The following is a 114,356-nucleotide window of genomic DNA, read 5'->3' on the forward strand; positions in this document are numbered from 1 at the left end:
GTGCTGGATCGGCGCCGACCTGACGTTCCTCGCCGACCGCCGCAAAGTACTGGGAGCCGCCGAAGCCATCGGCGGCATCAACCTGCTGATCAACGCCGCCGGGGTCAATCACTTCGCCATGCTCGAGCAGCTCGATGACAGCGACATCAACGCCATGCTGGCAGTGAACATCAGCGCGCCGATCTGCCTGACCAAGTTATTACTGCCGCTGCTCAAGCAAGCTGAAAGCGCGATGGTGGTGAATGTCGGTTCGACCTACGGCTCCATCGGCTACCCCGGTTACGCCAGCTATTGCGCCACCAAGTTTGCCCTGCGGGGTTTTTCCGAAGCCCTGCGCCGGGAACTGGCCGACACCCGGGTCGGCGTTTTATACGTCGCGCCACGGGCCACCCGCACCAGCATGAACAGCCCGGCGGCACAGGCCTTGAATGACGCGCTCAAATCCAGTGTCGACGATCCTCAAAAAGTAGCCTCGGCGGTGATCCACGCGATTGCCGGAGACCACCGTGATTTGTACCTGGGCTGGCCGGAACGCTTTTTCGTGCGCCTGAACAGCCTGTTGCCAAACCTGGTGGATCGCGGCCTGCGCAAGCAGTTGCCACTGATCCGTCGCCTGAGTCAGAAGCCTGATAACGAGAATCTCAAGCCATGAAAAAACTCTTTGCTTGCTTGCTGTTGGGCGCCTTGAGCCACAGTGCCTGGGCGCTGGACGCCGCCGATCAACAACGTCTCAATGGCATCCAGCAAAGCTGGGCTCATATTCAATACGAACTGCCGGCCGAGCAGCGCACTGCCGCATTCGAAAAACTCGCCGGCCAAGCGTCGGCGTTCACTCACGAACGCCAATCGGTGGCCGAAGCCTGGATCTGGTCCGGAATCGTCACCAGCAGTTGGGCCGGTGCCCAGGGCGGGCTCGGTGCGCTGAGCAAGGTCAAGGATGCGAAAGTCGACCTGGAGAAAGCCCTGGCCCTGGACCCAAAAGCCCTGCAAGGCTCGGCCTACACCAGCCTCGGCGCACTGTACGACCGCGTACCGGGCTGGCCCATCGGTTTCGGCGACGCCGACAAGGCCGAACAATTGCTCAAGCAGGCCTTGCAACTGAACCCGAACGGCATCGATAGTCTGTACTTCTGGGGCGATCACCTCTACCGTCAAAAACGCTACAGCGAAGCCCGGGGCGCCCTGCAAAAAGCCCTGCAAGCGGAGCCAAGGCCAGGCCGGGAAACCGCCGACGCCGGGCGGCGCAAAGAGATCGAAGCGTTGCTGGCGGACGTGAACAAGAAACTCAACTGACAGGAGTCCGTGTGCGCTTATTACTGGTTGAAGATGACGTGGCCCTGGGCGAAGGCATCCATCAGGCCCTGGGCCGCGAAGGTTACACAGTCGACTGGTTGCAGGACGGCATCAGCGCCTTGCATTCGCTGCTCAGTGAATCCTTCGACCTGGCAGTGCTCGACCTCGGCCTGCCGCGCATGGACGGGCTGGAAGTGTTGCGCCGTCTGCGTGACAGCGGCTCCAACCTGCCCGTGCTGATCCTCACCGCGCGGGACGCCACCGAAGACCGTATCGAAGGGCTGGATGCCGGGGCCGACGATTATCTGATCAAACCCTTTGATCTGGCCGAACTCAAGGCGCGCCTGCGGGCCTTGCTGCGGCGCAGTGCCGGCCGCGCGCAGATGCTCATCGAACACGCCGGCATCAGCCTCAACCCGGGCACCCAGCAAGTCAGTTATTTGGGCGAACCGGTCGCGCTGACGCCCAAGGAATATCAACTGCTCCACGAATTACTCTCGCCGCCGGGCCGGGTGATGACCCGCGATCACTTGATGCAGTTGCTTTACGGCTGGAACGAAGAAGCCGAAAGCAACACCCTGGAAGTACACATTCATCATCTGCGCAAGAAATTTTCCACCGATCTGATCCGTACCATTCGCGGTGTCGGTTATCTGGTGGAGGAGCGTCGATGACGTCCATTCGGCACCGTACCCTGACGCTGATCATCGGCCTGATGCTCGCGGGTCTGGCGGTGATCAGCGTGTTCAACTGGCACGACAGCAACCACGAAATTGCCGAAGTCTATGACGCTCAACTGGCGCAGAACGCCCGGCTGCTGCAGGGGGTGATGCGCATGCCACTGGCCAGCAAGGAACACGCCGAGCTGTATCAGGCATTCAACAGGGCCTTGGGCGAAGCGGCGCCAGGAGGCGATGGCCATCCTTATGAAAGCAAGATTGCCTTTCAGGTCTGGAATCGTAAGGGCGAAGTGCTGGTGCACACCGCCAGCGCGCCCTCCTTCACCACGCCCCCGTCGACACCTGGCTTCAGCGATGTGGTCGATCTGAATAACCGCCACTGGCGCGCGTTCATGCTGGAAGACAAACCAACTGATGTGCGGATCTGGGTGGGCGAACTCGGCGATGTGCGGTCGGAGCTGGTGGACCGGATCCTGCGCCATACCCTGTGGCCCAACGTGCTGGGCAGCCTGATGCTGGTGGCGATGGTCTGGCTGGCCATTGGTTGGGGCCTCAAGCCCCTGGCCGATATGGCGGCGACGCTGCGGGCACGGCACAGCGGTTCTCTGGAACCGCTGCAACTGACCCCGCTGCCCAGCGAGCTCGAACCGATGCAAGCGGCACTCAATCGCATGCTCGCGCAGATTCAGGTAGTGCTCGGCCGCGAGCGGCGCTTTATCGCCGACGCCGCCCATGAAATGCGCACGCCCCTGGCGGTGCTACGGGTGCATGCGCAAAACCTGTTAGAGGCCGGCACCGAACAAGAGCGCAGGGAATCCTTGGCGTTTCTGATTTCGGGCGTGGACCGAACCAGCCGTTTGGTCAACCAATTGCTGACCATGGCTCGCCTTGAACCCACAGCCGTAACGCCGGTGCCGCACACCATCGACCTGACTCAAACGGTGCGCGACAGCTTGGTTCAGCTGACACCCTGGTTACTGAGCAAGAACCTTGAACTGGCCTTCGACGTCACCGACCGGCCCCTGAAAGTAATCGCTGACGCCGCCGCCATCGACATCGCCCTGAATAACCTGATCAGCAACGCGGCAAATTTTTCCCCCGCGCACGGCGTCATCACCGTGCAGCTGGATCAGGCTGACGGGTTTTATTTATTGAGTGTCGAAGATCAGGGGCCGGGCATCGACGAAGCGGAACGCGGCCGGTTATTCGAACGTTTTTACAGCCGAGGGAACGTCCAGGGGGCGGGATTGGGTCTGACAATCGTCAACACCATTGCGACTCGGCTGGGTGGACGAATTACCCTGGTCAACCGGCCGGAGGGCGGGTTGCGGGCAACGCTGTCGATTCCGGACGGCCAGTCCCGCACGCCTTTACAGCGCACCACGCGCGAATTGCCGCCGAATGCTTGAGTGATCACAAGCGGGGGCTCGCCAGATAATGCGCAACCAAAGCCCAGCGCAAACTCGCCGTTAATCAGCAACGATTGAAGCTATCGCGAAGCGCTCTAAAGAACTGTCATATCTAACAGGTCACATTCAGTTTGGCCGGGGCTAAGCTGCGCCCACCGGAATGAATTGAGGTGTTCATCATGTCTCGCAATCACTACCTATTGCCGCTGGGCGTTTGCTTGCTGGCAATGCTGCCCGTGTTCCGCGATGCCCTAGGTGTCACGTGGGAGCCCTTAAAAGACGAAGTGGAATTTCAATGCGATAACGGCAACACGGTGCCCGGCTACAGCGTCTATGTTGTCGGCAACCATCCGGAGTTAGGGAATTGGGATCCGGCCAAGGCCGTAAAGCTCGACCCTAAACCCGCCCCTAACAACGCTACATGGACCGGCAAGGTACTTTTCCCAGGCACGGACGACGGCAAAAATGAGGAATGGAAGTGTATCGTGCGCAAAGAGAACGACCCGACCGACGTGAAGTGGCAGCCCGGCCCCAACAACACGGTGAAGTTGGTTTTCCGCACAAAGAGTATCGGCACATTCTGAGGCGTGAGTGAACATTAGGGAAAATGTATTCTCCCAAGATCAAAAGATCGGGCCACGTCAGGACGATCTTTTGATGTGTGTGTGTGTTATCCCATCAACAACCCTTGCTCGGCCTCACACAACCCCACCACGTAATCCCACAACACCCGCAACCGCACCGACTTGTGCAGCTCACGCCGCGTGCTGATCCAGTAGCTGCGCTGAATACTCTCGTCCGGCAGCAACGGCACCAGACCAGGATCGGCGCTGGCCATGTAACACGGCAGCACGGCGATCCCCAACCCGGAACGCGCGGCCTGTTGTTGAGCGATGACGCTGGTGCTGTGAAACACAACCTGCGGGTTGCGGCAGAAGCTGTTGAGGAACATCAGTTCCTGACTGAACAGCAAGTCATCGACATAGCCGATCCAGGCGTGGCGAGCGAGGTCTTCGCGGCTGCGCAGCGGTGGCGAACGATCCAGATACGCCTGGCTGGCGTACAGCGCCAATCGATAGTCAGTCAGTTTTCGCGTGACCAGCATGTCGGCGGCCGGGCGCTCCAGGTGGATGCTGATCTCGGCTTCGCGGTTGAGGATGCTGACGAAACGCGGCACCGCCACCAGTTCCACTTCCAGCCCCGGATAACGTTCGAACAAGCCGTTCATGCGGCTGGCGAGGAACATGATGCCCAGCCCTTCGGTCACGCCGACGCGGATCTTGCCTAACGGTGCGCTCGACTGAGTGATTTCTTCCTGAGCCAGCAAGGCGACGTTCTCCATGGCTTCGGCGTGTTTGAGCAACGCTTCGCCCGCCGGGGTCAGCTCATAACCCTGGGCATGCTGGACAAACAACGCCGTGCCGAGGCTCTTTTCGATGGCCTCGATGTGCCGCGCCACGGTGGCGTGGGTGGTGTTCAAACGGCGGGCAGCGGTGAGCAGGCGCCCGCTGCGCTGCAACTCGAGAAAAAACCGCAGGTCATTCCAGTCGAACATGAACCGTCCTTGAGGTGAGGCTGTTTAAAAACGCACAGCGGCTGCGCAAAAACTAACATTCTTTTGACGAAAGCTAACAACTAGGATGACCGACAACAAGAACAACAACATGAGGTCACGGATGCAGACTTCCCTGGATGAATACGACTACATCGTGGTCGGGGCCGGCCCGGCCGGTTGTTTGCTGGCCAATCGATTGTCGGCCAACCCGCAACATCGCGTGCTGCTGCTCGAAGCCGGCGGACGCGACAACTATGCGTGGATTCACATCCCCGTGGGTTACCTGTTCTGCATCGGCAACCCGCGCACCGACTGGTGCTTCAAGACCGAAGCGCAACCTGGCCTGCAAGGTCGCGCCCTGAGTTACCCGCGTGGCAAGGTGCTCGGCGGCTGTTCCTCGATCAACGGCATGATCTACATGCGCGGCCAGGCCGGCGACTACGACGGCTGGGCGGCTCAGGGCAATCCCGGCTGGAGCTGGAACGACGTGCTGCCGTTGTTCAAAAAAAGCGAAAACCATTTTGCTGGCGACTCGGAGTTTCACGGCGCCGCCGGTGAATGGCGGATCGAACGTCAGCGACTGTCGTGGCCGATTCTCGATGCCTTCCAAAGCGCCGCCGAGCAAACCGGCATCGCCAGCATCGATGACTTCAACCAGGGCGACAACGAAGGCTGCGGCTATTTTCAGGTGAACCAGAGGGCCGGTATTCGCTGGAACGCGGCCAAGGCGTTTCTCAAACCGATCCGCAACCGCCCCAATCTCACCGTACTGACTGACGTCGAAGTCGACCGCGTGCTGCTGGATAACGGCCGTGCGTCAGCGGTCAGTGCGCGTTGGCAGGGTCAGCCGAAAACCTTCAAGGCGCGCAAGGAAATCGTGCTGTGCGCCGGTTCCGTCGGCTCACCGAGCATCCTGCAACGTTCCGGGATTGGCCCTCGCCCGCTGCTGCAACGATTGGGGATCGGCGTTGCCCATGAACTGCCCGGCGTGGGTGGCAATCTTCAGGATCACCTGCAACTGCGCCTGATCTACAAACTGGAAAACGCCCGCACCCTTAACCAGATCGCCGGCAGCCTGTGGGGCAAGATGGGCATGGGCCTGCGTTACCTGTATGACCGCAGCGGCCCGCTGTCCATGGCACCGAGTCAACTTGGGGCCTTCGCCCGTTCGGGACCGGAGCAGACGTCGGCGAATCTCGAATACCACGTTCAGCCACTGTCGCTGGAGCGTTTCGGTGAGCCGCTGCACGCCTTCCCCGCCTTCACGGCGTCGGTGTGCGATCTGCGGCCGCAAAGCCGAGGCCGCGTCGAGATTCGCTCCACCGATCCGCAGGAAGCACCGCTGATTCAGCCCAATTACTTGAGCCATCCGGAGGACTTGCGGGTGGCAGCAGACGCCATTCGCCTGACCCGCCGCATCGTCGCCGCACCGGCCCTGCAAGCGTTCAATCCGGTCGAGTACTTGCCCGGCGACAGCTTGCAGAGCGACGAACAATTGCATGAAGCCGCCGCCCGCATCGGCACCACGATTTTCCATCCGGTCGGCACCTGCCGCATGGGCAATGACGCGCACGCCGTGGTTGATGCGCAACTCAAAGTCCATGGCATCCCCGGCCTGCGCATCGCCGACGCCTCGATCATGCCGCGCATCACCTCGGGTAATACCTGTTCGCCTACGCTGATGATTGCCGAAAAGGCAGCACAACTGATCCTGGCCACTCCTGTAAACACTATCCCTGTGGGAGCGAGCCTGCTCGCGAAAGCGGTGGATCATTCAACATCGAGTTGACTGACACGACGCCATCGCGAGCAGGCTCACTCCCACAAGGATCGCACTAGATTCACGGACATTGAGCTTTAACCCTGCAAGGAAAACGCAACACCAGTGGAACAAAAAAAACAATCACTGTGAGGGATACCGATATGTCAGAACATGTTCAGCCGTTGGAAGCCGTGCGCAGCGCGGGCACCAGCAAGGAAACCCAGAAAGTCATCTTCGCCTCGTCGCTCGGGACGGTCTTCGAGTGGTACGACTTTTTCCTCTATGGCGCCCTCGCGGCGGTGATCAGCAAACAGTTTTTCGCCGGGGTCAACGACACCACGGCGTTCATCTTTGCGCTGATGGCCTTCGCTGCCGGCTTCATCGTGCGGCCGTTCGGCGCGCTGGTGTTCGGCCGGTTGGGGGACATGATCGGGCGTAAATACACCTTCCTTGCGACCATCATCCTCATGGGCCTGGCGACCTTCTGCGTCGGGCTGCTGCCGACCTACTCAAGTATCGGCATCGCCGCGCCGATCATTCTTGTGCTGCTGCGCATGCTTCAGGGCCTGGCCCTGGGCGGTGAATACGGCGGCGCTGCCACTTACGTGGCCGAACATGCGCCGCTGGGTAAACGCGGTTTCCACACCAGCTGGATACAGTCCACCGCAACCCTCGGCTTGCTGCTGTCGCTGTTGGTGGTGCTCGGTTGCCGCTACTTCACCGGTGACCAGTTCGAAGTCTGGGGCTGGCGGATTCCGTTCCTGTTTTCGATCATTCTGCTGGGCATCTCGACCTGGATTCGCATGAGCCTGCACGAGTCGCCGGCGTTCGTGAAAATGAAAGAGGAAGGCAAACTCTGCAAGTCGCCGCTGCGCGATTCCTTCGGCAAATGGGAAAACCTTAAAGTCGTACTGATCGCCCTGTTCAGCATCAACGCCGGACAAGCCGTGACCTTCTACGCGGCGCAGTTCTACGTGCTGTTCTTCCTCACCCAGTTCCTGAAAATGGACCCGGCGCTGGCCAACAGCCTGCTGATCGTCAGCGTGATCATCGGCGCACCGTTCTTCATTTTCTTCGGCTGGCTGTCGGATAAAGTCGGGCGCAAACCGGTGCTGATGATCGGCCTGCTGCTGGCGACTGCACTGTACTTCCCGATCTTCAAATCCATCGCCCACTACGCCAACCCGGCCATTGACCAGGCCAGCCGTCAGGCACCGATCACCGTGCTGGCGGACCCGGCCACCTGCACCTTCCAGTTCGACCCGGTGGGCAAGGCGAAATTTGATAGCCCTTGCGACAAGGTCAAAACCTTCCTGGTGAAACAAGGCCTTCCCTACAACAGTGAAGCTCTACCTGCCGGCAGCGCCATACAGGTGAGCGTCGGTGAAGTGAAACTTGAAGGCTACGATGAAGCGGCCCTGCGAGGCGCCGTGACCCTGGCGGGTTATCCGTCAAAAGCCGACATTCAACTGATCAACAAACCGATGATCGTGGCGCTGATCGTCGCGCTGATCATCATCTCCGCCATGTGCTACGGCCCGCTGGCGGCGCTGATGGTCGAACTGTTCCCGACCCGCATCCGCTACACCTCGATGTCCCTGCCGTACCACATCGGTAATGGCTGGTTCGGCGGTTTCCTGCCAACGGTGTCGTTTGCCTTGGTGGTGTACACCGGGGACATCTTCTACGGGCTGTGGTACCCGGTGGTGATAACCGGGGTGAGCCTGGTCGTCGGGATGATCTGTTTGCGTGAGACCAAGAACGTGGACCTCGATAAAAACTGAGCTCACCACAATCCTTGTGGTGAGGGGATTTATCCCCTCACCACAGGTAAGCTCGACGACATCGGCAGCCCCGCCATTCACAGACCGAGGCACCATGATCATTTCATCCGCATCTGACTATCGCGAGGCAGCACGTCGCAAACTCCCGCGTTTTTTGTTTGATTACATTGATGGCGGGGCTTATGCAGAGCATACGCTGAGGGCCAATAGCGCCGATCTGACGGGCATCAGCCTGCGTCAGCGCATTCTGAAAAACGTCGAGACCTTGAGTCTTGAAACCACCCTCTTCGACCAACCGCTTTCAATGCCGATCATATTGGCCCCGGTCGGCCTGACGGGCATGTTCGCCCGTCGTGGCGAGGTGCAGGCGGTTAAAGCCGCGGAGAACAAAGGCATTCCGCTTTGCCTGTCAACGGTGTCGGTGTGCTCGATCGAGGAAGTCTCGGCACAAAGCCAGCAGTCCATCTGGTTTCAGCTGTATGTGTTGAAGGACAGAGGCTTCATGAGAAATGCACTGGAGCGGGCGAAGGCCGCCGGTGTGAAAAACCTGGTGTTTACCGTGGACATGCCCACGCCCGGCGCCCGATACCGGGACGCACACTCGGGCATGTCAGGCCCTTTTGCATCATCGCGGCGAATGCTTCAGGCCATGACCAAACCCGACTGGGCATTCAACGTCGGCCTCATGGGGCGTCCACACGACCTGGGCAATATCTCGAAGTACCTTGGCAAAGCCGTAACCCTCGAAGACTACATGGGCTGGTTGGCCAACAACTTCGACCCTTCGATCAGCTGGAGCGATCTGGAGTGGATTCGTGAGTTCTGGAAAGGCCCGATGATCATCAAAGGCATTCTCGATCCTCAGGACGCCCGGGATGCGGTCAGCTTTGGCGCGGATGGCATTGTCGTGTCGAACCACGGCGGGCGACAGCTGGACGGCGTGCTTTCCACCACTCGGGCATTGCCGCCCATCATGCAAGCCATCAGTAATGATTTGACGGTGCTGGTCGATTCGGGAATCCGCTCGGGACTGGATGTCGTACGGATGTTGGCGCTGGGCGCAAAAGGCGTATTGCTGGGGCGTTCCATGGCCTATGCGCTGGCCGCCGATGGTCAACGCGGGGTGGAAAATATGCTGGATATCTTCGCCAAGGAAATGCGCGTCGCCATGACCTTGACCGGGGTGACCTCGATTAGTCAGATTGATGAATCTACGCTGGTGGATGCTGTTCGATGAGCTGAACACCTGACCTTAAAACGCCGCGCCCATGCGCGGCGTTTTCGTGGATGCCTGGAAAACGACCCTCACTCAACGTCTTTGAGAACTTCAAAGGTCACTTGATCGGGATAAAACGCCATGTAGCCGCGAATCTGCTCTACCGACACTTTAGGGTCTTCATAGCTCCACACCGCGTTAGCGCCTTCATGTCCCGGGACTTGCAGACTGAAATAGCTGGCATCGCCCTTGTAGGGGCAATAACTCGTGTGATCGGTGCGGGCAAAGTACTTTTCATCGATATCCTCCCGCGGGACGTAATACACCGGAGGATAGTTGGCCTCGAGCAACACCAGCGCCCGTGCGGAGGCGGCCACCTGGATACCGTGAAACTTCACAAGCAGGCAGCCCGGCTGCTCCGCAATGGTGATGACAGGACTAGGACCGGTGCTTTTCATGAAATACGTTCCTCATGACGGTGATGGACCTGCAGGTGTCCGCGATGGCGTCAAGCCAGACACATCGGGTTATCGTTCATCGCGAGCAAGCTTTGCTCCAACAGGGGCACGCCGCGACCGCGGTTCATTAGGTATACCTCATGTTTTGCATTCACGACGGCTTCGCAGCCGAACGGGAGAAAGCCCCCTCGCCGGCCGTTCGATTCTGAACCGGATCAAGCACCAGATACCGCATTAAGAGGGGCAAACACTCAAAGCCGGTAAAACATCGTCTACGATCAATAAGACCGTTGACCTCCCTGCTGCTCAGACAGGCAGTCGTGGCATGGCGTGGGGATTTGAGTCTCAGAAACTTGAGGGTCTCACCATGCCCGCCACACAGTTTTCCCTCGACCAGAAAATCATCACCCTCGACGCCCGTCCGGATCGCCTCGACTTGCGCGATCGTATTTTTACCCCACGGGTCCAGTCGCTGCCGCCCTCCTGGCCCGCCGACAAGGACATTGCTTCTGAACTCTCGGGCTACCTGGACAAAAACATGGTGCTCTACCAGGGCAGCGAAGGCGCATGCACCGGGTTCGGACTGGCGGCGGTGGTCAACTTTCTGTTGTGGCGGCGAGACCGGGCCTCCACCAAAACGAGTCCGCGCCAGCTCTATCATCTGGCCAAACTCTATGATGAATGGCCGGGCGAGGACTATGTGGGTTCCAGTTGTCGCGGCGCGTTGAAGGGTTGGCACAAACACGGCGTCTGCGCGCAGGAACTGTGGCCCTATACCGTCAAGCCGGACGGATCGGTTCCGGCCTTTGAAGCACCGGCGGAGAATTGGGCAACGGATGCCATGACGCGGCCGCTGGGGGTTTACTACCGCGTCGAGAAGGACGATGTCACCGCCATGATGGCGGCGCTGTATGAGGCCGGCGCGCTCTACGTCTGCGCCAATGTGCATCAGGGCTGGGCACTGATGCGGCCCAAAGGCAAAAAACAGCCGGCGGTGGAATTCCAGAGCATGTCTCAGCTGCCCGTCATCAAATGGCCGGCGGCCAGTGAGGGCGGTCACGCCTTTGCCTTGATCGGGTACACCCATCAGGGGTTCATCGTGCAGAACTCCTGGTCAACCGACTGGGGATTTTCCGGCTTCGCCATCCTGACGTTCGAAGACTGGCTGGCCAATGGCACCGACGCCTGGACCGTGGCCCTCGGGGTGCCGATCGAACGCGGCGCGTTATCGCAGAACGCACGCCCTTCAGGCTCCCACAACGGCGCTCAATCACCGTTTCGTAGCGCGCTGTCGAGCTCAAGCGCCAAGCGCGAAGGGTTTTCCCTGTTCACCGCCAGCGCCTGCGAGCCTGATCGCAAAGGGCCGCCGCTGTTGACCAAGGATCAGGCTTACGGCCTGACCATCGTGATGGAAAACAACGGCAGCATCGGTCCTCGTCTCACCGACGTGGAAAACGTCCGGGCGGGCGTCAAACGCATCGTCTACGAGGCGCCTCGCGCCTGGTACGACAAGCTGCCGGCCACAAACAAACCCCCTGTGCTGCGCATCGCCGTCATTGCCCACGGCGGGCTCAATTCCGAGCAGGATTCGATCAATCGAATCTGTGCGATGGCGCCCTACTTCCTTGAAAACGGCATCTATCCGCTGTTTGTCACCTGGCGCACCGGGGTCCTCGAGACGCTGGCGGATATCGTCCAGGACACTCTGCCCGGACTATTTCCCGAAGCCGGCAGCATCAGCGATGCATTGAAGGCGATCAAGGACAAAGCCGTGGAAGGCTTCGATCGCACGCTGGAACTGGCGACCAAAAAACCCGGCGGCGACCAGTGGAGTCAGATGAAACAGAACGCCGAAGCCGCCGCAGTCGCCGGCTTTACCCCGCGTGGGCTGGTGGAAATGGCGGAGAACCTGAAAAACCTGATTGCCGACATGGGCAAGAAAAACGTCGAGCTGCATTTGATCGGCCATTCCGCCGGCTCCCTGATCAATGGCCACTTGATTCAACTGCTGTGGGCCAGGGGTTTGCCCACCGAAACATCGACGCTGATGGCCCCGGCCTGCACCCTCGATTTCGCCAACCAGACCTACCGCAAAGTCATCGAAGGCGGAGGCCTCAAGCGCAAGGATTTCCACATCCACCTCATGTCCGACAGCCGCGAACAGGATGACAACGTCATCGGCGTGTACCACAAATCCCTGTTGTACCTCGTTTCCCGGGCCTATGAAGAACTGCAACGCATGCCGCTGCTGGGCATGGCCAAAAGTCTGGACAAGCAGTACCAGGACTTCAGCAATCCCGATCTGGCGGAGTGGAACATCGCCGCCAAAAACATGACCGAACAGTGGAACCAGTTTTACTTTGGGAAAACCATTCCGGCCGGGTTTGCCGCAACGGGTCGCGGGCTTCCCGAAGCGTTCGCGCAAACCCTGCATATCTTCAACGATCCGAAAATGAACTATGGCGCGGGCACCAAAAAAGACACCTCCCACGGCGGCTTCGATAATGATGTGAACGTAATTACCGCCGCGTTGCTGACCATTCTCAGGCGAGAGCCCGGCGCGAAGCTGGACCAATCGGTGGTTAACCTGAACTACTGAGGAGCCTGTGCAATGAATCGCAACGCACCGACTGTACATCCATACAGATAAAGATTGCCCCATCGCTCTTCAGCCGCCATTCTGTGCGCCTCTCGACAGTTGATGAGCGATGGTGGTTATGCGGCTGTACCTCTGTGAAAAACCTTCCCAGGCCAAAGACATTGCGGCCGTCCTCGGCGCCAGGCGTCGTGGCGACGGCTGCTGGCTGGGAACGGACGTCACGGTGACCTGGTGCATCGGCCATTTACTGGAAACCGCGCCGCCCGACGCCTATGACGCGCGTTACAAGCGCTGGGTGCTGGCGGATCTGCCGATCATTCCAGAGAAGTGGAAAATGACCGTCAAACCGCGCACGGCCAGCCAGTACAAAGCGGTCAAGCGCCTGCTCGGCGAGGCCAGCGAACTGGTGATCGCCACCGACGCCGACCGCGAAGGCGAGATGATCGCCCGGGAACTGGTGGAGCATTGCCGGTATCGCGGGCCGATCCAGCGGCTATGGCTGTCAGCGCTGGACGATGCGTCGATCCGCAAGGCGCTGGCAGCCCTGAAGCCGGGGGCCGAGACCTTCAGCCTTTACCATTCGGCACTCGGGCGCTCGCGGGCCGACTGGCTGATCGGGATGAACATGAGTCGGCTGTTCACGCTGTTGGGGCGTCAGTCGGGTTATCAGGGCGTATTGCCGGTCGGTCGGGTACAAACGCCGACCCTGCGTCTGGTGGTGGATCGCGACCGCAGCATCGCCGATTTCGTGCCGGTCGCCTATTGGGCCATCGACGTGCAACTGCTGCACGACGGCACCACGTTCACCGCCCAATGGCGTGCAGCCTCCGAGGTTTGCGACGATCAGGATCGCTGCCTGAATCAGGCGTTGGCGCAGCAAGCAGCGGCGGCAATTGGCAGTGCGGCGAGTGCCTGGGTGATCAAACTGCGTACCGAGCGGATGCGCGAAGTGGCCCCCCTGCCCTTCGATCTGGGCACCTTGCAGGAAGTCTGCTCGAAGAAGCTCGGGCTCGGCGCCCAGGAAACCCTCGACATCGCCCAGGCCCTGTACGAAACCCACAAGGTCATCACCTACCCACGCAGCGATTGCGGTTACCTGCCCGTAAGTCAGCACAGCGAAGCACCGGGCATACTTGCCGCGCTGAGACAGGCGGATCCGGCGCTGAACGCCTTGAACGATTTCCTCGAGCCTCAGCGCCGCTCACGGGCCTGGAACGACGCCAAGGTCAGCGCTCACCACGGCATCATCCCCACCGCTGCGGCGAAAAACCTCGAGCGGCTGGCGGGCAAGCAGCGGGCGGTCTACACCCTGATCCGCGCACGTTACCTGGCGCAGTTTCTGCCCAACCATGAATACGACCGGACCCAGGCCGACTTCAACTGCGCCGGTGAAGCCTTGCGTGCCGTCGGCAAGCAGATCGTCGAGCCCGGCTGGAAACGCGCCCTGCCCGAGGCCCTTGCCCCGGCCAAGGGCCGCGAAGCACCGGCGCCGCAAACGCTGCCGGCATTGGCCGAAGGACGTGACTGCGCGGTGGCCGACGTCAAGCTCAAGGACCTCTGGACGCAACCGCCCAAACCGTTCACCGAAGGCGATCTGATCAAGGCGATGAAGAACGTCGCCAAACTGGTGGAAGATCCCTTGCTCAAACAGAAACTCAAGGACACCACCGGCATCGGCACTGAAGCGACCCGCGCCTCGATCATCCAGGGCCTGCTCGACCGCGGTTATCTGATCAAGAACGGCAAGGCCCTGGCCGCCACCCCGGCCGCGTTCAGCCTGATCGATGCCGTGCCGCGTGCCATCGCCGACCCCGGGACCACAGCCATCTGGGAACAGGCGCTGGACATGGTGCAGAGCGGCGAGATGAGCCTGGAAGAATTCGTCACCAAGCAGGCCGCGTGGATGAGCAAACAGGTCGCCCGTTGCGCCGGCCTGAGCCTGACCATCAGCGGACCGGCAAGCCCCGCCGGGCGCGGTGCCACTCCGTGGAAAAACAAACGCAAGCCCGCCAAACGCAAGCCCTCGACGGGCGCCAAACGCGCGGCAAAACCGGCGAGCAAGGCTTGAGGGGATTTCGAGCGAGCCCGAATGGACTATGTTTTTTGTGGGAACGGGCTTGCTCGCGAAGAGGGAGTGTCAGTCAACATTCGTGTTGCTGGCACACCGCTTTCGTCGGAACGCCCGGAGCAAGATAATGCTGTTCACTTAAGAGAGTCTTGAATCAGAGAAACCTGTGGCGAGGGAGCTTGCTCCCGCTTGAGTGCGTAGCACTCACAAAAATCGGCAATGATTGTCAGATTTTTGGGGCTGCTACGCAGCCCAGCGCGAGCAAGCTCGCTCGCCGCAAAGGTACGCACGATCCCAGAGCGCACCTAAGTGAACAGCATTACCCGAAGCAAGACAGCTTCCACAGCTTACCCGCCAGGCAACAGCCCTGCTTTCTGAGAGGTACGATCATGGCGACAATCAGCAGCCAGCCCTTGATTGAACTGCACGCCGCCCAGCGCGACGAACTGGAAACGATTGAAAACCTGATGCAGTTCTACCTGTATGACTTCAGCGAGTGGCTGCCGCTGAAGCTCGGTGAGCATGGCTTCTTCAACGCTCAGCCCAAACCGGGTTACTGGCGCAACCCCGCCACCAGGCCGTTTTTGATCAAGGTCGACGGAGAATTGGCCGGTTTCGTGACGGTGGATGACGAAACCCATCTTCACGGCGCCGAGTACAACATCGGCTACTTCTTTGTCAGTCGACGCTTTCGTGGCCAAGGCGTCGCGAAGTTTGTCGTTTCCACCCTCTTGAGCCGGTTCCCCGGTCAATGGCAAATTTTCCACCTCGACGTTAATCAGCCTGCGCAGCGGTTCTGGGCCCGGGTCCTGGCTGATCTCACCCATGGCGAGTTCACCCTGCATCAGCTGTCGGTAGACGGTTATCCTTGCACCGTTTACCGATTCCAGGCATCGCTGCCAGCGTCCTGACCGCGCTTTCCCATTCGGCTTTTTAATTCCAAACGACTTTGTCCGACAATATGTAGTGAGCAAAAATAATCACTACAAAACCGTTGACGCCTCCGATTTGCCCTTGCATGATGCAGACGTCTCCCCGATCGGGAGTACAGGCAACACGTTTGAGCAAGCTCGTCTGACCGCCGAGCTGTTTTTCCCGGATACACGCTGCCCACAAGGCAGATTGAAGAAACTGACCTGGCCTGAACGTCCAGTACAAGGACGAGAAGCGCTGGCGATCAATCCTCATGAAGCTTGTGGCCGACCCTGAAAATGTCGGCAGTGGCCTGAAGGTTTTCGCTGCTTCTCCTCGTTGTGACGCTATTGCGTAGCAGTTATTCAACACGACTACATGCAACAGACGCGGGACCCCGTCAATTTGGCGGCTGACCGCTGACGTCCTGGTTTCGGTGCCAGGGATCAACTAACCGATGGGCTACCTGTATTAGCGAATCAACTTTGAAAGATCACCAAATGGTCAAGGGGCTTACTATGAATCTGAACAATCAACCCACTATCGATGAACTGGCTCATCTGTTCGCTGCACAAAAAGACAGCCATGACAGCCATATTCTGTGGATCAGCAAGTCGGGCCAGGTGCATATCGACTGCCTGTCGCCTCACGCCCATGAAGCGGAGTTCGACAAGAACAACCAGAACCTGCTCGCCCGACTGAAGATGTACCGTCGCGGCCAAGGCTATGTCGGCAAGAAAGCCGCGGCCGACAAGGACTTCATCGGTCATGTTCTGCAAACGCTGAAACAGGCGTGGGCCTCGATGCAGAACCAGAACGAAGTTCGGGTGATTGACCGGTTCTACTGATACCTCTACACCCCATCCATAAAAAGGCCCCGCTCGTCATATCGAGCGGGGCCTTTTTTGTTTGTCTCGTGCGCACCAAACAACGCTATCGTTAACCGTGTGCATTGGATCATTGGAGGTTTGTGATGAACATACAACTGACAGGCTTGCTGTTACTCGTAATGGCCAGTGCTGCCCATGCAAACAGCATCACTGGCGTGCCGTTGTTCGATGCGGACTGCCCCGGCAAAATCATCGTCCACGCGGATCAGGACGGCCCGGTGTTGATCAACAGCAAGGAAGCCGAGACCAAAGCCATCGACGATCGCCGATTCGAAGCCAGGGGTTCGGGCGTCGTCATCTCGATCCTCCTCTCCGATGACGACTCGGTCACGGTGTCCTCCACGGGCAAGGCGCCCAATGGTGTCTGCCAATTAGTAGAGGACTGAGGTTGTCGACTCACCCGTTGCCGCCCCCAACACCAGCTCCATAAACGCCACCGACGCTGCACTGTGATAGTTGTTTTTGCGTCGAAGCAGCGCGGCTCCTCTTTTGGGCGCCTCCCCCAATAACGGGATTTTGCGCAACGCCCGGTCCTCGGTGGCAATGGGCTCCGGAAGGATGGTGGCGATGGCCGTGTGCCGAATGACTTCCAGCAAGGTGCTCACCGAGTTGACCTCGATCACCACCTTCGGCGTGATCTGCTCCTGGGCAAAGTACTCATCAATGCGGGTGCGGGTCACGAAGTCCGGGGCCAGCAGCGCAAACTCCAGTTGCGCGACCTCTTGCGCGGACAATGCGACCTGGCTTTCGTATAACGGGTGATCGCGCCCCACCATAACGCCCAAAGTCTCGGTAAACGCCGGGATCGACTCGATGTCGGCATTTCTGACCTGGGTAAACGCGATGGCGATGTCCAGTGAGTCATTCAACAGCCCGGTCTCGATGTCATCCATCGACAGCTCAAAAATCTGTAAATGGATGTTCGGATACCGCGCCACGTAATCGCACACCAGAGGCCCCACCAGGTACGCCATGAACGTTGGGGTCATGGCCAGCCGCAAGGTGCCGCGGGACAAGTCCTTCACGTCATGCAGTGCACGTTTACCCGCCTCCAGTTCCACCAGCACCCGACGAGCGCATTCGATGTAGGCCTCTCCCGCGTCGGTGGGTTTGACCGTGCGCGAGGTTCGGTCGAACAGGCTCACGCCCAGGGTTTCTTCCAGTTGCCGGATCTGCTGGGACAGGGTCGGCTGCGAAACGTGAAGCGCCTCGGCGGCGCGGGTGAAACCGCCGTGGTCAGCGACCGCCAGCAAATAGCGCAAATGTCGGAGCAGCATGGGGAATCACCATCTATAGGCTGTGCTTATGCGCTGCATTGTATATCGGTCTTGGACGCTATGGATCGATCGGCAGAAGATGGCTCCACACCCAAGCAACATCACTCCCGACAGGAGAATCACCATGCAACAGTCCCACGCCTACAACGACCCAAGCCTGGCCCTGACCACGTCGATCCTCGATGCAAAAGCGCGCAAAAACCTGTCCTGGCAGGATCTGACCGACGGCACCGGCCTCGGCCTGGCCTACGTCACTGCCGCCCTGCTCGGTCAGCACCCGCTGCCGGAAAGCGCTGCCAAGGTGATTGGCGAAAAACTGGACCTGGACGCCGACTCCGTGGCCCGCCTGCAGATCATTCCGCTGCGCGGCAGCCTCTCGGGTGTCCCGACCGACCCGACCATCTATCGCTTCTACGAAATGATCCAGATTTACGGCACCACCCTGAAAGCCCTGGTTCATGAGCAATTCGGCGACGGCATCATCAGTGCGATCAACTTCAAGCTCGACATGAAGAAAGTCGAAGACCCGGAAGGCGGCTCCCGCGCGGTGATTACCCTCGACGGCAAGTTCCTGCCACTGCGTCCGTTCTAAGCGGATACCGGCCCGCACCGTGCTAAATCCGTAGCAGCTGTCGAGCCTGCGAGGCTGTGGCGAGGGGATTTATCCCCGTTGGGCTGCGAAGCGGCCCCTTTTTTTCCAACCACTGCGCATCCAATGGATTACGACGGCTTCGCCGCCGAACGGGGCGGTGCGACGTTTCGATAAATCCCCTCGCCACAGCCTCGCAGGCTCGGCAGCTGCTACAAAAAATAATCATTTGATTCACGCATGAGGACATCGCCATGAAAGCGCTCATCGAAGGTTTTTTGAAGTTCCAGAAAGACGCCTTTCCGCAACGGACCGACCTGTTCAAACACCTGGCCACTACCCAGCATCCGGGCACGCTGTTCATCACCTGTTCCGACAGCCGTGTCGTGCCGGAGCTGCTGACCCAACAGGAACCCGGTGAACTGTTTGTGATCCGCAACGCCGGCAACATCGTGCCCTCCTACAGCCCTCACCCCGGCGGTGTGTCGGCCACGGTCGAATATGCGGTCGCGGTGCTCGGCGTCACCGACATTGTGATCTGCGGGCACTCGGACTGCGGCGCCATGACCGCCGTCGCCAAGTGCACATGCATGGACCACCTGCCCGCCGTCAGCGGCTGGTTGCAACACGCCGAATCAGCGAAAGTCATCAACGAATCCCGCCCTCACGCCAATGAAGCGGCGAAGGTGAGTTCAATGGTTCGGGAGAATGTCATCGCGCAACTGGCCAACATCCAGACGCATCCGAGCGTGCGCCTGGCTCAGGAGAAAGGCCTGTTGAATTTGCATGGTTGGGTTTACGACATCGAGACCGGTTCGGTCGACGCCCTGGATGCCAACAGCCATCGTTTTGTGGCGCTCGCCGAGTATCCGGACACCTGCGCCCTTCAAGCCCGATCCATAGAAGCAGCAGCCTGAAGTGTGTATCCATCGACGCAGCGCTCCCGGCTCACGGGAGCGCTGCACTGACACGATCGACCGGGTTATTTATCGTCGATCCTGGTTGACGATGGTGGCCGACGCTCAGGGGCCTCTTCCGCGTTGGGTGGTTCTGGAATACTGCCTGGCCTGAACACGTGAGTCAGCAAGTCTCTGGCATCGACATCGACGACCCCCTGAACCGAACGGGTCAGAGCAACAGCCTGCTCACACTGTTTATGGGTGTTGACGCGACCGCTCAATGCCACCGTGCCCCCATGGGTTTTGACATGGATTTGCAGGCCAAGGCTGGGTTCGGCCATTGCCAGGGCTGACTTCACCCTGGCGGTAATCCACGTGTCGTGAACGCCCCTTTCCAGATCATGAGAGTATTGTTGGAAGGAATGAAGTTTCATGATGTAACCCTCTCTCCGTCATCAGATGCACTGCCCGTCCATTGGCTGTGCAGCCTTGATGCTCAGACGAGCGTTATGGACATCTGATTCGTTTTGGAGTGCTCGCCACGCCCCTACGGACGCACATTAAGTATAGTGCGGCTGTTGACCGGGGTCGTGGTGCTGGATCAGCGTTTGACCGACAGATCCGTCTGGGTCATGCGACTGCGGATCGTGAACACCCCATCTCCCGAAAGAATCGCGCTGCGAGCAAACAGGCGGCCGCTCTCCCAGTTCGAAAGCCCCAGTTCCGGCTTGTTCAGCGCGTACTGTCCGTCGACCCAGCGGGTAATCCCGTTACCGACAAAAGGTGCGTTGACGGCGCTGTAGAAGCGTTCCTGAGCCGCGGCATCTTCACTGATCAACGACACGGTGAACTGCGGGCTGTAGCGATTGAACAACGCGATGGCGCTGTCCAGGTCATCGACGATCTTCAGGCTGACTTCCGGGGTTTCTTCCCATTCCCACTCGCGGCCCAACTGATCCTCGGGCAGCGGCTCGGCCAACGCTTCGGTTTGATAGCCTTCGGCGCGGTACACCTCAACGCTGGCGGTCTGCCAATCGGTCGGCAAGTACGACTCGCTGCCTTCGACGATGTGCAATTTGCAGCCCTGCCCGCGTGCGGTGCCGGCCTGTTGCAACGCGTCGAGGAACAGCGGCAGCAGTTCTGCGACACGGTCACGGTGAATCAGGCAGACGTTCATCGTGTTGCAGACTTTGCGATCCAGGGAGTTGCGCACTACAGCGGCAAAGCGCTGGGCATCGGCGTATTTGTCGGCGATCAGCCAGGCACCCCCGGTGCCGTGCAGGCTGACGGCGGTGCCGGCCTGTTGCGCGATGCTGCCCAATTGACTGACGGCGCGACCCGAACCTCGGGCCACCGCCAGCGACAGGCGTCGGTCGGCGAACATCGCCCAGCCGGCGGCGTGATTGACGCTTTCCACCAGCGACACCGCGCCGGTCGGCAACCCGGCATCGCTCAGTGCCGGATTCAGCGCATGGGCGACGATGGCTTGCGCCGTGCCCAACGCATCGCTGCCAATGCGCAGCACCGCCGTGTTACCCGTGCGCAACACACCAGCGGCGTCGGCAAAGACGTTTGGCCGGCCTTCGAAGACGAACGCGACGATGCCCAGGGGCGAGACCACTTGCTCGACTTTCCAGCCGTCATGCTCGATGCAACTGACCACTTTGCCGCGCGTGGCGGACGCATCGCGCCAGGCCCTGAGGCCGGCGATCATGTCGCGGCGCATGCGTTCATCCGCCAGAAGCCGTGTGGTGGAGCGTCCGCGGGCCTTGGCCCGTTCGATGTCGGCCAGGTTGGCGGCTTCGATCAAGGCCCAGCAGGCAGGGTCTTCCAGGCGTTGGGCGAAGCGATCGAAGAACTCGCTGATGGCTTGATCGGAGACCGCGGACATTGCGCTGAAGGCCGCTTCGGCTCGATCGATTGCAATGGCCGCCGCTTGCTGGTCAGCCACCGGGATCAGCAACAATTCGCCGCTGACCTGCTCCACCAGCAAATGGTCCCCGGGCTGAAAACGTGCGGCCAATTCGGGGCTGACCACAGTGACGCGGTTACCAGCGAAAGGGATCGGCGTGCCAGCGACTAGACGTTCGAGCGCAAGAGACATGAAGCGGTTTCACCATGCAGGGGGCGGCCGGAAAATGTATAGGAAAATCCCTGGAGCGTCATTAACCGCACGCCTGACCGGTGATCGAAAACCCGGCGGCCCGGCACCCGGCCCTCCTACGCTGAAAAAGGTGCATCAGCGTTTCCTGTTTTCCAGGGTGGCCGTCATGAGCCGCGATACCGTGCCTAGAACACCGACCAGCCAATCCGCTGACTCAGCAACTCCAGCGCGGCCATGCCCGCGAGGGAGTTGCCGGCGGTGTTCAACTCCGGCGACCAGACGCACACCGTGAATTGCCCGGGCACCACCGCGACAATCCCCCCGCCCACGCCGCTCTTGCCGGGCAAACCGACGCGATAGGCAAAGTTGCCGGCTTCATCGTAGAGGCCGCTGGTGGCCATGATCGAGTTGACTTGCTGGGTCTGGCGGGCGGTGAGGATCTGTTCGCCGCTGTGCTTGCAGAAGCCGTCATTGGCCAGAAAACAGAACGCCCGCGCCAGATCCACGCAGCTCATGCGTAGCGCGCAATGGCTGAAGTAACTGCGCAGCACCGCTTCGACGTCGTTGTGGAAATTGCCGAACGACTGCATCAGATAAGCCATCGCAGCGTTGCGCGCGCGGTGCTGGTATTCGGACTCGGCCACCTTGCCATCCACCATGACTTGCGGGTTACCGGACAGTCGACGGACAAAATCGCGCATCGACAGTGCCGGCGCGGCAAAGCGTGACTGATTGATGTCGCAGATCACCAGCGCACCGGCGTTGATGAAGGGATTGCGCGGGCGCCCGCGCTCGAATTCCAGTTGCACCAGCGAATTGAACGGTTGGCCGGAAGGCTCATGACCCAAGCGCTGCCAGATGGCTTCGCCGGAGTGCTCGATGGCCTGCACCAGGCTGAACACCTTGGAAATACTCTGCACCGAGAACAGCGTATGGGCATCGCCGGCGCAATACAGTTCGCCGTCATTGCCGTACACCGCGATGCCCAACTGATCGGCCGGCACCGTACCGAGGGCGGGAATGTAGTCAGCCACCTTGCCCTGGCCGATCAGGGGACGAACTGCGTCAAGGATCTCGTTCAACAGCGCTTGCATGCCGGGTTCCGAAGTCTCGCCCCATGGGATTGCGGGGACACAGACGCTAGACGCCAGCGGTCGAGGCCGGATCACAGTTTTCCGTGGCATTGGATAAACCCAATCTCCAATACCCCACTGATCCCCTGATCCCCTGATCCCCTGTGGGAGCGAGCCTGCTCGCGATAGCGGTGTGTCATTTAACAATGATGTTGACTGACACACCGCTATCGCGAGCAGGCTCGCTCCCACAAGAGATCAGTGGTTTACGTATCACAGTGTGTACAGCCCCCCTCCCGACACACCCCACCCCTAAAACCCCACGCCAAAGACACATCGCAGATACACCTGCTTGATGAACTGTGCCTGTCGATTGGCCACGCCGATCAAAGCGCTCAACTCACTCAATGCTACGGAGTATCACCATGTTCAAGCTCTCGACCTCTTCCTTGACCCTCGGCCTGATCATCGCTGGCGGCCTGGCCCTGTCCAACGTGGCTTCTGCCTCTGAGTCCGAGGCGTTCAGCATGAAACAACTGGCCCACGGCTACAGCCAGGTCCAGGCCGACTCGGCAGAAAAACCGGCGGAAGGTAAATGTGGCGAAGGCAAGTGCGGCGCCAGCGAGTAACCCTTTGCATGGGGCACCGCTGTGCCCCTCCTCCCTGACTGAACGGAGATCAAGCCCATGACCACCTCACTCTCATCGGCCGTGAAAGGCCTGCACCTGAACCTCGACCGTGCCGGTAGCTGGATTGCGCCGCTGACCCTGCGGGTGTTCCTCGCGTGGGAGTTCTTCGAATCAGGCCTGGAAAAATTCAATGGCGAAAACTGGTTCGCCGATATTCAGGACAGCTTCCCGTTCCCCTTCAACCACGTGCCGGCCACGCTGAACTGGGAACTGTCGATGTGGGCCGAACTGATCTGCGCCCTGGCCATACTGGTCGGCCTGGGGACACGGATCTCGGCAATCATTTTGATCGTGGTCACGGTCGTCGCGACTGCCGCCGTTCACTGGCCGGCCGATTGGTCTACATTGAGTGAGCTTGCTCAGGGTTACGCCATCAGCAACAAGGGGCACGGCAACTTCAAACTGCCGCTGATCTACCTCGCGGCCTTTATGCCGCTGTTGCTCTCGGGTGCCGGCAAGCTCAGCCTCGATGCGCTGCTGGCTCGAGTCTTCTGGCGTCGCGATAACCGCTGAAGGGTATTTGCAGTGGACGGTTTCGCCGAATGATGGAAACGTATGCAGGTGATGCCAAGCTTCAACACCACACAACCCCAGTAACCTTCACCCCACTCACTTGTGTAGACAGGAGCCACCATGAGCGTGACCACCCAATGGATCGAAATCGACAGCGCCGACGGTAAATTCGGCGCTTACCTGGCGATTCCGCACACCCGCAAAGGCCCGGGGATCGTGTTGATCCAGGAAATTTTTGGCGTGAATGAACACATCCGCTCGGTCGCTGAACAATACGCTGCCGACGGTTATCTGGTGATTGCACCGGACCTGTTCTGGCGCAGCGGTCACCGCATCGAACTGGGTTACGACGAGGCCGGCTGGAAACGCGCCGTCGACTTGATGAACGCCACCGATGTCGGCAAGGCACAGACCGACATCGAACTGGCCATCGACGCCTTGAAAGCCCAGCCGGGTCTGGACGGCGGGATCGCTTCGATTGGTTACTGCTTCGGTGGTCTGCTCTCGTACCACACCGCCGCCAATGGGCTGGTGGACGTGGCCATCGCCTATTACGGCGGCGGCATCCAGAATCATCTGGACCGCGCCGATGAAATCGAAGTGCCGCTGCTGATGCACTTCGGTGAACAGGACAGCCACATCCCACTGGAAGCCGTGGAGAAAATCGCCGAGCGCTTCGATACCAACGATAACGTGGAAATTGTCGTGTACCCAGAGGCCGAACATGGCTTCAACTGCTCGCATCGCGACAGCTACAACCAGCGCGCAGCGGCTGAAGCCCATGGCAATACACTGATCTTTTTGGGTCAGGAACTGTAAGGCCAGACGAGCAAAAAGGGGACTTCCATCGATCCGGTGGAAGTCCCCTTTTTTTGGTGTCTGTGATGGCCCCATCGCGGGCAAGCCACGCTCCCACAGGGGAAATGCATTCCAATGTAGGAGCATGGCTTGCCCGCGATGGCGTCGACACGGTCTCAGCCGCTCAACGACTGGTTTCTTCTACCACCTCGTTCACCATCAACTTCGGATGAGCACTGCGTTCATGCACATGGCTCGTCGGTGTGCGATCTATCAACAGGCTCAACAGTTCCGGACGGCTGTAGTGACCGCGCGAATCCATCATGCGTTTGCGCCTATCGATCAGGCCCATGTCGAGGTCGACGATCACCTCGCCTTCGCCTTCGGTCAATGAGCCCAGCACCACGCCGTCCGGGCTGATGATCGCGGTAAAGCAACCACCGGAAATCGGGCCGATGGGGCAACCGGTGTCGGCCATGATTTGCGCCTGTTGTTCAGGGTTCAGCCAAGCGGTGGAGTTGACCACGAAGCAGGCCGCCTCCAATGCATGCTGGCGGATGCTGACTTCCATTTGTGAAGCGAACAAAGGCCCCGCAAACGATCCTGGATACATCGCCGCGTGGATCTGTTCGCCATCGGCCATCAAGGCATAACGGGCCAGCGGGTTGTAATGTTCCCAGCACGCCAACTGGCCGATGCGCCCTACTGCGCTGTCGGTGGCACGCAGGCCTGAGCCGTCGCCCATGCCCCAGATCATGCGTTCGTGATAGGTCGGGGAAATCTTGCGCCGACGCTGAATCAGGGTGCCGTCGGCATCGAACAACAACTGCGTGTTGTACAGCGTGCCGCCGTCACGTTCGTTGACGCCGATTGAAACCACCATGCCGGCCTGTCTGGCGGCGGCGCCGATAGCCTCGGTGGCAGCCGAAGGGACAGTGACGGCCTGATCCAGCAGTTTGAGGTGTTCGGCCGCCATTTCGAAAGGCGACTGAACGAACGAGAAGTACGGGTAATAAGGCACGATGGTTTCCGGGAACACGGCAAACTGCACGCCCTGCTCGCCAAGCTCGATAATTTTCTGCACCACTTTGTCGACGGTGCCTTCACGGCTGTAAAGAACGGGGCTGATTTGTACGGCGGCTGCTTTTACGAGGGTCATGGCGGTGATCTCATTGAGGGAATGGACTACTTCGAGATCAAAATTACGCCAATAATATTTAGACCGAAATGTCGAATACACCACCTTTTAGGACACGCTCTTCTGTAGGAGCAAAGCTTGCTCGCGATGGCGTCTTTGAGACCGCTATCGCGAGCAAGCTTTGCTCCTACAGAGCGTGGCATCACCCGCGATTGGCGCGTTGAATGACCTGCGGTGGCTGGCCAAATGCGCGGATAAACGCCCGACGCATCCGCTCCCGATCGCCAAAACCGGTATCGGTCGCCACCACGTCGATGGGGTGACGACCGGTTTCCATCATCAGACGCGCCGCTTCTACCCGCAGGTTTTCGATAGCCTTGGCCGGTGATTGCCCGGTTTCGGCATGGAACACACGGCTGAATTGCCGAGGGCTGAGGTTGGCGGCGCTGGCCAGTTCCTCGACTGACAGTGCGGACTTCAGGTTCTGTTTGGCATAGGCCAATGCGGCCTGGATGCGGTCGGTCTTGGGCTCCAGTTCGAGCATCACCGAAAACTGCGACTGCCCTCCCGCGCGTCGGTGGTACACCACCAATTGCCGGGCCACCCGCCGCGCCACTTCCGCGCCCAGATCCTTTTCCACCAGCGCCAACGCCAGATCGACACAAGCGCTCATGCCCGCGGCCGTCCAGATGTTGCCGTCGTTGATGAAGATCCGGTCTTCCTCGACCTTCACCTTCGGGTACGCCTTCTGCAGCGCCGGTGCATGGCACCAGTGCGTGGTCGCCCGTCGGCCATCCAGCAAACCAGCCTCGGCCAGCGCAATGGCGCCGCTGCAGATCGAGCCCAGACGCCGGGTGGTCCGGCTGGCGTTGCGCAAAAACGCCACCATGCCCGGCGATACTGGACGGATCAGGTTGTCGCCCATCACCAACAGCGTATCGAACGAGCGCTGGTCGAACGCCGTGGTTTCCACGCCAAACCCGGCGGAGGTCTGCACCGTACCGCCGTGCTCGGACAGCAAGGCAATGTCGTACGCCGGTTCGGCGGTGGCCATGTTGGCCAACTCGAACGTGGCGCACATGGCCAGGCCCAACACCTGAAACCCGGGGTAAACGATGAGTCCGATGGCGTGCATGGCAGTTGGCTCTTCTGACCTTAAAAGTGGTATGCCTGATTTAACAGCCACTGACGTTGCATCGCAAGATGATCGTCATTGCACGCTTTAGGGTACTGACGCTGACCGGTATCGGCGGTTCGGCCAATCTCGATGGGTTGAACGATGCGAGTTCTAGCAGCAGCGGGTATTGCATTTGCCACGGCCGAAACGGGCCTCCTGACGCTCGCGGAAAAACGCCGAATAGCTCATGACCGGTTCGCCGGGATGATTGAGCGCCATTTGCGCAACGTAGTTATCGTAATCGGGTACGCCAACCATTAAACGCGCGCTCTGGCTGAAGAACTTCGCGACATGCTGCAGTTTGCGGTACATGGCAATTCTCTCTGTGCGTGTGGGATTGGCCCATGAAAGCGCACTGATGTATCTGCACTGTGTCAGCACCGGGGCCATTTGTATTTTCAAGTATCAACAGCGGTGACGCTCAACGCCCGGCTCGTTCTCACGCTAGGCTGAAGAGTAACGACATCGTGAAAGGAGGCGTTCGAGATGCAACTCATCACGTTGAAAATCGACAAACCGGAAGCGACCAACTTCATTTTCGGTCAGACCCACTTCATCAAGTCCGTCGAGGACATCCACGAAGCGATGGTCAATGCCGTGCCAGGTATCCGCTTTGGCGTGGCCTTTTGCGAAGCTTCCGGCAACTGCCTGGTGCGCTGGTCCGGCACCGATGCCGCCATGATCGACCTGGCCCGGAGCAATGCCCAAGCCATCGGCGCAGGCCATAGCTTCATCATTTTTCTCGCCGATGGCTTCTATCCCGTAAACGTGTTGAACGCCGTCAAAATGGTTCCAGAGGTGTGCCGCATCTTTTGTGCAACGGCCAACCCGACTGAAGTGATTCTGGCCGAGACGGACCAAGGGCGAGCGATTCTGGGCGTGGTGGATGGCTTCTGTGCCCGTGGCATTGAAGGCGAGGAAGACATCCTGTGGCGCAAGAACCTGTTGCGGCAGATCGGCTACAAACTTTGAGCAAAGCAGGCGCTGAGCATCACGTTCAGCGCCTCACACCTCACGCCTGAGAGGTTTTTGGGCGGCCTGGCAGCACGCGAGCGCCCAACGCCGAAGGAGCAGCGATAACCTCTGCGGGCTTCTCCCCTTCGACCTCACCGTTCAACGCCTTGTGCATTTTCACGGTGTCCAGCGCCCCGACCCATTTGGCAATAGCCATTGTCCCGACGCCATTGCCGATGGTGTTGGTGATCGCACGCGCTTCCGACATGAACCGGTCGACGCCCAACAGCAGCACCATGCCCGCCACCGGAATGGTGCCAAGGGACGATAACGTCGCTGCCAGAATGATGAATCCCGAGCCGGTGACCCCGGCAGAGCCCTTGGAGGTAAACATCAGCACGGCCAGGACGATCAACTGATCCGTCAGGGTCAGCGGCGTGTTCGTGGCCTGCGCGATGAAGATCGCGGCGATGGTGTAGTAGATCGCCTGTCCGTCCGGGTTGAAGGTCAGGCCCGAAGGAATGATCAGGCCGGCGACGGGTTTGGAAACACCGGCCTTTTCCATCTTGGAAATCATCTGCGGCAGCACCGACTCCGAAGAGCTGGTGCCGAGGACGGTGAACAGTTCTTCCTTGATGAATTTCAAAAACTTCCACAGGCTGAATCCGCTGTAGCGGCAGATCGGGCCCAGTACAAAAATCACGAACACCGCACAGGTCAGGTAGACACAAGCCATCAGCTTGCCAAGTGAGAACAGCGAGCCAAAGCCGTATTTGCCGATGGTGAAGGCAATCGCCCCGAAGGCGCCGATGGGTGCCAGACGCATGACCATGTTGACGATGCGAAACATGCCCTGCATCAGGCTGTCCAGCGTGTCGACGAACGCCTTGGCACGAGGCCCGACATGCGCCAGGGCAATGCCCAGCAGAATGGAGAACAGCAATATTTGCAGCACATTGCCCTTGGCGAAGGCATCCACGATGGTGTCGGGGATGATGTTCATCACAAAGTCCATGAACGACGCATGCTTCACGGCGCTGGTGTAGGTGGCCAGGCTGGACGTATCCAGCGTGGCGACATCGATGTTCATGCCGGCACCGGGTTTGAACACGTCAACCACCACCAGGCCGACGACCAGTGCCAGGGTGGACACCACTTCGAAATAGATCAGTGCCCGAAAGCCGACGCGCCCCAGCTCTTTCATGTTCTCCATGCGCGCAATGCCCGTGACCACCGTCAGGAAGATCACCGGGGCGAGGAGCATTTTGATCAGTTTGATGAACGCGTCGCCCAAGGGTTTGAGCGCTGTTCCGGTTTCGGGCACCAATACCCCGACGATGGCGCCGAGGATCACGGCGATGAGCACTTGTACGTAAAGTTTGCCGAATATTCTTTTCATGACAGGGCCCTGATTTTTTATTGTTGTCAGGAAATGCCAAGGGGCTCTGATCGGTGATCAGCCCCTTGGCGTTGTGCCGCCGCTTGAATCAGCGTTTGATCAACTCGATGACCGCATCCGTGATCTGGCGGGTGGTGGCCGTGCCGCCCAGATCCGGGGTGTGCAGACCGCTCTCGGTCACCGCCTCGATAGCCGACATCAGGTGCTTCGCCGCGGCTGCTTCGCCCAGGTGTTCGAGCATCATCGCCGCCGTCCAGAACGTTGCGATTGGGTTAGCCACGCCTTTGCCGGTGATGTCGAAGGCCGAGCCGTGGATCGGCTCGAACATCGAGGGGAATTTGCGCGAGGGGTTCAGATTGGCAGTCGGCGCGATGCCCAGGCTGCCGGACAACGCGGCGGCCAGATCGGACAGGATGTCGGCGTGCAGGTTGGTGGCGACGATCACGTCCAGCGTCGACGGTTTGAGCACCATGCGCGTGGTCACGGCGTCGACCAGTTCCTTGTCGATTTTGACGTCCGGGAAATCCTTGGCGACTTCATAGAAGATCTCGTCCCACAGCACCATGCCGTGACGCTGGGCGTTGGATTTGGTGACCATGGTCAGGTGTTTGCGTGGACGGCTTTGCGCCAGTTCGAAGGCAAAACGGTGAATGCGCTCGACCCCGGCCCGAGTGAACACCGACACTTCGGTGGCGACTTCTTCAGGCAGGCCCCGGTGGACACGACCGCCGTTGCCGGAGTACTCGCCCTCGGAGTTTTCACGCACCACCACCCAGTCGATTTGATCACCATTGAGCAGCGGGCTTTTAACCCCTGGCAGCACGCGAGCCGGACGCACATTGGCGTACTGGTCGAAGCCCTGGCAGATCGGCAGGCGCAGACCCCACAGCGAAATGTGATCCGGCACGTTGAGCGCACCGACCGCGCCGAAGAAAATGGCGTCGAAGGTTTTCAGCTCTTCCAGGCCACCCTCAGGAATGTAGTAACCGTTTTTCAGGTAGTTATCTGAGTTCCAGTCGAAGTGTTTGAAATCCAGTTCGAAGCCGGATTTCTTCGACAAGGCTTGCAGCACCTCGACGCCCGCAGCGATCACTTCTACACCGATACCATCACCTGGAACTGCAGCAATTTTGTAGGTGCTCATCTATTAACTCCACTCTCGTCACGTTCTTGTTGTGCCTGTCGAACGGGGGTGTTCAATCAGGGTGTGAGCGGAGTATATGTAGTGAACAAATGAGCGTGAGTTACTCCAAATCACTACATAGATGAATTTGAGTTACCAATGAGCCAAACCCTGGATTTGTCTTTTTTCTACCTGCTGGCCAACAAAGGCAGCCTGGCGGCGACGGCTCGCGAGTTGGGCGTCACCCCGCCGGCCGTGAGCAAACGCCTGACCGCGCTGGAAGCACGGCTGGGCATACGTCTGGTCAACCGCACCACCCGCTCGATGAGCCTGACCTCGGAAGGTGAACTGTATTTTTCCCATGCTGCGCGCATCCTCACGCAGATCGATGAGGTCGAGCAGTTGATCAGCAGCAGCCGGGCGACACCTAAAGGCTTGATCCGCGTCAATGCTTCGCTGGGGTTCGGTCGGCGCTACATCGGCCCGGCTCTGGGTGCGTTCTTCGCGCAGTACCCGGAGGTGGAAATACAGCTGGAAATCAGCGACCACCCGCTCGACCTGACGACTCACGGATTTGACCTGGGTATTCGTTTCGGCACGCTGCCCGACGCCGCTTTCCATGCCCGCAAGATTGCGTCCAATCGCCGTCTGTTATGCGCCTCGCCCCTGTACCTGGAACAGCATGGCGTGCCCCAACGCCTGGCGGATTTACAGCAACACAACTGCATCTTCCTTCGCCAAAACGAAACGCCCTACGGCGTGTGGAGTTTCACCAACGGCGGGCGCACGCAAAACATCAAAGTGCGCGGCGCGTTAGGCTGCAACGACGGTGAAGTGGCCCTGAACTGGGCGCTGGAAGGTTACGGCATTCTGCTGCGGGCCGAATGGGACATCGCCCGTTACGTGCGTAGCGGCCGCTTGCGCCTGGTGCTGGAAGATCAGACCCCAACCCGCGCCGATGTCTACGCCGTGTATCCGCAACAGTTGCACCTGTCGGCGCGGGTGCGCAGCTTGATTGATTTCCTGGTCGAGCGCTTCAAGCACATCGATCACCTGGAAGAACCGGAATCCACGCGCGAATGAATAGGGTTGGTGGGCGACTGCTTTGGGCCGGCAATTGTCGCTCCACTTGAACGACTGGCATGAAGAAAATCTCGCATATCCGGTGCTTCTGCACGTTCCCAGACCATTCCTCCAATAACGACAACAACGTCCGGTTTCCAGTCCAGACATTGTTGCAGACTGCTATCGGGTCGCTCCAGTTGACCTGTTCATCACCCGGTACACCGCGCTGCCGGCTGGCATCCGCCTTGATGATGCTGGCGTTCACGGCAAAGCCTTCGCCCTTGACCAGGCCGGCGTCCATGCAACGATGCAGCACTTCATTGAACAGCCAGCGAAACAGATCGCTGTCCCGAAAACGGACTTGTCTATTTTTGGAAAAGGTCGAGTGATTGGGGACTTCATCTTCAAGGCTCAACCGGCAGAACCAGCGATACGCCAGGTTCAAATGGGCCTCTTCGCACAGCCGACGCTCTGAGCGAATGCCGTAGCAATAGCCCATGATCAGCATGCGGATCATCAGTTCGGGATCAATCGACGGACGCCCAATCGGGCTGTAAAAATCAGCGAGGTAATGGCGCAAGTCGCTCAGATCGAGACACCGATCAATGCTACGCAGACGGTGATTGGCGGGGACGTGATCTTCAAGGTTGAACGAGTAAAACAGCCGTTCCTGCCCACTCGATAACTGTCCCATCATGCTGCGTGCTTCCCTGCTGGCCAATGCAGAGATTTTGCCGCAGGCCAGACAGGGGCTACTTTTTCAACAGAATCGGCCAAAAGCAGACGGTCACCTATGGGCAACTGCCAACCAACAGCAATCGTTGGGCAAATCGACTGAATTTGTTGAAGGCTGCGCAACGCCGAAACACCGGTTGAGTTGCTTCGGGCGCTCTGACCCATTTTCGGATGGTGTTTCTCGACGGCCCGGTACGCCTCACTATCTGATGCAGCGACATCTTGCCGCGAAAATGCATCCGCAAAATTTTACCCATCATTTCCATGCTGTTCACCCTGTGCTGTCTTGTTCAAAAGTTGAGTAGAAGCAGTTGAACACCTAGGTCAGTTTTGAGACCGCAAAATAGCTTCTATTGGGAAGGTTTTTCTTCAGTGGCAACAGTCGAAGCATCATATGTTCAATATTGCTCGTCATAATGACCAATAATTCGTCAAATCAACGCATTCTGCGTCTTATTGTCGTACACGATTGCCTCTAGACTCCTCTTCCCAGGAGCTCTAGCTCCTTGTGCGCCAGGAGCACGAGCTTTTGGGTATTGCTTTTTCCTAAGTGATATATGAGCTCCATAGCCGTGTTCATCTGGCACAAGCGCTTATTTTGGTCCTTCGGAATAAAAACAATGAAAAAAACATTTCTGACCTTTTCTGCATTGGCTTTGTGTGTGGCTGCCGGTTCTGCGCAGGCCAAGGAGTACAAGGAGTTGCGTTTTGGCGTCGACCCTTCCTATGCGCCGTTTGAATCCAAAGCCGCTGATGGCAGCCTGGTGGGTTTCGATATCGACTTGGGCAATGCGATCTGCGCTGAGCTGAGGGTCAAGTGCAAGTGGGTCGAAAGCGACTTCGACGGCATGATTCCCGGCCTCAAGGCCAACAAGTTCGATGGCGTGATCTCTTCCATGACCGCCACACCAGCACGCGAGAAAGTCATCGACTTCTCGAGCGAACTGTTCTCTGGCCCGACCGCGCTGGTATTCAAGAAAGGTGCGGCCATCAGCACCGATCCGACCTCCCTCAAGGGCAAGAAAGTCGGCTACGAGCAAGGCACCATCCAGGAAGCCTACGCCAAGGCCGTGTTGGACAAGGCCGGGGTAGAGACCCAGGCCTACGCCAACCAGGACCAGGTGTACGCTGACCTGGTCTCCGGACGCCTCGATGCCTCAATCCAGGACATGCTGCAAGCCGAACTGGGCTTCCTGAAGTCACCTCATGGCGCCGACTTCCAGGTCAGCGAACCGGTCGAAAGCCCGCTTCTGCCATCCAAAACCGCTGTGGGTCTGGCCAAAGGCAACGCCGAACTCCGGGCCTTACTGAACAAAGGCATCAAGGCGCTGCATGACAATGGCACCTATGCGGTCGTCCAACAGAAACACTTTGGCGATCTGAATCTCTACAGCGGCAAATAATGACCCTGCGCCCATCTGCGGATGGGCACTTATTTGATTGATGTAGGGCTGCTCAATGCTAGAAATCCTAATGCAGAATCTCGGACTGTCAGGCTTCAGCCTCAAGGGCTTCGGCCCACTGTTGCTGGAAGGCTCCTGGATGACGGTCAAATTGTCCTTTCTGTGCTTGCTGGTAAGCGTTGGCCTGGGCCTGATCGGCGCCAGCGCCAAACTGTCAAAAGTCAAATTGCTGCGCTTGCCTGCCCAGTGCTACACGACGCTGATTCGCGGCGTGCCGGATCTGGTGCTGATGCTGTTGATTTTCTACAGCCTGCAAACCTGGTTGACCTCGTTTACCGAGTTCATGGAATGGGAATACATCGAGATCAACCCGTTCAGCGCCGGGGTCATCACCCTGGGCTTCATCTACGGGGCTTATTTCACCGAAACCTTTCGTGGCGCCATCCTCGCGGTACCCCGCGGGCAGATGGAAGCGGCTACCGCCTACGGCCTGACCCGCGCTCAGCGTTTTCGCTTAGTGGTGTTCCCGCAAATGATGCGTTTTGCCCTGCCTGGCATCAGTAATAACTGGATGGTGATCCTCAAGGCCACCGCGCTGGTGTCGATCATTGGCCTGGCCGACCTGGTCAAGGTGGCCCAGGACGCGGGCAAGAGCTCCTATCAGCTGTTCTTCTTCCTGATTCTGGCTGCCTTGATCTATCTGGTAATAACCACCGTTTCGAACTACGTCTTGCGCCGGATGGAAATCTTCTACGCTGCAGGTGCCCGGGAGGCCGTGCGATGATCGAACTTCTGCAGGAATACTGGCGCCCCTTCCTTTTCCAGGACGGCAGTCACATCACCGGGCTGGCCATGACTCTCTGGCTGCTCAGTGCCTCGATCTTCTTCGGCTTCGTGATGTCGATTCCGTTATCGATTGCCCGGGTCTCGACCAATGTCTGGGTGCGCTGGCCGGTGCAGTTCTACACCTACCTGTTTCGCGGTACGCCGCTGTATATCCAATTGCTGATTTGCTACACCGGCATTTACAGCCTGGCCGCGGTGCGCGCTCAACCAGTCCTGGATGCGTTCTTTCGCGATGCGATGAACTGCACCATCCTGGCCTTCGCCCTGAACACTTGCGCCTATACCACGGAGATTTTCGCCGGGGCCATTCGCAGCATGAACCATGGTGAAGTCGAAGCGGCCAAGGCTTACGGCCTGACCGGCTGGAAGCTGTATGCCTACGTGATCATGCCGTCGGCCCTGCGTCGCTCGTTGCCGTACTACAGCAACGAAGTGATTCTGATGCTGCATTCGACCACCGTGGCGTTCACCGCGACCATCCCGGACATTCTGAAAGTCGCACGCGACGCCAACTCGGCGACCTTCCTGACCTTCCAGTCGTTCGGCATCGCCGCGTTGATCTACCTGGCAGTCACATTCTCCCTGGTCGGCCTGTTCCGCCTGGCTGAACGCCGTTGGTTGTCTTTCCTCGGCCCGGCTCACTAATTCAGGATGCTTGTTCATGTACAAACTGACCGTTGAAAACCTGCACAAAAGTTATGGCAGCCATGAAGTCCTCAAGGGCGTTTCGCTGAATGCCAAGACCGGCGATGTGATCAGCCTGATTGGCGCCAGTGGTTCGGGCAAGAGCACTTTTCTGCGTTGCATCAACTTCCTGGAAACACCCAATGACGGCGCCATGAGCCTGGACAACCAGCCGATTCAAATGGTCCATGATCGCCACGGCATGCGCGTGGCCGACGCCAATGAACTGCAACGCATCCGCACTCGCCTGGCGATGGTGTTCCAGCACTTCAACCTGTGGAGCCACATGACCGTGCTGGAAAACATCACCATGGCCCCACGTCGGGTGCTGGGCGTCAGCAAGAAGGACGCAGAGGATCGCGCCCGGCGCTACCTGGACAAGGTCGGTTTGCCGGCGCGGGTTGCAGATCAATACCCGGCGTTTCTCTCGGGTGGTCAACAGCAACGGGTCGCCATCGCGCGTGCCCTGAGCATGGAACCGGAGATCATGCTGTTCGATGAGCCGACTTCGGCCCTGGACCCGGAGCTGGTGGGCGAAGTCCTCAAGGTGATCCAGGGGCTGGCCGAAGAAGGCCGCACCATGATCATGGTGACCCATGAAATGAGCTTTGCGCGCAAAGTGTCGAACCAGGTTCTGTTCCTGCACCAGGGGCGGGTCGAAGAGCAGGGTGCGCCTGAGGACGTATTAGGTAACCCCAAAAGCGAGCGCCTGCGGCAGTTCCTCAGCGGCAACCTGAAATAAGGGGCGCTATTGGCACAACTCACCATTTGAGCGACTGACCAGCCGCTCAAATGTGCGCTGAAGATGCTTAGGTATGGCTAGCAGTGTGATGTCTCTGATGTACTTAGCTTCCAGATTAATGGCCTTGGCCTTACTTCCCGGACATTTGAGACTGGATCAAGCGCCCGTCAAAGACTTAGTGGTGAAGTACTTTCTGACTAGTTTTCTCAATCCGAAGGGTTGCTGGTCTATTTAGCTATCCTGCCGAACTTTATACCTCCCGAGCAGAGTATCGCCGCACAAGCGGTTTCGCATATCGCTGATATTCGTCGTCTCCTGTGCGGCCGTCTATGACCCTATGATGTTGCGCGCAACTGAGACGTCGAGAACAGCGGCGTTACTCGTGTATGCCAGCCAACCGCTATTGTTGGCTGCTTGGGGCCAGCAGTGGCGGCAACAGTCAGAATCCTTTATGAGTGCCCATAACAAGTGGCGACAACAAATATACATCAGAGGCTGGTTTTGGCCGTTTTCAGCCTGCCGCGCAGACATACCCAGGATTTCAAGTCCTAGGAAAGCCGGACCGATTTGCCGAGAGCTATCCTTCGTGAAGAGCAATAAAGGCTCTCGAAATTACTGAGGGCGAAACAGGTGAGCATTACTGTCGATGATGGTTTGGATGATTTCCACCGAGCCATTAATGGCGAATTGCGCGCCCATGCATACCAGCAGGAAACCCATCAGCCGTGATATGGCATCAATGCCTGACTGTCCCATTATTCTCATGATTATTCCTGAGCCAAGCAGGCATACCCAAAGGATAAGAGCGGTAAACAGGAAAATTAACGGCGGGGCTGTTAATAAGACCCAGGCAGGAAATAACGTACTGTGTTTGATAGTGGCGGCGGAACTGATGATCATCGCAATGGTGCCAGGCCCGGCCGTACTGGGCATGGCCAGGGGAATGAAGGCAAAGTTCGGTTGTTCGCTTGCACCGCTGCTGGAAGCAGAGGGCTGAAGAGGCGGCGGAAACAGCATCTTCAAGCCCATGATGATGAGAATTCCTCCCCCGGCCATACGCAAGCCCGGTATAGAGATGTTAAATGCATCCATAACAAACGCGCCTACGTAGTAAGTCAACGTCATGATCAGAAAGACATAGAACGACGTCAGAAAAGCTTGTGTCTTTTTTTCCTTGTGACTCAGCCCCTTGCTCAAGGCGAGAAACAGCGCCACTGTCGTGGGAGGGTTAGTCAATGGCAGCAGCGCCAGCAACCCAAGGCCGATTGCATTGAACAGATCTGTCATGTCGAACTCAAGTCCTGTTGTTCGAGGCCACGTTTGTCGGCGAGCGTTGTTAGCGTGAAGTTTTGACCTTCAGGACTTCGGTATAAATGGCGTCAACCGTCTGACCCACCTGGAGCTTCTTCATCCTTTCCTGAAGCTTCGGGTCTTCGACTTTCAGGACCGTTGCTTTTCCCTCCGGCGGAAGCAAGGTCACCTCATGCTGTTGCAAGTCAATGCGAATGATCTTGGACGTAACCTTGACCTGGCGAACCGCTTCACCTCCGGGATTGGGATTGTCCTTGGTGGCACGGATGGACATGGATTCCTTAGTGACGCCCGGTGCACCGCCAACCTCGGTATCAAGCCTATAAGCCACTGAACGAATCACATGAATATCGACCGTGTCGCCGACTTTCAAATTGTGCAGGTTTTTGGCCTGGTCGGTGAGCTGGATAGGCACTGGACTTTTGTCGCGACCTTCGATGGTGACTTGGTAGTTAGCGGGATCAACGGCCAATACACGGGAAACAATGTGCCCCTCCATCGTACTGCTTCCCAACGGTATATCGGCGGCATGTGCGGTCAGGCAGGCAGTCGAGAGAAGTGAAGCGAGCGCAATGGCGCAGGCAACGGAACGGATTGGTCTCATGGGGGTGCTCTTCCATAGAGTGTTGACATTACGAATCCTGCATACGGCTTTCTGGGGTGACTTGCCGTAGCCGATGGAATCGCATTGACCTCGGTAGCAATCACCAAATCCAGTCAGCTCAGTTTAGCGTTCATTTGTGTATTGCAAATCTGCAAACCTAATGGCCTCCCTTCGGACCGAAGTCGGCGGATTGAAACGGCAGAGCCCGCATTACGAAGCCGCCCTTGGGCCTGGACGTAATGTGCGGGTGTCGTCTTCCGACACATAAGCTTGCAGTGTGTCGGGATAGACGGTGGTGCTGGAGCCAAAGCAGCTCGCCCCCCAGCACCTACGGCCCGGCTCGCCCGGAACGGCCGCCCAGGATTACTTCAGTTTCGCCAGCATGGCCACGGCGACTGCCTTGGCCGACTGTGGGTTCTGGCCGGAAATGACTTCGCGGTCTTCGATCACGTTCTCGCTCCATTGCTTGGCTTCGGAGAAGTTAGCACCGGCTGCTGTCAGGCCATCCTGTGGGAACAGTTTCATATGGCCACCGCCGAGGAAACCTTTGGCCTGCTCCTCTTCCGCGTCGGTGAAGGCGGTGACTTTGTAGCCCTTGTAAATCCAATTGGCTGGCGCTGCCGGCTGTTTGCCCGATTCCAGCGCGGAGACAAAGCCGTGCGCGTCCGGGATCGTTGACAACATGGCTATGGTGCCATGGCAGGTGAAGCCGGTGACCTTGCCTTTTTCATGGAAGTTGGTCAGCAGTTGGCCCAGTTGCTTGTCCTTCAGCAGATCCTGCATCGGGATATGGCCGCCAGGCACGAATACGGCATCGAACTTGTCGTAGCCGATTTTCTGAACCTGCGCGAAGCTGATTGCCGGCGATCCGCTCTTCGAGGTCAGCTTCAGCGTGGCCAGTAGCGCGAGACTTTCCTGACGGGCCTTTTCATCGCCACCCCAGAAGCTCACATCATTGGATTTCTGGTCCGCGGTTGGCGCCTTGCCGCTAGGGGTGGCAAATACGACGGTTTGACCCGCCGCGATGAAGGTCTGCACCGGTTGCATTAATTCGTTCAGGAAGAAACCTGTTTGCATGACCTTGCCGTCTTTCAGGTCCAGTTGAGCCTGATCCGACAGTACAACCAATACCGTGCCGGCGTTGGCATAGTTAGCGGCGCCGGCTAGCAGGGCGGCAATAATGGCTTTTTTCACGCGATTCTCCAGTAGGAATGGTTTGACGGAGCCATCTTATTACTAGAGCAGGCAGCGATAGAGCCCCTTAACAGACTTTCACTTATTACATTGGGTAATCAATATTTGGGGTGTGCCGTCACTGAAGCGGATTTGTCTTGCGCCTTCCCTACCTGCTCCGCCGGCCCAGCCAACGGATAGCCATCCGCATCAACGATCACCGAGCCTTGCACCCAACCGTCTTCTTTTGAGAAAAATAATCCGTCCCTTTTCTAACGGTACCGAGGTCTTTCAAGCGGGCATAAACGTCATGTTCAATCATGAAATCCCCTCAAACAGGACGCACCAACGCCCGGTTCTACCGGGCGTTGGCCACGTTGAGAAGCCGCAGGTTCAGCCGGGCATTGATTCGCGGCTGAAAGCGTCCAGCTCCCGCACCAGGCTCTGCGCTGCCAACATCACCAGTTCACGACCTTTTTCTGGCGTTGCCAGCGCCGGGTCCGAGCCCATGCGGCCATCGGGATGGCGTGCGCGGAAGTCCATCGCTTCGCGGATCGGGCCCCAAGGGGCGATCTGCGGCGAGTATTCAGCCGATTTGATCGAATCCGGATAGGCCCATTGTGTGACCGCGATCTCGGACGGCGTGGCGTGCACGCCGTGCCCCGTAGGGAACTGCTCGCGCGCAAGCTCCCCTACCCCCTCAAGGTCCCACCAATTGCACAACTTCAGCGCGAACCCTGCTGGGCGTCGAGCGAAGCTGGCTTCGGCGTAGAGCTCAGAGAACGCCGCCTCGATCGATGCAACGTTGCCACCGTGGCCATTGAGGAAGAGGATTTTTTCAAACCCGTGAGCAGCCAGCGAACGCACCCAATCTCCGATCGCCGCAATAAAGGTCGACGGACGCAGCGAGATGGTTCCAGGGAACCCAAGATGGTGCTGGGCCATGCCGATATTGAAGGTCGGTGCAATCAGGATGTCTGCGTTTTTTTGCGCTTCACCGGCGATGATTTCCGGGCACATCCAGTCGGTCCCCAGAAGACCGGTTGGACCGTGTTGCTCGTTCGAACCGATAGGGATCACGATGGTGCGGCTGCGCTGAAGAAATTGACCGATCTCGGCCCAGGTCGACAGGTGTAAAAGCATTTGAGTTCTCACTTTTAAAGGGTTCCTTGCGGAACAGGACAAAGGACGCGGGTGGCAACAGATCAACCCGCACTGTATTCCGGAATCGCGCCGTCACGGGTTTTCGGCTTGGTCGACAGGATCACCAACGCTGCGCACAAAAATACGCAACCCACGATAACGATGCCAAGATTCGCGCTGCCGGTTGCGGTTTTTGCCCAGCCGATCATGGCCGGCCCCCAGAAGCCGCCGGAAAGACCGATGGTATTAATCAAGGCAATGCCGCCCGCCGCCGCCTCGCCCTTGATGTGTTCAGAGGGCATCGCCCACAAGACGGTGTAGGCCATAAACATCATGGCGGTTGCCAGGGTCAGCAGGGCCAGCGCGGCCATCAGGTTGCCGTCGGCAAAGGGGTACACCAGCAGCAGGCTCGCGCCGATCCCCGCAGGCACTGCACAGTGATAGCGTCTTTCACCGACACGGTCCGACCGGCGCCCTATCCAGTACATGCCGCAAGCGGCGGCGACATAGGGAATCGCGGCGTACCAACCCAGTTGCATGGTGTCGTTGACGCCCTGGGCCTTGAGGATTGCCGGCAGCCAGAAACTCATGGCGTAGATCGAGAAGATGATGCAGAAATAGGCGCTGGCGAGAATGTAGATTTTCGGGTCGCGCAACACCGCACGGAACGAATGGACGCGCCCGGTCGATTCACCCAGCTCACTGGCCAGCAAGGCCTTTTCTTCATGGCTCAGCCAGCGCGCCTCAGCGGGTCGATTGGAAAGGATGAAGAAGGTCAGCACACCAAGGAAGACACACGGCAAGCCTTCAATCAAGAACATCCACTGCCAGCCGGCCAGACCGCCAACGCCTTCGAACGTGGTGATCAACCACGCAGACAGTGGGCCGCCTACAATGCCGCCAATGGGGCCGGCGATAAACACGATCGCAATGGCCCGCGCCATACGTTTCGGACCGTACCAGCAGGACAGGTAATAAATCATGCCCGGTGCAAAACCGGCTTCGAACACCCCCAGCAGAAAGCGCATGGCGTAAAACATCGGCACGTTGCGCACGAACAACATGCAGGCCGAGGTGATGCCCCAACACACCAGAATACGGCTGAAGGTTTTCCGTGCGCCGACCTTCGGCAGCATCAGGTTGCTCGGCAATTCGAACAACACATACCCCAGAAAGAAAATACCGGCGCCCGCGCCATAGGCCGCATCGGAAAGCCCAAGGTCATTTTGCATCTGCAGTTTGGCAAAGCCGACGTTGATCCGGTCCAGATACGCAAATACATAACAGATGAACAGGAGTGGCAGCAGCCGCCAGTTGAGCTTGCGGTAAAGGGCTGAAATGGCATCACTTCGTGCCGGCGTCTGAAGAATTGACATGCGAATCTCCCGTTATTCTTGTTGGTCTGCGTTCGTCCTCAAGAATGTTGCACCGGCACCTCAGGACCAGCAAGAGCAACTAAGTTCGTGTAGTGTTGCTCTACAGGCAACGCTACATCTCTGGAGAGAGTTCCCGGCATGCGCGAAATCAATCAACAAAGGCTGCGGTATTTTCATGAGGTGCTGACGCACGGATCCATTCGTGGCGCGGCCGACAGCATCAATACGTCGCCCTCGGTCATCACACGCCAGATCAAGCTGCTAGAAGAGGAAATCGGCGCAAAACTGTTCGAGCGCCAGGCACGTGGTGTTCAGCCCACCGAGGCCGCGGCGCACCTGCTGGAGTTCTGGCGCGGCTATCGATCGCACCAGGAGAAACTCGAAGATCAGTTGCAAGCGATCAAGGGCCTGCAGCAAGGCCATGTGCGCGTCGTCATCAGCGAGGGCTATGTTGATGCGTTGGTCGACAACGTGCTCGCGCCGTTCTGCAAGCAGTACCCCAAGCTTGATGTGCGGCTGGACATCCTGCCCGTCGACGACGTCCTCAACGAAGTCGCCGAAAACCGTGCGCACATCGGCCTTGCGTACAATCCGCCGCCGCATCCGCACATCGACTATCGCGCGACGTTTTCGCAACCGGTGATGCTGTTGGTTCGCCCGGATCATCCATTGGCATTGCGAGGCGCGGCGGCAACCGTCGAGGATATCCTCGCCTGCCAACTGGTCCTGACGCCCACGACATTCGGTATCGGTCATGCGATCAAGATGCTCGAGTATGCCGAGAAAATCGAGATCCGCCCGGTACTCGTCAGCAACTCCCTCGCGGCGCTCAAGCGCATGGTGGAGGACGGCGGTTTTGCTTCGTTGCTCGGCGAATTCGCGGCCTATCGGGAAATCGCCAACGGCAGCCTGGCGGCGGTATCAATCGACCATCCGTTGTTTCTTGGGGTTGAAGCAAAACTGTTGGTGAAATCCGGTCGACCGTTGGCCGCCCCTGCTCAAGAGCTGCTGAACTGGATGTTGCAGCGCTTGCCGATGTTTGCGTCTGGTACAGGAGTGTCGAGTGCCTGACCTGAGCCCCACTTGAGGTTCAGTCCATCACCGAAGTAACGGGATGGATTTTTCGATATGCGCCTGATTATGTCCGCAGCAAACAGTTGACGTCTTTTGTCGGCCAACTGTTCGCCAACTCATAGCGCCTCACATGACTAAAGAACAACCTGCCTGCCTTGTAGAACAACGAGACAACCCCCTTGCGGCAGAAACCATCAGAAAAATGTGATCTCGTAGCCGAATCGTGAGGCTGCGTTGACGATATGTTCCCCCATGATCTGGCGTGCCGCCGTCGCATTTCGATCGATAAAAGCCTGCACGAGTTCTTCATGCTCCCCGCGCGCCGCGTGCGGAATATTGCTGAACACCGGGCCGCGCCGCGCGAAGGTCATGGTGATCAGTGCGCGCATTGGCTCGAGCACTGTGCGAATCATCGTCTCGAGGTAGTCGTTGCCCGACGCTGCCGCAATGGCCCTGTGAAAATCGAGGTCGGCGTTGACGGTTTCCAGGGTCGGCTCGCCTTCGTATTGCATACGCAGGACCGCGGCCTGAATGATTTTCAGCTTGGCCGGAGTCATGTGCGACGCGGTGAGCGCCGCGGCCTGGCTTTCCAGCACGGCCCGCACCTCAAACATATTTCGGATGGTGTTGTCACCGTCCAGCATCGGCGCACTCGCCTGCGGTGCCAAAGGCTCTGACGCTTGGGAGGCGGCGGAGACGAAGACGCCTACGCCCTGGCGAGACTGAATCAGCCCCTGCGCCCGCAGCGTGGCGATGCCCTCGCGCACCACGTTGCGGCTGACGCCGAAGTTCTGCGAGAGAAACTGTTCAGTGGGCAAACGGTCTCCCGGCCGCAGCCGCCCGGAAGCAATCTCGTCGCTCAGCGAGCGGGCGATGTGCTCGGCCAGATGAGGTCGCCGCGTTACGGGTTGCACATTCATTTCACTCATTCTTTTTCTCCCCTCACTTGTCTTCTTAATCTACATCAGAAGACTTGTTCCTGACAGTTGAAACTGAAATTCGCCAAACGCATCAATAATATTAACCAATAAAAACAACTACTTAACAACAAAACAGGTCGGAATCTATCTGAACAGCTCAGTTGTTCTGTTGAAGGACAACAGAATGTTATGTACGTTGCCCTCAACCTGGCACGGACGAATAAAAAAATCGCCGTGCCAACTTCGCAACCCGCTTGAGGCGCAATCCTATGAAAATTGCCAGCATTGAAACCATTCCGCTTCGTATTCCCTTCACCACGGGTGGCCGGTCCGCCGGCGGGGTCTGGGGGCCGAAAGACCTGCAAATGGTCGACTCTCTCGTGGTCAAGATCACCACCGACGACGGTATCGTTGGCTGGGGCGAAACCTTCGGCTTCACCGCGATCCCTGCGGTAAAAGTGGTGATCGACACCATCCTTGCGCCTGAACTGATTGGCAGTGACGTTACCCGACGGGAGAAATTACAGGGTGACCTGCAGAAGAAATTTCACGTTTTCGGTCGCAGCGGCGCGTTTATCTATGGCCTCTCGGCGATTGACATCGCGCTGTGGGATATCGCGGGCAAAGCCGCCAAAAAACCGATCTACCAGTTGCTGGGCGGGAGTGAGGCCACGTCTCTTGCGGCGTATGCAAGCCTGATCCGATATGCAGATCCCGAACTCATCCGCGTCAATGTGCAGCGCGCGGTCAACAGCGGTTTCCGCCACCTCAAGTTGCACGAAGTGGATATCGACGTCATCCGCGCTGCGTGCGAGGCCGCTGGCCCCGGCGTGGAAATCACCCTCGACGTCAACGCTCCGTGGACGGTGCGCGAAGCGCTGGACATGACCGAGAAACTTCGCCCGCTGAACCTGCGCTGGATCGAAGAACCGGTGTGGCCGCCGGAAGACTACTCGGGGCTGGCAAGGGTGCGCGCGCACGGCGGCATCCCGGTTGCGGCTGGCGAGAATGCCTCGACGCTCATGGACTTCCAACACCTGCTTGAGGCCTGCGCGGTGGATTTCGTACAGCCGAGCCCCGCCAAAATGGGCGGCATCACCGAACTGCAAAAAGTCTATGCACTGGCCAACGCCCATGGCGTCACCGTGATGGTCCACGCCTTTTATGACGGCCCCGGCCTGCTGGCGGCGGTGCATGGAAGTGCAGCCCTGGGCGGCGCCAAGTCACTGGTCGAATGGCGTTACTTCGATCTCGAAGCGCAACTCTATGGCGACGCCATCATCCCGCGTAACGGACGCATCGACGTACCGCAAGGACCGGGACTCGGCATCGAGCCAGACCAGGACGTCATCCGGGACTACCGCTTCAAACCTTGACCCCATAAGCCGCTGGCTCATTGCAGCGCTGATCGACGCCGACGTGTCGGCCTCGATCAGCCATGACGACATTCTTGATAAAAATAAATACGAGGATTGATGACATGTTAGACAGGATCGTAGGACCCATCTTGCCCGTCGCCTTTGTGATCGCGCTGGGTTACATCGCCGGCAAGCGCGGACGACTTACCCATTCGGACAGCCTGCTGATCAGCCGCCTGGTGCTGGGCTGGATATTCCCGGCGTTACTTTTTGTCGGGATGGCGAGCACACCCCGTGAACAGCTCTTCGACTTCAAGTTCATCGTGGCGACGTTCATCGGCATCATGGGCATGTACACGATAGCGCTGGCGATCGGCTGGTTCAGCACTCGCGATCTCAAGGTGGCAACGCTCAAGGGCTTCGTGAACGGTTATCCAGACGCCGCCTTCATGGGCATCCCTATCCTGGGTGCAATGTTTGGCGCGGGCAGCATCTACTCGGTGCTGGTACTGAACCTGGTCGCGAGCCTGGTGATGATCCCGCTGACGACCATGTTGCTCACCATCGCCGATGGAAAGGCCAGTGGCGGCCAGGCGTTTTTGTCGAGCCTTTCAGGGGCGGTACGTCGTCCGCTGATGTGGGCGCCGGCCCTGGGGATTCTACTTTCCGTGCTGCAGGTCAAGTTGCCTCCGCTTGCGGCGGAGTCTTTCACCCTTCTCGGCAAAGCCACGCCCGGCGTATCCCTGCTGTGCCTGGGACTGATCATGTCGTCGGAGAAACTGAAAATGTCCGGTGAAGTCTGGGGCAACCTTGGGCTCAAGCTGCTCATTCACCCAGTGTTGATGTTCAGCGCCACGGTACTGCTCGGCACTCATGGCCTGTACGCGCAACAGATGATCCTGCTTTGCGCCCTTCCATCGGCGACGATCCCGGCGATGTTTGCGAACCAGACCGGCGCCTATCAAAGCGAAGCCGCGACCTCCATTCTGGTCAGCACCGTGCTGTCGATCGTGACGTTCTCCTTTGCGATCTACCTGATTGATGGCGGGCTTGCCGCTGCTTGACTGCGGGCTCGCGCAGGCGCCAGGCGGAAATCGCTGCGGCGGCAGAGGCGTTGAACAAACGCGCTGGAGGCTGATACCACCACCATAAAAAACGGGACGCCAAGCGTCCCGTTTTTGCGAAAACAGCTAGCACAAACAACAAGCAACCTGTGGCGAGGGAGCTCGCTCCCGCTGGCCTGCGCAGCAGGCCCATCTGTTGAACCCGTTTCGCCGCTCAGTGGAAACAATCCCTCTCACCACAGGTCAGCGACTACTTAGGCGGCTCAACCTTATCCAACACCCGGTTAGCCGTAATTTCCGCCACCATGATGCTGTTTGAAATGCCCAGCAAGGCATAACGCGACTCCCCCTCCAAATGATCCATCAACTGATGAACCATCACATCGACCGACGCTAGCGTCACGACCAAAAAAACCGCCAGGGTTTCGGCCGTAGCTTCTGGAAGTAAGGTGCTTTGGCCTCGATGTTCACCTTGAATGAAGCGTTTCACTGGCTTCCCTCTGCAAATGAATACGCAAAAATAATAGAACAGAGACACAGCCCTTCATTCACATTTGAGGTGGATGTCTGAATTCGACGGTGAAGCCAAACTGGGAACCGCATATCAGGCTCTCTATACTGGCCTCCCAAGATGGTAGTTTGAGCGCAAAATATGCCCGTCACACCCAATCAAAATTCGCCAGTCATTTTGGTCTCGGCTCAACAAAGCGACTTGGACAATCTTGTAACCATTCGAATTGAGGCCATGCGCGAAAGTCTGGAGCGTGTTGGGCGATTTGATCCAGTGCGAGCGCGCGAGCGGTTTCTTAGCGGTTTTGAAGCCCACAACACACACTACATCGAGGTATCTGGAGAGAGGGTTGGTTTTGTAGTGGTCAAGCATCACCGCAATGAACTCTTGCTCGACCACTTGTATGTGAGACCGAGCGCGCAAGGATCAGGAATAGGCTCTGCTGTTCTCACTCAGATTTTCAAAGAGGCGGATGCGGCTGCGCTCCCTATTAGAGTTGGTGCTCTCAAAGAAAGCGCTTCGAATCGCTTTTATACCCGTCATGGCTTCCAATTCGTCGAAAGCAGAGAATTCGACAATTATTATGTTCGTCAGAGCGTTCCGCCGGCTGGCCCAGCTTGCTAGCTGGATGTGATGCACCTCGACGTACGTTTTTACACACTCTGGGCCGATAGCTGCCCGTCGCGAAATGATGCAATCGACGGTTGAGTTCACTGACAGCTAGCCACTTGGTAGCCGATCGACGAGGAAATCCACTAAAGTCTTCACCCTTCGGATCGGCGTACCAACGGTAGTGACCTAAAGAAGCGACTACATGTTGTGTTGGATCTCCAGCAACCTGAACGTCACTTTTCCGCCCTCGGTGGGATAGCCAGTGTTGTCCTGCACATATGCACCCGCTTTGAAATACAGTGGTTTGGTCTTCCAGCTCGGGTCGATGGTGGTTCTCCAGTTGTATCCTGCTGCGCTGATGCCCAGCGCACCCTTCGGACTGAGGTGGATCTGGTAGGAAAAGTTGCAGTTGAGCGGCACCCCCGTCGCAATGGTAATGACCTGGCCCTCTTCATCGTCGGGGCGCATGCGCACCTTGGCGACAATATTTCCCGTCGAAGCCGAGGTTTTGTATTGGTATTCCAGCTTCACCATGGGGCTGTTGCTGTCCTTGTTGTGAATCTGACCAATCACGATCTTGCCGGTGCTGGGCACCTGATTGACGGTAAGGCTCGCCCGCAGAATGTTATCCGCCGCTGAATACTGCCAGTTGCGCACCGTTCCATCGCTATAGGTTTCCCGCAACTCGCTGCGCGGGTAAATAGCGTTGGCCGTCCTGGAACCCGTCACAGGCGCCCAGAAAGAAAGGGTAGCGGCTTCAGAACTGAAATACTGGTCCTTGAAGCCTTGCGCCAATCGAGGCGTTTCTATGGTGGCCGGTGGGCTGCCTTCAGGGATGCTCAAATTCCAAGTGGCGAGGTCGATCATGTCAATAATCCTGTATGCGGGGAATGTTGCGGCCACAGTTGCGCTCGAACCGATGCTATTGAGCTGTGTCAATTGGGTCTGCTGATCAGGAAATCCGTGTGGCGGTTGATTGACGTCAAATGTTCGTCGAGATGTTTGCTGCAGGCTTTGTGCCTACGGGGATGACCGTTAGTCGGCTATTTTGGAAGTTGATGGAACTAATCCGGTTGGTGTATCAGCTGCAGCGAAGGGACCTAAGCCATCAGCGGTGTACGGGGCGTCCTTCAGCCGGCGCCCGTTTTTTTGTGTCGCGCTCAAGGTGCCATCGCAGACTATTCTGGAATCTGGGTACCCGACCGGTCGCACCGAAGGAGGTCGCTCGTTTATGCACTTGTCTTTTCGAAATCCGCCGCGATTCGATCTGATGCATGAAGGCAAATCGAGCCGCGCCGTCATCGATTTCCGATGAACTACCGGTCTGGGGCACGGCCCAGGCACTCTGCCCACCCTGAAACGGAGACGCCAGCATGAGTACCTTGCAACTACACCCCGCACTGGACAATGGTATCCAACCCGCCGCCGCGAATTTCGCCGGTGGCACCCTGCAATGCCTGTGTGCGACCGACAAGGTCGAGGTCAAGATCGACGCACAAACGCTGCATAACCACGCGTGCGGTTGCAGCAAATGCTGGAAACCGCAAAACGCGACATTCGCCGTCATCGCCGTGGTGCCACGAGATAAGGTCAGCGTCATTGCCCATGGCGAAAAACTGGAGATCGTCGACGAAACCGCCACCATCCAGCGCCACGCCTGCAAGCAGTGTCACGCCCATCTATTCGGGCGCATCGAGAACAAGGACCATGCGTTTTATGGCCTGGACTTCGTCCACACCGAACTTTCCCCACAGAGCGGATGGGCTGCGCCGGGATTCGCGGCGTTCGTATCCTCCATCATCGAAACCGGCACACCGCCAGCGCAAATGAAGGCTATCCGCGAACGCCTGCGCTCGATCGGCCTGGAACCCTATGACTGCCTGTCCCCGGACTTGATGGACGCACTGGCGATTCACGTCGCCAAACAGAAAGGCCTGCTCCCCGCCGCCTGATCGATCGCCGCGGTTTTTTTTCCGGGCCGCGGCGTCGATTCACCTTTGATGTTGTGCACGCCAAAATAATCAATTGGAACTATGGAAAGCGGACGCTGGAGCTACCAGATCCGTCATGCCCATAGGTCTATCTATAAAACCGTTTGTCGCGGCGTTAAACCTTATTTCTCTCCTGATTGGTCGAAAAAACTGTGACGGCATGACGTTGCCAAGACCGTTGACTGATGGGGAATGCGGTTATGAAAATCGCACAAATAGCACCACTGTACGAATCAGTCCCCCCTTTTCTCTACGGAGGAACTGAAAGAGTCGTCGCTCATTTATCGGATGCTTTAGTCGAACTGGGGCATGACGTCACCCTCTTCGCTGCGAAGGGATCGCGTACGTGCGCAACATTGGTCGCCGCCCGAGATCAAGCGTTGCGGCTAGACAGCACTGCGCTGAAGTCAGAATTGGCCAGCCACTTGAATTTGCTTTATGAATTGAGGCATCAAGCGGCCGAGTTCGATGTGTTGCACTTTCATATTGATTTATTGCACTTTCCATTTTTCGAAGATATGAGTGGTTGTTAGACAACCTCGACTCCCCATTGGTATTGACCGTTTGGAGGTGCGGGAACTGAAGTTTAATCAACACCGTGTCGATCTCAGCTTCCAAAGGATTGGCGAACGCGTCGCCGTTTACATAGAGCGGCAAGAGGGCCCGAATTTGATTCGGCTGGATGTGAAGCTCTAAATCGCCTGTCATCCAATAGAATTCTGTCAGCAAAGCTCCTCTTTCAAAGCCAACATTTCAACTCGTAATTCGCCGATCAACTCCGCGATAGCTCGGCTGGACGTTAGTTTTTCGGTTCTAACGCCAGTGACCAATAATTCGACATGACCCGATGACGGTTCGAACACTTTTATCATGAGCGATCCATCTGGATTGGAGGTGCAGATGCAAGAAAGAGGCAGAAAACCACACTCAATGATGTGGCGAAGCTCAAGTATGGAAATCATGACTCACGTCCTCAAAGTCAAAGGTCGTTTGCGCTTCTGTCTAGTAATAATAGGCAACCCAGCCTCGAGCTGACCGAGATCGCGACCAATTGCATCCGCGGGGCAGCGACCGGCCAATGTCGGCCTCTCACGACTGACCGAAAATCGCCGATGAGAACAATGAGACATTCCTGATCGATTAAAGGCGTTCGCGTGAACATTTTTACCTGCTTGCGCAGCAGAAATCGGGAGGGAGTCTAATATTGAATTGCCATAGATCGGTCCATCCCCTATCTGCGTAAAGAGGCGAAGGACCATTGGCAGGTAGGTGTCTCTGGAGCCAACACCGGACCGGTGCTGACTAAATAGATTCAAAATTGGAGGGAACCATGAGCAATCTCATCGCCGGCGGCGAGCCACCTGAAGCCGTTCGCCTCATGGTCAAGGTTTATGCTTACTTGCTGCTCGCAGGATTTGCGTTTGTTCCGGCCTATCTGATTGGCTATTTATACTTCTTCCAAGACCCCACCCTTACATTCGAGAACCACCTGTTCCATATCATTGCGATCACGGCAGCCACCTTGGCGGGCTTGTTTGTGACTTACGTCACGTGGCGCTGCTATCAGTCATCGGGAGACCCGCTGCTGCGATGGATGACACTAGGTTTTCTCGGTTTTGTACTGATCTACGCGTTGCATGGTGCGTTCACCGGGCAAGCCCACCACAATATCTGGCTCTTCCTGCTGTATGGACCGGCCTCTCGTCTGGTCATGTCGATTCTGCTGTTAGTCGGAATGCTGTCTTACCACCGCCCGCCTGATGACGCGGACCAACGAATGAAGGCCCGCCCGTGGTTGGCCTGGATAGGACTGTTCCTGCTGGTTGATGTGGCTGTGGCGTACGTCGCGAACTCACCGATCGCCGGTAATCTCGCGGTGCGCCTCTCGATGGAAGGTGGTGCCCTCATTCTTTCCACATTGACCGTGGTAATCCTCCTGCTGCGCCGTATCCGTTCGCCGCTGATGATGATTTTTGTCGTCTCGGTCACCGCGTTCGCGCTGTCATCGCTTGCCTTCATCCTTGCACGTCCGTGGAACCACATGTGGTGGCTCGCTCATGCGATCTTCGCCGGTGGGTTCTTCATGTTGAGCTATGGGGTCGTGCAAGCGTTCCTCACCACGCGGTCGTTTTCGAAGATTTACAGCCAAGAGGAGTTGATGGTGCGTCTGGCCGAAGCGATGGCCTATGCAGAGAGCGCCCTGCAGGAACTGCAGCGCACCAATCAAGAACTCGGGCACCTTGCGGCCACCGATCCCCTGACTGGCGCTGATAATCGGCGTCGGTTCATGGAGCGGGTCGAAGTCGAAATGGGCCGGTCCAAGCGTGGCGGTGAGCCGTTCTCCGTGTTGGCACTCGACCTGGATAATTTCAAGTCCATCAACGATCGCTTCGGGCATCAGGTGGGCGATGACATCCTCAAGGATTTCGTGGAGAAATGCCTCGATTCGATCCGCCCGTATGACGGCGTAGCCCGAGTGGGCGGGGAAGAATTCATGATTCTGCTACCGCAGACTTCGCTTGAGGGCGCGCACGTAATCGCCGAGCGTCTGCGAAGCACCGTTGCAAATAATTCTTTTCATGGCCTGCAGCGGTTAACCGTGGTCACCGTGAGCATCGGCGTAGCGCAATCCGGCCGCGACGGCGACACCATCGACGCCATTCTGCGTGCAGCCGATCAACGTCTGTATCACGCTAAACACGAAGGCCGTAACCGTGTGGTTACGACCATCGAAGCCAGCCTCCAATCGCTGTGAAAGCGTCGGCACCGATATTCGGCTTTGTGCCACAGCATTGGGCGTTAGGTTGGTGATGTACCATTAAGCCACGGCATCGAAGCTGAGGTTTGCGGCTAGCAAAGCCGGCTTTCATCTCCTTGGCGTTGATCCACCCATTTCACGCCTGCCTGATCACAGGGAGGGAGCAATGCGTATCCCTTTGTTTTACGCGATGTCGGCTGCACTGTTCTTGAGCGGATCTGCGTGCCTTGCGCAAACCACGGGCGCGACCGCCCCTGTCCCGACGAATACAGCCCCGACAACCCCTGCCGGAACGGCGCCGGCCAAGGATGCCGTGTTTACGCAGGAGCAGTTGGCCCAAATGCTGGCGCCCATCGCCCTTTACCCGGACCCGTTGCTGGCGCAGGTATTGATGGCGAGCACCTACCCCGGCGAAATCGCCGAGGCGGTGACCTGGTCCAAGGCACACCCGGACGCCAAGGGCGACGAGGCGGTCAAGCAAGTGGCCAGCCAGCCGTGGGATCCGAGCGTGCAGGCACTGGTCGCCTTCCCGCAGGTCCTGGCCACGCTGGGACAGGACCCGGTCTGGGTACAACGCCTGGGTGATGCCTTCCTCGCGCAGCCGGACGATCTCATGGATGGCGTGCAACGCTTGCGTCATCAGGCGCAAGCCGCAGGCAATCTTCAGAGCAACCAGTACCAGAACGTGACGGTGCAGAATGTTGCGACACCGGCACCCGCGCCCACCGCTCAGGCACCCGCCCCCGCGCCTGCCAGCAGCACGTCGACCATCATCATTCAGCCCGCCGATCCGCAGGTGGTGTACGTACCCGCTTATAACCCGACAACCACCTACGGCACTTGGGCCTACCCTGCGTCGCCGCCCCCGTACTACCCGCCGCCGCCCGCTTATTACCCCGGTTCGGCACTGATGGCCGGATTGGCGTTCGGGACCGGTGTGGCGATCATCGGCTCGCTGTGGGGAGACTGTGACTGGGGCAATAACGACATCGACATCGACGTCGATCGCTACAACAACATCAATCGCAACAACCAGATCACCAATAATCAAAACAAGTGGCAGCACAACGCCGTTCACCGTGATGGCGTTCCCTATCGAGACTCCCGGAGCCGTGGACAATACGGCCGGCAACTCAACGGTGCCAATCAGCGTGAGGCGTATCGAGGGGACGATGCCCAGCGCGCCCAGGCCCGTGAAAATGCCCGTAGTTCAATGGACAAACGCGGTATCGAACGACCTCCCACCAGCAACCGCCAGGCTCGTGATCAAGTGCGCAGGGCGCAGTCCGATGCCTCGGTCGGCAATCGGATGCAAGCCGGTGCGGACAGACCGAGGACGGCTGACCGGAGCCAGGGCACGGCCAAAAACATCCGTGAGAATCAGCAGCCCAGGAGAGAGAACGCTCAGGTGAATCAGCGCACAAAAGACTCTTCGCAGGCGCGCCAGACTGTGCAGAAGCAACCGGCCGCCAGTCGCGGCAGCGCCCGCGACAATGCCTTCGCCGGCGCGCGTTCCCCTTCCCAGTCCAACGCACAAGCACTTCGTGGCCGGACCAGCCAGGCATCCACCCAGCGCCCGAGTGCCGCGCGATCGGCCGGTCACCAGATCAGTCGGCCGTCCATGCCGGCGCGTTCAAGGGGGGGGCGTCGGTGAACAACTCTCTGCAAGTGAAGATCCTCATGGGCCTGCTGGCGATAACGGCCGGCTTGACGTGGACGTGCATGGCAGCGGCACAGGAGGCATTTCAAACACCGGAAGAAGCTGCTGAGGCGTTCGTCAAGGCCTTGGGTACGGGAAAACCCGATCAGGTACGCCTGACAGAGCTGCTGGGCGATGACTGGCGCACTTACATTCCCCGCCAAGGCGTGCAGAGCAGTGATGTGGATGCGTTTTTGAAGCAGTACCACGAGCAGCACCAGATTGAAAAACCCAGCGAGCGCAAGGCGATCCTGGCAGTCGGCAGTGACCACTGGACACTGCCTATCCCCATGACAAAAGGTACGAACGGCTGGCGCTTCGACATGAAGGTCGCCAGCGTCGAAATCCGTGCCCGTCGCATTGGCCGCAACGAACTGGACGCCGTGCAAGCGGCGCTGACCTATCACGATGCTCAGATGGACTATGCCTCAGTGGATCGTGACGGGGACGGCGCACTTGAATATGCGCAGAAAATCTTCAGCACCCCCGGCAAGCATGACGGCCTCTATTGGGCGGACGACGACAGCGGTCAGATCAGTCCGTTGGGGCCGTTGTTCGGCAAAGCCATCAACGACGAAGACTGGCATGGTTACCACTTCCGCATCCTTGATGCCCAAGGTCCGTCGGCACCAGGTGGCGCCTACAGCTACCGCATCGGCGACAAAATGAGCCGAGGCTTTGCCCTGATCGCCTGGCCGGCAAAATATGATGACACCGGGGTGATGAGTTTCATGATCAGTCATGAGGGACAGGTGTTTGAGAAAGACCTTGGCCCCAATGGCGAAAAACTGGCGAAGGCAATGAAACGCTTTGATCCGGATGACAGTTGGAAGGAGGTTTCTGAAGACCAGTAGCCATCCAGACGTTGATATCAGGTCGTTCTGGAAAATCACTTTCCGGCGTCGGCGAGGAGCGACCGGCGGACAAGCTGCTGGCATGAGTCGTGAAAAAAACGGAGGTTGGGAACAAGGCTGCAGCCTTTGCTACTTGAACGACACTGGCAAAAAGCGCCCCCCTACTTCGCCGTCCCGCCACGCGGCTTATAAAAAAGAAACATCGAGGTCTCGGCGGTCTTGATGTATTTCCTCGCCCAGGCAGGTTTCACTTTCCTGTCGTGGAAATACATCGCGCCGTGGGTTCGGTCGTTCAGTTGCTTGTTGAGCGCTTTGCGCGCGATTTCCTTGGCCATCGCGTATTGGGTTTCTTCCTGGACCTGATCCGAGCGTCCATCACACCACCACGAAAACTGACAATTTTTGCTTTCAGAACCCTGCTTGACCACGGCGCATACCGTGTCCGGAAAGCCCTCATGGCCCAGGCGGTTCATCACGACGCTGGCGACGGCTTCCATGTCGGCGGACGATTTTCCTTTGGACTCCCAATAGATGGAGCGGGACAGACAGGTGATTGCATCGTCCAGCGGCGACGCGCCGGCGGGATCGACGGCCTGAACTTCAGAGGTGGTGATGGTTTCGGACTTGGGCACAGGGACTTCGGTGCCCTTCTCCGCAGCTTTTTGTTCCAGGACCTCGGCCTTGTCCTCAGCCATTTCCTTTTTTTGCTCCTGCTCAGACGCGATGGCGTGGCCTGCGAAAAGGGTTATTGCCAAGCAGGTGACTATCCAGACAACTCGCATGATCGACCCTTCGGACGGAACCGCAAGCACGCCGAACTGGCGACTTTGCTTGATTGTAGTTGCCAGAATTGATTCCAACAGACGGACAAAAAAACTGTCGTCGAGCGTGAAAAGTCATTGCGCTCGCGGGGGTGAAATCGCGCATCATGGGCGCAGTCAGCTCAAGGGGATTTCCATGCGCTTCAAATCATCTGCCATGCGTCTTGCCACGTTGTCACTGGGGATGTTGTTCGCCGCGAATGCGTTGGCGGCCGACGAGAAACAACTGATTGATTCGATCAACCTCTACCGCAGCCAGGTGCAGCGCTGCGCAGGTCAGGTATCGCAGGAACTGCCACCGCTGGCCGGTGACCCACGGCTGGCGCTGAACGCCAACAGCGTCGGCAATCTGCAGCAGGCAATGGCCAGCGCGGGTTATCCGATGAAGAACGTACAGGCGATCAGCCTGTCCGGGCCGCGTGATGCGCCATCAGCGATGAAAGCGATTCAGGAAAGCTTTTGCCAGATCGTGCTGGACCCGCAATTCGTCGATGTCGGCGTCAGCCACCAAGACCGCGAATGGCGCATCGTGCTGGCGCGTCCATTGTTGAGCGCTCGCCTGGGCGACTGGCAGGCGGAAGGCCAGAAGCTCCTGGCCGAGCTCAACATCGTACGCAGCCAGCCGCGCCAGTGCGGCACGCAATCCTTTGCCGCCACCACGCCACTGGCCTGGAACGCCGCGCTAGCGACGGCGGCCGAGGAGCACGCCCGGTCGATGGCCAACAACAATTACTTCGATCACAAGGACCGCGATGGCCGCATGCCGGGTGACCGGGCTGAATTGGCCGGTTATGGCGGCGGGCAGGTCGGCGAGAACATCGCTGCCGGCCAGGACACCGTGCGTAAGGTGGTCGAAGGCTGGGTGTCCAGCGCCGGTCACTGCGCGAACCTGATGAACCCACAGTACCGGGAGTTGGGCGCGGCCTATGCGGTTGATCCGAAGAGTGATCCGGGGATTTACTGGACGGCGATGTTCGGGGCGCAATAAGTTCAGAACGCCGATAGAAAAAAACCGGAGCCCTGTCATGGGGCTCCGGTTTTTTTTTGCAATCAAATCCTTCATCGACCCTGTCGATCAGCCGGTCATTAATAGTGATTGGACGCCCCTCTAAAGTTGCTCTTAGTCTGCGCACAACAATTCCGGGGATAGCGGAATACTCATTTCACGGAAGCAGGCGAGAATGTCATGTCAGAGCGAGTCTTGATCGATGGGTTCGCCAGGCGTGTGGACTATCTGCGGATGTCTGTCACTGACCGCTGCGATTTCCGTTGCGTGTATTGCATGGCTGAAGACATGCAGTTTCTGCCCCGCCAACGGGTACTGACCCTGGAAGAAATCTATCAACTGGCCGAAAGCTTCGTGGCGTTGGGCACCCGCAAGATCCGCCTCACGGGCGGCGAACCGCTGATCCGTCCGGGGGTCGTGCAGCTGTGCGAAAAGATCGCCGCCCTGCCCGGCCTGCGTGAACTGTGCATGACCACCAACGGGTCTCAGCTGGGCAAACTTGCAGCGCCCTTGTTCGAGGCCGGGGTCAAACGGCTCAACATCAGCCTCGACAGCCTGGACCCGCAACGCTTTCGTGAACTGACGCGCACCGGCGATCTGGCGCAGGTCATCAACGGCATCGACGCGGCCAACGCCGCGGGATTTCGCCATACCAAACTCAATTGCGTGGTGATGAAGGGCCGTAACGACCACGAGATCAACGACCTCGTGAGCTTTGCCATCGACCGACATCTCGACATTTCTTTCATCGAAGAAATGCCCCTGGGCACCATCCAAGAACACAGCCGCGCGGAGTCGTTTTACGCAAGCAGCCAGGTACGTGAGCGGATCGCCGAGCGCTACACGTTGATCGAGTCCGCCGAGTCGACCCAAGGCCCGTCGCGCTACTGGCGCCTGGCCGAGGCACCGCATATTCGCCTGGGGTTCATTTCCCCCCACAGCCACAATTTTTGTGGCACCTGCAATCGGGTTCGGTTGACGGTGGAAGGTCGTCTGCTGCTGTGCCTGGGCAATGAGCACTCCGTCGACCTCAAGGCCGTTTTGCGCAGCCATCCCGGCCATCCCGAGCGCCTGGAAAAAGCCATCATCGAGGCGATGAAACTCAAACCCTATCGGCACACTTTCGAAGTGAACGACGAGGTCCAGGTGGTTCGCTTCATGAACATGACGGGCGGCTGAACACCATGATCGTTAGACCCAAACCCAATCTGATCGGCGTCCTGACGTCACTCAAGGGCTCGATCGCCAAACGAATTGCCTGGCGCAGTCTTCTGGTGACGCTGCTCGCTTCGGCCATCGTGCTCATCGAAACCTTGCACCCGAGCTATTTTTCCAAGGTCAGTGCAACGCCCTTCACCCTGCTGGGTTTGTCGTTGTCGATCTTCATGAGCTTTCGAAACAACGCCTGCTACGACCGGTGGTATGAAGCGCGCAAAGCCTGGGGCGACATGCTGGTGGATGTTCGCTCGATGGTGCGCGAAACCCAGGTCATCAAGGACGCGAACGAGCGACACCATATCCTCAGCAACCTCTGCGGCTTCGCCCATGCGCTCAATGCAAAACTGCGCAAAGAAAACGAACTGGCGGCCAGTGGTGAATGGCTGAACCCGATGCCCAAGGACAACGCGGCGGATATCAGCGGGCAGATTCTGCTGCAGGTCGGTCAACAGTGTTCGGCACTCGCCGAGTCAGGCGCGATCAATGAATGGCGCTACACGCTCATGGCCAACCATTTGACCCGCCTGACCCAGGCCCAAGCCGTTTGTGAGCGAATCAAATACACGCCACTGCCCTTCCCCTACACCTTGTTGCTGCACCGGACTATCTACCTGTTCTGCATTTTGCTGCCCTTCGCGATGGCCGAACCACTGGGCTGGCTGACACCGATTTTCACCGCCATTGTCAGCTATACCTTTTTCGGTCTGGACGCGATTGGCGATGAGTTGGAAGACCCGTTCGGTCGCGATGAAAACGACCTGCCCATCGATGCATTGGTGCGCAGCGTTGAACGAGATGTACTGGCGGCACTGGGCGTGACACAACTGCCACCGCCGCTGGAACCGGTGGACTATGTGTTGAGCTGATGGGCTCGATGATTCACCGGGCATTGGCACATGCCAGTAGACGCAGAACCTGTGTGAGCGGGCTTGCTCGCGAAAGCGGTCAGTCAGTTGACATCAATGTTGGATGTGCCGACCTCTTCGCGAGCAAGCCCGCTCCCACAGGGGATTTTCGGTTTCAGAACAATTCGCTGAAGGGGCAGGCAGCGGCATCTGGGCCGACGGTGTCACCGCGCACCGGCCGAGCAATCGCCCGGGCGCGGACCCGGGTGAAACGCCTTTTTTCCGCCGGTGACCGGGGGTTGAAGCATGACGCACTTCACGCCTCCACCTGCACCACTTCAATCCCGAGTTTCTGATAGTCCTCGACATTGCCCGACGCCACGTGGCGCTCGGTGATCAGGGTATGAATGCGCTGACACGGCGCGACCACGAACGGCTCCACCGCCCCCAGTTTGTCGGCGGTGGTGACGGCTACGACATGGGAGGCGCTGGCGAGCATTGCCTGTTTGACCGGCACCTCGTCGAAATGCAGGGAGCTGATGCCGACTTCCGGGTGAATCGCACAGACGCCCGTGAACAGCAGATCAGCCTTGATGCCCTCGATCAGCCGCAGGGTTTCATGCCCGCTGGCCGACATGGTCGCGGGATTGAGTTGCCCGCCGGCCAGAATCACCGTGATGCCTTTGTATTCGGCCAGGGTAATCGCGATCATCGGCGAGGCGGTGACGGCTGTGATTGCAATGTCCGACGGTAGCGATCGGGCGATTTGCAGTGTCGTGCTCCCCGAATCGAAAATCACAATCTGGCCGTTGTGTACCTGGCGTGCGGCGAGTTGCGCCAGGTGGGTTTTCACCTCATCGGTTTCGCTGACCCGGGTGAAGTAATCCTTGCCGGTGTCCTTGGGCCGCGGCAACGCCCCGCCGTGCACCCGCTGCACCAGCCCGGCGGTCGCCAGCTCCGCCAGATCACGGCGAATGGTGTCTTCGGACACCGCGAAATGCTGGCTCAACTCGCCCGCCATGACCTTGCCGTCACGTTCGAGAATCAACAGGATTTTTTGCCGGCGCAGATGAGGGAGTTCGGCGGCTGAATGTGAATCGTGCATGTTTTTGCCCGCTTTTGCGTGTAGTTGCGTGTTTTCGCGAGACTAGCCAAAGCGCGGGGTAAACACAATCCAGCCAGCTATCGATTGTTTCGATGATTCAAATCATGAAGCCGAATTTTTTATTTGTTTGTGACCTATTCAAGATGGCGCCATCACACATGTTTTGGATGAAAACTTCATGAATCTAAATTTTGCCTTTGCCTGCATGATCGTGGTCTCGTTTGCCATTGCGTTGGGGCACGCCTGATCAGCAAAAGCCAAGAGGTTGCCGAGGCAGAAGTGGTCGAACGCCTGTCGGCAGTCCTTGGCAAAAGCCGGTAGAAAAGGCGTAATCCTTCCCAACAGGGTCTAAACCAGGGGGCCACATGATTTGGATCAGGGAACCTTGAAGGCGCCCTCGCTAAATTGATCTCTTGAAAAAAGCCGACAAGTGACTGTCCGCCAGGAGATTTCCCCCGCATGAAAGCAGCCCTGAAAATTGCCGCCAGTGATTCCGCGTTCGATTGTTTCCACACCTCCCGAGAAGTCATTGCGCTCAATCAAACTGACTACACCGATGTCGCGGTTGCGGTGTTCTCTGTGGAAGATGTGATGACGGACGCCCTGGACGCCCTGCAGCGTACCGGTTTTGATATCCCCATTTTTCTCGTCGCCTCCCCCGGTTCCGGCAACCGCGCCCGGGACGTCTACCAGCACCTGCAAGATGTTCTGCTTCAGGTGAATGGCATTTTTGACCCCTCACGCAACAACGCCGAATACCATGGCAACCAATTGGAGACTGCGGCAAAAGCCTATGAAGAAAGTCTGCTGCCGCCGTTCTTCGACGCGCTCAAGCACTACACCGAATCGGCCAACGCTACGTTCGCCTGCCCGGGTCACCAGGGCGGCCAGTTTTTCCGCAAACACCCGGCTGGCCGGCAGTTCTTCGACTTCTTCGGCGAGACCCTGTTTCGCGCCGACATGTGCAACGCCGATATCAAGCTCGGCGATTTGCTGATCCATGAAGGCCCGGCCCTTCTGGCGCAAAAACACGCAGCGCAGGTGTTCAACGCCGACAAGACCTACTTCGTACTCAATGGCACATCGGCCTCCAACAAGGTGGTCACCACCGCGCTGCTCACACCTGGCGATCTGGTGCTGTTCGACCGCAACAACCACAAATCCAATCACCAGGGTGCGCTGCTGCAGGCCGGGGCGACCCCGGTTTACCTGGAAACCGCGCGCAACCCTTATGGGTTCATCGGCGGGATTGACGCCCATTGTTTCGAAGAAGGCTACCTGCGCGAACTCATCTGCGAAGTAGCACCAGACAAGGCCGAGCTGCCGCGGCCGTTTCGTCTAGCGATCATTCAGCTGGGCACCTATGACGGCACCGTCTACAACGCCAGACAGGTCGTCGATCGCATCGGCAAACTGTGCGACTACATCCTGTTTGACTCGGCGTGGGTGGGCTACGAACAGTTCATCCCGATGATGAAGGACTGCTCGCCGCTACTGCTGGACCTGCATGAAAACGACCCAGGCATCTTTGTCACCCAATCGGTGCACAAACAGCAGGCGGGGTTTTCCCAGGCGTCGCAGATCCACAAGAAAGATCGCCATATCAAGGGCCAGGCCCGTTATTGCAGCCATGCGCAGTTGAACAACGCCTTCATGGCCCAAGCCTCCACCAGCCCGTTTTACCCGCTGTTCGCCTCACTGGATGTGAACGCGCGCATCCATTCCGGTCGCAGTGGCCTGCGCCTGTGGGAAGACTGTGTGAAGTTCGGCATCGACGCGCGCAAGCTGATTCTGGAAGCGTGCACCATGGTTCGCCCCTTCGTGCCGGACACCATTGACGGTCGCCCCTGGCAGGACCATCCCACTGAAGACATCGCCAAAGACATCCGCTTTTTCGAATTCCATCCGAAGGATCGCTGGCATGCCTTCAGCGGTTACGCCGACAAGCAATACTTCATCGACCCCTGCAAGTTGCTGTTCACCACGCCCGGCATCGACCCGGTCGATGGCAGTTACACCGACTTCGGCATCCATGCCGGCATCCTCGCCAACTTCCTGCGCGAGAATGGCATCGTTCCGGAAAAGTGCGACCTGAACTCGATTCTGTTCCTGCTCACCCCGGCCGAAGACTGGGCGAAGATGACGCATCTCGCCTCACAGATCGCGCGCTTTGAACGCTTCATCAGTGATGACGCGCCGATGAGCCGGGTGTTGCCGGCCATCTATGCGCAGCATCAGGAGCGCTATCGCAACTACACCATTCGCCAACTCTGCCAGGAGATGCACGACCTCTACCGCACCCACAACGTCCAGCAATTGCAGAAGGCAATGTTCCGCAAGGAACACTTCCCGAAAAAGGCCATGAATCCGCAGGCAGCGCAGTTCGAATTCATCCGTGGCAATGTCGAACTGGTGGCGCTGGCCGACGCGCAGGGGCGCATCGCTGCCGAAGGTGCGCTTCCCTATCCACCCGGCGTGCTCTGCCTGGTGCCCGGGGAAATATGGGGCGGTGCGGTGCTCAAGTACTTCCTGGCGCTGGAGGAAGGCATCAACTCGCTTCCTGGCTTCACGCCGGAACTGCAGGGTGTGTACTTGAAGCAGGAAGGTGATCGCATTCGAGCCTACGGGTACGTGATCAAGACGCGCCCACATTAAGTGACGCGCACATCATCTGTAGGAGCATGGCTTGCCCGCGATGGGGCCCTCGAGAACGCCAACAGCATCGCGAGCAAGCTTTGCTCCTACAGGGCCGGTTTGCACAGATCTCATTCAGATAACAATAGCCCGCCACCATTGATGCGCCGGGGCGCGATGCATTAAGTGACGCGCACATCATCTGTAGGAGCATGGCTTGCCCGCGATGGGGCCCTCGAGAACGCCAACAGCATCGCGAGCAAGCTTTGCTCCTACAGCGCCAGTTTGCAGAGCCCGCAACCACTGATGCGCCGGATCGCGATGCATTAAGTGACCCGCACATCATCTGTAGGAGCATGGCTTGCCCGCGATGGGGCCCTCGGGAATGCCAACAGCATCGCGAGCAAGCTTTGCTCCTACAGGGCCGGTTTGCAGAGCCCGCAACCACTGATGCGCCGGGTCGCGATGCGGCTCACAGGGGGGAATCGGCCTTGGGGTGAACTTGATGGCGAGTGGATATCTGCGAGAAGCCGATTATGCTTCAAGAAACCTTGCAGCGATGCGAGGCCGTCAGCCTGTGTGCATGCTTCGCGCAATCCGTAATCCGACGACATCAGCCCCAGGGCCTGGGTGCGGCAAAAAGGTAACGAGGTACTCCGGCCTATAACAAGAACGACGGAGAAGACTCATGGCCGCAATCGACAACACTTCCACGGGCAGCGCGCCCCACCACGGGATCACCAAGGAGGAGCGCAAGGTCATCTTTGCCTCGTCCCTGGGCACCGTGTTCGAGTGGTACGACTTCTACCTTTATGGGTCTCTCGCGGCGATCATTGCCAAGCACTTCTTCGCCGGCGTCAATGAGACAACGTCCTTCATCTTCGCGCTGCTCGCGTTCGCCGCGGGCTTCGCGGTACGTCCCTTCGGCGCCATCGTGTTTGGCCGACTGGGGGACATGATCGGACGCAAACACACCTTTCTCATCACCATTGTGATCATGGGTATCTCCACCGCCGTGGTGGGCTTTTTGCCCGGCTACGCGACCATCGGCGTGGCGGCACCGATCATCCTGATCAGCCTGCGCCTGCTGCAAGGCCTGGCCCTGGGCGGTGAGTACGGCGGCGCGGCGACCTACGTGGCCGAGCATGCGCCGAAAGGCAAACGCGGCTACTTCACCTCGTGGATTCAAACCACTGCAACCCTTGGGCTGTTCCTTTCGCTGCTGGTGATCCTCGCCTGCCGAACCATTCTCGGCACCGAAGCATTCGAGGCCTGGGGCTGGCGGATTCCGTTCCTGCTGTCGATCCTGCTGTTGATCGTCTCGGTGTACATCCGCTTGCAACTCAGCGAGTCACCGGTGTTCTTGAGAATGAAGGAAGAAGGCAAGTCGTCCAAGGCGCCGCTGACCGAATCCTTCGCCCGCTGGGAAAACCTCAAGATCGTGATCATGGCCCTGCTCGGCGGCACTGCCGGCCAGGCCGTCGTCTGGTACACCGGACAGTTCTACGCGCTGTTCTTCCTGCTGCAGACGCTGAAGATCGATCCGCAGACCGCCAACCTGTTGATTGCCGGCTCGCTGCTGATCGGCACACCGTTCTTCGTGATATTCGGCAGCCTGTCCGACCGTATCGGCCGCAAGGGAATCATCATGGCCGGCTGCATCCTGGCGGCAGTGACCTACTTCCCGATCTTCCATGCGCTGACCCAATACGGTAACCCCGACGTGTTCATCGCGCAGGAGAAGAACCCGGTCACGGTGGTCGCCGATCCCGGCCAGTGCTCGTTCCAGTTCGACCCGGTGGGCAAGGCCAAATTCACCAGCTCCTGCGACCTGGCCAAGACGGTGCTGGCGAAGAAGGCCATTCCCTACAAGAACGTGAAAGCCGAACCGGGCACCGTCGCCCAGGTCCGCATCGGCGACAAGGTGATCCCGAGTTTCGAGGGCACCGGCATGCCGGGTGCCGACTTCAAGGTCAAGAACGACGCCTTCGCCGCCACCCTCGGCACCGCGCTCAAGGAGGCCGGCTACCCCGAGAAGGCCGACCCGGCCAAGACCAACTACCCGATGATGGTGCTGCTCCTGACCATCCTGGTGATCTACGTGACCATGGTCTACGGCCCGATCGCCGCCTGGCTGGTGGAACTGTTCCCGGCGCGCATCCGCTACACCTCGATGTCGCTGCCCTACCACATCGGCAACGGATGGTTCGGCGGCTTTCTGCCCACGGTGGCGTTCGCGATGGTCGCGGCCACGGGTGATATCTACTACGGGCTGTGGTACCCGATTGTCATCGCAGTGATGACGGCCATTCTTGGCACGTTCTTCCTGCCGGAAACCAAGGATCGGGAAATTCATCACACCTGAGGCTGGCACCGGCCCTCTCCTGCCAGGGAGAGGGCGATCCGGAAGGAAATGGGACAGATCTATTTATTCGGCTCGTCAGGAGCGCAACACGCCAATCGCTCGCCGATACTTTTCAACGCGCTCCAGGTCTTCCCACGACGGCTGCGCGATCCGTGTCAGGTCGCTGTTCTCTTCCAGGTCCGCCAGTTTCACCACCCGGCCTATCGGGTTCTGCGCCGCGCGTTCGACGAAGGCTTCATAGGACTCGCCCGGCACTTTAGTGACCGACTCGATGGCGGTCAGAACGGCTTCGCTGAAGCCTTCCTTGCGCAGGTCATCAAGGCTGATGCCGCAGTCCTCGACCACGTCATGCAGCACCGCGACGATGCGTTCTTCCAGTGTATTGACCCGCAACATGACGTTCAGCGGATGCAGGATGTAAGGGCTACCGCCCTTGTCGACCTGTCCCTCATGCGCGTTGGCGGCGATGGCAATGGCGCGTTCCAGTGTCTGGCTCATGGCGTTCTCGAAAATCCGGGTTCAGCCCAACAGATGCTGTGAAATAAGTTTGGAAATCTCGACCATCGACGTCCTTCCGGTGAATTCAAACTTCACTCTGCCCAGCGCCGAGAAGTAGATTTCCAGCTCAGAATCCAGGTCGAAGGTGCCCGAGGTTTCCACGGAGTAAGCGACGATGTTTTTGTAGGGCAACGAAGTGAAGTCTTTTTTGCTGCCGGTGATGCCTTGCACGTTCACCGCGATGATGCGTTTGTTGGTAAACACCACGCCGTCGCGCATGGATTTATAGGCATCAATGACCTGCTCGCCGTCCAGTAGCAACGCGGTGACTCGCTCTGCGTACTCGTTGTTTTGCTTGAGTTTGAAAAAGCCTTTGTTGTTGAAATCGATCATCCGCCATTCCCTTCCATAAAGAGTGTTCCCTGGATTGCCAGCGCGTGGCGCGGCGAGCATAGCATCGGGCCTGCGCTTTTTGCGCCCCCTCCCACAGCGGATCTAAAAAACCAATGGAACCCCGCGCCCCATCGCGTTTTCGAAACCCTATCAGCGCTGATCTTTGATCAAACAAGGCGCCATTGGAGAGGAAATCCCGATGAACAGTAGACTGCTGTTTTTGCTGGCCAGCCTGAGTCCAACCCTGGTCATGGCTGAAGGCTGTGACGTGCTGACCCGCTCTCAAAGCCCTTCCGTGCCGGTGGTCGAAACGCATAGCTGCTATGAGTACGAAGGCATGCCGGTAAACGCAATCGATTGGTCATGCAGCAACGAGAGCAAAGACATGCTGACCAGCACCAAGAAAAAAGTCGAACAGTGCGCCGATCATGCTCAGGCCACTTGCATCGCCACGTTGACCCAAGAATCGCTGGCCAATCCTCACTCCACCAGCAAGGACAAGAGCAGCACATCGCTGAGTATTCCGAACAATGCTCAAGTCACTACGTATTACTACGACGCTGAGCATTTGAGTCAGGCGAAGATTGATTGCGAGTCGGGTGGAGGTCACTGGAAATCGCAGTAACCCCCAGCAGCGTGGGTTAACCCTTAACAGCCGCTTCAATCGCAGCGATGTCGATTTTTCCCATTTCCATCATGGCATCGAACGCGCGTTTGGCCGCTGCTTGATCAGGATTGGCTATCGCGGCGCTCAGAACACGGGGGGTGATCTGCCATGACAACCCCCACTTGTCCTGGCACCAGCCGCATACATTTTCCTGACCGCCATTTCCGACAATTGCGTTCCACAAGCGGTCCGTTTCGGCTTGGTCGTCGGTTGCCACCTGGAACGAAAAAGCCTGGTTGTGCTTGATCCCCGAGCCCCCGTTCAGTCCGAGACAAGGGATGCCCATCACCGTGAACTCGACCGTCAGGACATCGCCCTGCTTGCCTGCCGGATAGTCGCCAGGCGCGCGAAGGACTGCGCCCACAGCGCTGTCGGGAAACGTCTTGGCGTAGAACGTCGCAGCGTCCAGCGCGGTGCCGTCGTACCACAGGCAAATCGTGTTTTTGCTGATCATCTTGGTTCTCCAGAATCAAAACGGGTTCGTGCATTCTGGTACGGGTTCGCTCTTCGTGCACCTTGAAGTCAGAAAACCCCAAGCGCTGAGTGACGCCCATGCCAATCAGCGCCCCGCGTCCACCGGATGGATCACCAGGTAGCTGTCGACAGCATCGTCGATGGTTGGAAAGAACGCCGTTTCGCCAAGCCGTGCGAACAGCCCGAATCGCTTCAGCTTGTCCTTGACCGGGTCCTTCATCTCGGCCACGCACAACTTGATACCCGCCGCGTGCAAGGTGTCGTCCAGTTCAGCCAGCATGTCGGCAGAGGTCACGTCCACACTGGTGACGGGTTCTGCCGCAACGACCAACCAGCGCACGGGCGTAGGCGACGCTGCTACGGCGGCAAGCACTCGGTTATTGAACAGTTCGGCATTGGCGAAAAACAACGGCGCATCCCAGCGAAACAGCACCATGCCGGGGATAAGGCTCGCGTCGGGATAACGCTGGATGTCGTGGTAGCCCCTGACCCCCTTGGCTTGCCCCAGCACCGCGGAATACGGCCGCCAGCCATCCCACAGAAATTCGATGACGGCGATCACGATGGCCAGCCCGATGCCCTCGATCGCACCGAACACGGCCACACCGACAGTACAGACGATCGACAGCCAGAACTCCCAGCGCTGGATACGATAAATGCGGCGCAGGTCGGCGACTTCAATCAGGCCGATGGCCGACGCGATCACGACCGCTGCCAGTGCGCTGCTGGGCAAACTCTGCAACAGGTTCGGCGCCACCATCAGCAGCAGGGCAACGGCCAGCGCGCCGACAACCCCGGTCAACTGGGTTTTGGCGCCTGCGGCTTCGGCCACGGGGGTGCGTGAAGAACTGCTGCTGATTGGAAAGCCCTGGAAAAACCCCGCCGCCAGATTGGCAAAACCGAGCCCTGCCATCTCCTGGTTCGGATCGACATAGGAACGGGTCCGTGCCGCATAGACACGCGAGAGCACGCTGGTGTCGGCGAACGACACCAGGGCGACGGCGAAACCGCCGATGAGCACGGGGACAATATCGGCGCGGGTGATCCAGGGGATGGCGAACGCCGGTAAACCTTGCGGCAGAGCGCCCAGGACCGACACACCCGCACGCGCGGCAAGGTCCAGCACACCGACGGCAATGGTCGCGCCTGCCACAGCGATCAAGATGCCCGGCACGCGTTTGAAGCCCTTGAGCAGCAGGATCACGACCAAGGTGGCTGCGCCAATCATGAACGCGGTCCAGTTAGTCTTTCCTTCCATCACCGCGGTGATGATCGCCCATATGTTTCTCAGCGGGCCGTCGGACTCAATCGAAAAACCGAAAAACTTGGGCAGTTGGCTGATCAATACGGTCAGCGCGATGCCGTTCATGTAGCCGTAGCGGATCGGCTTGGAAAGCAACTCCGTGATGAAGCCCAAACGCATGATGCCCGCCAGGATGCATACAACCCCTGAAACGATCGCCATCATGCCCGCCAGGGCGACGGCGCGATGCGGGTCGCCGCCCGACAGCGGCAGCACGACTGCAAGGATAACGGCGGCCAGTGAGGAATCCGGGCCCAGCACCAGAATCCGGCTAGGCCCGAACAATGCGTAAGCGAGTAGCGGAACGATGGTCGCGTAGAGGCCATAGATGCCGGGTACGCCCGATGCCACGGCGTAGGCGATGCCGACGGGCACCAACATCGTGGTGAGCACCAGCCCGGCCATGATGTCGTGACGCAACCAGGCAACCTGGTAACCGCGCAGCGTGCGAAGCCCGGGAAGCCAACGGCTCCAGCCCGATTGCACGCCGGTATTGCGGTGTGCAATCCGGCCCGGTTCCGGGACGGGAGGTGAAGAATACGAATCGCTCATAGAGCTGTGGCCTATAGGTGTACAGCGCAGATTCGATTAAACGTGCCCGTCAGAATTTTTCGGGCACTCGCCGGTGCGGATAATCCGGGTCGCGATATCCGCCTGGCTTCTGCCGTTTGGGCAATATCACCTCCTCGCGTTCGACTTCCTTGTACGGGATCCGGCTGAGCAAATCGTTGATGATGTTAAGGCGCGCCCGCCGTTTGTCGTTCGAGTTGGCCACCAGCCAGGGGGCATGATCGGTGTCGGTTGCCTTGAACATGTCGTCACGCGCGCGTGAATAGTCATACCAGCGGCTGTATGACTTGAGGTCCATGGGGGTCAGTTTCCAGATTTTTCGCCCATCCTTGATGCGCTCCTGAAGCCGGCGGGTCTGCTCCTCTTCGCTGACTTCCAGCCAGTATTTGAGCAAGATCACGCCCGAGTCGACGATAGCCCGCTCCACCAACGGCGTTGTCCGCAGGAAATTGGCCACCTGCTCTTTGGTGCAGAACCCCATCACCCGCTCGACGCCCGCCCGGTTGTACCAACTGCGATCGAAGATCACCACTTCACCGGCCGCGGGCAGGTGCGGCAGGTAACGCTGGACATACATCTGGCTTTTCTCTCGATCACTCGGCGCCGTTAGCGCCACCACCCGAAAAACACGCGGGCTGACACGTTCGGTAATCGCCTTGATCGTTCCGCCCTTGCCAGCGCCATCGCGCCCCTCGAAGACAATGCAGACCTTGATGCCCTTGGCCTTTACCCACTCCTGTAACTTGACCAACTCGACATGCAGGCCGCGCAGTTGCTCCAGGTAATCCTTGTTTTTCAGCTTCAGGGTTTCAGCAGCATTACGCTTAGGGGCTTTCTTCTTGTCCTTTGCCATGACCAAGACCTCATAGATGCCAGTCGCCAATAGGTATTGAGCGTAGGTTGCTTTCTGCTCATCCGCCGAGCGCGATGATCGCGGTGATCAATACAGCGCCGATGACCGCCGTCGCAAGACCGCCTTGCCACGGCCTTGCGCCGGCGTACTTCGAGAGCATCCAACCGGCGATGAACAGCACTCCGAGACCGACCAGGTTAGACAGGCGCACAGCGAGCGCCGTCTGGTCCAGCAACAGAAACGGCACCACCAGCGGGAAAGTCGAGAACACCACCAACAGAAATACGCCGAAAGCGCCCCTGAAATCGTCCCAACCGAGGCGCGGCTGTACCGGCATGGATGAATATTCGACCAGGCGGCGACGCAACGATTCCAGCTCTTCAGGGCCGGCAGCAGCCGCGAGACGCGGGGGTAACGCCTCGGCAATGAGCGCTTGCCCGGCGGCGGCATCCGTCGCACCGACCAGGTTGGTGCAAAGCGTACGGTTGCGCGTGCGCTCGATCAGGGTTCGCAGCAAATACATCACCGCGTCGGCGAGTCCCCAGGCGAGGTTGCAACCCAGCGCGGCGATCATCATCGTGCGCTCTGCCTCCTGGCCTGACGTGGCCACGCTGATCGTCCCAGTGAAGGTCATTGCCATGAGCAGGCCGAAGATGACCTCCGTGACACGGTCGACCGGATCAAGAACACGGGCCCGCTTTTGCTCTCCAGTGCTTCGCATGCGCTCATCCTCGCCACGGCGGCTGTGTCAGCGTGGTTCTGGTTTTCAGCCGTGCCAAGCCCTGCATCCGCCAGCACACCGGACAGCTTAGTTCAGACTTGACCTGTCACAACGCGCCATATCGACAACGACTAGACTTTTGCGATTGAACCTTGTTTCCAAGGAGATTTCTTTGAGCGCCACTTCCCTGTCCGGACTCAATGCCGCCCTGCAGGCCGATGCCAGCGCCTAGCGTTTAAAGGGCGAGCCGCCAAACTAAACGCTCTGCATCAGTTATTTATACTCAAATGCCAGCTTAATAATATTTTACCGATACCAGGGTGATCCCTAGTCTTGACCCCAAGAAATGGCAGGCCGTTACCGACCTAAATCCAACTTCGAAGGGTATAGAGATGACCACTGAAAAAATAAAAACAGATACGCTGATTGTTGGCGCCGGTCAGGCTGGCGTGGCCATGAGTGAACACTTGAGCAAACTCGGCGTGCCGCACCTGGTACTGGAGCGCAACCGTATCGCCGAACGCTGGCGCACCGGGCGCTGGGATTCGCTGGTGGCGAATGGTCCGGCCTGGCACGACCGTTTTCCCGGTCTCGATTTCGACGACCTCAGCCCCGACGACTTTGCCCCGAAAGAGCGGGTCGCCGACTATTTCGAAGCCTACGCCAAAAAATTCAACGCCCCGATCCGCACCGGCGTGGACGTGCTGAAAGTTGAGCGCAATGTCGGTCGCCCGGGCTTCACCATTGAAACCTCTGAAGGCGTGATCGAAGCCAACCGCGTGGTGGCTGCCACCGGGCCTTTCCAGCGTCCGGTTATCCCGCCGATTGCGCCGAAAGATCAGCCATTCACCCAGATCCACTCAGCCGAATACCGCAACCCGGCGCAACTGCCCGAGGGCGCTGTTCTGGTCGTCGGCGCCGGGTCGTCGGGCGTGCAAATCGCTGATGAACTGCAGCGGGCCGGCAAGAAAGTTTACCTGTCGGTCGGCGCCCACGACCGCCCTCCTCGCGCCTATCGCAACCGTGATTTCTGCTGGTGGCTGGGAGTGCTCGGCGAGTGGGATCAGGCGGCCATGAAACCCGGCCGGGAACACGTCACTATCGCGGTGAGCGGCGCGCATGGCGGCCGCACCGTGGACTTCCGTGGTCTGGCTCATCGCGGCATGACGCTGGTGGGTTTGACTCAATCGTTCAACGGCGGCGTAGCGACGTTTCAACCGAACCTTGCCGAGAACCTGGCCCGCGGCGATGAGAACTATCTGGCGCTGCTCAATGCCGCCGATGCCTACATCGAGCGCAACGGCCTGGACCTGCCGGAAGAACCTGAAGCGCGCATGACCTTTTCCGATCCGGAATGCGTGACCCACCCGATTCTCGAACTCGACCTCGCCAAGGCCGGCGTGACCTCGATCATCTGGGCCACCGGTTTTGCCACGGATTACAGCTGGCTCAAGGTTGACGCCTTCGACGACAACGGCAAACCGGCGCATCAGCGCGGCGTGTCGAGCGAGCCGGGCGTGTATTTCCTCGGCCTGCCGTGGCAGTCCCGCCGTGGGTCTTCGTTCATCTGGGGCGTTTGGCACGACGCCAAGTACGTGGCGGATCACATCGCGATCCAGCGTTCCTACCTCGACTATCACGATGCCGCGCAACGCGAGGCTGAAACCGTCCCAGCCGCCCATAAAGCAACTGTCAGCGCTTGAGCCATTTTTCTTTAGGAGCTTCAAATGTCCACGCCAACCCATACCCGTATTCGCATGTTCAACACCAAGGAAACCTACCCGAACCAAAGTCTGGACAATGACTTGTGCCAAGCGGTCCGGGCCGGCAACACCGTTTATGTTCGTGGCCAGGTCGGGACTGATTTCGAAGGCAACCTGGTGGGCCTTGGCGACCCGCGAGCGCAAACCGAGCAAGCCATGCGCAACGTCAAACAGTTGCTGGAAGAGGCTGGTAGCGACCTCAGCCATATTGTGAAAACCACCACCTACCTGATCGATCCGCGTTACCGCGAGCCGGTGTATCAGGAAGTGGGCAAGTGGCTTAAGGGCGTGTTTCCGATTTCGACCGGGTTGGTGGTGTCGGCGTTGGGGCAGCCGCAGTGGTTGATGGAGATTGATGTGATTGCGGTGATTCCTGAGTAGACCGAGTCGCGGCCATCGCGAGCAGGCTCACTCCCACAGGGGATCTTCAGCGAACACAAAATCTGTGAGCGACTTCGATCAAATGTGGGAGCGAGCCTGCTCGCGATGGCGCACGCCCAGACACCCATTTCGCCAAGGCTAACCCAGGAGCAAACCCATGACCTTCTCCATCGCAGCACGTTGCCCCGAAACCGGTCAGTTCGGCATTGCGATCAGTTCCTCCAGCATCGCCGTCGGCGCCCGCTGCCCCTGGCTGCTGCCCGGCGTCGGTGCCGTCTCCACACAAAACATCACCCTGCCGTCACTCGGCCCGGAAGTCCTCGCCCTCATGGAACAGGGCCTTGCACCGGCTGAGGCACTGGACAAAGTCCTGACCCGCAACGGCTACAGCCAATATCGCCAGATCACGGCAATTGACCACCTCGGCCGCACCGCACACTTCAGCGGCGCACAAACCCTGGGCAACCACAACGCCGTCTCCGGCGATCAATGCGTCGCTGCCGGCAACATGCTGGCGGACCGTTCGGTGATCGAAGCCATGGTCGAGGCGTTCGAGCATGGTGAAGGCCAACTGACCGACCGCCTGCTCGCGGCCATGAAAGCGGCCATCGCCGCGGGCGGTGAAGCCGGGCCGGTGCATTCGGCGGCGGTGGTGGTGGTCGGCGAATTGACCTGGCCGATCATCAACCTGCGGGTGGATTGGGCAGATCACGACCCAATCGGCCAGCTTGAAAAACTCTGGGACGCCTATCGCCCACAGGTCCAGGACTACATCGACCGCGCCCTCGCCCCCGACAAATCCCCTGGCTACGGCGTCGCCGGAGACGACCGATGAGCAACAGCCTCGATTTGCTGAAAACCTTGGTGGCGTTCGACACCACGAGCCGCGAATCAAACCTGCAGCTCATCGAGTTTGTCCGCGACTACCTTGAACGCTTCGACGTGCCTTGCGAGCTGGTCTACAACGAGCAGCGCAACAAGGCCAACCTGTTCGCGACCATTGGTCCGGCGGACCGGCCGGGCATCGTGCTGTCGGGGCACACCGATGTGGTGCCCGTCGACGGCCAGCCGTGGACCGTTGCGCCATTCGAACTCACCGAGCGCGACGGCAACTTGTACGGTCGCGGCACGGCGGACATGAAAGGCTACATCGCCTGCGTACTCGCGCTGGTCCCGTCGCTGGTGAACGCCACGCTGCGGCTGCCGGTGCACATCGCGCTTTCGTACGATGAGGAAGTCGGTTGCCTGGGTGTGCGTTCGTTGCTGTCGGAATTGGAAAAGCACCCGGTCAAACCGATGCTCTGCATCATTGGTGAACCGACCGAGCTCAAACCGGTGCTGGGCCATAAAGGCAAACTGGCGATGCGTTGCGATATTCACGGTGAAGCGTGCCATTCGGCGTATGCACCGCTTGGGGTCAATGCGATTGAATACGCCGCCGAACTGATCGGTGAACTGGGGCGGATCGGCAACCGGCTCAAAGCGCCGGAGCATCACGACATGCGTTTCGATCCGCCGTTCAGCACCGTGCAAACCGGCGTGATTTCTGGCGGTAAGGCCTTGAACATCGTCCCCGCCGATTGCCGCTTCGACTTCGAAATCCGCTCCCTGCCCTCGCATGATCCGAGTGAGGTTGCGCAGGAGCTGAAGGCCTATGCCGAGCAACAGGTCTTGCCCCGCATGCGTGCAGTGAGTGAACAGAGCGAGATTCGCTTCAGCGAGTTGTCGGCGTATCCCGGGTTGGTGACCGATGCGCACAGCGAAGCGGCTGAGTTGATCGCTGCGTTCTCAGACTCCCGAGAGTTCGGCACCGTAGCCTTCGGCACCGAAGGCGGCCTATTCGACGCCGCAGGCATTCCCACCGTCGTCTGCGGCCCCGGCAGCATGGACCAAGGCCACAAACCCGACGAATTCGTCAGCCTCGAACAACTCACAGCCTGCGACGCCATGCTCCATCGAATGCTGCAATCAATCAGCTAATTCGCCCCCACACACCTCCCCTGTGGGAGTGAGCCTGCTCGCGATGAGGCCATGTCAGCCAATACCAATACAGCTGACCCACCGCTTTCGCGAGCAGGCTCGCTCCCACAGGTTTTGTGCCCATCCAACGACTGGAATTCAACCCTGTCTGCCCCCGCGCGGACGCCGTAAAACCAGCCATCACACCCTCCCCACCCGACATACATTTTTTAGCGTCTATACCCACAAACTTACTAATTTATCTCTCACGCCCCACCGCACATCATCAACTCCAACAAGAAAAGCGTCGCCCCCGTGCAGCGCTCACCGAAGTACGTCCACGTACTCAAATTGCCTTGGAGTCCGTCATGGTTACCGCAGCAACAACCTCCGCCCCGCTCATCGAAAAACACACCATCGGCTACGTGCCGCCCGAAGATCGCCACGGAAAAACCCGCGACCTGTTCACCCTCTGGTTCGGCGGCAACATCGCCCCACTGCCCATCGTCACCGGCGCCCTCGGCGTGCAAATGTTCCACCTGAACCTGGTGTGGGGCATCGTCGCCATCCTCGTCGGCCACCTGGTCGGCGGCGTGCTGATGGCGCTGCACTCGGCGCAAGGCCCGCAGATGGGCATTCCGCAAATGATCCAGAGCCGCGCCCAGTTCGGCTCCCTCGGCGCACTGCTGGTGGTGCTGATCGCCGGCATCATGTACATCGGCTTCTTCGCCTCCAACATCGTCCTCGCCGGCAAATCCCTGCACGGCGTGGTCGACAGCGTGCCAGTGCCGGTGGGCATCGTCATCGGCGCCCTCGGTTCCGGCATCATCGGCATCATCGGCTACCGCTTCATCCACGTGCTCAACCGCATCGGCACCTGGGTGCTCGGCGCCGGCATCGTGCTGGGCTTCGGCTACATCTTCACCCACGTGCAGACCGCCGACTTCCTCACCCGCGGCAGCTTCAACATCTCCGGTTGGCTGGCCACCGTCTCCCTCGCCGCACTCTGGCAAATCGCCTTCGCGCCCTACGTCTCCGACTACTCGCGCTACCTGCCCGCCAACGTGCCCGTGGCCGCAACCTTCTGGACCACCTACCTGGGCACCGTGCTCGGCTCCAGCCTCTCGTTCATCTTCGGCGCCGTCGCCGTCCTCGCCACCCCCGTCGGCATGGACACCATGGACGCCGTCAAACTCGCCACCGGCTCCATCGGCCCACTGATGCTCGTGCTGTTCCTGCTCAGCGTCATCAGCCACAACGCCCTCAACCTCTACGGCGCCGTACTCTCGCTGATCACCCTGGTCCAAACCTTCGCCTACCGCTGGATCCCCACCGCAAAAAGCCGCGCCGTCCTCTCGGTCATCGTCCTCGCCGCCTGCTGCTTCGCCGCCGTCGGCGCCTCCGCCAACTTCATCGGCCACTTCGTCGACATGGTGCTGGTGCTGCTCGTCGTGCTGGTGCCGTGGACCGCGATCAACCTGATCGACTTCTACGCGATTCACAAAGGTCAGTACGACATCGGCTCGATCTTCAAGGTTGATGGCGGGATTTATGGCCGGTACAACCCGCAGGCGTTACTGGCGTATGCGATTGGTATCGTGGTGCAGATCCCCTTCATGAACACGCCACTCTACGTCGGCCCCATCTCCGAACACATCAACGGCGCGGACCTGTCCTGGCTAGTCGGCCTGCTGATCACCTCCCCGCTCTACTACTGGCTGGCCAACCGCGACACCGCCTACAAACGTCGCCTCTCAACCGGAAAACTCGCCAACTCGATCTAACTAAACCCCCAATCCCCTGTGGGAGCGGGCTTGCTCGCGATGAGGCCATGACAGCCAATATTGATTTAGCTGACGGCCCCCCATCGCGAGCAACCCCACTTGCGCCTTGCCCGCGACTACCCAAAAACCCCGAAATTAAATGAACCCCGCCCACACCCACTCACCTAACTGAATGACTATCAGGAGGGTGACCAATGCAAACCGAAACCATCTGGATCGTACTCGCCGCAATACTTGTGCTGGTCGAGGTATGGGCAATCAACAAAGTGCGCAAAGCCGAAGGCAAATCCAGCAACAAACTCGTATGGATGGTGATAATCGTGTTCGTACCGCTGTTCGGGCTGATAGCGTGGGCACTGGCCGGACCGAAACACACCGATCAGAACCCGCATTCACCGCAGGCCAGGCAATAACGTTGGATGCTGGCGGTAAGGATTCTTGAACTGCGCAATCGCAAACAACAAAACCCCGAAGATTCGGGGCTTTGTTGTTCCTGACCACCCGATTTCATAAACCTGACATCCGAAATTCGCGTAGGAATTTACCCCTTGTGGCGAGGGGATTTATCCCCGTTGGGTCGCGAAGCGGCCCCAAAACCTGCCTCCCATTTCCCAAGGTCCTCCACACGGCCCGAATCACCGCAACAAGCCCGAAAACAGTGGCATTCAGCCTTGCCACAACAAACGCCCAACCGTCCTACAGCCCGGTTGTGAGCAGCAAAATGGCCGCCTATATTCGACCTGTCGCTGACCGCAGTTAGCGATAGGGTTTCGCAGCCCTGAAGAAGACGACACACCGCTAAAAGACAACTGTGGCAAACTTTGCCGCCGTTACGTTTTATGGCGGCTGTGTGTGGGAGATCCTCGGATCTGCCGGTTTCGTCTCTTCTCCGGTCTGCGAACCCGCACATAGCTGCCACCCATTTGTTTCGCAGCAGAAAGGTGGCTTCATAATCCTTTGAAGAGTTCATCCTTATGACAACGAACAATCCGCCCCGCCGCTTCACCCCCATGTCCCAATTCGCCACAGACTACCCCGTCCTCCTCATCGAGAGGCGACGCACCAATCCGCGAACTCCACAACTGCGTCAGCGAACGTCTCAGCGCCGTCCTCAAATACCTAAACCTCATGGCCTGCACCAGCCTCCCCGACTACGCCGAAAACGACATCAACACCGTCACCAACATCGCCCGGATCATGGTCCAGGATGTGAGCGATGTGTTTCGGGTGATTGAGCAGCGTGGGTTTGATACGCCCTAAGGACCAGTGAATAGATTACAACTATAAAAAACCCGCAGTTTTTGCGGGTTTTTATTGCTTGATGATTCGGCAATTTTGGGTGGTTGGATTGAGTAACCCGGGTGCATTAAATTGTGAATGGCAAATTTAGTGTAACTGCTGCCGTTCGTGACAGGCAGTAGTTCACCGATAGCTGCATTGGTGAAGCGATCAATGGAGAAACGAGGTTGGCAGAAATGATAACCTCGTTTATGGATATTACAACGCTAAGTCTCTCACGGGCATTATCAAAAGCGAAAAACGTGTCGTCTACTTAGACGCTATTTTGCACGACTACAAACAATAAGTAATCCGATGTATTTATAGCGCAGTAAATTTATGGAAAACCTATATTAGGTCTGACTCTTGAGTTCAGAAATTCAAGGACTTCTACAAGACTGTTTAGTGTATTGATTGATATGGCCCCTCGATCAACCTCTGTTTTCGCACAAGCCTCGGATAAATACCATCCTATTTGTTTTTTTGATGGAGAGACGGAAGACTCATAGTGACTTTTAATTATGTCAATTGTGCTTGAATCAATCAGCCTCTCCAAAGCCATTCCAGAAAATTTTTCATTGACTGTCGCCAATGTAAATACGGTTGCTTCTGGGAGAAACCAGCCTGCCTTGTACCGTGCGCACTCCTTCTGTCCCGCAGAATCATCGTCAAGCAGAACCAAAAAATGCTCTCCACGTCCCATCATAAGGCTGATAAGAGGGCCACTGGCGCCTGAGCCGACACCAGGTAGGATTCGAAAGTGTAAATTGATTTTGCTAATTTTCTGAGCAATTGTCAGAGCATAGTAGTCTGATATACCTTCGACTAAAACATATGGGGGCGTCCCTATAAGTTCTGGCACTACATAGTCAAGGCTTTCAATGACCGGCTGAAAATAACTAGACCTTGACGGGTAGTTTGAAAGGAATTCTTTGTATTTAGTGGCTTTAATATTAGTAGGATTAGAAGAAAAATCGAAATTATCTTCCTCCTCTGGATTCAGTGCGGTGTTTTCGACTATGTATGCTCCTCCCAGCCATTTTGGGTTTATCATATGGTGGCTGTGTGTTGAATAAATTATTTTGGTACCATTGGTGGCTATCTTCTCAAAGCTCTTTAATAATTCGGCTTGTGCTTTGGCGTGGAGGTTTGCAGCGGGTTCATCAAATATTAAAATCGAAGCTTTATTGCTCTCACCTTTGAATGCGGTAAATAACAGAAACGAGAAGAACCAACGAAAGCCCAGAGAGCGCTCGCTGATTTCATAGTCGTATTCGCCGTCTGACACCAAGAAGGAAGCATAGGGTATATTGCCTTTGCTAGTGTCAATATTCCATGTTATTGACATTTGTTTGGCCGAGGAGTCTTTGGAGAATACCCGCCTCCAGCCTCCAATGACTTCTTTCGTAACCGAATTAGAGGCTTTTTTAAATACAGCGTCTATTAGGGACTTTTCAGCACTCGTCACAAATTGGGCAGGCCAATTGCCGTTAGGCTTATTGTTTGCATAAGCACTTATTCTGCGGGACACATGTTTTTCTAGGTCTAACCCATCGTCAATTCCTTCCATTATGGACTGAAAAATTGAACGATAATGTCGGTTTGCCGCGGTTTCATTTTCATGTTCTTGCAAGTAAATTTTGTTTGGAATATCTACAAGAAATGTCGGGAAATACGCCAGACTCGGTAGAACTTCTTGTATCAAGACCATAGTGGCGCGCCAGAAATTTTCTGTTTCGCCTCCTGGTTCACATTCTATAAACTCCGACTCGCCTTTTTTGCGAACGCGGAGATCAGCATCCCAAATATCGCTATTGGTAACAAGGATGCTATCTTCAAACATTAATTCTTTTGTTAAGGTAAAAGACTTGGAAAGCCTTTCTTTATCGATATAGAGGTTTTCATTTTCTGCTAGCGAGGCAATTTGGTTAATGTCATCTTCATCTAGCTTTATAACAGCTTCTATCTCTATACTGTCGGTGAATGCCGAGCGTCTATTAATTGGAATTATTTCATTGGTGTTCGTTTTTGCTTGGTTTCCTTTGAAAAGACTGGATACTAGCTTGTCACTGCTTACGAAATAAGAAAGCGCTTCTAAAATTGTAGTTTTGCCGCTTTCATTTAAGCCAATCAGTGTGATAATTGGATTGTTTGTTCTGTCATCTAGCGCAATAGATGTTTGCTCTATCCCTTTGTAGTTCCGTATTGTAAACTTTTTAATTTCCGGCATAAATGTTGTCGCCCCTAGAGTTCTGTTTGCAGGCTTGAGAGCCAATGCATCCTGCTTATACGGTTTCAATCGTTTTTTTGATTAGCGTAGAAATCCCCCTATCAAAATCAACTGTGGATCTTTTTTTGTTAGAACAAAGGGACATATTCATTTTTTGTGCCAAATAAATATCCCCATGCTGTGAATTTCTTGATCGTAATCTGACCCGTGCATTTCAAAAGCTATTCTGTTGCGGTATTACTTCCAGCAGTAGGCCCTTCCGTGAACGTATAGTTGATTACCATATCGTTCCGCATCAGCACATCGAGCGTCTTCTGCGTACCTGTGGTGGTTACTTTCATGGTAACCACGTAACTTTGAGCATGGGCAGACCCATTAGCGTAGGTATAGACCCACTTCTCATCAGTCTCATTTACCGGGCTCTTGGCGAAGGGCTCGCCAAAAAGCGATTTGAGATCGTTTGCAGTCGTTTTGCCTTTAACGATGGTAGGGACATTCGCTGAAGGAAAGTCTCTACCGCTTGTGTAATGCGAAGTCGCGCAACCGTTAAGCGTAAAAGCCAGTACAAGCGCCAGCATTGCGTTTTTCATGCTCATCCCTGATGGAGTGGTTTCGAACAGCATAAGCTGATCGAAACTCAAAATGCCATCATTGATGAACGATCCTTTCATAGGAAGGTGCGGGGTCGGGTCAATGTCGATTGTCGGCTGTGGCGTTGGGTCGAAAGCGGGATTGGGGATACGCTTCCGAAATTAGAAATTCGCCGGTGTGTTAGCACTGATAATTTCCGCCTCATCCGCCCCAATATTCCGAAACCGATGCGGCAACGTCGTCGGAAAGTAATACCCATCCCCGGCATTCAACACACTAATCTGCCCATCAACCGTCAGCTCAACCGTGCCACGAGTCACGAGCCCACACTCCTCCCCTTCCGAATGCACAATCGGCTCTTCCCCCGAACTCGCCCCAGGCGCGTATTGCTCGCGCAAAAGCCGCATCTGCCGACTCGGCACCGAAGCGCCAATCAGCAGCAACCGCAACCCATGCCGCCCGAGATCCGGCTGTTCATTGGCGCGGAATACGTATTGGTGCTCACGCGGCGGCTGATCAAAGGTGAAGAAGTCCGCCAAAGACATAGGTATGCCTTCGAGAAGTTTTTTGAGGGAGCTGACGGAGGGACTGACGCGATTTTGTTCGATCAGGGAGATGGTGGCATTGGTGACGCCGCTACGCCGGGCCAGCTCGCGCTGGGAGAGTTTGTAGCTTTCGCGTACTAGTTTGAGTCGTGAGCCCGTGTCCATGACAGCCTTATGCGAAGAATACTTAAGGGTTATGGGGGTGGATGGCGGGCGACTTTTGGCCGCGAAAAACACCGCTTCCCTGTCCCGGAAATTTGAAAGGCGGGTATTAAATCACGTTTGGTGGTGTTGCTCAGCAGGTTCGATAAATGGTTGGGTAAAAAGGTTGTTTTGGCCTGGGGTTGGGTGGTTTGGCTGTGCAGACTGTGGATGTGATTGCTGTGTGTCAGTTGGGATTGATGGTGGCTGGTAGGGCCTCTTCGCGAGCAAGCCCGCTCCCACAGTTTGGTTTTGGTTGATAACGGATTTTGTGTATGCCACACATCTCAGTAGGAGCCGAGCTTGCTCGCGATGGCGGTGTGTCACTCGATATCAATGTTGACTGTGCCGCCGTCATCGCGAGCAGGCTCACTCCCACAGTTTTGGCGTGGGCGATCATAGGTTTGTGCCCATCATCGATCTGCTGTGGGAGTGAGCTTGCTGGCGAAAACGGTGTGTCAGCCATTTCAATGGCGGCTGACAGGGCCCTTTCGCGAGCAAGCCCGCTCCCACAGGGATTGTGTTGACCACTAGATGCCGAAACGGTCACGCAGGGCGTAGTACGCGGCGCCCATGGCGGTGAGTGGGGCCTGGAAGGTGCGGCCGCCGATCATGGGCATGTGCGGGAGCGAGGCGAAGGCATCGAAGCGTTCGGCGTCGCCGCGGATCATTTCCGAGATCAGTTTGCCGGCCAGGTGCGAGCAGGTGACGCCGTGGCCGCTGTAGCCTTGCATGTAGTAGGCGTTTTTCTCGATGCGGCCGAATTGCGGCATGCGGGACATGGTCAGCAGGAAGTTGCCGGTCCAGCGGTAGTCGATCTTCACGTCCTTCAGTTGCGGGAAGGTCTTGAGGATTTTCGGCTTGATCAGTTGCTCGATGTCGTCCGGTTCACGGGCGCCGTAGACCACGCCGCCGCCGTACAGCAAGCGGTTGTCGGCGGTGAGGCGGTAGTAGTCGAGCAGGTAGTTGCAGTCTTCGACGCAGTAGTTGTTTTTGATCAGGCTGCGCGCAACCTTTTCGGACAACGGTTCGGTGACGACGATTTGCGAGCCGCACGGCATGCTTTTGCGCGTGACGCGGTTGTCGAGGTCTTGCGGCAGGTAGGCGTTGCCGGCGATCAGCAGGTATTTGGCGCGGACCACGCCTTTGGCGGTGCGTACGGTGATCGGTTCGCCGTAGGTGATTTCCACTGCGGCCGATTGTTCGTAGATTTTGCCGCCCAGGCCGATGATGGCCGAAGCTTCGCCGAGGGCCAGGTTCAGCGGGTGGATGTGGCCGCCCTGCATGTCGAGCAGGCCGCCGACGTAGTTGTCGCAACCCACTTCGCGCTTGATGTCAGCCGCGTCGAGCATTTTCAGGTTTTTGTTGCCGTAGCGTTCCCAGCTGCTTTTCTGCTCGGCCAGGCCTTTGAGCTGCTTTTTGTTGAGCGCGGCGAAGATGCCGCCCGGCTTGTAGTCGCACTGGATGTCGTAGTGCTGGATGCGCTGACGGATGATGTCGGCGCCTTCGAATATCATGCTGCCGAGGACTTCGGCGGTTTTGTCGCCGTAGCGTTCTTCGATGACATCGACGTCGCGGCTGTAGGAGTTGACCAGTTGGCCGCCGTTGCGACCGCTGGCGCCGAAACCGACTTTGGCGGCTTCGAGCACGGTCACGCTGTAGCCGGCTTCAGCGAGGAACAGGGCCGAGGACAAACCGGTGTAGCCGGCGCCGATCACGCAGACGTCGCATTCCACCCGTTCTTCAAGCACCGGAAAATCTCCGGTGAAGTTACGGGTGGCGGCGTAATAGCTGTTTACATGTGTTGTTTGTTTCATAGGTTTCTCCGATGGCCGCTGGCACCTGCCGGCGACCGTCGCTTTTTTTATAGGTGTTAGAGCTTGATCCAGGTCGCTTTGAGTTCGGTGTATTTGTCGAACGCGTGCAGCGATTTGTCCCGACCGTTACCCGACTGCTTGTACCCGCCGAACGGCGCGGTCATGTCGCCGCCGTCGTACTGGTTGACCCAGACGCTGCCGGCGCGCAAGCCGCGCGCGAAGGTGTGAGCCTTGCTGAGGTTGCTGGTCCAGACGCCTGCGGCCAGGCCGAAGATGCTGTCGTTGGCGATGGCCAGCGCTTCTTCCTCGGTGTCGAAGGTGATCAGCGACAGCACCGGGCCGAAGATTTCTTCTCGGGCGATGGTCATGGCGTTGGTCACGCCGTCGAAGATCGCCGGTTCCACGTACAGGCCACCGGTGGCTTCGAGGGTGCGGCTGCCGCCGGCGATCAGTTGCGCGCCCTGGTCTTTGCCGACCTGGATGTAGCGCAGCACGTTGTCCAGTTGGCGCTGATCGACGACCGCGCCGACGGTGGTTTCCGGATCGAGAGCGTGCCCCGGTTTCCAGGCTTGCAGCGCTTCCACCAGCAGCGGAATGAACTGCTCGCGAATCGAACGCTCCACCAGCAAGCGCGAACCGGCGGTGCAGACTTCGCCCTGGTTGAAGGCAATCGCACCGGCTGCCGCTTGTGCTGCCGCGCGCAAATCCGGCGCGTCGGCGAACACCACGTTCGGGCTCTTCCCCCCTGCCTCGAGCCAGACGCGTTTCATGTTGCTTTGGCCGGAATAGATCAGCAGTTGCTTGGCAATCGCGGTCGAGCCGGTGAAGGCCAGCACGTCGACGTCCATGTGCAACGCCAGCGCCTTACCGACGGTGTGACCGTAGCCCGGCAGGACGTTGAACACGCCTTTCGGGATGCCCGCTTCCAGCGCCAGTTGGGCGATGCGGATGGCGGTCAGTGGCGACTTTTCCGAAGGCTTGAGGATGAACGAGTTGCCCGCCGCGAGGGCTGGGGCGAACTTCCAGCTGGCCATGATCAGCGGGAAGTTCCACGGCACGATGGCGGCGACCACGCCCGCAGGTTCGCGGGTGATGAGGCCGAGTTGATCGTGGGGTGTGGCGGCGACTTCGTCGTAGATCTTGTCGATGGCTTCGGCGCTCCAGCGGATCGCGTTGGCGGTCGCTGGAATGTCGATGTTCATCGAGTCGTTGATCGGTTTGCCCATGTCGAGGGTTTCGAGCAGGGCGAGTTCTTCCTGGTTGGCCAGGATCAGGTCGGCGAAGCGGATCAGTGTGCGCTTGCGTTCGGCCGGGGCGAGATTGGCCCAGATGCCGGATTCGAAGGTGCGGCGTGCGACGGCGACTGCCGCATTGGCGTCGGCTTCGTCGGTGCTGGCGACGTTCGCCAGGAAGCGACCGTCGACCGGGCTCATGCATTCAAAGGTGTCGCCGCTGAGTGCCGGGCAGTATTGGCCGTCGATGAATGCGCGGCCTTCGAGTGTTAGGGACTGGAAGCGTTGCTCCCAGTCGCTGCGAGTGTTTGTCATGGTTGTGACTCGACGCGGGGAAATTGGGTGGTTGTCTGGCTGATGTGTTCGGCTTGGGATCCAGCCCTCACCCTAGCCCTCTCCCGGAGGGAGAGGGGACTGACCGAGTTGTCCAAGGACATTCAGCGACCTGATCGATCCAGTCGATTATGGATTCGATACAAAAGCATCAGGTCGCAGGAGTTCCCGAGCATCCCCCGGTCAGTCCCCTCTCCCCTTGGGAGAGGGTTAGGGTGAGGGCCTTCGCAGACTCAAACCGTATGCAGATACCAGTTGTACTCAAGGTCCGAGATGGAATTCTCAAACTCGGCCAGCTCGCTTTCCTTGCACGCCACGAACACGTCGATGTACATCGGGTCGATGTAGCGCGACATGACTTCGCTGTCGTCCAGCTCGCGCAGTGCATCGCGCAGGTTGTTCGGCAGGCTCTGCTCGTTCTGCTCGTAGCTGTTGCCTTCAACCGGTGCGCCCGGCTCGATTTCGTTGGTCAGGCCGTGGTGAATACCGGCCAGGACCGACGCCATCAACAAGTAAGGGTTGGCATCGGCGCCCGCTACGCGGTGTTCGATGCGCACGGAGTCCGGCGAACCGGTCGGCACACGTACTGCAACGGTACGGTTGTCGATGCCCCAGCTCGGCGAGTTCGGCACGTAGAACTGCGCGCCGAAACGACGGTACGAGTTGACGTTCGGGCAGAGGAACGCCATCTGCGCCGGCAGGGTCTCGAGCACACCGCCGATCGCGTGACGCAGTGCGGCGTTCTGCTCGGGATCCTCGCTGGCAAAGATGTTGTTGCCTTCTTTGTCGAGAATCGAAATGTGTACGTGCAAACCATTGCCCGCCTGGCCCGGATACGGCTTGGCCATGAAGGTGGTGTCCATCTCGTGGTCGTAGGCGATGTTCTTCACCAGACGCTTGAGCAACACCGCGTAGTCGCAAGCCTTTATAGGGTCGTTGACGTGGTGCAGGTTCACTTCGAACTGCGCCGGGGCGCTTTCCTTGACGATGGCGTCAGCAGGGATGCCCTGCTCTTTCGCGCCTTCGAGGATGTCTTGCAGGCAATCGACGTATTCGTCCAGGTCGTCGATCAAGTACACCTGGGTCGACATCGGACGTTTGCCGGAAACCGGCGAGCGTGGCGATTGCGGACGACCGTTCACGTTGTCCTGGTCGATCAGATAGAACTCGAGTTCGAACGCGGCGCAAATGGTCAGGCCCATTGCATCGAACTTGCTCACGACCTGACGCAGCACTTCGCGAGGGTCAGCGAAGAACGGCTGGCCTTCGAGTTCGTGCATGGTCATTAACAGTTGCGCGGTCGGGCGCTTCTGCCAGGGCTCGATGCTGAGGGTATCGGGGATGGGGAAGCAGATTCGGTCTGAGTCACCGATGTCCAGACCCAGGCCGGTGCTTTCCACCGTAGAACCGTTGATGTCCAGAGCAAACAGTGAAGCCGGGAGGTTGATGCCTTTTTCGTAAACCTTATGAAGACTGGTGCGTTCGATGCGCTTGCCGCGCACCACACCGTTCATATCCGCAATCAGAAGGTCGACGTACAAAACCTCAGGATATTTCTTAAGGAATGCGTTTGCTTCGTTGAGTTGAACGGTACGCAGAGGGACCGACATGATGCACCTATTAGCTGTTAATTATTATGTTCACTACCTTGTTGCGAGCCCAGTCAACCCGAACGGCAAAGTGAAGTCAATAGCGAACACCTGGCCTCTCAACCTTTATTTTCGGGCCTTTCTTGGGCACGAGAGTGCCAAATCAGTCTTGTGCACCGTGTAAACCCTGAAGATCGGACGTGCGGCGTTTAGAATTTTTTACATGAGAGTTGTTAATTAAAATCAACAAGGCTAAGCTCCGGAAAAGCTCGTTCAAGTGTGAAACTTCGAGGTGATAAAAATGGCACTCAAGCCATTGATCGGCGTTACAGCCTGCGTCAAACAGATTGGCCTGCACCCCTACCATGTCAGCGGCGACAAGTACTTGCGTGCTGTCAGCATCGCGGCTTTGGGGCTGCCGGTCATCATTCCTTCCTTAGGCGACCTGACCGAAATCGATGACCTGCTCGCGCAGCTCGACGGTCTGCTGCTGACCGGCTCGCCCTCGAATGTGGAACCCTTCCACTATCAAGGCCCCGACAGCGCCCCCGGCACGGATCACGATCCGCAACGGGATGCCACCACCCTTCCCTTATTGCGTGCAGCCATCGCGGCGGGCGTTCCGGTGCTCGGCATCTGCCGGGGCTTTCAGGAAATGAACGTGGCGTTCGGCGGCAGCCTGCATCAGAAGGTCCACGAACTCCCCGGCATGCTGGATCACCGGGAAGCGAATCATCCGGACCTGGCGGTGCAATACGCACCGGCGCATGCGGTCAACGTGCAACCGGGCGGTGTGTTCCAGGCGCTGGATTTGCCACAGGTGTTCCAGGTCAATTCGATTCACAGCCAGGGCATCGACCGACTGGCGCCCGGCCTGCGTGCGGAAGCCGTCGCGCCGGACGGTTTGATCGAGGCGATTTCGGTGGAACACAGCCCGACTTTTGCCGTCGGTGTGCAATGGCACCCGGAATGGCAGGTGCTTTCGAATCCTCCTTATTTGAGTATTTTCCAGGCGTTCGGTGATGCATGCCGGCGACGGGCGGCGCTACGTAACAAGCGCTGACTTAACACTCGATTAATCAATTTACTGCCCCCGAGAGTCAGGCGGGCGCGCCTTTGCGCGCCGGTCCCTCACGACACCAACAAACGCGATAACAACAAGTACCACCAGGCAGCCAGGACGGCGGCGCCGAATAAGCCCGAGCATGGGCGATGCCAGTGAGCCAAACGCAACCCCCCTGTGGGAGCGGGCTGTGGCGAGGGGATTTATCCCCGCTGGACTGCGAAGCAGGCCCAAGATTTTGGGGCGGCTGCGCCACCCAACGGGGCGGTGCGACGTTTCGCTAAATCCCCTCGCCACAGTTCGCTCCCACAGGGGATCACCGTTGAGTTGACTGGCGTCGTACGGATTGGGCTTGCAATCAACTATTAAGTCAGGCCGCGTTGGCCCGACGACTGAAACCTGTTGGGAGTTTCACATGGCAAACGCCTCCAGCATCTACAGGAAGGCTCTTGAAGGTCACCAGTCACCGAAAAAGGTGCTGGTGAAAATCGACCGCGTCACCAAGAAATTCGACGAAACCACCGCAGTGGACGATGTCTCGCTTGAGATCCATCAAGGGGAAATCTTCGCCCTGCTCGGCGGTTCCGGTTCGGGCAAATCGACCCTGCTGCGCATGCTCGCAGGTTTCGAGCGTCCGACCGAAGGGCGGATTCTGCTCGACGGTGTCGACATCACCGACATGCCGCCGTACGAACGGCCGATCAACATGATGTTCCAGTCCTACGCGCTGTTCCCGCACATGACGGTGGCGCAGAACATTGCGTTCGGGCTGAAGCAGGATCGTCTGTCCACCAGCGAAATCGACGCCCGCGTTGAAGAGATGCTGCGACTGGTGCACATGACCCAATACGCCAAGCGCAAACCCCATCAGTTGTCCGGCGGTCAGCGTCAGCGTGTGGCCTTGGCTCGCTCCCTGGCCAAACGTCCGAAGCTGTTGCTGCTCGACGAACCGATGGGCGCGCTGGACAAGAAGCTGCGTTCGCAGATGCAACTGGAGTTGGTCGAGATCATCGAGCGCGTCGGCGTGACCTGCGTGATGGTGACTCACGATCAGGAAGAGGCCATGACCATGGCCCAACGCATCGCCATCATGCACCTGGGCTGGATCGCACAGATCGGCAGCCCGGTGGACATTTATGAGGCGCCGGTCAGCCGCATGGTCTGCGAGTTCATTGGCAACGTGAACGCCTTCGACGGCACCGTGGTCGAGGACTTGGAAGGTCACGCGATCATTCACAGCCCGGACCTGGAGCAGAAGATTTACGTCGGTCACGGCGTCAGCACCTCGGTGCAGGACAAGTCGATCACTTACGCCATCCGCCCGGAAAAACTGCTGGTCAGCACCACCCAACCGGATACCCGCTACAACTGGTCCAGCGGCAAGGTGCATGACATCGCCTACCTCGGCGGCCACTCGGTGTTTTACGTGGAATTGCCTGGCGGCAAGGTCGTGCAGTCGTTCATGGCCAACGCCGAACGCCGTGGCGCCCGTCCGACCTGGGACGACAAGGTCTACGTGTGGTGGGAAGACGACAGCGGCGTGGTACTGCGCTCATGAAAACACTCAATCAGCAGTTTATGCGGCTGATGCCGAGTGGTCGAAAGCTCGTCATCGGGGTTCCTTTCCTGTGGCTGTTCCTGTTCTTCATGTTGCCGTTCTTCCTGGTAATGAAGATCAGCTTCTCGGAAGCGGCCCTGGCCATTCCTCCTTACTCGGAGATCTACACCTTCGCCGAGCAGAAATTTCAGCTGTTGCTGAACCTCGGCAACTACTCGTTGCTGACTCAGGATGAGTTGTACATCTCGGCGTACTTCGGCTCGTTGAAGGTGGCGTTTTTAAGCACGCTGATGTGCCTGGTGATCGGTTTCCCGATGGCCTATGCGATCACCAAGGCGAGCAAGGAAACGCAAAACGTTCTGCTGCTGTTGATCATGATGCCGACCTGGACCGCGATCCTGATCCGCGTTTACGCGTGGATGGGCATCCTCAGCAATAACGGTTTGCTCAACGCGTTTTTGATGTGGACCGGGCTGACGGATCACCCGATCGAGATCCTCAACACCAATACCGCCGTGTACATCGGCGTGGTGTATGCGTATCTGCCGTTCATGGTGTTGCCGCTTTACGCCAACCTGGTCAAGCACGATCAAAGCCTGCTGGAAGCCGCTTCGGACCTGGGTTCGAGCAACTTCAACAACTTCTGGAAAATCACCGTGCCGCTGGCCAAGAACGGCATCATTGCCGGCTGCATGCTGGTGTTCATTCCGGTGGTCGGTGAGTTCGTGATTCCGGAGCTGTTGGGTGGCCCGGAGACCCTGATGATCGGTCGCGTGCTGTGGCAAGAGTTCTTCAATAACCGCGACTGGCCGGTGGCGTCTGCCCTGGCGGTGGTGATGCTGTTGATCCTGATTGTGCCGATTCTGCTGTTCAACCGCAGCCAGGCCAAAGAGATGGAGGCACGGGGATGAAACGCTTCGGATTTTCAAAGTTCATGCTGATTTTCGGCCTGTCGTTTATCTACCTGCCGATGTTGATTCTGGTGATCTACTCGTTCAACGCCTCGAAGCTGGTAACCGTATGGGGCGGCTGGTCGTTCAAGTGGTACGCCGGCCTGCTCGATAACTCGCAACTGATGGGCTCGGTGGTGCGCTCACTGGAAATCGCCTGCTACACCGCGATTGCCGCGGTGGCGCTGGGGACGTTGGCGGCGTTTGTGCTGACTCGCGTCACTCGCTTCAAGGGCCGCACGTTGTTCGGTGGTTTGGTGACGGCGCCGCTGGTGATGCCGGAAGTGATCACCGGTCTGTCGCTGTTGCTGCTGTTCGTGGCGATGGCGCAGTTGATTGGCTGGCCGCAGGAACGTGGCATCGTCACCATCTGGATCGCCCACACCACGTTCTGTGCGGCGTATGTGGCGGTGGTGGTTTCGGCGCGCTTGCGTGAGCTGGACCTGTCCATCGAAGAAGCGGCCATGGACCTCGGGGCGAAGCCGTTCAAGGTGTTTTTCCTGATCACCATTCCGATGATCGCGCCGTCACTGGCGGCCGGCGGCATGATGTCGTTTGCCTTGTCCCTGGATGACCTGGTGCTGGCGAGTTTCGTGTCCGGCCCGGGTTCGACGACCCTGCCGATGGAAGTGTTCTCGGCGGTGCGTCTGGGCGTGAAGCCTGAGATCAACGCCGTGGCCAGCCTGATTCTGCTCGCCGTATCGATCGTGACCTTCATGGTCTGGTTCTTCAGCCGCCGCGCCGAAGCGACCCGCAAACGTGCGATCCAGGAAGCGATGGACCAGACCGCCAGCGAATCCTGGCAGCAACCTGAAAAGCAAATGGTAGAAGCGACGGCCTAGTGCCATTGCTGATGGGTTAAGTGAGCACAAACCCGTGGAGTAACCCCAAACCCTGTGGCGAGGGGATTTATCCCCGTTCGGCTGCGCAGCAGTCGTAAAAACCAGTGAATGCGGTGTACCTGATACTCCGCGGTTGCAGGTTTTGGGGCTGCTTCGCAGCCCAACGGGGATAAATCCCCTCGCCACAGGTTTTGTGTTCACTCCACAGGGTTTGGGTTCACTGCAATGGTTTTGTGTTCGCTGCACAGGTTTTGTGTTCACTGCATTTTTGCTGTGTGATTTTGAATAAAAAAAGAAATGGAGTTGTACCGATGAAAATGTTTGGCAGGACTCTGCTGACACTGTCCTTATTGGGCGCGATGGCCACCGGCGCCCAGGCCAATGACAAGGTACTGCGCGTCTATAACTGGTCGGATTACATCGCCCCGGACACCGTCAAGAAGTTCGAAGACGAGACCGGGATCCGCGTGACCTACGATGTGTTCGACAGCAATGAAACCCTTGAGGCACGGCTGCTCGCCGGCAAATCCGGCTACGACATCGTCGTGCCGTCCAACAGTTTCCTGGCCAAGCAGATCAAGGCCGGCGTCTATCAGGAACTGGACAAGTCGAAGCTGCCGAACTGGAAAAACCTCAATCCGGTCCTGCTGAAAAACGCTTCCGCCAGCGATCCCGATAACGGCCACGCCTTCCCGTATATGTGGGGCTCGATCGGCATTGGCTTCAACCCGGAGAAGGTCAAGGAAGTGCTCGGCAGCAACGCGCCGACCAATTCCTGGGACTTGCTGTTCAAACCGGAAAACGCCGCGAAGCTGAAAGCGTGCGGCATCAGTTTCCTGGATTCGCCGACCGAGATGCTCCCGGCCGCCCTGCACTATCTGGGTTACCCGGTGAACTCGCAGAACAAGGATCAGATCGCCGAAGCGGAAGCGCTGTTCATGAAGATTCGGCCGTCGGTGGCGTACTTCCATTCGTCGAAATACATCTCCGACCTGGCCAACGGCAACATCTGCGTGGCGGTCGGTTACTCCGGTGATGTGCTGCAAGCCAAGGCGCGCGCTCAGGAAGCGGGCGATAAGGTGAAGGTCGATTACAGCATTCCCAAGGAAGGCGCGGGCAGTTTCTACGACATGGTCGCGATCCCCCGGGACGCGGCGAACGTGGAAAACGCTTACCTGTTCATGAACTTCCTGATGCGCCCGGACATCATCGCCGAGATCACCAACAACATCGGCTACAGCAACGCCAACGCGGCGGCCACGCCGTTGGTGGATGAAGCGATTCGGGATGATCCGGGTTCGTATCCGTCGCAGGCTGTGATGGCGACGTTGTATGCCATTCCGGACATGCCGATTGGTACTCAGCGGGTGATGACTCGCGGGTGGACGCGGGTGAAGCTCGGTAAGTAATTCACTCGGATTTTCCGTTGAACCTGAAATTGCCTTCGCGAGCAGGCTCGCTCCCACAGTGGTCCGTGGTGGAACACAGATTTGTTAACGACGCTGATCCCTTGTGGGAGCGAGCCTGCTCGCGAAGAGGCCATGACATTCAACATAGATATCAGTTCTAACCTTTTCCGTTCACGTAGCGCCTTACCACCGCTGCACTCCTGTCTGTAGAACGGCCTCACCTGGCTTCCTCGGTTAAGGTGAATTTGGGCGCCCTCCTCGGGCGCCTTTTTTTATGAGAGGACGAGCGGCCACTCGGCCAGCGCTCGGTAGCGGCCCTTATGGGATTCGAACAGGGTGAAGTGATCGGCCCGCAGATAGAACTCGGGCGGCGTCGCTGACTCTGGCACCGGCACTCGGTAATCACGCATCAGCGTCAGGTGCGGGCGAAACTCCTTCGGCGAATCCTCAAACCCGAACGGCAGCATTGCCTGCTCAAGCGCATACACCAGCCGCAGCAACTGCGGTGATGCCTGCTCCGACGCGAGTACCAACACCCCTGCCCTGCGCCAGACATCCAGCCGATCAAGCGCCACCCTCAAAGGCACGCCCGGCGTTCGAATGTTGGCAGCGGCCGTGCAGATATCGGCGATTTTCGCCACTTCGACAGCCCCCAAAAACTTCAACGTCAGGTGAAAGTTTTCCACCGGCACCGGGCGTCCGTTCCTGAGCTCAAGCGCGCTGCGCCATTGGGCGATGGCCCGACGTTGCTGGGGTGTGCAGTTCAGGGCAAAAAACAGTCGTTTTAACGGCTCATGGGATTCGTCGCTCATCGCTGGCACCTCCTGACATCCAAGTTATAGTTCATGCAAACGATTCAACTGGAGGGGCCATGCGCGAGATCATCAGCAAGGAACCGTGGTGGGCCGTGCCACCGAAACCCGGTCAGGATGAGTCCGAGCTGGAATGGGGCTGGCTGGTTCATTACAACGAAGGTGAGCCGCGCTTCGAGTTCATCAAAGAGCGGCCGACGGACAGCGAGATTCGTAATCGCAAGAGTTGCAGGACCACCCCGACGCCGGAGTGATCCTGTCGTTGGTTTCAGGCTTTGACGATCATTTCGAACCCGCCAAAGATCAACCGCTGACCATCGAATGGCATCGGGTTGACGTCCGGTTGCATGCGCGGATCGTTCATGAGTTTTGCCATGCCTGCATCGCGGGTGGTCTTGTCCGGCCAGATGATCCAGGAAAACACCACGGTTTCGTCTTCCTTGAGTTTTACTGCCATCGGAAACGAGGTCACTTTGCCGTCAGGGACGTCGTCGCCCCAGCATTCGGCGACGCTGAGGGCGCCGCTTTCCTTGAAAATGACTGCGGCGGTTTCGGCGTGCTTCTTGAATTTTTCGCGGTTGGCGGTGGGTACGGCTGCGATGAAGCCATCAACGTAGGACATGGTCGTTCTCCTTGGGTTATGGGGCGATCTGCTGGTTAGTCGATTCCGTCGGTGCCCAATCGACAGATCCACCGCCCGAACTGACCGACGGTACTTCGGCGCTCCCCGCCAGATTGCCCTCGATCTGCGCCGCCATGTAAAACGTGCCAGCCATCACGCCGGTGGTCGGGTTTTGCACCAGCTTCAGCCAGGCTTTGTCGAACGTGTTACCCAGACTGCTGCGAATCAGAGCTTCGCTGTCAGGTCGGTCACTGGCCTGGATCAAGGCGCGAATTCCTGCTACCCCCACGGTAATCAGTCCTCCAGCCAGTTTCCCAGCCGCCGCGGCCACTGCACTGGCCGCCCCTCGCGGGGCCATTTCGGCTTCCATCCGCTTGCTGGCGCGCTTGGCCACCGGCGCCATGGCGGTGTCTGTCGAAGCCACCCCCTTGTCACCGCCGGCCTTGTGGATTTTCTCGATCAGCGCCGCATAGGCCGGCAGCGTATTCAGTGGTTGGGTGTGCACCACTTGATACAGCGAAGCGTCCCGGGCGGGCGGTGGCCCGAGGGCGATGGCGGGGATTTTCTGGATGCGGCCATTGAGCTGAGCCATCGGCACGCCGTGGCGCTGGGAGATTTTCTGCAGTTCTTCCTGAAGGATGTCGACGTAGAACGCCGTTGCCTGGCCGAGTATCGCATCGGGATCGATTTCCACCGCGACCGGCGCCAGCACACGCTGTTGGTATTGCTCCAGCAGATAGGCTGCCAGGCGCTTGGCCGAGGCATCCTGCTCGCCCTTGGCGCTGATGGTGTACCAGCTGACCTTCATCGACAGCCATTCCTGGGTCCAGTAACTGCTGAACCAGGGAATGAAGTTCTCTTCGGTCAGTTGATAGACGCGCGTTCGCCAGTAATCCATGGCACCGCGCGCGTAGATTTTGGTCTGCTCGGTGGCCGATTGCGACGCCGCGACAATCTCTTGGTCGACCATCTGCCAGGTGCTTTGGGGAACAACCACCGGCACCACTTCCACCGGGGCACGCGCAGTCGTGACGCATCCCGCCAACACCACCAACACGGCGACGATCAGCGAACGCACGTTCAAGATCGCGGTTCCTACAGACTTGCCCGAACGGGATGTCCGGTGGTTCAAAGGTCTATTAATTTGAGTATAGGTGGCGGTGTTTGTTCGCTTGGGGTTGAGGGTGTTCTTTCAGACCGCCTTCGCGAGCCTGCTCGCGAAGAGGCCAGAACAGTCAGCGATCGTCCCACCATCACTTATGTCGATATTCACCATCGCCGCGAATGCCTTTCGCGTAAAAACCGTCAGCGTAGGATCAGCCTTAACCCAACGCAAAACCCCGCATCGGAGGGGCGAATCATGATTATCCATCTCCTGACCTGCCTGGCCCTGACGGCCATGACACTGAGCATTTTTTCCTGGTACGTCCTGTCCGAGGAGCGCACGTCATGATTCACTCCGTGACCCTGGCCGTAAGCTTTGCGGTGTTTGGCAACAACTACTATTCCCAGTCATTCGTTTCGCGCAAAACGTTCGAACTGGTGTTCGACAAAAACTTCGAGGCATTACTGATGCCGTCCGCCGCCAATCACTTCAACAATGAAGTGATCGGGCTCAATGATCAGTTCCGGTTCCTGAGCGATGTGCTGGAAGAGCACCTGCTGGCGACTGAGCTCGCCGCTACCGCCCCCCGGAATCAATACTTCTGAGCAACTGCCCCAGGCCCTCGGTAAAACAGGTCGGTGAGTTCAAGGAAAAACGCTCAAGCAGGCGACTGTTGTCGGCTCGCGAATGTTTGATATCACCGGAACGCGGCGCGTTGTAATTCAATGTCAGGGACCGCCCCAAAAGCTCGCTTAATGTCGCCGCCAGTTCGTTAACGCTGGTGGATCGGTTAAACCCGACATTGACCGGCTCGTTAATCGGCTCTGGCTCACCGACTGCCTGTACCAGGATCTTTACGAGGTCATTGACGTATACAAAATCCCTTGTTTGCTCCCCATCACCGTAAACCGTGATGGGGAGTTTTTTTTGCGCCCTCTCGCTGAAAATGCTGATGACACCGGAGTAAGGCGATGAAGGGTCCTGACGGGGTCCGTAAATATTGAAAAACCGCAGAATGACCGGTTCAAGACCATGCTGACGCCGATAGAAATCGAGGAAATGTTCACTGGCCAGCTTGTCGGCGGCATACGGCGTCAGTGGATTCTTGGGCGTGTCCTCGGTAATCGCCATGCCCTCGCCATTGTTGCCATAGATCGCCGCACTGGACGCGTAAACCACTCGTCTTATGCCTGCCTCGCGCATGGCTTCGCAGATATTCAGCGTGCCGACGAAATTGCTTTGGTGAGTGGCGACCGGGTCATCGACCGACGCCTGCACCGAGGCCACCGCCGCCAGATGCACCACCGCGCTACAGTCTTTCATCGCCCGCTCCACCGTCGGCGCGTCGGCAACATCCCCCACCACCAGGGTTAAATGGCAGCGATCAATCGGTAAGTTCGACAATTTTCCACTGGAAAGGTCGTCCAGAACCCGAACGCTATAACCGCTTTCCAGCAGTGCTTCGACCAAGTGCGAACCGATGAAACCGGCACCGCCCGTCACAAGAATTCGTTCAGCAGTCATGATTTATTTACTCCCCGGTGCAGTGGTGGGTGTTTTATCCATTGCAATGAAGTCGCCTAATTGCGAAATCAGTTCACGGCTGTCACTGAGCATTCGTTGCCAGTCGGTGGGAAAGCGAACATTCAACGGCAGTTGATCGATTCTCCAGCGCGGCGACAGGGGGCGATCAAACCGGGCGGCGACCTGCAAGCCCATCTCGCTGGCAGCAAACGGCCCACGCAACACCGTCGGCGTACGACCGGCGCTGTCGACGGCCTGGACAACATGGGCCGGCAACCACTCGCCATCGGGCATGCGAACGCGCAGCGGCTGGCCAATCGCGGCGTAGCTGATATTCAGCGGTTCCAGATAAATCCACAGCAGAGGCTCTTCCAGCCGCTCAAGGCGCATCAACAACGTACCCGCACCGACGTTCTCGCCGGGCGTGACCAACACCTCCGCAATGCGACCGCTCTGCGCAGCCTTGATCGACAACGCGGCGAGGCGCGTTTTCAACCATTGTTGCTCGGCGGTCTGTTGAATGATTTCGCGCTCCACGCTCAATGGCGACTGATGAGCCAGTTGATCGCGGCGCTCGAACGCCAACAGGTCCGCTTTAAATGCGTCAAGTTCGGACTGGGCGGCCAGCACTTCTCCACGAGACACGGCGCCTGATTCAACGAGGCCTTCAAGCACCTGCACGCGCTCCTCCGTCCTGCTCACTCGGGTCCTGAGCAACTGACGCTCCCTCGTGTCCAGTTTGGCGTTGGTGACGGGCACTGATTTCTTCGGCATTGCGGCAAGCTGCGAGAGCCGCGCACGCCATTCGGGATTGTCGAGACTGACCAACGGCTGATCGATCTGGACCTGCTCCCCGGCCATGACGAACAGCTGATCGACCCGACCGGCATCCCGTGCGCGGACCTCAAGAATCGGCAGGCGCAATTGCGCCGGCGCGTCGATCATCACCAGGCCATACGTCAGCTTCGCTCCCAGCCAGATCAAGGGGCTCGCGACCAGGAACAGGATCAGATACCAACGCGCGCGAAACGCCATGCGTTTGCCCGGCGCGTAGAGCACAGTCAACCCCTGTTCCTGGGTGGGGTTCAGTTCTTTGCGACTATCGAATCGAATCTTCATGACGGCTCACCGTTTTGGAAAGTCTCGCCAGGCTTGCCAGTCAATACCGGCAATCCCCCGTGGTTGCAGCTGTTCGCGCCAGACACGGGTCTGGTGCTGCAACTGCTCAGTCGACGCGCCGGCCCAGGATTCAGTGGCATCCAGTTGCGGCTCTGTGCTTTGCGCCAGGCGAAATTGCAGATCAGGCCAACGTTGGGCGATCTGCTCTGCCATGCGTGCGCTGTTTTTCGGATTACGGGTGTAGATCATGAGGCTGACCTGACGCACGCCCGCCTCGGGAAGCGCGCACGGCAGGCAGGTTTTCCCCGGTTTTGCCTCTGCAAACCAACGATGATGGCTGGAGATTTCTACCGGCCATGGGCTGGCGGCGGAGGCTGCGTGCAAGGTATCGAGCAAATCCTTCAAGCGCTGATCCGGGACTGGCACACCCAGTTGTTCGAGTTCCAGGTCCAGGTGCAGGCTGGTGAATGAAAGCCCCTTCAGCTTCGCCAGTAAGTCAGTGAGCTGATGACGGTCCTGCGGCTCCATCCAGGCCGGATCACCGAGCAACAGGCTGACTTGCACCCCCTTGCCGGCCGCGTCCTGTAGCAATTGCGCCAGCCGTTGGCGCGTGGTGGCAAGGTCTTTCAACTGGGAGGACTTGAGGCCAAGGTAGATCTTGTCCATCCCGGCCTTACGCAATTGCTCAAGTTCCGCCTTGCGTTGATCGGGATCGAGCAACGCTTCGCTGTCCCAGACATAACTGGCCTGGGACCATTGGCTCGACGGCACCACCGCTGCCTGAGCCGGCAAGGGTTGTGCGGCCAGTATCATCGGGGGCAACGACAGCGTCAGCAGCAGAAGTATCGATCGCATCATCAAAACCTCGTGGCTCGTTTAAGCACCCACCACGGCGCCATAGAGCTTTCTTCGTGGCCCCGGCGAAAGATCTCGTTGAGCATGGCCACTGCGCTCCAGCACCGCAGGAGAAGCATGAACAGTGGGAAGAAAGGCACCAACAATCCCAGGACACTGTCCTTTGCAGGTCGGTCGGACACCATCAACAACATGGCGGCGAACAACATCGCGGTGATCATCAGGTACAACGAATAAATCAGTACGAACAGAAACAACAGCGTCTTGCCCGGCAAAACAAATAGTGCCAGCAAGGTGTAGCTGAAGATGAGAAACGGCAGCACCAGCTGAAAAAAGAAGCCGCTGAGCAGGATCATCAGAAAGCTCGGCCAGCCCAACAAACGGGGGTTGATGTTGTGGTGGTGCTTGCGGATGTACAGAAAAAACAGGTCGCCATCCCAGCGCAAGCGCTGCATCAGAAACTGACTGAGGGTCGACGGTGCGTCGGTGTGTCCAATCGCTTCCGGCTCGAAGGGAATCCTCAAGTCGTGTCGCTTGAAGTAACTCTTGATGCGCAACGTCAGGTCCAGATCCTCCGCGGTATGCGTGTTCCAGCCACCGATTTTCACCAGGAAGCTGCGGCGGAATGCCCCGAAAGCCCCCGAGACGTTATTGACCAGGTTCCATTCGGCCAGACCGATTTTCGACATATGGATGGACAACAGGTATTCCAGCGCCTGCATCGCGGTCACCCACGAAGCCCAGACATTGCGCACTCGCAGGCTACCGGCGACCGCAGGCACCGTCGGGTCCTCGAAATGGCGCACGATGGAGCTGACCATGTTGTTGTCGAAGGACGTATCTCCATCGAGTGCCATCACGATTTCACCGCTGGCAAGCGACAGGCCGGCGTTCAATGACGACACCCGCCCGCCCCTCTGCCATTTGGCGATCGGACGCAAATGGCGTCTGGGGTACAACTTCGGGTCCACGTTGAACTTGCGAACGGCGCTGAGCGTCGGCTGGTTCACCGTGGCCCCGTCCACCACCGGAATCATCTCGATGTGGCCGGGGTACGTCTGCTCGCACAGGCTTAACAGCGTGGTCTGAACGTCCATTCCTTCGCTGTAGCAGGTAATGATGCAAGAGACCTTGGGCCGATAGACACTGATCTTCGGGACACGGGAACGCCGACGTGCGAACCAGCGCAATACCCCCAGCATCACCATGATCATCAGGGGCAATTCAAAGATCAGAAACAAAGGGAAAAGCATGAAAAACACCCGGCTCAAACCATCCGGCCCCATGAGCCCGCCGAGTACGCTGAGGAGTTGCTCCAGAAAAAGGCTCATGGCGGTCACGCCAACTCACTGGCCAGACGGGCCAGTAGTAGTTCGCCATCTTCCTGCTCGAGCAGATCCTGGGGCGCCGTGATGCTGACGACACGCAAGGAAATGTCGCTGACCTCCGGCGCAGAAAACAATTCGGCGACCCGGCTCAAGCGTTGTTTGACGGTTTCCAGGCCCTTGTCATCGGTATGCGGAAGCATGATCCAGAAATACTCTTCGGTACTTCGAGAGCAGCGGTCCGTGTCCCTGACGGCTTCTTTCAAACGCTCGGCCACGCTATCGATGAAGGCATGACCGTGATGTTCACCCAGGCGGGACAACGTACCGGCCAGGTTGACGAAGCGCAGACCGAGCAGTGAGAAGGCAGGCGTCTGGTAGCGGCGTACGACCTGCATCTGCCAGGTCAGCAGATCATAGAAATCCTTGCCGCCTAACAGATTGAGTCGACCGAAGTGATGGACCGTCTGATCGCTGAACTCCTGACGGCAGCGGAAACGGCCGGCCTCGGCCAGGCGGAAATCTCTGACCTCGCGTACTCGCAACTTGTCAGGCGTGTGTGACAGGCCGCAATCCAGGCAGCGCGCCTGCACGTCGGCATCGACAAAAAACGCCTGACATGACCGACAGCGATAGTTCTCCATAGGTCGGTCGTAATCACTGCCGATATGGCGCAACCGGTTCAAGCAGTTGGGGCACAACAACACCCCGTCTTTGAGAAAGTTTTCCTGTGGCCCCACATGCCCACAGGTAAAGCAGTGCAATGAAGGCTGCCGTGAAATGTCCAGGGCCTGGCATTCGGCACACACATCAATGTAATTGAGCCGGCCCGAGCCACACTCCGAACACAGGCGAACGCGATCGACCAGGACCCCCTCTTGCAGCCAGTCCTGCTGCACCATCAAGCTGAGCCAGACAAACGAGTTGACCTGCTCGTTATCCGCCAGGGCGTCCAGCAACGGATAGCGATAATGCTGAGGCACCTCCGGGTCTCGAAGGGCATAGATGTGCGCGTTGTCGCGCAACCACAACCACGAAAGCACCCGACTTTCAAAACGCTCGGGGGCAGAACCCTGTTTGAACAACCTGTAGCGTTCTTGCCACACGCTCCAGAGGGTTCTGATTTCGTTGGAATCGACAGGGCACCCACCATCACCCAAGGCTTCACACCAGCCGTTCTGATCACGGCAACAGTAAATGAGGCTGTAGCGATAAGGGGGAATGACGCGCAACTTTCGAAGCACCCGCCCTGCGTAAGCGGCCGGCAGGTCCAGCAGCACGACATCGAAGGTGGGGGCAGCCAACAGGCTGGCTATATCGGCAAAGTGTTCAATATCTGGACTGTTCAAGCTGGGAGCTCTAATGCCCAGTATTGCAATCCTTGGAGTTGGAGTCGGCATGACGCATGGCCTCTGCAGACAGACAAGTACGTTTAAGAGGAGTTAGAAACACTAGCACCGCATCGGAAAAACGTCAGTATTATTATGAAGTTATTTTTTGATATATAGACCGCCAATATTTCGCCATCAACGCCAATTGGATCCCGCCTTGCCCGCCGAGTTTCGGCGCAACAAACCGCCTAATCACAAGCAATAATTATTTCTTATATTTCATCGTGTTACACACACTAAATAATTTAATAGTTACAACTAAACTCACTACTAGTTAATGGCCACTATTGATAGCGCTACGCCATTTAACGGCATCAGCAGTTAATTCCCATTTGCGACAAAACCTTTAGCTACCGCCTCAACATTAATAAGTTCAAAGTGTTTTTATACCAAAATGACTTACAAATAGAACCAGGATAGTCATGCAAAGTTACATGAGTGAAACACCCCTGTTTCAACAATGAACATTAGATCAAATCTGACAACTTTCTTACTCGGCACAAACATCCCGAAGGCAACCCCGCAACCAGCGATGCACAGGATCGGCATCCAGCCGCGGATGCCAGAGCATGGCGACGGTGAATGCCGGCAGAGACAACGGCAGCGCAAAGCTGTGCAGGCCGGTGCGCAGGCTGGCGGTGTGGCGTTCGGGAACGCTGGCGATCAGGTCAGTGACCCGAGCGAGCGCCAGCGCAGTGGAGAAGCCTGCAACGATGGTTGCGATGTGCCGCTCCAGTTCCAGGAGCTCAAGGGCTTCATCAATGGGTCCCTTGTCGAGCCCCCGCCGAGAGACGCTGATATGGTTGCCCGCCGCATAACGCGCGGGGGTTATCTCGCCTTCGCTCAGCGGATGCCCCCTTCGCACGACGCCAATAAAACGATCCCGAAACAAGCCCTGGGTACGCAACTCCGGCCCAGTGGCCTTCCCCACCACACCGGTTTCCAGATCGACCGTCCCGTCGCGCAGTGACGCGCTGTCTTTGTCGGGTTTGTGCATGAAGCGTAGCCGTACGCCAGGGGCTTGCTCGGCGACGCGGGCAATCAGGTCCGCGCCAAAATTCTCGACAAAGCCTTCACTGGTGCGCAGCGTGAACGTGCGGCTTAGCTGTTTGAGGTCGGGTTGCTCGGCAGGCCGAAGGACCGCTTCTGCGTCCTGCACCAGCTGACTGACCCGCTCGCGCAGTTCGAGCGCGCGCGGGGTGGCAACCAGACCCCGTCCGGCCCTGACCAACAGCGGATCGCCGGTGGTTTCACGCAATCGCGCCAGCGCCCGGCTCATGGCCGACGGGCTCAGGCGCAAGCGTTTGGCGGCGCGCGCCACGCTGCCTTCGGCGAGCAGCACATCAAGGGTGATCAGCAAGTTTAAATCGGGAGTGGACATGGGGCGCCCCGTGGCAGAGTGATATGGCGTTGAACGCACGTATCAAGTGCAAACGGTGCGCCTTCCGCCATGTTAGGCCGGGGCGTAGCTTTCTGATAGCTCCGCTTCGGGAGTGGCCAGAAAAGAGGAACAGCATGAAATCAATCAGCGCAGTCGCAGAGCGTGCACAACAGACACTGTCGGTTCGGTGGGCGCTGGCCAGTCTTTCACTGTCGATGCTGCTGTCCTCGCTCGGCACCAGCATCGCCAATGTGGGGTTGCCGACCTTGGCCCAAGTGTTCAACGCCTCCTTCCAGCACGTGCAGTGGATCGTTCTCGCCTACCTTCTGGCGATTACCACCCTGATTGTCAGTGTCGGGCGGCTCGGTGACCTCACTGGCCGTCGGCGGCTGCTCTTGGCCGGCATCGGCGTGTTCACCCTGGCGTCGGCCCTGTGCGGCTTTGCGCCCACGCTCTGGATGCTGATTGGCGCCCGGGCGCTGCAGGGAATCGGTGCGGCAATCATGATGGCGCTGACCATGGCCTTTGTCGGCGAGACGGTGCCGAAGGCAAAAACCGGCAGCGCCATGGGCTTGCTCGGGACGATGTCGGCGATTGGCACCGCGATGGGGCCGTCGCTCGGTGGCCTGCTGATTGGCGGGTTTGGCTGGCAGGCGATCTTCCTCATCACCGTACCGCTGGGCTTGCTGACGCTGGTGCTCGCGCATCGTTACTTGCCCGCCGATCGCCAGAAGCCCAAGACCGATCGCGCCGGCTTCGACCCGCTGGGCACGTTGCTGCTGGCATTGACGCTCGCCGCTTATGCGCTGGCGATGACCCTTGGGCGAGGCAGTTTCGGTCCGTTCAACATCGCCTTGCTGTTGGCGGCGGGCGGCGGCGCCTGCCTCTTTGTATTCACCGAGGCTCGAGTCGCCTCACCGTTGATTCGATTGGCGATGTTCCGCGATCCCGTGCTCAGTGGCAGCCTCGCCATGAGCCTGCTCGTCGCGACCGTGATGATGGCGACGCTCGTGGTCGGTCCCTTCTATCTCGCGCATGGGCTGGGGCTCGATGCCGTTCTGGTTGGACTGGTCTTGTCGGTCGGGCCGTTTGTTGCGGCACTGACGGGTGTGCCCGCCGGCCGTATTGCCGACCGTGTTGGCGCCCAACGGATGACCCTCGCCGGGCTCATCGCCATGGCGACCGGGTGCCTCACGCTGTCGGTATTGCCGGAGACGTCCGGCATCGGCGGCTACCTCTTGCCCATGGTCGTGATAACCCTCGGCTATGCCCTGTTCCAGACCGCCAACAACACGGCGGTCATGGCGGATGTTGAGCCGGACCAGCGCGGCGTCATCTCCGGCATGCTCAACCTGTCGCGCAACCTGGGGCTCATCACGGGGGCCTCCGTCCTGGGCGCGGTGTTCGCGCTCGCATCGGCCTCGGTCGACATGGCAACGGCGCGCCCCGAAGCGGTTGCCAGCGGTCTGCGGGTCACCTTTGCCGTGGCGCTGATGCTGATCGCTGTCGCACTGGCCATCGCGCTGGGAAGCCGCGCGCTGGCAGTGCGTCGTGACCGCCGGTAAGCCGACAGGTCGTTTACTTTTCCAGCACGACCAGTGGCGTATCTTTCTTCACAATGTACGTCGCCAGCTCAGACGCTTTGCCTGCGCCGACGTTCTTCGCCACGTGCGCGGTGCCTGCGGGGATGTACAAGGAATCGCCAGCCTTGAGCGTTACAGGAGGCTGGCCTTCGAGTTGATATTCAAACGTGCCTTCAATGACGTGGGCCACTTCCACCCCGGGATGAGAATGCTTGGGGGACACCACACCCGGATCGAAATCAACGAGGACCTGGATCACTTCACGCCCGGCGACGTCGAGGTCCTGGCGCAGCAGATCGGTGCGGTGAAGGCCCGCCTGCCAGCTTTTTACAGCAGGCGCCTCTTGTGCTTGAGAGAGGCCCGCGAAAGCGGTGAGTGCCGCGGCAACGGCGACGCCGAGCATGCCAGCGCAGATACGGTGGTTGAAACGGGACATGGCATTTCTCCAATCAATCAATGCGCGGGAATGCGCGCGGAGCTTGCCGCGGATGCGGTGGCTCTATTGGGAGGCCGCCGTGTATCGCGCAAGTGTCGCCAATGCCTGGGTTTTGTATGCGAAGGTAGCTGCAGGTGCGCGGGATACGTTGCGATACAAACGGATCTCGCGGACACGAAAAAGCCCGCACAAGGCGGGCTTTGTAAATCGAGTAGGTGGCCGGCGCTGGTCTCCGGCTTACAAGGTTTATCAGGCCTCCCACAGAACAGTTTTGTGCTGTCCTGCTTCACACGGCATAAGGGCTGGATCTCAGCGCGGAGATCTTTCTAACCGTGTACCCTTCGGAACGCGCCCCACGTTTCCTCGCCATCCGCTTGCGCATCAGTCTGCGTCTTCACCTACAACTTCAAGACTAGTACAAACTCCAAAGCGCAAGGCGGGCTTTTTAGAACGATTTTGCCCTGTAGGAAGCGCGGCAGGATGGAAAAATACTAACACCCTGAGGCGATCGCGAATTTCCTGAAGGGCATCACGAAAAGGCTCATGTCGCTGGCCGTCGTCGAAGCAAGGTTGCTACGGGCTGCTCAGTGTTTACTCATCAGACCATGCAGAACGCCGAACCTCAGACCCGGTTCGGAAGGCGTCATCTGCGAGACACCAAACACCTTGAATGCCGCCAGCATGAGCACCAGACCGCCAGGCAAGATGCTCTGGCGATGGGTTTGCAAGCCCGCCAGGCCGAGCTGTTTGACATGCCCCACCTCAAGCAGGCGCAACGACAAACGCAACAGGCCGCTGTAGGTGATACCGCTTTCGCCATGGTCGTTCAGCCCGTTGGCCTTGAGGACTTTGGCCAGCATCCGTGCGGTGCCTGAAGAGCCAATCACCTGCTGCCAACCCAACGTGCGATAACGACGTGCCACTTTTTCAAATTGCACAGTGGCGACACGCTCAGCTTCCAGGAGCGCCTGAGCCGTGATACAGCCACCCTGAAAGTAACGAGTGCCGAAGGTGCCGCTGCCTATGGCAAGACTCTCGGTCATCAAGGGTTGAGCGCCCTGCCCCAGAATCAATTCAGTGGAACCGCCACCGATATCCACGACTAGTCGCCTGTTTTCGGTACCGGGTATCGTATGGGCAACACCGGCGTACACCAGCCGGGCCTCTTCATGTCCAGAAATGACGTCAATCCGAAACCCCAAGTGCCGCTCCGCGCTGGCTAAAAACAGTTGCGCATTGTCGGCTTCGCGCACGGCACTGGTCGCCACCGCCCGCACACGACCGGCCTCGAAGCCACGTAATTTTTTGCCAAATCGCGCGAGCGCTTGCCAGCCCCGATCCAGAGCCAATTCGTCCAGCACACCGCCTTGAAACCCCTCCGCCAAACGGACAGGTTCACGCAGGGTTTTCACTTCCTGGATCACGAACCCCTGACGCCGTCTGACTGACTGGCCGATTATCATGCGGAACGCATTGGAACCAAGGTCAATGGCTGCAAATAGAGAGGCGTCTCCTTTCATGGGGATTCCTTGCAAGCTGGGCGCGCTAGGCGGTTTGCGAGGATCTTGCCATGGGGACGATGACGCTAAGATGACACCCTCTTTCCTTTACGGGTCAGTGCGTCCGACCGGTCGTGCATTGAGTCAACGCCCCCCGAGAGATTGTACCTGGCACTCCTTCCAGACCTTGCGCATCAGCTCCTTGAGCATCAACGCCTCGGCCCAGCGATCGGTAATATCGCGTCCGTCGGCCCCCGTAATGGCATACGGCGGCGGGCCGAGTTCACAGGTGAAGGACAGGCTGGCGGGTGTGTTCGGTCGGGCCAGCCAATCCTCAATCCCATAGCGCCACCAGCCCAGGAAACGCTCCAGCCAAGGTCGATGTTGGGCGAAGCTCAAAGGCACCTGGACCTGTTCGCCATTGGCGACGCGACCATGGAACCCCCAACTGTGACGCAGAATAGTGTGGATCTGCTCGTCGTCCTCGGCGGTGGCCGGCTCTGGCAGCTCGCGGCCCACGACATAGTGGGACAAATCGGCCAACAGCTTGAGATCGGGCATTTCGGCGAGGATGTCGAGGGTGAACAACAGGTCGCTGGTGAGGCGATAGCGGTGGGTTTCCAGCAGGATGGGAAAGTCCACCTGCTCGGCCAGACGCTGCCAGCCTTCGATCAACTGGATTGCTTGCGTCAGCGTACGCGGGCGGACGTCGGCTTGCAGTGTGAGGTGGTGGCAGCCGTAGCGGGAGGCGACATCAATCGCCGCCGCCAGATCATCCACCGTACGAGGGAACAGCTGACCTTCGATTTGCAGGCCCTGCGCCTTCGCGGCGGCACTCAGGCGTGCTGCATGTTGCGCGACCCAGAAATGGTCGGTGATCCCGTCGAAGCCGGCGACGGCGATTTTCTCCAGCTGCGCTTCCAGCGCAAGGTCACATTGGCCGCGATGATCTTGCATGGCCCACAGGGACTGGAATACCAGAAATTCACGCATGTCAGCTCCTGAGCAGTTGTTTGAGCGGCACACCGGCATCGGCCAGCGCGTCCACCGAGAGAGGGTTATGGCGAGCGATCAGCCGTTCGCACAACTTGATGTCCTTGGCGACGCTATTGCCCTGTCCCCAGCCGCAAGCACCTAGCAGACGTTGCTCGGCATCGAGGTAGAACAACAGAAAACCGCCCTCCGCGGTTGCCCGGATCGCGGTGGGTTCGGCGTTCGAAATCACGCCCACGATCTGCAGTCCCCAGTCGTACTGATCAGACCAAAAACCGGGAATGACTTCGAAGGGCTGCTCGCCACCCAATAGATTCAGGGCGGCGTGATGGCCTTGGGTCTCGGCGTTGCGCCAGGTTTCCTGACGCTGGAAAACGCCTTGCGGGTGCAGCTGAAACTCACAGACATCGCCCGCCGCAAAGACGTCAGGCGCGCTGGTGCGCAACTGGGCATCGACACGGATGCCCTGCCCGACCTCGATCCCAGCGGCTGCGGCCAATTCAATGTTGGGTTGCATGCCGATACCTACCACCACCAGGTCGCAGGGCAGAAGCTGACCGTCGACCAGTTGCACCGCCTCGACGCAAGCGTTGCCTTGCACCGCCTCAATAACCACGTTCAAGCGGACATCCACGCCCTGGCTGCGATGCAGCTCCAGCAAAACGCTGGACAACCGCTCCGGCAACACCCGACCCGCCAGACGCGGTCCGGCTTCGAGCAAGGTCACCGAGCAACCCAAGGCACGGGCGGTCGCGGCGACTTCGAGCCCGATGAAACCGCCGCCGATGATCACCAACCGGGCACCGGGCCGCAACGAAGCGCGCAGGGCCAGCGCTTCGTCGTGGGTCCGCAGGTAAAGCACGTTGCCCAGATGCTCGGGCACAGAGCTCAGTCGCCGCGAGCGCCCTCCCGTCGCGAGCAGCAGACGCGCATAGGTCAGCCAGCTACCGTCGGCCAACTGCAAACGATGCTGCTGCGGGTCCAGGCTTTTTACCGGATTGCCGGCCAGGTGTTCGATCTCCAGTTCGGCGAGCCGAGTGCTGTCGCACAAGCTGTAGCCCGCCAGATCTACCGTGCCCTGCAACAATCCCTTGGACAGCGGTGGACGTTCATACGGAGGGTGGGACTCGTCGCCGATCAGAATCAGGCGACCGCTATAACCTTCAGCACGCAGGGTCAACGCAGCGCGGCCACCCGCATGCCCGGCGCCAACGATGACCAGTGGAGCATTGGCAGAATTCATGGCACAGACTCCCTGCAATTAAACCGTGATGGCCAGCAGGACACGCCCCGCCTCGACCCGCACCTGATAGGTCTTGAGGTTGACGCACACCGGGGCACCAAGGGCTTTGCCGGAGCGGTAGTCGAAACGCCCGTTGTGCTTGGGGCACTCGATGACATGCTCCATCACCAGGCCATCGGCCAGGTGAATGGACTCGTGGGTGCACAAGCCTGCGGTGGCGAAGAACTCGCTGTCGGCGGAACGGTAGACAGCATAGGTGTGCTGGCCATGGTCGAAACGAATGACGTCTTCTTCATTAATCTCGCCCACGGCACATACGTCGATCCATTGATCGGTCATGGCGCTTTCTCTTGTTAGGGGTACAGACAGGAAGGTGTCAGGCCGGCGTTGATTCAGCTTCCGCCCGGGCGGTTGCGGTAGGCTCTGCGCGTTGTGGCAAAGGGCGACGAATGAAATAAGTCGGGTCTTTGCGCTGCTTCCAGATGGTCGGGAGGATTTCTTTGAAGGCCTCGAACAGGCTGGTGTAAGGCGGCGGGCAGTCGTGGCGGATTTCTTCATGAAGTTGCGCCAGCGCATGAAACGGCACCATCGGATACATGTGATGTTCGAGGTGATAGTTCATGTCGAGGTACATGAAGCGCAGCACCGGGTTCATGTAAATCGTGCGGCAGTTGCTGCGGTGATCGAGCACGTCCTCGGCCAGGCCGACATGCTGCGTCAGGCCGAACAGGTAGGACAGCCAGCCGCCGTACAGGGTTGGCAGACCGATAAACATCAGCGGCAACCAGCTTTGCAGATACAGTGCAGCGCCCACGACAAGCCCATAAATCACCAGCCAGACACGCGCGTCTCTCGCCACCTTGGGCCACTCGGATTCCGGGATGAACGTCTGCTCCTCTTCATCCATCCGCCCGACTGCATGCCGGCAGACCGACTCCATCGTCTTCAACGCGTAGGGCATCCTGAACAGGCTCAGCACCATATTGATCAGGCTCGGCGGACGCGGCTCGACGATCTCCGGATCGCGACCGACGATGATGGTGTCGGTGTGGTGCCGTGCGTGGCTCCAGCGCCAGACCTGGGGTTCGAACATGAACATGAAGCTCGACAGCTGGTAGACCGCATCATTCATCCAGCGGGTTTTGAACGCCGTACCGTGACCCGCTTCGTGCCAGCGGGCATTGGACGCCGTGCCGTAAAGCAGCCCATAGACGAAGAAGAACGGAACGCAGGCCCAGGAGCCCCAGAACCAGTAACCGCCGAAGCCAGTGACGACCATCGATAGCAACCAGATCGCGGTATCGCGCAAGGCCGGGCCGTCGCGGCGCTGCATCAGTTCCTTCATGCGTTTACGAGAAATAGGCGATTGGTACCAGGTGGCCGACACCAAACCTTTTTGCGCCGCTCGGGCCGCTTCGGGACCGATCAATCGATAATCCCGAGGCACGGGTTTATCGCGGTTTTCATAGGCTGCGTTTTGTTCAGGCATTTTATTGTTCTCCGCAAGCTTGATGGTTTTAGGCACTTGCATCGATGCGGGATCACATCGTTGGAGAAAAGATAGAGAGCCCAATGATTACCCTCAAGCCCTTGAATACATTCCCTATCAAGCTATCATCCAGGCCCAGCAAGGCTTGATAGTTTTCTATCAAGGCGTTTTCGGGACCCGCCATGAACCACACTAAACGCCCCACCATCGCCACGGTCGCCGAGCACGCTCGCTTGAGTGTCGCCACTGTGGACCGAGTACTCAACGCCAGAGCACCGGTCAGCCCGGCCACTGCCGAGCAGGTATTCCAGGCCGCCGAAGCCGTCGGTTATTTCGCCGCCCGGCTAATCGGTCAGCGGATCCGCGAACGGCGTCCCAGCTATCGTTTCGGCATCCTCTTGCTCGGCACCGCCCAGGCGTTCTATTCCAATGTTGCCGCCGCCATCACCGAGGCGGCGCAGCGTCAGACCGGCGCCAACCTGAGCTGTCAGTTCGAGTACGTATTCGATCGCACACCGAGCGCCATCGTTGCCCAGATCGAGCAACTGGCGGTGCAGTGCGATGGCCTGGCGGTGGTCAGTTTCGCCCACCCGCTGATCAATGCCGCCATCGCCCAGATCAGAGAGGCCGGCGTGCCGGTGATTGCCCTGCTGTCCGACATCGATGAGGCCGCGAATGAGCCTTACGTCGGCCAGAATAATCATGAGGTCGGGCGCACCATGGGCTGGCTGATGGCTCACACCTGTGGCGCGCGCAAAGGCAGCATCGGGGTCCTGCTCGGCGGCCACCGTTTTCTCGGCCATCAGGCTCGGGTGGAAGGGTTGCGCAGTTACCTGGCGGAGCGTGCACCCGGGTTGCGGCCGCTTGAAGCGGTGATCAATCTGGACAACTGCGACATCACCGAAGAGGCGACCCTCGAACTGTTGGCACGGCATGACGATTTGCGGGGATTGTGCGTCGTCGGCGGTGGCGGCGACGGGATCATCAGTGCCCTGTCGCAGCTACCGAAGCAGCCGTCGCTGTGCTGCATTTTGCAGGAGTCGACCGAGCTGTCGCGCCAGGCTTTGTCTCAGGGTTTGATCAGTTTGGTCATCGATTCCCAGCCGCGATTGCTGGCGGCGGCGCTGGTCGATTTGCTGGTGGAATTGCAGACCGCGCCGGACTTCGATCCGGCCCGGCATCGCATCCATATTCCCTTGCAGATCGTCACCTCGGAAAACGCCCGACATTAAACCTTAAACCTGTGGCGAGGGAGCTTGCTCCCGCTGGGGTGCGTAGCGCCCCAATAGGGCGATCTCAGTCTTTCAGATAGAACTCAATGATCGGTTCTGGCGCTGCTGCGCAGCCCAACGGGAGCAAGCTCCCTCGCCACAAGGTTGTTTTTCAGTCAGCAACAGAGTGGTGAATTCCGATGCCCATCAGAGGTTCGGCCCTGAACGAAAAACCTCGGCACTCAGCCCGAACCGACTCATCTTGTTGTACAACCCACCACGAGAAACATTCAGCTGTTTGGCGGCCAAACGGATGTTGCCGCGGGTATCCTTCAGGGCTGCAATGATCGCATTCATTTCATGGGCGCCAAGGTCCAATGCGGCCCGGGGTTCGGGCACATTTCCCGGCGCCGACGGCCGCTGCCTTTGCTTGATTTCAAGCGGTAGATCACTCGGCTGGATCAGTTCGGTCATCGCCAGGTTGGTCGCCCGTTCAATGGTGTTTTCCAGCTCGCGAACGTTACCCGGCCAGTGGTAGGCCGACAGAATATCCAGCGCCTCTGGCGAGATGCCTTGCACCGATTTGCGCAGTGAGCGGGCGCAACGGCTGAGAAAATGTCGCGCCAGTAACGGCACATCTTCGTGGCGCATCCGCAGCGGCGGAACCGTCAGGTTCAGGACATTGAGCCGGTAGTAAAGATCCTCGCGGAAAGCCCCCTCGGCCACCGCCTGGCTCAGGTTGCGGTGAGTAGCAGCGATGATGCGCACGTTCACCTGTTGCGATTTTTTCGCGCCCACGCGCGTCACCTCGCCTTCTTGCAAAACGCGCAGCAAGCTGACCTGGGCATCAAACGACATGTCACCGATTTCATCGAGAAAGATCGTTCCGCCATCGGCCAACTCGAACTTCCCGGCAGAGCCTCCGCGCGCGGATCCGGTGAAAGCGCCTTCGACATGACCAAACAGCTCGCTCTGCACCAGATCTCGCGGAATGGCCCCGCAATTGACGGCCACAAAAGGACCGCTGCAACGGTCACTGGCGTTATGGATCGCCTGGGCGAATAGCTCTTTGCCGGTGCCGCTTTCACCCAGGATCAGCGTGGTCGAATCACTGCGACTGGCGATTCGCCCCAGGTGCAACGCGTCCTGTATGGCGCGCGAACTGCCCTGAATGGTCTCGAAGGTGTAGCTGGCCTGAGTGCCGATGATCCGCCGGGTAATTTCCCGGATGCGCCGGTTCTCGCGCAACGAAACAATGCGTCCACCCTGCTCCAGTGAACACACGGAGACCAGGCACGCCAGTTGACTGCGATCATGCAACTCGAAGGTGCAATCCAGGTCTCTTATCCCCTCATACTGCTGCCCTTCCCCGCCGCGCAGCAGAATCTCATCGGTCAGTTCGCTCTGGCCCAAGCGCTGGAACGGGCTGCCCAGCAGCTCCCGGCCCACGCGGAACAATTGGCGGGCATAACGGTTGAGCGCCTTGATGCAGCCCCGCTCATCCAGCACCACCAGCCCTTCGTTGAGTACTTCAAGCACGGTTTGTTGTTCTTCCAGCAATGCTTGAAACCGCCTCGGCCGCTGCCTGTACGGTGCCCAGCGTATGGAAATGAAACCAGCCCGGCTCGGCGGTCAGGGTCAGCATGGCCAGTGTCCGGCCCTGCGCATCCCGGATCGGCGCGGCGGCACAATGCATGCGCCGCCGACGCAGGCCGATCCCGAAGTTTTCCTCGGCCAGCACATACACCAATCGGTCCTCGGCAAGCGCCAGCCCCGTGCAGTTGGTGCCCTGCACCGACTCCAGCAGCCGACTGCCCACTGGCGTGAGGTCCAGGCCGCAGAAATACAATGTGGTCCCTTCGGCATCGGTCAGGTTGATATGGCCTCTAGGGTTGTAAGCCAGCAACCCGCGCATGACCTCCGCCGCTGCCGTGATCAACACACGATTGGCCGCCAGCGTTGCGGCCAGCACTTCAGGGGCGACAAAACGGTATTGGCCATCATCCGGATCGAGGCCGGCACCGACGCTGCGCAGCCAGGAGTCCCAAATAATCTGCCTGACCCCGATAGGTCGATCGGTGCGACCGTTCAGGCACGCCAGCCAGGCCTGCTCCAGCTCAGCGATCGGCCCTTCGCTCAACGACGCTGGACCGAGCGCCGTAATGTAATCGAGGTCTTGCACGCTGAAGGCCATTGGCTGTGGGATCACCGTTCGCTCCTATGTTCATATTTTCGACATGTCAGTATAGACATGTCATTGAAGTGAACACTTATTTCAAAGTTCTTTGAATACCTCCTTAAATATCAATGACTTAAAAATTGGCACAGCCCTTGCTCCCTGCTTTGTACCAGCGAGGACATTCCTGCTGTCGAGTCATTGAACAACAATAAAAGGGAGTCATTTCATGAGTACGTCCAAGATCATCCGCCTGGGTCTCATCGGTGCTGGCCGCATGGGCAGCTTTCACGGCCTGACGGCCGCCCGGCACATTCCCGGCGCCTGCCTGGCCGCCATCGCCGACCCGACTCCCGGTCAAGCCGCCCGCCTTGCGGCAGAGTTGGGTGTGCAGCGGGTTTATACCGATCCACAGCAATTGCTCGATGACCCGGAAATCGACGGCGTGTTGATCGCCGCCCCGGCCCGCAGCCACGCCGAACTGGTGATCAGTGCAGCCCGCGCCGGCAAAGGGGTGTTTTGTGAAAAACCCATGGCCATCACCCTCGACGAGGCCGACCGCGCCATCGCTGCGGCTGCCGACGCACGGGTGACGCTGCAGGTCGGTTTCAACCGGCGCTTTGCCAAAAGCTTCCGCGCGGCTCATCTGGACGTGATCGCCGGTCGGATCGGCACGCCGCAACTGTTGCGCTCGCTGACGCGCGATCCGGCGCTGAACAATCCGGCCGCCTCGCCGCAGTGGGTGATTTTCCTCGAAACCCTGATTCATGACTTCGACACCCTGCGCTACCTGAATCCCGGTGCCGAAGTGGTCGAGGTTTTTGTCATGGCCGATGCTCTGATCGCACCGGACTTCAAGGACAAAGGCTTCCTCGACACCGCCGTGGTCACGATCCGTTTCGACAACGGCGCCATCGCGACGGCCGAGGCCAACTTCCAGGCAGTCTATGGCTACGACGTTCGGGGGGAAGTGTTCGGCAGCGCTGGCATGCTGACCATGGGCAGCGTCAATGACTCCGACTTGGTTCGCTATCTGGCCAATGGCATCCAGACCGACACCCAGCGCCTGGACACCGACCTGCTGCGTGATGCCTATGTGGCCGAGCTCAACCACTTTGTCGACTGCCTGCGCACCGGCGAAAAACCCCTTGCCAGCGGCGAAGATGCCCGGGCTGCATTGGCCATTGCCCGTGCGTGTATCGAATCGTTCCAGCAAGGCAAAGCGGTGCGCGTGCAAGGAGCCCGTTCATGAGTTTCATACCGTTCAAACTGGCGATCAGTGCCGAGATGGTCTTCCTCGACCTGCCGTTCACCGAACGCGTCAAACGGATTCACGCGCTGGGCTTCAGCGCCGAACTCTGGGACTGGACGCAGAAAGACATTCCAGCCCTTGTCGCCACGGGTGCTGATTTCACCTCGATGACGGGTTACATCTCGGGCAACCTGACCGATCCCGAGGACATCCAGCACCTGCTCGACAGCGCACGGGAATCGCTGGCCGTCGCCGCCCAACTGAATTGCCCGAGCCTCAACTTGCATGGCACTGGCCTGGGCGACAAAGGCTTGCCGGTCAAACCCGTGGCCCTCACCACGGGACGCATGTGGTTGAGCGCCTGCAAGACCCTGGAAAAAATCGCTCGCCTGGGCGAAGAGGCAGGCCGGGTATTCTTGCTGGAAAACCTCAATACCGAGGTGGACCACCCCGGCACCCCTTTCGCTCGCGCCGACGACACCCTGGCGCTGATCGAGGCCGTGGGCAGCCCGCATTTGAAGATGAACCTGGACCTTTACCATGCGCAGATCGGTGAGGGAAACCTGATCGAACTGATCCAGCGCGCAGGCAGCGCCATCGGGGAAATCCAGGTCGCCGATGTGCCAGGCCGCATGGAACCGGGCACCGGTGAAATCCATTATCCGGCCATTGCCAAAGCGTTGTTCGGCATGGGATACACCGGCGTCGTCGGGCTCGAAGGCTGGGCCAGTGGCGACAGCGAAGCGGCATTCGAACGCTTCCGGCAAGCCTTCACGCTGGATTGAGCCTAATGCCAGCTGCAAAGAGTGCATTGCGGCTTGGCTGACTGATCTTGATGAATGTGGACTCATAACAACAAAAGGAAAACCATCATGCGTCGTTGCACACTGCTATTTGCCACGCTGTTATTACTCTTCAGCCAATGGGCCGCCGCCAGCTATCGCATCGGCGTCAGCATTGCCAGGGTCGACGACAACTTCATGACCTACGTGCGAAGCGGTCTGGAAGACGCCGCCAAGAAGGAGAATGTCCAGATCCAGTTCGAGGACGCCCAGGGCGA

Annotated in this window: 106 protein-coding genes and 5 pseudogenes (2 of these 111 only partly in view); 58 read left to right on the forward strand and 53 right to left on the reverse strand. The window is 58.5% G+C overall.

Annotated features, from left to right (window positions below; all coding sequences use genetic code 11):
- From IB252_RS16560 to IB252_RS16580, 5 genes are all read left to right on the forward strand, one after another.
- Positions 1–652 carry the 3' portion of an SDR family oxidoreductase gene (locus IB252_RS16560; protein WP_111452536.1) on the forward strand. It extends 158 nt beyond the left edge of the window, so the window shows 652 of its 810 coding nt (coding positions 159–810); its start codon lies off the left edge, out of view; it ends in the stop codon at positions 650–652.
- Complete coding sequence (locus tag IB252_RS16565) at positions 649–1,293, forward strand: tetratricopeptide repeat protein (protein WP_192409565.1); 645 nt, start codon at positions 649–651, stop codon at positions 1,291–1,293. The genes IB252_RS16560 and IB252_RS16565 overlap by 4 nt, the downstream gene beginning before the upstream one ends.
- Positions 1,294–1,304: 11 nt before the next feature.
- Entirely contained in the window at positions 1,305–1,967 is a 663-nt protein-coding gene (locus IB252_RS16570) for a response regulator (protein WP_192409566.1), read from the forward strand.
- Positions 1,964–3,382 (forward strand): ATP-binding protein, encoded by a 1,419-nt coding sequence (locus IB252_RS16575; RefSeq protein WP_192409567.1) that lies wholly within the window; start codon positions 1,964–1,966, stop codon positions 3,380–3,382. The genes IB252_RS16570 and IB252_RS16575 overlap by 4 nt, the downstream gene beginning before the upstream one ends.
- Positions 3,383–3,561: 179 nt before the next feature.
- Positions 3,562–3,966 (forward strand): carbohydrate-binding module family 20 domain-containing protein, encoded by a 405-nt coding sequence (locus IB252_RS16580; protein WP_225607464.1) that lies wholly within the window; start codon positions 3,562–3,564, stop codon positions 3,964–3,966.
- A gap of 86 nt (positions 3,967–4,052) precedes the next feature.
- Here the strand turns inward: IB252_RS16580 and IB252_RS16585 are convergent, their stop codons facing one another.
- Positions 4,053–4,937: a LysR family transcriptional regulator gene (locus IB252_RS16585; RefSeq protein WP_192409569.1), complete on the reverse strand. Its 885-nt coding sequence runs from the start codon at positions 4,935–4,937 to the stop codon at positions 4,053–4,055.
- 121 nt (positions 4,938–5,058) lie between these two features.
- On the opposite strand from IB252_RS16585, the gene IB252_RS16590 reads away from it, so the two are divergent.
- The 3 genes from IB252_RS16590 (at position 5,059) to lldD (ending at position 9,720) form a co-directional block, all read left to right on the forward strand.
- Entirely contained in the window at positions 5,059–6,726 is a 1,668-nt protein-coding gene (locus IB252_RS16590; protein ID WP_192409570.1) for a GMC family oxidoreductase, read from the forward strand.
- Positions 6,727–6,860: 134 nt separating this feature from the next.
- Positions 6,861–8,483 carry an MFS transporter gene (locus IB252_RS16595; RefSeq protein ID WP_111452529.1) on the forward strand — a complete coding sequence of 541 codons (1,623 nt, stop codon included), beginning with the start codon at positions 6,861–6,863 and terminating at the stop codon, positions 8,481–8,483.
- Between the two features lie 94 nt (positions 8,484–8,577).
- Positions 8,578–9,720 carry an FMN-dependent L-lactate dehydrogenase LldD gene (gene lldD, locus IB252_RS16600; protein ID WP_192409571.1) on the forward strand — a complete coding sequence of 381 codons (1,143 nt, stop codon included), beginning with the start codon at positions 8,578–8,580 and terminating at the stop codon, positions 9,718–9,720.
- 68 nt (positions 9,721–9,788) lie between these two features.
- Here lldD and IB252_RS16605 read toward each other — a convergent pair whose 3' ends face one another.
- Positions 9,789–10,157 carry a DUF427 domain-containing protein gene (locus IB252_RS16605; protein ID WP_111452527.1) on the reverse strand — a complete coding sequence of 123 codons (369 nt, stop codon included), beginning with the start codon at positions 10,155–10,157 and terminating at the stop codon, positions 9,789–9,791.
- A gap of 367 nt (positions 10,158–10,524) precedes the next feature.
- Here IB252_RS16605 and IB252_RS16610 point away from each other — a divergent pair, with 367 nt between their 5' ends.
- The 5 genes from IB252_RS16610 (at position 10,525) to IB252_RS16630 (ending at position 17,012) form a co-directional block, all read left to right on the forward strand.
- On the forward strand, positions 10,525–12,756 hold the full coding sequence (locus IB252_RS16610) for a C1 family peptidase (protein WP_192409572.1): 2,232 nt from the start codon (positions 10,525–10,527) through the stop codon (positions 12,754–12,756).
- 118 nt (positions 12,757–12,874) lie between these two features.
- Positions 12,875–14,824, forward strand: coding sequence for a DNA topoisomerase III (locus IB252_RS16615; protein WP_192409573.1), 1,950 nt, complete (start codon positions 12,875–12,877; stop codon positions 14,822–14,824).
- A 389-nt stretch (positions 14,825–15,213) separates the two neighbouring features.
- Positions 15,214–15,735 (forward strand): GNAT family N-acetyltransferase, encoded by a 522-nt coding sequence (locus tag IB252_RS16620; protein ID WP_192409574.1) that lies wholly within the window; start codon positions 15,214–15,216, stop codon positions 15,733–15,735.
- 519 nt (positions 15,736–16,254) lie between these two features.
- Positions 16,255–16,584, forward strand: coding sequence for a hypothetical protein (locus tag IB252_RS16625; RefSeq protein ID WP_008151464.1), 330 nt, complete (start codon positions 16,255–16,257; stop codon positions 16,582–16,584).
- A 125-nt stretch (positions 16,585–16,709) separates the two neighbouring features.
- Positions 16,710–17,012, forward strand: a complete 303-nt coding sequence (locus IB252_RS16630) for a hypothetical protein (RefSeq protein ID WP_111452523.1) — start codon at positions 16,710–16,712, stop codon at positions 17,010–17,012.
- On the opposite strand, the gene cynR is transcribed toward IB252_RS16630, so the two are convergent.
- Complete coding sequence (gene cynR, locus IB252_RS16635) at positions 16,998–17,903, reverse strand: transcriptional regulator CynR (protein ID WP_192409575.1); 906 nt, start codon at positions 17,901–17,903, stop codon at positions 16,998–17,000. The genes IB252_RS16630 and cynR overlap by 15 nt on opposite strands.
- A gap of 124 nt (positions 17,904–18,027) precedes the next feature.
- On the opposite strand from cynR, the gene cynS reads away from it, so the two are divergent.
- Both cynS and IB252_RS16645 read left to right on the forward strand, forming a co-directional pair.
- Positions 18,028–18,495, forward strand: a complete 468-nt coding sequence (gene cynS, locus IB252_RS16640; RefSeq protein ID WP_008151471.1) for a cyanase — start codon at positions 18,028–18,030, stop codon at positions 18,493–18,495.
- 251 nt (positions 18,496–18,746) lie between these two features.
- Positions 18,747–19,409 (forward strand): carbonic anhydrase, encoded by a 663-nt coding sequence (locus tag IB252_RS16645; protein WP_192409576.1) that lies wholly within the window; start codon positions 18,747–18,749, stop codon positions 19,407–19,409.
- Between the two features lie 65 nt (positions 19,410–19,474).
- Here the strand turns inward: IB252_RS16645 and IB252_RS16650 are convergent, their stop codons facing one another.
- The 3 genes from IB252_RS16650 to glsB form a co-directional block, all read right to left on the reverse strand.
- The gene (locus tag IB252_RS16650; RefSeq protein WP_111452520.1) at positions 19,475–19,825 is read right to left on the reverse strand and encodes a BON domain-containing protein; all 351 of its coding nucleotides are present in this window, start codon (positions 19,823–19,825) and stop codon (positions 19,475–19,477) included.
- 167 nt (positions 19,826–19,992) lie between these two features.
- On the reverse strand, positions 19,993–21,495 hold the full coding sequence (locus IB252_RS16655) for an aldehyde dehydrogenase family protein (RefSeq protein ID WP_192409577.1): 1,503 nt from the start codon (positions 21,493–21,495) through the stop codon (positions 19,993–19,995).
- Positions 21,496–21,680: 185 nt separating this feature from the next.
- Positions 21,681–22,589: a glutaminase B gene (gene glsB, locus IB252_RS16660; protein ID WP_008151482.1), complete on the reverse strand. Its 909-nt coding sequence runs from the start codon at positions 22,587–22,589 to the stop codon at positions 21,681–21,683.
- Positions 22,590–22,993: 404 nt separating this feature from the next.
- Here glsB and IB252_RS16665 point away from each other — a divergent pair, with 404 nt between their 5' ends.
- From IB252_RS16665 to IB252_RS16675, 3 genes are all read left to right on the forward strand, one after another.
- The gene (locus tag IB252_RS16665; protein WP_008151484.1) at positions 22,994–23,197 is read left to right on the forward strand and encodes a hypothetical protein; all 204 of its coding nucleotides are present in this window, start codon (positions 22,994–22,996) and stop codon (positions 23,195–23,197) included.
- 57 nt (positions 23,198–23,254) lie between these two features.
- Positions 23,255–23,770, forward strand: coding sequence for a DoxX family protein (locus IB252_RS16670; protein WP_008151486.1), 516 nt, complete (start codon positions 23,255–23,257; stop codon positions 23,768–23,770).
- Between the two features lie 120 nt (positions 23,771–23,890).
- Positions 23,891–24,589, forward strand: a complete 699-nt coding sequence (locus tag IB252_RS16675; RefSeq protein WP_192409578.1) for a dienelactone hydrolase family protein — start codon at positions 23,891–23,893, stop codon at positions 24,587–24,589.
- Positions 24,590–24,752: 163 nt separating this feature from the next.
- On the opposite strand, the gene IB252_RS16680 is transcribed toward IB252_RS16675, so the two are convergent.
- The 3 genes from IB252_RS16680 to IB252_RS16690 form a co-directional block, all read right to left on the reverse strand.
- Positions 24,753–25,727: a nitrilase-related carbon-nitrogen hydrolase gene (locus IB252_RS16680; RefSeq protein WP_192409579.1), complete on the reverse strand. Its 975-nt coding sequence runs from the start codon at positions 25,725–25,727 to the stop codon at positions 24,753–24,755.
- A 181-nt stretch (positions 25,728–25,908) separates the two neighbouring features.
- Positions 25,909–26,841: a GlxA family transcriptional regulator gene (locus tag IB252_RS16685; protein WP_192409580.1), complete on the reverse strand. Its 933-nt coding sequence runs from the start codon at positions 26,839–26,841 to the stop codon at positions 25,909–25,911.
- Between the two features lie 153 nt (positions 26,842–26,994).
- Positions 26,995–27,195: a YbdD/YjiX family protein gene (locus IB252_RS16690; protein WP_111452512.1), complete on the reverse strand. Its 201-nt coding sequence runs from the start codon at positions 27,193–27,195 to the stop codon at positions 26,995–26,997.
- A gap of 174 nt (positions 27,196–27,369) precedes the next feature.
- Here IB252_RS16690 and IB252_RS16695 point away from each other — a divergent pair, with 174 nt between their 5' ends.
- Positions 27,370–27,855 carry an adenosine-specific kinase gene (locus IB252_RS16695; RefSeq protein WP_111452511.1) on the forward strand — a complete coding sequence of 162 codons (486 nt, stop codon included), beginning with the start codon at positions 27,370–27,372 and terminating at the stop codon, positions 27,853–27,855.
- A gap of 40 nt (positions 27,856–27,895) precedes the next feature.
- On the opposite strand, the gene IB252_RS16700 is transcribed toward IB252_RS16695, so the two are convergent.
- Together IB252_RS16700 and IB252_RS16705 are read right to left on the reverse strand one after the other, a co-directional pair.
- The gene (locus IB252_RS16700; RefSeq protein ID WP_192409581.1) at positions 27,896–29,236 is read right to left on the reverse strand and encodes a dicarboxylate/amino acid:cation symporter; all 1,341 of its coding nucleotides are present in this window, start codon (positions 29,234–29,236) and stop codon (positions 27,896–27,898) included.
- A gap of 88 nt (positions 29,237–29,324) precedes the next feature.
- The gene (locus tag IB252_RS16705; RefSeq protein WP_192409582.1) at positions 29,325–30,380 is read right to left on the reverse strand and encodes a tartrate dehydrogenase; all 1,056 of its coding nucleotides are present in this window, start codon (positions 30,378–30,380) and stop codon (positions 29,325–29,327) included.
- Positions 30,381–30,518: 138 nt separating this feature from the next.
- Here IB252_RS16705 and IB252_RS16710 point away from each other — a divergent pair, with 138 nt between their 5' ends.
- Positions 30,519–31,442, forward strand: coding sequence for a LysR family transcriptional regulator (locus IB252_RS16710; RefSeq protein WP_192409583.1), 924 nt, complete (start codon positions 30,519–30,521; stop codon positions 31,440–31,442).
- A 26-nt stretch (positions 31,443–31,468) separates the two neighbouring features.
- On the opposite strand, the pseudogene IB252_RS30160 reads toward IB252_RS16710, so the two are convergent.
- The 3 pseudogenes from IB252_RS30160 to IB252_RS16720 form a co-directional block, all read right to left on the reverse strand.
- Positions 31,469–31,609 (reverse strand): annotated as a pseudogene (locus tag IB252_RS30160) (glutamine amidotransferase); the annotation flags it as partial.
- Positions 31,609–32,121: pseudogene (locus tag IB252_RS16715) on the reverse strand (transposase); the annotation flags it as partial. The pseudogenes IB252_RS30160 and IB252_RS16715, both read right to left, overlap by 1 nt.
- Before the next feature lie 118 nt (positions 32,122–32,239).
- Positions 32,240–32,416 (reverse strand): annotated as a pseudogene (locus IB252_RS16720) (IS21 family transposase); the annotation flags it as partial.
- Between the two features lie 363 nt (positions 32,417–32,779).
- On the opposite strand from IB252_RS16720, the gene IB252_RS16725 reads away from it, so the two are divergent.
- The 4 genes from IB252_RS16725 to IB252_RS16740 are packed head-to-tail and all read left to right on the forward strand — an operon-like array spanning position 32,780 to position 35,834.
- A complete protein-coding gene (locus tag IB252_RS16725; protein ID WP_192409584.1) occupies positions 32,780–33,562 on the forward strand; it encodes a transporter substrate-binding domain-containing protein in 783 nt (260 codons plus the stop codon).
- Between the two features lie 55 nt (positions 33,563–33,617).
- Positions 33,618–34,346: an ABC transporter permease gene (locus IB252_RS16730; RefSeq protein WP_192409585.1), complete on the forward strand. Its 729-nt coding sequence runs from the start codon at positions 33,618–33,620 to the stop codon at positions 34,344–34,346.
- Positions 34,343–35,053 (forward strand): ABC transporter permease, encoded by a 711-nt coding sequence (locus IB252_RS16735; RefSeq protein WP_090319936.1) that lies wholly within the window; start codon positions 34,343–34,345, stop codon positions 35,051–35,053. The genes IB252_RS16730 and IB252_RS16735 overlap by 4 nt, the downstream gene beginning before the upstream one ends.
- Before the next feature lie 16 nt (positions 35,054–35,069).
- Complete coding sequence (locus IB252_RS16740) at positions 35,070–35,834, forward strand: ABC transporter ATP-binding protein (RefSeq protein WP_192409586.1); 765 nt, start codon at positions 35,070–35,072, stop codon at positions 35,832–35,834.
- A 612-nt stretch (positions 35,835–36,446) separates the two neighbouring features.
- On the opposite strand, the gene IB252_RS16745 is transcribed toward IB252_RS16740, so the two are convergent.
- The 5 genes from IB252_RS16745 to IB252_RS16765 all read right to left on the reverse strand — a co-directional run bounded on the left by IB252_RS16745 (position 36,447) and on the right by IB252_RS16765 (position 41,441).
- Complete coding sequence (locus IB252_RS16745; RefSeq protein WP_192409587.1) at positions 36,447–37,121, reverse strand: MarC family NAAT transporter; 675 nt, start codon at positions 37,119–37,121, stop codon at positions 36,447–36,449.
- 49 nt (positions 37,122–37,170) lie between these two features.
- Positions 37,171–37,749, reverse strand: a complete 579-nt coding sequence (locus IB252_RS16750) for a hypothetical protein (RefSeq protein ID WP_192409588.1) — start codon at positions 37,747–37,749, stop codon at positions 37,171–37,173.
- Between the two features lie 363 nt (positions 37,750–38,112).
- Positions 38,113–38,943: a type 1 glutamine amidotransferase domain-containing protein gene (locus IB252_RS16755; protein WP_192409589.1), complete on the reverse strand. Its 831-nt coding sequence runs from the start codon at positions 38,941–38,943 to the stop codon at positions 38,113–38,115.
- Between the two features lie 372 nt (positions 38,944–39,315).
- A complete protein-coding gene (locus tag IB252_RS16760) occupies positions 39,316–40,065 on the reverse strand; it encodes a creatininase family protein (RefSeq protein WP_074877481.1) in 750 nt (249 codons plus the stop codon).
- A gap of 62 nt (positions 40,066–40,127) precedes the next feature.
- Positions 40,128–41,441 carry an MFS transporter gene (locus tag IB252_RS16765; RefSeq protein ID WP_111452505.1) on the reverse strand — a complete coding sequence of 438 codons (1,314 nt, stop codon included), beginning with the start codon at positions 41,439–41,441 and terminating at the stop codon, positions 40,128–40,130.
- Positions 41,442–41,579: 138 nt separating this feature from the next.
- Here IB252_RS16765 and IB252_RS16770 point away from each other — a divergent pair, with 138 nt between their 5' ends.
- Complete coding sequence (locus IB252_RS16770; RefSeq protein ID WP_111452504.1) at positions 41,580–42,512, forward strand: LysR family transcriptional regulator; 933 nt, start codon at positions 41,580–41,582, stop codon at positions 42,510–42,512.
- Positions 42,513–42,709: 197 nt separating this feature from the next.
- Here the strand turns inward: IB252_RS16770 and IB252_RS16775 are convergent, their stop codons facing one another.
- Positions 42,710–43,444, reverse strand: coding sequence for a FadR/GntR family transcriptional regulator (locus IB252_RS16775; RefSeq protein WP_192409590.1), 735 nt, complete (start codon positions 43,442–43,444; stop codon positions 42,710–42,712).
- Positions 43,445–43,704: 260 nt separating this feature from the next.
- Here IB252_RS16775 and IB252_RS16780 point away from each other — a divergent pair, with 260 nt between their 5' ends.
- Both IB252_RS16780 and IB252_RS16785 read left to right on the forward strand, forming a co-directional pair.
- Entirely contained in the window at positions 43,705–44,811 is a 1,107-nt protein-coding gene (locus tag IB252_RS16780; protein ID WP_192409591.1) for a mandelate racemase/muconate lactonizing enzyme family protein, read from the forward strand.
- A gap of 104 nt (positions 44,812–44,915) precedes the next feature.
- Complete coding sequence (locus tag IB252_RS16785; protein ID WP_111452501.1) at positions 44,916–45,857, forward strand: AEC family transporter; 942 nt, start codon at positions 44,916–44,918, stop codon at positions 45,855–45,857.
- 250 nt (positions 45,858–46,107) lie between these two features.
- Here IB252_RS16785 and IB252_RS16790 read toward each other — a convergent pair whose 3' ends face one another.
- The gene (locus tag IB252_RS16790; protein ID WP_412548172.1) at positions 46,108–46,347 is read right to left on the reverse strand and encodes a DUF6124 family protein; all 240 of its coding nucleotides are present in this window, start codon (positions 46,345–46,347) and stop codon (positions 46,108–46,110) included.
- 162 nt (positions 46,348–46,509) lie between these two features.
- Here IB252_RS16790 and IB252_RS16795 point away from each other — a divergent pair, with 162 nt between their 5' ends.
- Complete coding sequence (locus IB252_RS16795) at positions 46,510–46,992, forward strand: GNAT family N-acetyltransferase (protein WP_192409592.1); 483 nt, start codon at positions 46,510–46,512, stop codon at positions 46,990–46,992.
- Positions 46,993–47,178: 186 nt separating this feature from the next.
- Here the strand turns inward: IB252_RS16795 and IB252_RS16800 are convergent, their stop codons facing one another.
- Positions 47,179–47,847, reverse strand: a complete 669-nt coding sequence (locus tag IB252_RS16800) for a polysaccharide lyase family 7 protein (RefSeq protein WP_111452497.1) — start codon at positions 47,845–47,847, stop codon at positions 47,179–47,181.
- A 506-nt stretch (positions 47,848–48,353) separates the two neighbouring features.
- Here IB252_RS16800 and gfa point away from each other — a divergent pair.
- Both gfa and IB252_RS16810 read left to right on the forward strand, forming a co-directional pair.
- The gene (gfa, locus tag IB252_RS16805; protein WP_192409593.1) at positions 48,354–48,932 is read left to right on the forward strand and encodes an S-(hydroxymethyl)glutathione synthase; all 579 of its coding nucleotides are present in this window, start codon (positions 48,354–48,356) and stop codon (positions 48,930–48,932) included.
- A gap of 239 nt (positions 48,933–49,171) precedes the next feature.
- Entirely contained in the window at positions 49,172–49,504 is a 333-nt protein-coding gene (locus IB252_RS16810; RefSeq protein ID WP_192409594.1) for a glycosyltransferase, read from the forward strand.
- 189 nt (positions 49,505–49,693) lie between these two features.
- On the opposite strand, the gene IB252_RS16815 is transcribed toward IB252_RS16810, so the two are convergent.
- Entirely contained in the window at positions 49,694–49,933 is a 240-nt protein-coding gene (locus IB252_RS16815) for a DUF1652 domain-containing protein (RefSeq protein ID WP_111452494.1), read from the reverse strand.
- Between the two features lie 368 nt (positions 49,934–50,301).
- Between IB252_RS16815 and IB252_RS16820 the strand changes: the two genes are divergently transcribed.
- From IB252_RS16820 to IB252_RS16830, 3 genes are all read left to right on the forward strand, one after another.
- A complete protein-coding gene (locus IB252_RS16820; protein ID WP_192409595.1) occupies positions 50,302–51,726 on the forward strand; it encodes a GGDEF domain-containing protein in 1,425 nt (474 codons plus the stop codon).
- Positions 51,727–51,895: 169 nt separating this feature from the next.
- Positions 51,896–53,383, forward strand: a complete 1,488-nt coding sequence (locus IB252_RS16825; protein WP_192409596.1) for a DUF3300 domain-containing protein — start codon at positions 51,896–51,898, stop codon at positions 53,381–53,383.
- A gap of 26 nt (positions 53,384–53,409) precedes the next feature.
- Positions 53,410–54,282 (forward strand): DUF2950 domain-containing protein, encoded by an 873-nt coding sequence (locus IB252_RS16830; protein ID WP_192409744.1) that lies wholly within the window; start codon positions 53,410–53,412, stop codon positions 54,280–54,282.
- A gap of 161 nt (positions 54,283–54,443) precedes the next feature.
- Here the strand turns inward: IB252_RS16830 and IB252_RS16835 are convergent, their stop codons facing one another.
- On the reverse strand, positions 54,444–55,064 hold the full coding sequence (locus IB252_RS16835) for a cell wall hydrolase (protein ID WP_192409745.1): 621 nt from the start codon (positions 55,062–55,064) through the stop codon (positions 54,444–54,446).
- A gap of 175 nt (positions 55,065–55,239) precedes the next feature.
- On the opposite strand from IB252_RS16835, the gene IB252_RS16840 reads away from it, so the two are divergent.
- The 3 genes from IB252_RS16840 (at position 55,240) to IB252_RS16850 (ending at position 58,193) form a co-directional block, all read left to right on the forward strand.
- Positions 55,240–56,091, forward strand: a complete 852-nt coding sequence (locus IB252_RS16840; protein WP_111452490.1) for a CAP domain-containing protein — start codon at positions 55,240–55,242, stop codon at positions 56,089–56,091.
- Between the two features lie 198 nt (positions 56,092–56,289).
- A complete protein-coding gene (moaA, locus tag IB252_RS16845) occupies positions 56,290–57,288 on the forward strand; it encodes a GTP 3',8-cyclase MoaA (protein WP_192409597.1) in 999 nt (332 codons plus the stop codon).
- A gap of 5 nt (positions 57,289–57,293) precedes the next feature.
- Positions 57,294–58,193, forward strand: a complete 900-nt coding sequence (locus IB252_RS16850; RefSeq protein WP_192409598.1) for a bestrophin family protein — start codon at positions 57,294–57,296, stop codon at positions 58,191–58,193.
- 295 nt (positions 58,194–58,488) lie between these two features.
- Here the strand turns inward: IB252_RS16850 and IB252_RS16855 are convergent, their stop codons facing one another.
- Entirely contained in the window at positions 58,489–59,277 is a 789-nt protein-coding gene (locus IB252_RS16855; protein WP_192409599.1) for a DeoR/GlpR family DNA-binding transcription regulator, read from the reverse strand.
- A gap of 459 nt (positions 59,278–59,736) precedes the next feature.
- Here IB252_RS16855 and IB252_RS16860 point away from each other — a divergent pair, with 459 nt between their 5' ends.
- Complete coding sequence (locus IB252_RS16860) at positions 59,737–61,932, forward strand: ornithine decarboxylase (protein WP_192409600.1); 2,196 nt, start codon at positions 59,737–59,739, stop codon at positions 61,930–61,932.
- 667 nt (positions 61,933–62,599) lie between these two features.
- Positions 62,600–64,276 (forward strand): MFS transporter, encoded by a 1,677-nt coding sequence (locus IB252_RS16865; RefSeq protein WP_192409601.1) that lies wholly within the window; start codon positions 62,600–62,602, stop codon positions 64,274–64,276.
- 75 nt (positions 64,277–64,351) lie between these two features.
- On the opposite strand, the gene IB252_RS16870 is transcribed toward IB252_RS16865, so the two are convergent.
- Positions 64,352–64,774, reverse strand: a complete 423-nt coding sequence (locus IB252_RS16870; RefSeq protein ID WP_192409602.1) for an HD domain-containing protein — start codon at positions 64,772–64,774, stop codon at positions 64,352–64,354.
- Between the two features lie 21 nt (positions 64,775–64,795).
- Positions 64,796–65,167 (reverse strand): PH domain-containing protein, encoded by a 372-nt coding sequence (locus IB252_RS16875; RefSeq protein WP_046049313.1) that lies wholly within the window; start codon positions 65,165–65,167, stop codon positions 64,796–64,798.
- Positions 65,168–65,366: 199 nt separating this feature from the next.
- Here IB252_RS16875 and IB252_RS16880 point away from each other — a divergent pair, with 199 nt between their 5' ends.
- Positions 65,367–65,792 (forward strand): hypothetical protein, encoded by a 426-nt coding sequence (locus IB252_RS16880; protein ID WP_192409603.1) that lies wholly within the window; start codon positions 65,367–65,369, stop codon positions 65,790–65,792.
- Positions 65,793–65,808: 16 nt separating this feature from the next.
- Here IB252_RS16880 and IB252_RS16885 read toward each other — a convergent pair whose 3' ends face one another.
- The 4 genes from IB252_RS16885 to IB252_RS16900 all read right to left on the reverse strand — a co-directional run bounded on the left by IB252_RS16885 (position 65,809) and on the right by IB252_RS16900 (position 69,755).
- Positions 65,809–66,288, reverse strand: a complete 480-nt coding sequence (locus IB252_RS16885; protein ID WP_192409604.1) for a VOC family protein — start codon at positions 66,286–66,288, stop codon at positions 65,809–65,811.
- A gap of 105 nt (positions 66,289–66,393) precedes the next feature.
- Positions 66,394–68,163, reverse strand: coding sequence for a SulP family inorganic anion transporter (locus IB252_RS16890; protein ID WP_192409605.1), 1,770 nt, complete (start codon positions 68,161–68,163; stop codon positions 66,394–66,396).
- A 49-nt stretch (positions 68,164–68,212) separates the two neighbouring features.
- Complete coding sequence (ppk2, locus tag IB252_RS16895) at positions 68,213–69,034, reverse strand: polyphosphate kinase 2 (RefSeq protein WP_192409606.1); 822 nt, start codon at positions 69,032–69,034, stop codon at positions 68,213–68,215.
- Positions 69,035–69,092: 58 nt separating this feature from the next.
- The gene (locus IB252_RS16900) at positions 69,093–69,755 is read right to left on the reverse strand and encodes a hypothetical protein (RefSeq protein WP_192409607.1); all 663 of its coding nucleotides are present in this window, start codon (positions 69,753–69,755) and stop codon (positions 69,093–69,095) included.
- Between the two features lie 392 nt (positions 69,756–70,147).
- Here IB252_RS16900 and IB252_RS16905 point away from each other — a divergent pair, with 392 nt between their 5' ends.
- The 7 genes and pseudogenes from IB252_RS16905 (at position 70,148) to IB252_RS16935 (ending at position 76,902) form a co-directional block, all read left to right on the forward strand.
- Positions 70,148–71,458 carry a flavin-containing monooxygenase gene (locus tag IB252_RS16905; protein ID WP_192409608.1) on the forward strand — a complete coding sequence of 437 codons (1,311 nt, stop codon included), beginning with the start codon at positions 70,148–70,150 and terminating at the stop codon, positions 71,456–71,458.
- A 24-nt stretch (positions 71,459–71,482) separates the two neighbouring features.
- Positions 71,483–71,899 (forward strand): RidA family protein, encoded by a 417-nt coding sequence (locus IB252_RS16910; protein ID WP_008027166.1) that lies wholly within the window; start codon positions 71,483–71,485, stop codon positions 71,897–71,899.
- A 157-nt stretch (positions 71,900–72,056) separates the two neighbouring features.
- The gene (locus IB252_RS16915) at positions 72,057–72,734 is read left to right on the forward strand and encodes a DUF1028 domain-containing protein (RefSeq protein ID WP_033054400.1); all 678 of its coding nucleotides are present in this window, start codon (positions 72,057–72,059) and stop codon (positions 72,732–72,734) included.
- A complete protein-coding gene (argE, locus tag IB252_RS16920) occupies positions 72,731–73,879 on the forward strand; it encodes an acetylornithine deacetylase (RefSeq protein ID WP_192409609.1) in 1,149 nt (382 codons plus the stop codon). The genes IB252_RS16915 and argE overlap by 4 nt, the downstream gene beginning before the upstream one ends.
- A 347-nt stretch (positions 73,880–74,226) precedes the next feature.
- Positions 74,227–75,642 carry a purine-cytosine permease family protein gene (locus IB252_RS16925; protein ID WP_192409610.1) on the forward strand — a complete coding sequence of 472 codons (1,416 nt, stop codon included), beginning with the start codon at positions 74,227–74,229 and terminating at the stop codon, positions 75,640–75,642.
- A 194-nt stretch (positions 75,643–75,836) separates the two neighbouring features.
- The gene (locus tag IB252_RS16930; protein ID WP_192409611.1) at positions 75,837–76,055 is read left to right on the forward strand and encodes a PLD nuclease N-terminal domain-containing protein; all 219 of its coding nucleotides are present in this window, start codon (positions 75,837–75,839) and stop codon (positions 76,053–76,055) included.
- A 561-nt stretch (positions 76,056–76,616) separates the two neighbouring features.
- Positions 76,617–76,902, forward strand: a pseudogene (locus IB252_RS16935) (fructose-bisphosphate aldolase).
- 355 nt (positions 76,903–77,257) lie between these two features.
- Here IB252_RS16935 and IB252_RS16940 read toward each other — a convergent pair.
- The 6 genes from IB252_RS16940 to IB252_RS16965 all read right to left on the reverse strand — a co-directional run bounded on the left by IB252_RS16940 (position 77,258) and on the right by IB252_RS16965 (position 85,479).
- Entirely contained in the window at positions 77,258–79,195 is a 1,938-nt protein-coding gene (locus IB252_RS16940) for an ATP-dependent nuclease (protein WP_192409612.1), read from the reverse strand.
- Positions 79,196–79,371: 176 nt separating this feature from the next.
- Positions 79,372–79,740 (reverse strand): hypothetical protein, encoded by a 369-nt coding sequence (locus IB252_RS16945; RefSeq protein WP_192409746.1) that lies wholly within the window; start codon positions 79,738–79,740, stop codon positions 79,372–79,374.
- A 162-nt stretch (positions 79,741–79,902) separates the two neighbouring features.
- On the reverse strand, positions 79,903–80,451 hold the full coding sequence (locus IB252_RS16950; RefSeq protein ID WP_007895886.1) for a cupin domain-containing protein: 549 nt from the start codon (positions 80,449–80,451) through the stop codon (positions 79,903–79,905).
- Between the two features lie 566 nt (positions 80,452–81,017).
- The gene (locus IB252_RS16955) at positions 81,018–82,304 is read right to left on the reverse strand and encodes an NAD(P)/FAD-dependent oxidoreductase (RefSeq protein ID WP_192409613.1); all 1,287 of its coding nucleotides are present in this window, start codon (positions 82,302–82,304) and stop codon (positions 81,018–81,020) included.
- A 56-nt stretch (positions 82,305–82,360) separates the two neighbouring features.
- Positions 82,361–83,851: an aldehyde dehydrogenase gene (locus tag IB252_RS16960; protein WP_192409614.1), complete on the reverse strand. Its 1,491-nt coding sequence runs from the start codon at positions 83,849–83,851 to the stop codon at positions 82,361–82,363.
- Between the two features lie 251 nt (positions 83,852–84,102).
- A complete protein-coding gene (locus IB252_RS16965; RefSeq protein WP_111448612.1) occupies positions 84,103–85,479 on the reverse strand; it encodes a glutamine synthetase family protein in 1,377 nt (458 codons plus the stop codon).
- A 280-nt stretch (positions 85,480–85,759) separates the two neighbouring features.
- Between IB252_RS16965 and IB252_RS16970 the strand changes: the two genes are divergently transcribed.
- From IB252_RS16970 to IB252_RS16990, 5 genes are all read left to right on the forward strand, one after another.
- On the forward strand, positions 85,760–86,521 hold the full coding sequence (locus tag IB252_RS16970; protein WP_192409615.1) for a gamma-glutamyl-gamma-aminobutyrate hydrolase family protein: 762 nt from the start codon (positions 85,760–85,762) through the stop codon (positions 86,519–86,521).
- Between the two features lie 415 nt (positions 86,522–86,936).
- The gene (gene potA / locus IB252_RS16975; RefSeq protein WP_192409616.1) at positions 86,937–88,079 is read left to right on the forward strand and encodes a polyamine ABC transporter ATP-binding protein; all 1,143 of its coding nucleotides are present in this window, start codon (positions 86,937–86,939) and stop codon (positions 88,077–88,079) included.
- A gap of 29 nt (positions 88,080–88,108) precedes the next feature.
- Entirely contained in the window at positions 88,109–88,990 is an 882-nt protein-coding gene (locus IB252_RS16980; RefSeq protein WP_161990859.1) for an ABC transporter permease subunit, read from the forward strand.
- Complete coding sequence (locus IB252_RS16985; protein ID WP_111448616.1) at positions 88,987–89,871, forward strand: ABC transporter permease subunit; 885 nt, start codon at positions 88,987–88,989, stop codon at positions 89,869–89,871. Before IB252_RS16980 ends, IB252_RS16985 begins: the two co-directional genes overlap by 4 nt.
- A gap of 311 nt (positions 89,872–90,182) precedes the next feature.
- Positions 90,183–91,280 (forward strand): polyamine ABC transporter substrate-binding protein, encoded by a 1,098-nt coding sequence (locus IB252_RS16990; RefSeq protein ID WP_111448617.1) that lies wholly within the window; start codon positions 90,183–90,185, stop codon positions 91,278–91,280.
- A 272-nt stretch (positions 91,281–91,552) separates the two neighbouring features.
- Here IB252_RS16990 and thpR read toward each other — a convergent pair whose 3' ends face one another.
- Positions 91,553–92,092: an RNA 2',3'-cyclic phosphodiesterase gene (gene thpR, locus IB252_RS16995; protein WP_192409617.1), complete on the reverse strand. Its 540-nt coding sequence runs from the start codon at positions 92,090–92,092 to the stop codon at positions 91,553–91,555.
- A gap of 59 nt (positions 92,093–92,151) precedes the next feature.
- On the opposite strand from thpR, the gene IB252_RS17000 reads away from it, so the two are divergent.
- A complete protein-coding gene (locus IB252_RS17000; RefSeq protein WP_008151815.1) occupies positions 92,152–92,346 on the forward strand; it encodes a hypothetical protein in 195 nt (64 codons plus the stop codon).
- 14 nt (positions 92,347–92,360) lie between these two features.
- Here the strand turns inward: IB252_RS17000 and IB252_RS17005 are convergent, their stop codons facing one another.
- Complete coding sequence (locus IB252_RS17005; protein WP_111448619.1) at positions 92,361–92,714, reverse strand: DUF1428 domain-containing protein; 354 nt, start codon at positions 92,712–92,714, stop codon at positions 92,361–92,363.
- Positions 92,715–92,730: 16 nt separating this feature from the next.
- The gene (locus IB252_RS17010) at positions 92,731–93,798 is read right to left on the reverse strand and encodes a hypothetical protein (RefSeq protein WP_192409618.1); all 1,068 of its coding nucleotides are present in this window, start codon (positions 93,796–93,798) and stop codon (positions 92,731–92,733) included.
- 365 nt (positions 93,799–94,163) lie between these two features.
- On the opposite strand from IB252_RS17010, the gene IB252_RS17015 reads away from it, so the two are divergent.
- On the forward strand, positions 94,164–94,424 hold the full coding sequence (locus IB252_RS17015) for a hypothetical protein (RefSeq protein ID WP_046049286.1): 261 nt from the start codon (positions 94,164–94,166) through the stop codon (positions 94,422–94,424).
- On the opposite strand, the gene IB252_RS17020 is transcribed toward IB252_RS17015, so the two are convergent.
- The 6 genes from IB252_RS17020 to IB252_RS17045 form a co-directional block, all read right to left on the reverse strand.
- Positions 94,396–95,343, reverse strand: coding sequence for an NAD-dependent epimerase/dehydratase family protein (locus IB252_RS17020; protein WP_192409619.1), 948 nt, complete (start codon positions 95,341–95,343; stop codon positions 94,396–94,398). The two genes, IB252_RS17015 and IB252_RS17020, sit on opposite strands and share 29 nt — an antisense overlap.
- A 3-nt stretch (positions 95,344–95,346) precedes the next feature.
- Positions 95,347–96,462, reverse strand: a complete 1,116-nt coding sequence (locus IB252_RS17025; RefSeq protein ID WP_111448624.1) for an HlyD family secretion protein — start codon at positions 96,460–96,462, stop codon at positions 95,347–95,349.
- A gap of 6 nt (positions 96,463–96,468) precedes the next feature.
- Positions 96,469–97,320, reverse strand: a complete 852-nt coding sequence (locus IB252_RS17030) for a hypothetical protein (protein WP_192409620.1) — start codon at positions 97,318–97,320, stop codon at positions 96,469–96,471.
- Positions 97,320–98,648 (reverse strand): glycosyltransferase family 2 protein, encoded by a 1,329-nt coding sequence (locus IB252_RS17035; RefSeq protein ID WP_192409621.1) that lies wholly within the window; start codon positions 98,646–98,648, stop codon positions 97,320–97,322. The genes IB252_RS17030 and IB252_RS17035 overlap by 1 nt, the downstream gene beginning before the upstream one ends.
- Positions 98,649–98,653: 5 nt before the next feature.
- Positions 98,654–100,042, reverse strand: coding sequence for a diguanylate cyclase domain-containing protein (locus IB252_RS17040; RefSeq protein WP_192409622.1), 1,389 nt, complete (start codon positions 100,040–100,042; stop codon positions 98,654–98,656).
- Positions 100,043–100,523: 481 nt separating this feature from the next.
- Complete coding sequence (locus IB252_RS17045; RefSeq protein WP_192409623.1) at positions 100,524–101,414, reverse strand: LysR family transcriptional regulator; 891 nt, start codon at positions 101,412–101,414, stop codon at positions 100,524–100,526.
- A 134-nt stretch (positions 101,415–101,548) separates the two neighbouring features.
- Between IB252_RS17045 and IB252_RS17050 the strand changes: the two genes are divergently transcribed.
- Positions 101,549–102,979, forward strand: coding sequence for an MFS transporter (locus IB252_RS17050; RefSeq protein WP_192409624.1), 1,431 nt, complete (start codon positions 101,549–101,551; stop codon positions 102,977–102,979).
- Positions 102,980–102,992: 13 nt separating this feature from the next.
- On the opposite strand, the gene IB252_RS17055 is transcribed toward IB252_RS17050, so the two are convergent.
- From IB252_RS17055 to IB252_RS17080, 6 genes are all read right to left on the reverse strand, one after another.
- Complete coding sequence (locus IB252_RS17055; protein ID WP_111448628.1) at positions 102,993–103,433, reverse strand: cupin domain-containing protein; 441 nt, start codon at positions 103,431–103,433, stop codon at positions 102,993–102,995.
- A gap of 584 nt (positions 103,434–104,017) precedes the next feature.
- Positions 104,018–104,953 carry a Ppx/GppA family phosphatase gene (locus IB252_RS17060; RefSeq protein ID WP_192409625.1) on the reverse strand — a complete coding sequence of 312 codons (936 nt, stop codon included), beginning with the start codon at positions 104,951–104,953 and terminating at the stop codon, positions 104,018–104,020.
- A gap of 123 nt (positions 104,954–105,076) precedes the next feature.
- Positions 105,077–105,925, reverse strand: coding sequence for a sugar phosphate isomerase/epimerase (locus tag IB252_RS17065; protein ID WP_192409626.1), 849 nt, complete (start codon positions 105,923–105,925; stop codon positions 105,077–105,079).
- Between the two features lies 1 nt (position 105,926).
- On the reverse strand, positions 105,927–107,168 hold the full coding sequence (locus IB252_RS17070; RefSeq protein ID WP_192409627.1) for an NAD(P)/FAD-dependent oxidoreductase: 1,242 nt from the start codon (positions 107,166–107,168) through the stop codon (positions 105,927–105,929).
- 18 nt (positions 107,169–107,186) lie between these two features.
- Positions 107,187–107,507 (reverse strand): MocE family 2Fe-2S type ferredoxin, encoded by a 321-nt coding sequence (locus IB252_RS17075; protein WP_008151778.1) that lies wholly within the window; start codon positions 107,505–107,507, stop codon positions 107,187–107,189.
- Between the two features lie 37 nt (positions 107,508–107,544).
- Positions 107,545–108,657, reverse strand: a complete 1,113-nt coding sequence (locus IB252_RS17080) for a fatty acid desaturase family protein (RefSeq protein ID WP_192409628.1) — start codon at positions 108,655–108,657, stop codon at positions 107,545–107,547.
- A gap of 182 nt (positions 108,658–108,839) precedes the next feature.
- Between IB252_RS17080 and IB252_RS17085 the strand changes: the two genes are divergently transcribed.
- Positions 108,840–109,889: a substrate-binding domain-containing protein gene (locus IB252_RS17085; protein ID WP_192409629.1), complete on the forward strand. Its 1,050-nt coding sequence runs from the start codon at positions 108,840–108,842 to the stop codon at positions 109,887–109,889.
- Between the two features lie 186 nt (positions 109,890–110,075).
- Here the strand turns inward: IB252_RS17085 and IB252_RS17090 are convergent.
- Positions 110,076–112,062: pseudogene (locus IB252_RS17090) on the reverse strand (sigma-54 interaction domain-containing protein).
- A gap of 211 nt (positions 112,063–112,273) precedes the next feature.
- Here IB252_RS17090 and IB252_RS17095 point away from each other — a divergent pair.
- From IB252_RS17095 to IB252_RS17105, 3 genes are all read left to right on the forward strand, one after another.
- A complete protein-coding gene (locus IB252_RS17095; RefSeq protein WP_192409630.1) occupies positions 112,274–113,296 on the forward strand; it encodes a Gfo/Idh/MocA family oxidoreductase in 1,023 nt (340 codons plus the stop codon).
- Positions 113,293–114,081: a TIM barrel protein gene (locus IB252_RS17100; protein ID WP_192409631.1), complete on the forward strand. Its 789-nt coding sequence runs from the start codon at positions 113,293–113,295 to the stop codon at positions 114,079–114,081. Before IB252_RS17095 ends, IB252_RS17100 begins: the two co-directional genes overlap by 4 nt.
- Positions 114,082–114,168: 87 nt before the next feature.
- A protein-coding gene (locus IB252_RS17105) for a sugar ABC transporter substrate-binding protein (RefSeq protein WP_192409632.1) crosses the window boundary here: on the forward strand, positions 114,169–114,356 show its 5' end (the start). It continues 739 nt past the right edge of the window; the window shows 188 of its 927 coding nt (coding positions 1–188); it begins with the start codon at positions 114,169–114,171; its stop codon lies beyond the right edge, outside the window.

Source organism: Pseudomonas sp. PDM10 (assembly GCF_014852295.1).
Taxonomy (GTDB): domain Bacteria; phylum Pseudomonadota; class Gammaproteobacteria; order Pseudomonadales; family Pseudomonadaceae; genus Aquipseudomonas.

Bases quoted from the DNA above. Each gene is read 5' to 3' on its own strand.
- IB252_RS16580 (WP_225607464.1), top strand. From the start codon at position 3,562: ATGTCTCGCAATCACTACCTATTGCCGCTGGGCGTTTGCTTGCTGGCA.
- IB252_RS16800 (WP_111452497.1), bottom strand. From the start codon at position 47,847: ATGATCGACCTCGCCACTTGGAATTTGAGCATCCCTGAAGGCAGCCCA.
- IB252_RS16595 (WP_111452529.1), top strand. From the start codon at position 6,861: ATGTCAGAACATGTTCAGCCGTTGGAAGCCGTGCGCAGCGCGGGCACC.
- IB252_RS16965 (WP_111448612.1), bottom strand. From the start codon at position 85,479: ATGTCGGTCCCTCTGCGTACCGTTCAACTCAACGAAGCAAACGCATTC.
- ppk2 (WP_192409606.1), bottom strand. From the start codon at position 69,034: ATGGCAAAGGACAAGAAGAAAGCCCCTAAGCGTAATGCTGCTGAAACC.
- IB252_RS17020 (WP_192409619.1), bottom strand. From the start codon at position 95,343: ATGACTGCTGAACGAATTCTTGTGACGGGCGGTGCCGGTTTCATCGGT.
- IB252_RS16885 (WP_192409604.1), bottom strand. From the start codon at position 66,288: ATGATCAGCAAAAACACGATTTGCCTGTGGTACGACGGCACCGCGCTG.
- IB252_RS16695 (WP_111452511.1), top strand. From the start codon at position 27,370: ATGCAACTCATCACGTTGAAAATCGACAAACCGGAAGCGACCAACTTC.
- IB252_RS16795 (WP_192409592.1), top strand. From the start codon at position 46,510: ATGCCCGTCACACCCAATCAAAATTCGCCAGTCATTTTGGTCTCGGCT.
- IB252_RS16655 (WP_192409577.1), bottom strand. From the start codon at position 21,495: ATGTCTCTTGCGCTCGAACGTCTAGTCGCTGGCACGCCGATCCCTTTC.
- IB252_RS16605 (WP_111452527.1), bottom strand. From the start codon at position 10,157: ATGAAAAGCACCGGTCCTAGTCCTGTCATCACCATTGCGGAGCAGCCG.
- IB252_RS16680 (WP_192409579.1), bottom strand. From the start codon at position 25,727: ATGACCCTCGTAAAAGCAGCCGCCGTACAAATCAGCCCCGTTCTTTAC.
- IB252_RS16745 (WP_192409587.1), bottom strand. From the start codon at position 37,121: ATGACAGATCTGTTCAATGCAATCGGCCTTGGGTTGCTGGCGCTGCTG.
- IB252_RS17005 (WP_111448619.1), bottom strand. From the start codon at position 92,714: ATGTCCTACGTTGATGGCTTCATCGCAGCCGTACCCACCGCCAACCGC.
- IB252_RS16980 (WP_161990859.1), top strand. From the start codon at position 88,109: ATGCCGAGTGGTCGAAAGCTCGTCATCGGGGTTCCTTTCCTGTGGCTG.
- IB252_RS16620 (WP_192409574.1), top strand. From the start codon at position 15,214: ATGGCGACAATCAGCAGCCAGCCCTTGATTGAACTGCACGCCGCCCAG.
- IB252_RS16865 (WP_192409601.1), top strand. From the start codon at position 62,600: ATGGCCGCAATCGACAACACTTCCACGGGCAGCGCGCCCCACCACGGG.
- IB252_RS16725 (WP_192409584.1), top strand. From the start codon at position 32,780: ATGAAAAAAACATTTCTGACCTTTTCTGCATTGGCTTTGTGTGTGGCT.
- IB252_RS17100 (WP_192409631.1), top strand. From the start codon at position 113,293: ATGAGTTTCATACCGTTCAAACTGGCGATCAGTGCCGAGATGGTCTTC.
- IB252_RS16985 (WP_111448616.1), top strand. From the start codon at position 88,987: ATGAAACGCTTCGGATTTTCAAAGTTCATGCTGATTTTCGGCCTGTCG.
- IB252_RS16820 (WP_192409595.1), top strand. From the start codon at position 50,302: ATGAGCAATCTCATCGCCGGCGGCGAGCCACCTGAAGCCGTTCGCCTC.
- IB252_RS16775 (WP_192409590.1), bottom strand. From the start codon at position 43,444: ATGAGTGAAATGAATGTGCAACCCGTAACGCGGCGACCTCATCTGGCC.
- potA (WP_192409616.1), top strand. From the start codon at position 86,937: ATGGCAAACGCCTCCAGCATCTACAGGAAGGCTCTTGAAGGTCACCAG.
- IB252_RS16835 (WP_192409745.1), bottom strand. From the start codon at position 55,064: ATGCGAGTTGTCTGGATAGTCACCTGCTTGGCAATAACCCTTTTCGCA.
- IB252_RS16815 (WP_111452494.1), bottom strand. From the start codon at position 49,933: ATGATTTCCATACTTGAGCTTCGCCACATCATTGAGTGTGGTTTTCTG.
- IB252_RS17065 (WP_192409626.1), bottom strand. From the start codon at position 105,925: ATGCGTGAATTTCTGGTATTCCAGTCCCTGTGGGCCATGCAAGATCAT.
- IB252_RS16900 (WP_192409607.1), bottom strand. From the start codon at position 69,755: ATGCGAAGCACTGGAGAGCAAAAGCGGGCCCGTGTTCTTGATCCGGTC.
- moaA (WP_192409597.1), top strand. From the start codon at position 56,290: ATGTCAGAGCGAGTCTTGATCGATGGGTTCGCCAGGCGTGTGGACTAT.
- IB252_RS16960 (WP_192409614.1), bottom strand. From the start codon at position 83,851: ATGACAAACACTCGCAGCGACTGGGAGCAACGCTTCCAGTCCCTAACA.
- IB252_RS17085 (WP_192409629.1), top strand. From the start codon at position 108,840: ATGAACCACACTAAACGCCCCACCATCGCCACGGTCGCCGAGCACGCT.
- IB252_RS16625 (WP_008151464.1), top strand. From the start codon at position 16,255: ATGAATCTGAACAATCAACCCACTATCGATGAACTGGCTCATCTGTTC.
- IB252_RS17050 (WP_192409624.1), top strand. From the start codon at position 101,549: ATGAAATCAATCAGCGCAGTCGCAGAGCGTGCACAACAGACACTGTCG.
- IB252_RS16760 (WP_074877481.1), bottom strand. From the start codon at position 40,065: ATGCTTTTACACCTGTCGACCTGGGCCGAGATCGGTCAATTTCTTCAG.
- IB252_RS17070 (WP_192409627.1), bottom strand. From the start codon at position 107,168: ATGAATTCTGCCAATGCTCCACTGGTCATCGTTGGCGCCGGGCATGCG.
- IB252_RS16875 (WP_046049313.1), bottom strand. From the start codon at position 65,167: ATGATCGATTTCAACAACAAAGGCTTTTTCAAACTCAAGCAAAACAAC.
- IB252_RS16930 (WP_192409611.1), top strand. From the start codon at position 75,837: ATGCAAACCGAAACCATCTGGATCGTACTCGCCGCAATACTTGTGCTG.
- IB252_RS16925 (WP_192409610.1), top strand. From the start codon at position 74,227: ATGGTTACCGCAGCAACAACCTCCGCCCCGCTCATCGAAAAACACACC.
- argE (WP_192409609.1), top strand. From the start codon at position 72,731: ATGAGCAACAGCCTCGATTTGCTGAAAACCTTGGTGGCGTTCGACACC.
- IB252_RS17080 (WP_192409628.1), bottom strand. From the start codon at position 108,657: ATGCCTGAACAAAACGCAGCCTATGAAAACCGCGATAAACCCGTGCCT.
- IB252_RS16690 (WP_111452512.1), bottom strand. From the start codon at position 27,195: ATGTACCGCAAACTGCAGCATGTCGCGAAGTTCTTCAGCCAGAGCGCG.
- gfa (WP_192409593.1), top strand. From the start codon at position 48,354: ATGAGTACCTTGCAACTACACCCCGCACTGGACAATGGTATCCAACCC.
- IB252_RS16645 (WP_192409576.1), top strand. From the start codon at position 18,747: ATGAAAGCGCTCATCGAAGGTTTTTTGAAGTTCCAGAAAGACGCCTTT.
- IB252_RS16670 (WP_008151486.1), top strand. From the start codon at position 23,255: ATGACCACCTCACTCTCATCGGCCGTGAAAGGCCTGCACCTGAACCTC.
- IB252_RS16740 (WP_192409586.1), top strand. From the start codon at position 35,070: ATGTACAAACTGACCGTTGAAAACCTGCACAAAAGTTATGGCAGCCAT.
- IB252_RS16630 (WP_111452523.1), top strand. From the start codon at position 16,710: ATGAACATACAACTGACAGGCTTGCTGTTACTCGTAATGGCCAGTGCT.
- IB252_RS16650 (WP_111452520.1), bottom strand. From the start codon at position 19,825: ATGAAACTTCATTCCTTCCAACAATACTCTCATGATCTGGAAAGGGGC.
- IB252_RS16955 (WP_192409613.1), bottom strand. From the start codon at position 82,304: ATGAAACAAACAACACATGTAAACAGCTATTACGCCGCCACCCGTAAC.
- IB252_RS16665 (WP_008151484.1), top strand. From the start codon at position 22,994: ATGTTCAAGCTCTCGACCTCTTCCTTGACCCTCGGCCTGATCATCGCT.
- IB252_RS16585 (WP_192409569.1), bottom strand. From the start codon at position 4,937: ATGTTCGACTGGAATGACCTGCGGTTTTTTCTCGAGTTGCAGCGCAGC.
- IB252_RS16615 (WP_192409573.1), top strand. From the start codon at position 12,875: ATGCGGCTGTACCTCTGTGAAAAACCTTCCCAGGCCAAAGACATTGCG.
- IB252_RS17030 (WP_192409620.1), bottom strand. From the start codon at position 97,320: ATGATGCGATCGATACTTCTGCTGCTGACGCTGTCGTTGCCCCCGATG.
- IB252_RS16750 (WP_192409588.1), bottom strand. From the start codon at position 37,749: ATGAGACCAATCCGTTCCGTTGCCTGCGCCATTGCGCTCGCTTCACTT.
- IB252_RS16945 (WP_192409746.1), bottom strand. From the start codon at position 79,740: ATGAAAAACGCAATGCTGGCGCTTGTACTGGCTTTTACGCTTAACGGT.
- IB252_RS16890 (WP_192409605.1), bottom strand. From the start codon at position 68,163: ATGAGCGATTCGTATTCTTCACCTCCCGTCCCGGAACCGGGCCGGATT.
- thpR (WP_192409617.1), bottom strand. From the start codon at position 92,092: ATGAGCGACGAATCCCATGAGCCGTTAAAACGACTGTTTTTTGCCCTG.
- IB252_RS16840 (WP_111452490.1), top strand. From the start codon at position 55,240: ATGCGCTTCAAATCATCTGCCATGCGTCTTGCCACGTTGTCACTGGGG.
- IB252_RS16830 (WP_192409744.1), top strand. From the start codon at position 53,410: ATGGGCCTGCTGGCGATAACGGCCGGCTTGACGTGGACGTGCATGGCA.
- IB252_RS16730 (WP_192409585.1), top strand. From the start codon at position 33,618: ATGCTAGAAATCCTAATGCAGAATCTCGGACTGTCAGGCTTCAGCCTC.
- IB252_RS17055 (WP_111448628.1), bottom strand. From the start codon at position 103,433: ATGTCCCGTTTCAACCACCGTATCTGCGCTGGCATGCTCGGCGTCGCC.
- IB252_RS16710 (WP_192409583.1), top strand. From the start codon at position 30,519: ATGAGCCAAACCCTGGATTTGTCTTTTTTCTACCTGCTGGCCAACAAA.
- IB252_RS16590 (WP_192409570.1), top strand. From the start codon at position 5,059: ATGCAGACTTCCCTGGATGAATACGACTACATCGTGGTCGGGGCCGGC.
- IB252_RS16915 (WP_033054400.1), top strand. From the start codon at position 72,057: ATGACCTTCTCCATCGCAGCACGTTGCCCCGAAACCGGTCAGTTCGGC.
- IB252_RS16685 (WP_192409580.1), bottom strand. From the start codon at position 26,841: ATGCACGCCATCGGACTCATCGTTTACCCCGGGTTTCAGGTGTTGGGC.
- IB252_RS17060 (WP_192409625.1), bottom strand. From the start codon at position 104,953: ATGAAAGGAGACGCCTCTCTATTTGCAGCCATTGACCTTGGTTCCAAT.
- IB252_RS16910 (WP_008027166.1), top strand. From the start codon at position 71,483: ATGTCCACGCCAACCCATACCCGTATTCGCATGTTCAACACCAAGGAA.
- IB252_RS17025 (WP_111448624.1), bottom strand. From the start codon at position 96,462: ATGAAGATTCGATTCGATAGTCGCAAAGAACTGAACCCCACCCAGGAA.
- IB252_RS16700 (WP_192409581.1), bottom strand. From the start codon at position 29,236: ATGAAAAGAATATTCGGCAAACTTTACGTACAAGTGCTCATCGCCGTG.
- IB252_RS17045 (WP_192409623.1), bottom strand. From the start codon at position 101,414: ATGTCCACTCCCGATTTAAACTTGCTGATCACCCTTGATGTGCTGCTC.
- IB252_RS16860 (WP_192409600.1), top strand. From the start codon at position 59,737: ATGAAAGCAGCCCTGAAAATTGCCGCCAGTGATTCCGCGTTCGATTGT.
- IB252_RS16575 (WP_192409567.1), top strand. From the start codon at position 1,964: ATGACGTCCATTCGGCACCGTACCCTGACGCTGATCATCGGCCTGATG.
- IB252_RS17040 (WP_192409622.1), bottom strand. From the start codon at position 100,042: ATGCCGACTCCAACTCCAAGGATTGCAATACTGGGCATTAGAGCTCCC.
- cynR (WP_192409575.1), bottom strand. From the start codon at position 17,903: ATGCTGCTCCGACATTTGCGCTATTTGCTGGCGGTCGCTGACCACGGC.
- IB252_RS17075 (WP_008151778.1), bottom strand. From the start codon at position 107,507: ATGACCGATCAATGGATCGACGTATGTGCCGTGGGCGAGATTAATGAA.
- IB252_RS16880 (WP_192409603.1), top strand. From the start codon at position 65,367: ATGAACAGTAGACTGCTGTTTTTGCTGGCCAGCCTGAGTCCAACCCTG.
- IB252_RS16970 (WP_192409615.1), top strand. From the start codon at position 85,760: ATGGCACTCAAGCCATTGATCGGCGTTACAGCCTGCGTCAAACAGATT.
- IB252_RS16770 (WP_111452504.1), top strand. From the start codon at position 41,580: ATGCGCGAAATCAATCAACAAAGGCTGCGGTATTTTCATGAGGTGCTG.
- IB252_RS17015 (WP_046049286.1), top strand. From the start codon at position 94,164: ATGATTCACTCCGTGACCCTGGCCGTAAGCTTTGCGGTGTTTGGCAAC.
- IB252_RS17000 (WP_008151815.1), top strand. From the start codon at position 92,152: ATGCGCGAGATCATCAGCAAGGAACCGTGGTGGGCCGTGCCACCGAAA.
- IB252_RS16735 (WP_090319936.1), top strand. From the start codon at position 34,343: ATGATCGAACTTCTGCAGGAATACTGGCGCCCCTTCCTTTTCCAGGAC.
- IB252_RS16905 (WP_192409608.1), top strand. From the start codon at position 70,148: ATGACCACTGAAAAAATAAAAACAGATACGCTGATTGTTGGCGCCGGT.
- IB252_RS16610 (WP_192409572.1), top strand. From the start codon at position 10,525: ATGCCCGCCACACAGTTTTCCCTCGACCAGAAAATCATCACCCTCGAC.
- IB252_RS16950 (WP_007895886.1), bottom strand. From the start codon at position 80,451: ATGGACACGGGCTCACGACTCAAACTAGTACGCGAAAGCTACAAACTC.
- lldD (WP_192409571.1), top strand. From the start codon at position 8,578: ATGATCATTTCATCCGCATCTGACTATCGCGAGGCAGCACGTCGCAAA.
- glsB (WP_008151482.1), bottom strand. From the start codon at position 22,589: ATGCAAGCGCTGTTGAACGAGATCCTTGACGCAGTTCGTCCCCTGATC.
- IB252_RS16675 (WP_192409578.1), top strand. From the start codon at position 23,891: ATGAGCGTGACCACCCAATGGATCGAAATCGACAGCGCCGACGGTAAA.
- IB252_RS16705 (WP_192409582.1), bottom strand. From the start codon at position 30,380: ATGAGCACCTACAAAATTGCTGCAGTTCCAGGTGATGGTATCGGTGTA.
- IB252_RS16785 (WP_111452501.1), top strand. From the start codon at position 44,916: ATGTTAGACAGGATCGTAGGACCCATCTTGCCCGTCGCCTTTGTGATC.
- IB252_RS16565 (WP_192409565.1), top strand. From the start codon at position 649: ATGAAAAAACTCTTTGCTTGCTTGCTGTTGGGCGCCTTGAGCCACAGT.
- IB252_RS17095 (WP_192409630.1), top strand. From the start codon at position 112,274: ATGAGTACGTCCAAGATCATCCGCCTGGGTCTCATCGGTGCTGGCCGC.
- IB252_RS16850 (WP_192409598.1), top strand. From the start codon at position 57,294: ATGATCGTTAGACCCAAACCCAATCTGATCGGCGTCCTGACGTCACTC.
- IB252_RS16825 (WP_192409596.1), top strand. From the start codon at position 51,896: ATGCGTATCCCTTTGTTTTACGCGATGTCGGCTGCACTGTTCTTGAGC.
- IB252_RS16765 (WP_111452505.1), bottom strand. From the start codon at position 41,441: ATGTCAATTCTTCAGACGCCGGCACGAAGTGATGCCATTTCAGCCCTT.
- IB252_RS16855 (WP_192409599.1), bottom strand. From the start codon at position 59,277: ATGCACGATTCACATTCAGCCGCCGAACTCCCTCATCTGCGCCGGCAA.
- IB252_RS16780 (WP_192409591.1), top strand. From the start codon at position 43,705: ATGAAAATTGCCAGCATTGAAACCATTCCGCTTCGTATTCCCTTCACC.
- IB252_RS17035 (WP_192409621.1), bottom strand. From the start codon at position 98,648: ATGAGCCTTTTTCTGGAGCAACTCCTCAGCGTACTCGGCGGGCTCATG.
- cynS (WP_008151471.1), top strand. From the start codon at position 18,028: ATGCAACAGTCCCACGCCTACAACGACCCAAGCCTGGCCCTGACCACG.
- IB252_RS16990 (WP_111448617.1), top strand. From the start codon at position 90,183: ATGAAAATGTTTGGCAGGACTCTGCTGACACTGTCCTTATTGGGCGCG.
- IB252_RS16870 (WP_192409602.1), bottom strand. From the start codon at position 64,774: ATGAGCCAGACACTGGAACGCGCCATTGCCATCGCCGCCAACGCGCAT.
- IB252_RS16810 (WP_192409594.1), top strand. From the start codon at position 49,172: ATGAAAATCGCACAAATAGCACCACTGTACGAATCAGTCCCCCCTTTT.